This is a genomic window from Flavobacterium gelidicaeli (assembly GCF_013294005.1).
Lineage (GTDB): Bacteria > Bacteroidota > Bacteroidia > Flavobacteriales > Flavobacteriaceae > Flavobacterium.
Genome location: NZ_JABSNK010000001.1, coordinates 173,015 through 288,357 on the forward strand (window position 1 = coordinate 173,015; position 115,343 = coordinate 288,357).

Here is a 115,343-nt window from a genome sequence, read left to right on the forward strand (position 1 = left end):
GAAGAGAAGTTTCAAATTCGTTCTACTCTTATCGAATGACTGCAGGAAAAAGACTCTAGAAAACAGCAAATCGAAGCACTCGAAAAAGTGGTTGACTATACCCAACAACTGTTGCAATACAGTTCATAAACTAATTATACCAATGTTTGGGTCTTGTAACAAAAACCTATTTGCAACGCAATTTAGTGGCGTGAACGATATTTTTACAAAAAAAACAAATAGTAGTTGAATCGTACAGAGCTTTGGTAGTAAATTGGAAATAATTTTTTACTTTATAAAATTAAAATAGCCATAAAATAATTAAGCCTGCTTAATTATTTTATGGCTATTTTAGTGGCCGAGACAGGGTTCGAACCTGCAACCCTCAGAGTCGAAATCTGATATTCTATCCAGTTGAACTACTCAGCCTTTGGATTTAAGATTGATAATTAACGATTTTAGATTTATCATTTAAAATCGTTAATCAACAACTCTATTTTTAAACTAAAAGTTTCTTTACAATTGCAGAGATTGTTTTTCCTTCTGCAGTTCCTCCTAGTTGTGCTGAGGCTAATCCCATTACTTTACCCATTGATGCAATTCCTGATGCTCCAGTTTCGGCAATGATTTTTGCAATTACAGCTTCTATTTCTGCTTCGCTTAATTGAGCTGGTAAAAACTTCTCGATTACTGCAACTTGAGCTAATTCTGGCTCTGCTAAATCTAAACGATTTTGCTCTGTAAAAATCCTAGCGCTTTCTTTACGAGTTTTAACTAATCTTTGAAGTAATTTAACTTCATCGTCTTCTGTAATTTCTTCTTTAGAACCTGATGCAGTTTGCGCTAATAAAATCTCTGATTTAATTGCTCTTAATGCTTCTAATGCTACAGTATCTTTAGCTCTCATGGCGGTTTTAATTTCGTCCATGATGTTTGTTGATAAACTCATATATGTGTGTTTTTTAATTTTATTAATACTATCTAATTATTGCAGAATACGGCTGTTTAGAATGACTTTTGCCCCAGATGGAAATGGAAAGCCTTTTTTAATCAAAAATGTGTGTTTTTCTTGTTCTTAAAAAGCGACCAAAGGAAGCTCTTTTAAGAATCTAGAAAAATCATTTTTTATAAAAAAGCTTGAAAAGACAGCTGGAATAAGGCCCAAAAACGTTTCTGTATTATTGTGCGAAGATAAAAAAAATAACCCGAAAATTATATTCAATTTTCGGGCTAATTTAAATTTTATAAATACAAAGTATTAATCTACGTTGTCATGCAAATAAGAATTGTTTGAACGCAACTGCAAATCATTATTACTGTCGGTTCCTACTGATATTCTTGAGTTTGTATTATTAGGTTGATTGTTTGAAATATCTATTCCTAATCTTTTGTAAGCAGGTTCCTTTTCGTATTCATCAATTTTAGAAACATTGTTATGAAACTTATAATTGAATTCTTTTAATTTTTTTCTTCTTTCTTCAGCTCTTAAACGCAACGTTTCTTCGATAGTCATCTCCATTGGAGAGATTTCTTCAAATTTAGTAGCTTCTTCAGACTCTCTTTCAACTTGCTTCATTGTGATATTCATTTCAGCAGGCACTACTTCTTCAACTACTTTTGCAGTTGGTTTAGATGAAATAAAATCATTTTCAACCTCCATGTATTCTTCAAGAGAATATTTAATAATTCCCTTATCAGATAATTCAGTTACTGGTACAAACTGCACCGGCTGATTTACTTTAATATCACGTATTTCATTAGACAATTCAAATACTTCAGTTTCTTCAATTTTAGCAACTGGCTCTGGTTTAGCTAGTGGTAAATCGAATGAAAAAGTAGTTTGTTCTTGTTGTCTCTCAACTGCTTTAGCTTGTGGCACAGCTGCTTGAGTTTGCTGTGGCGATGTGATTGTAAAATCAAAGTTATCACTTGGAGAAACGATTTCGAAAGTAACATCTAAATTCTTGATAAATTCAGACATTGCCATTAGTCCTTCATTACCAGCAACAGGAACAACAGGTTCTGGAGCGGCAACGGGAGCAACTGGCTCTGGCGTTATATCATCTTCAATAAGGTCAAAAACAATTCTTTGATCCGTATTTGTTTTTGGAGATTCAACATTTAAATCAAATGCTGGAATTTCGTTTTTTGTTAAATTATAAACACTTCTTTGTTCTTCTTCAAGAGTGTGAATTATTTTTTTTGGCTCCGTATTTACGATTCCGTTTTGTTGTTCAATATCAAACCCTGTTGCAATGATAGTTACTGCAATTGCATCACCAAGGGTTTCGTCTTCACCAACTCCCATAATGATATTGGCATTATGACCCGCTTCATTTTGAATGTGGTCATTTATTTCTCCAATTTCATCTAAAGTAATCTCATTTGAACCTGAAACGATGAGCAACAATACGTTTTTGGCACCTGTGATTTTGTTATCATTTAGTAAAGGAGAATCTAATGCTGAAATAATTGCTTCTTTGGCTCTGTTTTCTCCTTCAGAAGTTGCAGATCCCATGATTGCTGTTCCGCTGTTAGACAATACTGTCTTAGCATCACGTAAATCGATATTTTGAGTATAGTGATGAGTAATTACTTCGGCAATACCTCTTGAGGCTGTAGCCAAAACTTCATCAGCTTTAGAAAAACCAGCTTTAAAACCTAGATTACCATATACTTCTCTTAATTTATTGTTGTTAATTACAATAAGGGAATCTACTTGCTTGCGCAACTTTTCGATTCCAATTTTAGCTTGTTCTTGACGCACTTTTCCCTCAAATAAAAACGGAAGTGTTACAATACCTACAGTAAGAATTTCTCTTTCTTTAGCTAATTGCGCAATAACAGGAGCTGCACCTGTACCGGTACCTCCACCCATTCCTGCAGTTATAAAAACCATTTTAGTATTGCGATCTAATAATTTTTCGATCTCAGCAATACTTTCAATAGCTGACTGCTGTCCTACGTCTGGGTTTGCACCAGCCCCAAGTCCCTCAGTTAAACCTACCCCTAACTGTATTTTATTAGGAACTGAACTATTTTGCAGTGCCTGAGAATCAGTATTACATACAATAAAGTCCACCCCTTTAATCCCTTGTTTAAACATGTGGTTTACAGCATTGCTTCCGCCTCCACCTACACCAATTACTTTTATGACATTTGATTGGTTTTTTGGTAAATCAAATGAAATGCTTCCAAATTCTGAGTTGCTCATCTTTTATTTGGTTTTTGATATTAATTATTAATTGTTGTTTTATTTCTTTGGGTCACCCCTTTATTCTGCGTTGTCTAAAAAATCTTTAATTTTATCTACATAACGATCAAAAAATGATCTTTTTATTTTATCTCCTGTAGATTCATCTTTCTTCGCGTAACTTTTATCTTCTTCCTCTTCTTCAACTTCTTCTTCATAGCGCACTTCCTCCCTTTTAACAACTGGGGCTCTGTAAACCGGTTTTGGTGGCGCAACTTCGTCCATCCTGATTGCACTTTGCGTTTTATTCTCGATGCTATTCATAACTAATCCTACTGCTGTTGCGTATAAAGGACTAGAAAATTCTTCATCAGAGTCACCTGCTAAATGCTCATTAGGATATCCTATTCTGGTATCCATTCCAGTAATGTATTCTACTAATTGCTTAATATGTTTTAATTGTGCTCCTCCACCAGTAAGTACAATTCCGGCAATTAGTTTTTTACGAGGATCTTCATGTCCATAAGCTTTGATTTCTGTAAAAACTTGCTCTACTATCTCTACCACTCTGGCATGAATAATTTTAGATAAATTTTTTAACGAAATCTCTTTTGGCTCTCTACCTCTTAATCCAGGAATAGAAACAATTTCGTTATCTCTATTTTCACCAGGCCAAGCTGATCCAAATTTTACCTTTAGTAATTCAGCTTGCTTTTCAATAATTGAACACCCTTCTTTAATATCATCCGAAATCACATTTCCTCCAAAAGGGATTACTGCAGTATGACGAATAATACCATCTTTAAAAATAGCTAAATCAGTTGTTCCTCCACCGATATCAATAAGCGCTACTCCAGCTTCTTTTTCCTCTTGACTTAAAACTGCATCTGATGACGCTAATGGTTCTAATGTTAATCCTGATAACTCGATACCTGAACTTTGAATACATCTTCCTACATTACGAATAGAAGATGCTTGCCCTACTACAACATGAAAACTAGACTCTAATCTTCCGCCATACATTCCTATAGGTTCTTTTATCTCTGATTGTCCATCAATTTTAAATTCTTGAGGCAATACGTGAATAATTTCTTCTCCTGGCAACATGGCCAATTTATTCACTTGATCAATCAATAATTGTATATCAGCACCACCAATAACCTCTTCTGGGTTGCTTCTACTTATGTAATCAGTATGTTGAATACTACGAATATGCTGACCTGCAATTCCTACTACTACATCTTTTATTTTATATCCTGAATTATTTTCAGCTTCATGTATTGCTTGTTGGATAGATTGTATTGTTTGGGTAATATTATTTACCACACCTCTAGCTACACCTAAACTTTTAGATTTACCTACACCTAAAATCTCGAGTTTTCCGTACTCGTTCTTTTTACCTATCATGGCAACAATTTTTGTTGTCCCAATATCTAGACCCACTGCAATATTCTCTTTTTCCATTATCTATTTATTTAGTGCAAACTACTTGTTTTGTAAATCTGAGGTCAATTTTTTTGTATTTATATAACGAACTATCTAAAACAGCTTTCTGAAAAAAAGCTTTATAATCCTGGAATTTACGCTCAACATTTATTAAAGAACCAAAATCAATTTGATAATCGAAGTTCCTGTTGAACATTTTTAAGCTCCCGTTGGGCATAATTTGGATAGCAATGATGTTTTTTTTCAAAAAATCATCGTCATAAATCATCCGAAATAATCGGATTAATTTTTCGTTATTTTTCTTATTAATTACTCCTGAAACAAGCGGAACTCTAGCAGTAAAATTACTAGACAATGGCATCGTACCTCCTTTATAATCAATATAAAAAGAGTCATGACCATCAAAAACCCTAACTATAGGAGTCTTTTGTTTCACTACCGCTTTGAGAACACCATCAATACTCACAAACACATCCGAATGTTCGATCATATCGTTTGAATTTAACTCTTTCTCAAGCTTGTTCAAATTTAGATCAACTTTTTGGATGCTTGAAGCATTATCTTTACTTTCTATCAACAATTTATTAACTGTTTCTTTTTTCAAAAAAAGCGCATTATCTCCATCAAAAACCACCACAGATTTAGTTAATTTTCTATCTTCATTTCGCTTTGATGTGAAAGAAAATAAAAAAATAACCAAAACGAACATTAGTAATAATCTAATATTTGTCCAGTTAATTAATTTCATTTAATGCTTGTTTTATTGTTCCCACCATTTCACCTATGTCTCCTGCTCCAATTGTTACAATTACAGCAGCATCACTGGCTAAAATAGTAGTAATTAAATCTTGTTTTAAAACCAATTCCTTGTTTTTATTTGTCATTTTTTCAAGCAACCATTGAGAAGTAACCCCTTCCATTGGTAACTCACGAGCAGGATAAATATCAAGCAAAATTACTTCGTCAAAATTAGACAAACTTCTAGCAAAATCATCCGCAAAATCTTTAGTTCTACTAAATAAATGAGGCTGAAAAACCGCTAAAACTTTTTTGTCAGGATACAACTCTCTAACTGCCTGATGCACTGCATCGATTTCTGTAGGGTGATGCGCATAGTCATCAATATAAACAAGATTTTCAGACTTAAACTGATATGAAAACCTTCTTTTTATACCCTTAAATGAGGCCAACGCTCTTGCAATAGCTTCGGTTGGGGTGCCGAATATCTTTGCCATAGCGATTGCCATCATTGCATTCATTAAATTATGCTTACCTGGGAGTCCAAATCGAAAATCTTTTAAGATCTCGGTAGGTGTTTGAACATCAAATAAGTAACTTCCTTCTATTATCCTTACATTAAACGCCTTATAATCTGCGTCTTCATTTACAGCAACTGTCAACCCTTTTAAAGGCAATTCCTTTGTTATAAATAATTTACTTTTATCGGTTATTTTGTCAGCAAATTCAACAAATGATTCTTGAATTGCATCGCTCGTACCATAAATATCCAAGTGATCTGCATCCATGGAAGTTATGCAAGCAATATCCGGATGCAAATGTAAGAAAGAACGATCGAATTCGTCTGCTTCGACAACAGTAATTTTCTTACCATTACCAATTAAATTAGAATTATAGTTTTCGACTATACCCCCAATGAACGCAGTAACCTCTTCTCCAAACTCATACAGTATATGACCAAGGATTCCAGATGTAGTTGTTTTTCCATGCGTACCTGCTACAGCAAAACAAAATGTATCTTTGGTTATCAAACCTAAAACCTCTGCTCTTTTCTTTACAACGTATTGTTTTTCTAAGAAATAATTCCACTCTGCATGCATTTTTGGTACTGCAGGAGTAATAATCACTAAAGTGTTCTCTACTTTAAAAGTATCTGGAATTAAAGCAACATTATCTTCAAAATGAATGGAAATACCGCTTTTTACCAACTCACTGGTTAGCATAGTAGCTGTTTTATCATAACCAGCAACTTGCTTCCCGATATTTTTAAAATAGCGTGCTAAATTACTCATCCCAATACCACCGATACCTATGAAATAAACGTTATGTATTTGATCTAAATTCATTATTTTGATTTTATAGTTAAAGCGTACTTTACTACTTTCTTATTAATTTTACTATCTCATCTGCAATTTCATGAGTTGCGTTTGGCATAGCTAATGCTTTACAATTTTCGCACAACTGCTTTTGTTTGGATACATCCAATAACAATTCTTTAAACACTAGAGCAAATAAGGTATCTAGTTCATTTTCTTTCAATAAAATAGCACCTTGTTTATCAACTATAGCTTTCGCATTTTTAGTTTGATGATCTTCGGCTACATTTGGTGACGGAATAAATACCACTGGTTTTCCTACAATACATAATTCTGATACTGATGAAGCACCTGCTCGAGAAATAATAACATCAGCTGCTGCATATACGTAATCCATTTTTTCGATAAAAGAAACTACTTGCACATGCGTACTGTTGTATTGCTTATACTCCTCAAAATATAATTTACCACACTGCCATATTACTTGTACATTTTGAGATAAAATGCTTTCTAATTCACTTTCTATTAATTGATTTATCCTTCTTGATCCTAAACTACCTCCAAGAACCAACAACGTCTTCTTAGTAGCATCAAGTTTAAAATAAGTAATTGCTTCAGCTCTCTTACTCGATATATCAATTAAGTCTTGACGAACTGGATTACCAGTTAATCGCAGTTTTTCTTTTGCAAAAAAGCGTTCTAAATTTTCGTAGGCAACACATATGGTATGTGCTTTCTTGCCTAATAATTTATTAGTAATCCCTGGAAAAGAATTCTGCTCTTGAATAACCGTGGGGATATTCATGATATTTGCCATTTGCAATAACGGTCCACTAGCAAAACCACCAGTTCCAATTACTACATCAGGTTTAAAATCTTTTATAATCTTTCTTGATTTCCATAAACTATCGATAAGTTTAAAAGGAAACATAGCATTCTTAAAATTAATTTGGCGTTGCAAACCAGAAATCCACAATCCTTTTATAGCATACCCCGCTTGAGGTACTTTTTGCATTTCCATTTTATCTTGCGCTCCTACAAATAGGAATTCGGCATCTGGAAAACGCTTTTTTAATTCATTGGCAATAGCAATTGCAGGATAGATATGTCCACCTGTACCACCACCGCTTAATATGAATTTGTGTTTTGCCATTCTTGTTTAAATTATGCTTTTTATTTATTATTTTCCAAAGACAGCTGCCATCGGATTTCCTGCTTTGTCTTCAATTGAGTAATCTTCCTCTTTGATTTCTTTATCAACTTCAGAAGCTAATTCAGCATCAATTATTTTTTTAAGCGCTTCCTCTCTTTTCGCGGCGTCTTTTTGTTCTTCAACAATTTCTTCGTCTTTTTTAGTTACACTAATTATTATTCCCAGTGCAAAACAAGTCATCCAGATAGAGCTACCTCCACTACTAATTAATGGTAATGTTTGTCCTGTTACCGGTAATAACTCCACGGCAACAGCCATATTAATCATTGCCTGAAATATCATGGGAAAACCTAACCCAATGACGACGAGTTTTCCAAATAACGTACTCGCTTTATGAGATGCAATTACAAAACGGAATAATAACAATAAATACAACGTCAAAACTCCAAAACCTCCTATTAAACCATATTCTTCAACAATTATTGCATAGATAAAATCAGAAGATGATTGTGGTAAAAAATTCTTTTGAACACTTTTACCAGGTCCTAAACCATATATCTTTCCTGATGCTATAGCAATTTTGGCTTTCTCAATTTGATAATCATCTTCGTCAGGCTTATCCGTTGTAAAATTTTCAATCCTACTAGACCACGTACTCACCCTGCTAAAAAATCTTGAATCAGGAAAGGCTTTACCGATAAGTACAAAAAAAGCTAACGCAACTATGCCAGAACCAATAATAAAACTGATATATTTAATGGGATATTTACCAATAAAAACCAACATGATTACCATTGAAAATATCAAGGCTGTTGTAGAGAAGTTAGCTGGTAAAATCATTACTAAAGTGACTGCTACAGGAAACCATAACTCTTTTAAAGACTCTTTGAAATCAATAGGCTCATCTCTTTTTTTAGACAAATATCTTGCTACAAATATAAACAACACTAATGATGCCAAGGTTGACGTTTGAAACGTAATACCCACAAACGGAATTTGGATCCATCTACTTGCATTTGCTCCAGCAATCACCGTTCCTTTTATTAATGTATAGGCCAACAAAATCCAAACCACCGGTAATCCTATTTTAGAAATTGCTCTAAAATAATGATAAGGCACTTTATGAACCCAAAAAATAATTCCAAAACCAATACAAATATGCGCTAGGTGTTTTACTAAATATCCTAACGTATTTCCTGTTCCGTGTCCTAAATAAGCTAAATTACTACTGGCACTAAAAACTGGCATAAAAGAAAACAGCGCTAATAAGGCCACAAATGACCAAATTACTTTATCTCCTTTTAAATTTTTTATTAGTTGTTTCATTTTTTGTTTTCAAAATTTAGAACTGCAGTCTAAAATTATAGATTTTGTACTGCAAGCTTAAACTGATTCCCTCTGTCTTCGTAATTTTCGAATAAATCAAAACTTGCACATGCTGGTGATAACAATACTGCATCTCCTTTTTCGGTTAAGCGTTGTGCCATTTTTACAGCATCACTCATATTAGTTACTTCAATCATAATGTCTACTACATTACCAAAAGCATCAATTATTTTCTTGTTATCAACACCAAGACAAACAATTGCCTTGACTTTTTCGCGCACTAATGACATTAATTCATTATAATCGTTTCCTTTATCAACACCACCTACAATCCATACTGTGGGTGCATTCATACTATCTAAAGCAAAAAAAGTAGCGTTTACATTTGTAGCTTTTGAATCATTGATATATTGTACATTTTGAATTTTCAACACATTCTCAAGACGGTGTTCAACACCTTGAAAATTAGATAAGCTTTCGCGAATTGTTGCTTTTCTAATTTGCATTAATTTTGCTACAGATGTTGCTGCCATTGCGTTTTTCATGTTATGTTTTCCTTCTAAGGCAATCGTCTCTGTTTCCATTGTAAAATCTTCTTGATTTATTGATACTTTCATTATGTTGTCTTTTATAAATGCTCCTTCTTCAAACGTTTTTGTTAATGAAAAAGGAATTAATTTCGCTTTTGTCGTATTGTTTTTTAACCATTCGGTAATGGCCTCATCATCTGCATCGTAAATAAGATAATCGTCTTCGGTTTGGTTCATAGTGATCCTGAACTTAGAGGCAATATAATTCTCATATTTATAATCGTAACGATCTAAATGATCTGGACTTATATTTGTAATTATCGCTATATGTGGCCTATAATTCACAATTCCATCCAGCTGAAAACTACTCAATTCTAATACATAAGAATCATAACTATCGTCAGCAACTTGCCAAGCAAAGCTCTTCCCTATATTCCCTCCTAATCCTACATTCAAACCTGCTGATTTTAGCAAGTGATAGGTAAGCATCGTAGTCGTTGTTTTTCCATTACTACCAGTAATTCCTATAGTGATTGCTTTTGTAAAAGGTGCCGCGAATTCAATTTCTGAAATCACCGGAATTCCTTTGGCGATAAGCTTTTTAACAATAGCAACTTTTTCAGGAATACCTGGGCTTTTCATAACCACAGTTGCATTTAGAATTTTATCTTCGGTATGCTGTTCTTCCTCCCACTCTATATCATTATCGGTAAGAACTTGTTTGTATTTGTCTTTTATTTTTCCAAAATCAGACACAAAAACCTCGTATCCTTTTTCTTTACCTAAAATTGCGGTTCCTACACCACTTTCTCCTCCTCCTAATATTACTAGTCTCATATTATCTTAGTTTTAAAGTAATAATTGACAGTATGGCTAACATGATGGCAACAATCCAGAAACGGGTTACAATCTTACTTTCATGATACCCTTTCTTTTGATAATGATGATGCAAAGGCGACATTAAAAATATTCTTCGGCCTTCGCCAAAGCGTTTCTTGGTGTATTTAAAATAACTGACTTGCAAGACAACTGATAAATTTTCGACTAAAAAGACACCGCACAATAACGGAATCAACATTTCTTTACGAACAGCAATTGCTAAAACTGCAATAATCCCTCCGATGGTTAAACTTCCTGTATCTCCCATAAAAACCGAGGCAGGATAGGAATTGTACCATAAAAACCCAATTAATGCCCCTACAAAAGAGGCTATAAATACGGTCATCTCTCCCGAATTAGGGATGTACATTATATTCAAGTAATTCGAGAAAATTATATTTCCCGAAAGAAAAGTAAAAATACCCAGCGCGAGCACTGATATAGCGGATGTTCCTGCTGCTAGCCCGTCTATTCCATCTGTTAAATTAGCTCCATTAGAAACCGCTGTGATTATAAAAATAACTACGGGTATAAAAACCAACCAAGCCCATTTTTCATATCCCTCACCTGTCCAAGCTAATAACTCAGCGTAATCAAATTCGTTGTTTTTAAAAAACGGAATCGTAGTTGCTGTAGACTTTTCTTCTACTGGTGGCGGTGTAACCACATAGCCTGTAGTTTCTTTAAAAACATCGGTTTTTCCAGTATCTGTTCTAACAGTAACCCCTTGATGAAAATACAAAACGGTACCCACGATTAATCCTAAACCAACTTGACCAAAAACTTTAAAAATCCCTTTAAGCCCTTGTTTGTCTTTCTTAAAAATCTTTATATAATCATCTATAAAACCAATAGTCCCCATCCAAAGCGTGGTTACAATCAATAATACAATGTAGATGTTTTGCAATTTTGCGAATAATAAAACAGGAACTAACGTTGCAAAAATGATAATCAAACCACCCATTGTAGGCGTACCTGCTTTTTCATTTTGTCCCGCCAATCCTAGCTCTCTAACCGTTTCTCCTACTTGTTGATTTTGTAAAAAACGAATAATTCTTTTTCCGTAAATTGTAGAAAGTAACAACGAAAGCATGAATGCCATCGCTGATCTAAAAGTGATGTACTGAAACACTCCTGTTCCAGATATGTTTAATATTTTGTTTAAATATTCAAATAAATAATACAGCATATTTTACTATTTATGTAATTGTTCTAAGATTTTTTTTACTATTTTCATATCATCAAAATCATGACGTACGCCATTAACTTCTTGATAGGTTTCGTGTCCTTTTCCAGCAATTAAAATGATATCATTAGGCTGTGCTAATTGACAAGCTGTTTTAATGGCTTGCTTCCTATCTGTAATTGCTAAGACTTTTTTATAATTTTGTGCAGCAACACCCTTTTCCATTTCGTTGATAATCGTATCAGGGTCCTCATTTCTAGGATTGTCAGACGTTAGTACCGCTTTATCACTAAGTGCTGATGCAATATCAGCCATTATAGGACGCTTAGTTTTATCTCTATTTCCACCACAACCCACTACCGTGATTAATTGCTCATTTTTAGTACGAATGTCGTTGATCGTTTTCAAAACGTTCTCTAACGCATCAGGCGTATGTGCATAATCAATAATTGCCGTCACATTAGTTTCTGAAACGATATATTGAAACCTTCCTGAAACACTTTCTAAATCAGATAATAAACGCAACGTTTCTAAACTATCCATTCCCAACTCAATCGCAGCACCATAAATAGCCAAAACATTGTAAGCATTGAAAGTACCTATTAGCTTTACCCAAACTTCACTACCATTAACTTTTAACAACAAACCTGATAATTGGTTTTCAAGAATTTGAGCTTTATAATCAGCGTATGATTTTAAAGCATAAGTGCATTTTTTTGCTACAGAATTCTGCAACATAACAGCACCATTTTTATCATCAATATTTGACAATGCAAAAGCCGTCTTGGGTAAATTATCAAAAAATGATTTTTTCACATCCCTATATTCTGCAAATGTAGGATGGTAATCTAAGTGATCATGAGATAGATTAGTAAAAATCCCTCCTATAAAATGAAGTGCTTCTGTTCTTTTTTGATGAATTCCATGAGAACTCACTTCCATAAAACAGTACTCCACTTTGTTTTCAATCATTTCGTTTAAGTAGTGATTGATTGTTATAGAATCTGGAGTAGTGTGAGTTGCCTTATACTCTTTGGTGTCAACCATAATTTTAACAGTAGACAACAAACCTACTTTAAAACCCGCTTTTTGAAACAACTGGTACAATAACGATGCAATTGTAGTCTTCCCATTTGTTCCCGTAATTCCAACTAGTTTCAGTTTTTCTGATGGATTACCAAAATAATTAGCCGCCATAAAAGCCAACGCTTTATTAGTATCCTCTACTTTTACGTAAGTAACATCACTTTGTAAATCATCAGGCAAAGTATCACAAACAATTGCTTTAGCACCTAATGCTATTGCTTTTTGAATAAAATCATGCCCGTTAGAAACTGTTCCTCTTATAGCTACAAAAACATCATTTAATTCTATTTTTCGAGAATCAAAATCCATTTTATTAATTGCAATATCCGTTGAACCGTTTACTGCATCAATTACTACTTTATATAATATATCTTTTAGTATAATCACAATAATTCCAGTGTTATAGTTGCTTTATTCATTCTCTCTTGATCAGCCACAAGTGCTTGCGACTTTACTCTCCCCATTCCTTTTGTTCTAACTGCAAAACCTAAGTTTTCTAGTAAAGCAATAGCATCCATTCCTGGCATCCCTTTTACATTAGGAATTCCGCTTTTCTTTTTTTGCAGATTAGCGTAGTAAGCATTATAGTTATTTTCTTGTTTCGGGATTTTATTGTTCAAATTTTTTATTTCGTTAGTCGATGGAACATCTGTAAAAATCTTTTGAGCAATTCTCTTGAAAACTGGTCCCGCAACACCTGCTCCATAAAAATCTCCTTTAGCAGTACTTGGTTTATGAACCACTACAATACAAGAATATTTAGGATGATCTGCAGGAAAATAACCCACAAACGAAGAAGCGTAGTACATTTTAGTACCATCTCTTTTTCCGTAATTTACTTGAGCTGTACCCGTTTTACCAGCCATAGAAAAATCTTTGGAATACAACTTAGACGCTGTCCCCTTTTTAACTACGTTAGCCAGCACTGCTTTTATTTTTTTTATTGTTTCAGGCGAACAAACTCGCGGATTAATAACTTCTTTATCGATTTTTACAATAGTATTATTCCATTCTTTAATTTCTGAAATAAATTGAGGCTTTACCATCACACCGTTATTAGCAACTGCATTATAAAATGTTAAGGTTTGCATTGGCGTAACAGATACTCCATAACCAAAAGCCATCCATGGCAGCGAGATATTACTCCAGCTTTTATCGGTAGGTTGCGGAATATGAGGTCTTCCTTCTCCTTCAAAATCCATATGTAATTTCTTGTTTAGCCCCCAATCATTAACATGATCAACAAAACGAGATGGATTGTCTTTGTAATTATTATAAACCGCTTGAACCATAACCGTATTTGACGATAACTCAAAACCTCTTGCTAAAGAAATTTTTCCATATCCTCCTTTATGTGAATCACGCACTACTTTTCCTGAATAGCGAATCTCCCCTCCAAAGGTGTTATAAACCGTACTTGTATCTGCTACTTTGTCTTCAAGAATCGCCATTAAATCTACAAGTTTAAAAGTAGATCCTGGTTCATGAGATTCGGCTACAGCATAATTTGTGGTTTCATAATAAGACCCATCATTTGCCCTTCCTAGATTTGCTATAGCTTTTACTTGACCCGTTTCGGTTTCCATAACAACTACGCAACCATGATCAGCTTCATATTCTTCTAATTGTTTCAATAACGCATGATGCGCAATATCCTGAATATAAACATCGATTGTAGAAATTACATCATAACCGTCCTGAGGATCCACTTCGTTCACATCACGAATAGGTTTCCATTGTCCTTTTGCAATTTTTTGTTTTAAAATCTTACCGTCTTTTCCATTCAAGTATTTTCTATAAGCCCATTCGATTCCTTTACCGTCAGAAGTACCATTTGAAAATTTTCTTTCGTAACCAATAGTACGCTCCGCAATTTTCCCGATTGGATGTTCCCTAACCGTTTTTTGTTCCACTATAATCCCACCTTTATAAGCACCTAGTTTAAATAAAGGAAAGTTTTTAATTTTAATATAATCCGTATAACTCAAATTACGAGAAATCAAATAATACCTATTATTATTAGCACGTGCTTTACGCAGTTCGTTTTGATAATAACTACTTGGTTTCGTTAAAACAGTTGCTAATGAATCGGCCAACGCACCTACATTTTTTTCAAATGTCTCTGCTTTTGGCGCTAGAGCATCAAAACGAATTTCATAATTAGGTATTGATGTAGCCAATAAACTCCCATCAGCCGAATAAATATTTCCTTTATTAGCTGGAATAACAAAATTCCTAACCGTTCTTTCCTTTGCTAATTTTCGATAATAATCACCATCAACCCATTGAATATTGGTCAACTTAACAGCAATACCAATTGCCATCAAAAAGATAGCAAAAGCAACAAGGTAGATTCGGTATGATATGTATTTATCTTCTACTGCCATATTTTTTTAAGAAAAGTCTTTTCTTCTTCTTTTTTTACTTTAATTTTTACTGGAGGAACTGATGATGGAAAAATATTTTTTTCTACCATTTTCTCTGACACTGTTGATTCTAACCTTAACTTCATTAGCTGAGAACGCCTATCAACAAACTCTGATCGCAACTCTTTTACTTCACTTGTCAACGCAGCAATTTTAAACACTTTTTGCTCATAGCGTTGTGTATTAGCAATCATAACAATAGCCAGAAGAATAATAAAAACAATAAAACGCCAGTTCTTGATCGCGTCATCATCGATAAGAAACTTTGCTTTTAATATGCCATATATTCCCGTTTTCATAACTACTAATTATTTTTTTTGGGCTATTCTTAGTTTTGCGCTACGTGCTCTATTATTTAATTTTATCTCGGCTGCATTAGGTATAATTAATTTACCAACCGTTTTAAAAGGAACAGAAAAATTACCAAAGAAATCTTTTTCTGGCTCTCCTTCAAACATTCCATTTTTCATGAATCTTTTTACCAATCTATCTTCTAATGAATGGTAAGAGATTACGCTTAATCTTCCTTCTGGTTTCAAAATCTCTAATGATTGCTCTAAAAATTCTTTTAACACATCCATCTCTTGATTCACTTCAATACGGATTGCCTGATATATTTGAGCTAATATTTTATTCCTTACCTTCTCAGGTAAAAATTTAGCTAAAATATCCTTAAGCGCATCAGTAGTTTTAATAGGATGCACTTCTCTCGCTTCTACAATTGTTCTTGCTAAAGCAGGAGCGCTTTTTAACTCTCCGTAATCAAGAAACACCCTTTTAAGATTAACATCATCATATTCATTAACCACTTTATAAGCGTTTAAATCATTTTTTTGACTCATTCTCATGTCTAACTCAGCGTCAAAACGAGTAGAAAAACCTCTTTCAGGAACATCAAATTGATGTGATGAAACACCTAAATCACCTAATATTCCATCAACACTCTTTACACCGTTAAAGCGTAAAAAACGTTTTAAATGTCTAAAATTCTCATTTATTAATACAAAACGCTCGTCTTGTAAAGCATTTGCTAAAGCATCTTCATCTTGATCAAATGCAAACAATTTTCCGTCAGGACCTAACCTTTTTAAAATTTCTTTTGAGTGCCCACCTCCACCAAAGGTTACATCTACATATATCCCATTAGGCTTAATTGCTAAGCCGTCAACTGATTCTTGAAGTAAAACTGGATTATGATATTCCATTGTCATCGTCATTTAAATTTCCCATTACATCTTCTGCTAAATCGGCAAAATCTACATCTTCACCGCTTATTGATTTCTCGTATAAATCTTTATCCCAGATTTCAACAATATTTACCGCCGATGAAAAAACAACATCCTTAGCAATACTTGCAAAAACCACTAAATCTTTAGGAACTAGCAACCTACCTAAAGAATCAATCTCAACCATTTTTACTCCAGCAGTAAAGCGACGAATAAAGTCATTGTTTTTCTTAACAAAGCGATTAAGTTTGTTGATTTTTTGCATCATTATATTCCATTCTTCCATAGGATACAACTCCAAACAAGGTTGAAATACCGAACGCTTCAAGACAAATCCGTCTTGAAGTGAAAGCGCCAATTGCTTTTTAAGGGGTGCAGGTAGTAAAACCCTCCCTTTAGCATCGACTTTACATTCGTATGTTCCAACTATTGAATTCAAATGAATAATTTATAAAATGATTTAAGCAAAAATATAAAAAATATTACCACTATTTACCACTATATCCCACTTTGTTGATAAGTTTACCCACTTTAAGCCCGAACCCCTTAATTTTTAGACAATCAGACTGTTAACTACTCTTGTAAATAGCTGTAAGAATATTCACAGCGTCGAAAAAGCGACTAAATTATCTGCAAGAATTTAACGCCAAAGTCTCATTATTTATAATCTACTGCTTCCAAAAATCATTCGAAAATTCAAAAACCAACACCCATTAAAATAAAAATTGACATTAAGTAAAATTATCTTCTTAAAAAGAGTTAGCAAAAATTCATTTTAAGCTATTAAATCCTATATTTGTCAAAATTGAAAATTCGCATTTAATAACATGGAAAAGAACTATAAAAAAGAAGGTAAATACAGCTATTATGAAGCTGGAGAAGGAACGCCTATTGTAATTTTACACGGTCTGATGGGAGGACTTAGTAATTTTGACGCTGTTGCTAGTTACTTTTCTGAAAAAGGGTATAAAATAGTTATTCCAGACTTACCAATTTACACCCAGAATATCTTAAAAACCAATGTTAAAAGTTTCGCTAAATACGTAAAAGACTTCATTACTTTTAAAGGATTTGATCGTGTAATACTTTTAGGAAATTCATTGGGAGGACACATTGCTTTATACCATACAAAAATGTACCCTGAAAAGGTTGCAGGACTAGTAATTACTGGTAGTTCAGGACTATACGAAAGCGCAATGGGAGATAGTTATCCTAAAAGAGGAGATTACGAATATATTAAGAAAAAAGCTGAAGATGTTTTTTATGATCCAAAAATTGCCACGCCTGAACTTATTGATGAAGTTTATGCTACAGTAAATGATCGTATAAAATTAATCAAGACACTTACAATCGCCAAAAGTGCTATTCGCCATAATATGGCAAAGGACCTTCCTAATATGAATGTAGAAACTTGCATCATCTGGGGGAAAAACGATAAAGTAACACCACCTGACGTAGCCGAAGAATTCAATAAATTATTACCGCATTCTACTTTATATTGGATAGATAAATGTGGTCATGCTGCAATGATGGAACAACCTGAGGAATTTAATCGCGCTCTTGAAGAATGGTTAATCAAATCAAAGCTATAAGCACTTTCTATAAAAAAGAAAGCCCTTAAAAAATAAAATTATGAAAATTAATACTGCCGAATTTATAATAAGCAATTCCGATGTTTCAAAATGCCCTAAGGATTTTTTGCCAGAATATGCATTTATAGGTAGATCAAACGTTGGGAAGTCATCATTAATAAATATGATAACCAACCAAAAGAAACTAGCTAAAACATCTGGTAGACCTGGGAAAACCCAATTAATCAATCACTTTTTAATCAACAACAATTGGTTTTTAGTAGATTTACCTGGTTATGGTTACGCAAAAGTTTCTAAAAAAACTAAATCCGTTTTCCAACAGTTTATCACTGATTATTTTGAGACTAGAGAACAGCTTGTTTGCGCATTTGTTTTAATTGATATTCGCCATGAAGCCCAAGCAATAGACATTGAATTCATGTCCTATATGGGAGAAAGCGAAATTCCGTTTTGTATCATATTTACAAAAGCTGATAAGATTAGTAAAGTAAAAATTGACTCGCACATTGCTTCATACAAAAAGAATATGTTTGCTAATAACTGGGCTGAGATGCCGCATTATTTTGTGACTTCAGCAACTGAATCTCTTGGTAAAGAAGAATTACTTGGTTATATTGATGAAGTAAACCAAGAAGTTTTTAAGAACAACAATCAATTCTAGCAAACTTACCATACCATATATGAAGAAAACTATTATCACTATTATTAAACTATTAGTTATAATAGTTTTTTTTGCTTCATGCAAAAGTAAAACCTACTTATTGACCAATAACGATTACACAACAGGTGTAGATTTTACTAAAGGCAAATGGCTTTTAAACTATTTAGACTACCCAGCATACAAGAACAACAAACTCAAAACTACTACTACCTCATTTTTTAACGAACAATTAAACGATCGTTACTTTTACAGAGAAACCAGTAGCGAATTATTAATTCCGCAACAGATACCTCTAAACCCCAGCAAACAAAAGCTGAGAGAGTTAAAAACAGGAACTGGATTTGATTATTTCATAAACATTAATTCCAAAAAAAATAAAGATGAATTAAACGGTCTAGCATTGTATGAGGACGAAAATTCAGAGGGGAAAAATCAAAGCGAAGTAACAATAGAAATCTACGATTTAAACTTACAAGAAATCATATACAAACAAAAAGCAATAGGCACCGATCATGCAAAACAAGAAAAATTGCCATGGGATCAAAAATCTAGAAAACTCATTGACAACATCAATTTTCATAGTAGCACCAATAAATTAATGCTTGGTTCATTAAAAAAAGTACTTAAGGATTTAAAAAATAAATCTATTAAAAACTAAAAGAGATTGCCTCTTCAGACAATCTCTTTTTATTTATTACTTAGAAGTTAATTCTAGCTTTTCAGCAAAATACTCACAAAAATCTTTCATGGTATCTGCCATTTTCTCATCACCAGTTGCTCTATGAAATGTATCTGCCATTGCCACTAATGTTTGATGAAAGAAAATCTTCATCTCATCAACCGGCATTTCTTTTGTCCACAAATCAATACGCATACTCTCTTTAGCTTTGCTATCCCAAACAGACAGCATAATCGCCTTTGCTTCTTCCAGCGCTACACCACCATCTTTAGCGGACCATAATAATTTTTCTGGCACACGGTTTTCATCTAATTCTACTAGAAATTTAATTTCTGATCTATTTTTATCCGACATTACTTTTTAGGTTTATATTTTGATTTTTCAAATATTTCTTTTGCATTTAACTCTAACAATTGCTGCAAAGATACTTCATTGTTTTCCATATACGAGCGCACAATTTGCCAACCGATCCAGGCACCTACCTGTCCTGGTGATTCATTATCTATTTCCAAATAAAATTTAGAAAAAGGAGCTGGACCAACAAATCTGGAAGTTAGCTTTTGGTCATCGCTATATAGCATTTGTTTTTCAATAAAATAACGCCACATATAATTCTCATTTTCCTCACACCATTTAATTTGTTCTGGAGTATAGCCTATTTTATCGGCATCACTATATTCAGGAAGCAATAAATCTTTTAAGTACAGTTCCTTTCCAGCAGTAACCATTCTTGATAAAAAGTTCTTACTAACATCAGGAGTAATTTTTCTTTTAGAAAAACTAGACACCACATCTGCCATGATTTGCTTTTCCTCAAAGTTTTGCTTAATGTAATTAGGGAACTCATAAAAACGATGCTCTTTACCTAAATACATTTCGAGAGAAACGATTACTAAACTATCTGCATAGATTGCTTTGTTAGTATAATCCATTTCCGAAATGATTGTGATTAGCTTAGGCGTCTTCGTTTTTGGAAAATAATACTTAAGATGTTGTACAAGTGCTGTTAAATCAGTTTTGACTGGATCAATAACACTATACTTCTTTTGAACCTCACCATATAATTCTCTCCACTGAGAATTACTCATTTTTTCTAACCAAATTTGGTCGTCATTTCCAGCTGGAAAGAAATAAGGAAACTCTTTTTTTATTTTTCCAAGATCTTCTGGTGCTGTTTCAAAAAATATTTTATCAAAACGGGTTACCTTAATATCAACTGGAATTTCCCTAATTTCTCTTTCAATCCTATCTTTTTTACCGCAACTCACAAAAAACCAGCATAGAAGTATGCTATAAACGTATATTTTCATTTTTTTTTAATTAAATTTGCACCTGAAATACCACTCAAAAACAAAATCCTACTATTATCACCGTGCAAATATACATTGCTCGTTTTTAAAAGTTAAACTATTATGATTAAAAAAAATACTATTCAAATTGAAAGAGTAAATACTCATATTGTAAACTGGCTGAAAGATTATGCCAAAAACGCGAATGTAAATGGATTTGTTGTAGGCATCTCTGGCGGAATTGATTCTGCCGTTACCTCAACACTTTGCGCACAAACAGGTTTAAAAGTTTTATGTGTAGAAATGCCCATACACCAACATGCCAGTCATGTTAGTAGAGGAAAAGAACACATTGAACAATTAAAAAACAGATTTCCTAATGTTTCTAACACCATAGCAGACTTAACTGCTAGTTTTGAAACATTTAAAAAAGAGGTTCCCACAGAAGGTATAGACGAACACAAACTCAATCTAACTCTTGCTAACACTAGAGCTCGATTGCGTATGACTACTTTATATTATTTTGCAGGAATACACGGTCTACTGGTTGCTGGTACTGGAAACAAAGTTGAAGACTTCGGTGTAGGTTTCTACACTAAATACGGTGATGGAGGCGTTGATTTAAGCCCTATTGCCGATTTAATGAAGTCGGAAGTATTTGCTTTAGGTGCGTACCTAGAAGTTCCTGAATCAGTATTGAATGCAACTCCTTCAGATGGCTTGTTTGGAGATGAGAAATCTGATGAAGAGCAATTAGGTGCTAGTTATGATGAGTTAGAGTGGGCAATGTTACAAGATGAAAAAGGAGGATCAAATGAAGGTTTTACAGCGCGCGAGCAAGTTGTTTATTCTATCTACAAGAGATTAAACAAAGTAAACCAACATAAGATGAACCCGATACCAGTTTGCTTAATTAACATAAGTTAACAGTATTTTTACCTTGGAATATTGTATTTCACACTTTTTTTAACTAAATTTAATCAATTATTACACAGACAACTCTTAAAAAAATGAAATTATGATAAAAGTTTGTTTAGCAGATAACTTCCCTGTAGTCCATTACGGAGTAAAATCTTACTTTAAAGACAATTCAGAAATCTCCATCACTGCCAATGTAGGTAGCTTTTTAATGATCAGAGACATCCTACTTACCAAAGAAATAGACGTTTTACTTTTAGATTTAGAACTAGAAGGATTAGCAAGTATCTTTGAGGTTAAGTCTATCTTGAAAAATTTCCCCAAAACTAAAGTTATCATTTACAGTAGCCTTTCTGAACAAATTTATGCTCCTAACGCTATTAAAGCGGGTGCATCTGGATATGTTCATAAAAAGGAAAAACTAGAAACCTTAGGTCAATCAATCATCAAAGTACACCAAGGGAAGATAATCATGAACGAAACCGTTAAGAAAAATTTAGCTTTAATTGCTAAACAAAGTAAAAGCGAACGTTTGTACCGTAAACTTTCTAACCGTGAGGTTGAAGTACTACGTTATTTAAGTGGAGGTAAAAAAAATCACGAAATTGCTGAAATTTTAGGTCTTAACGAAAAAACGATTAGTACTTATAAATTACGTTTACTAACAAAACTAAATGTTACAAATTTAGTAGATCTTGTTAATAAAGCAAAAACGTTAGAAATCGTTTAAATTAAAATCGAGACATTACTCTACCGAGTTTTTTAGAAAAAGCTAGGGTCAAACCATTATAGTCTTGAATCATAGTCATGGGCTCAGTATTATCTGCGCCTGGTGCTATTGAGTTTTTCAATTCTTCTATAATTCTCCCTACAAGATACCATCGCATGGTTAAAATGGTTTCCGCAACGTTTTGTGCTATGGTATCGTTTTTTGATTTCGGAAAAATATTTTGACCTTCCCAGTTGTGCATAACAAGTCGCTCATCTTCCATAAGGATATCAGTGACTTCTTGTGCAAATTCGGGTTGTAAATGCATCAAATATTGTTCTAAACTAAAGGATTCATTTTGAAGGTAATAGTTTATCAAATCATTAAAAATATCCTTAAATAAAGGATTTGCTAATTCTACCTCATCTTCTTGTAGGCTTAGGTAAATGCGCTGAAAAACTTTAAAATCTTTATTCTCAGTAACCATCACAATTTCTCCGTCTTCATTAGTTTTCATGAAGGTATCCTCAAATTCTTCTGTTTTATTACCGTAAAGCAATAAAATTTCAATAATTTTTCGCTCCAAGCGATAAAGTATATCTACTTTTTCAACATCGGCTGGATTTTCATTTTTTACAACTTGAAAAGCTTTTTGATCCTTTTGATGTTTCTTAGTCTCTTCTACTTCGCCTTTTTGTGTTAATTGTGCCAACGTACTCACTAAAACTTGCTCAGAAATATCCATTATACGAGAACACTCCTGAACATAAATCTCACGCTGAATACGGTCTGGTATTTTAGAAATACTCACTACCATATCTCTAATAAGATCTGCTTTTTTAATAGGATCGTTCTTAGCCTCATTCATCAACATCGACGCTTTGAACTGTATAAAATCCTTAGCGTTGTTTTCTAAATAAGCAACTAAATCATCATAAGATGTTTTTTTGGCAAAACTATCGGGGTCTTCTCCATCAGGAAATGTACATACTTTGACATTCATACCTTCTTCAAGAATCAAATCAATTCCACGAATTGCGGCACGTAAACCTGCAGCATCACCGTCAAATAGCACCGTAATATTCTTCGTCAATCTGTTTACCAAACGAATTTGATCCGGAGTTAAAGCAGTTCCAGAAGACGAAACGACATTCTCAATACCCGCTTGATTAAACTGAATCACATCAGTATATCCTTCAACTAAATAACAATTATTCAATTTTGCAATGGATTGTTTCGCTTGAAAAATACCGTACAGTACTTTACTCTTATGATAAATATCACTTTCGGGTGAATTGAGGTATTTTGCGGCTTTCTTGTCATTAGTTAAAATTCGACCACCAAAACCAAGCACCCTACCTGACATACTTTGGATAGGAAACATTACCCTACTTTTAAATCGGTCAAAAGGACGGTCTTCACGAGCAATAGTTAATCCCGTACTTTCAAGGAATTCTAATTTATATCCTTTTCCAAGGGCTTCTTTAGTTAAAGCATCCCATGATTCTGGTGAATATCCTAAGCTAAATTTTTCGATTGTTTCAGCCGTAAAACCCCTTTCTTTAAAATAAGAAAGTCCAATTGCTTTACCTTCTTCTGACTTTAAAAGCGTTTTATGAAAATATTCTTTTGCAAACTCTGATACAAGATACATACTTTCACGAACATCAGTAATAGCTTTTTCGGCATCTGTTTGCTCAGTTTCTTCTATTTCGATATTGTACTTGTTAGCCAAATATCGAATAGCTTCTGGATAGGTGAAATGAGAATGCTCCATTAAAAATGCAACAGAATTTCCTCCTTTTCCAGAACTAAAATCTTTCCAAATTCCCTTAGCTGGCGAAACCATAAAGGATGGTGAACGCTCATCAGAAAACGGACTCAAACCTTTGAAATTACTACCGGCGCGTTTTAAATTAACAAAATCACCAATAACTTCCTCTACTCGAGCAGTTTCGAAAACAGTATCTATAGTCGCTTTTGAAATCAATTTATTTTGGGTAAAAGTTATAAAAAGTCAAAGTTACAAAGTTTTTAAATAGCAAAACCCTTTCGAGATTTATTATCTGAAAGGGTTTGCCAACTAACTCAAAAACGTTCTAATTAAAATCAAAACGAACGCCTAGGGAAACATTGTTTTGTTTCACCACATTGTCTTTGAATAAAGGATTTAGATCATATTTTAAATACAAACTTGTCTCTTTGTAACCTATATAAGTACTTAACCCATAAACGAATTTGTTTACATTAAAATCCCCTTTCACTTTTTGGCGACTTTTATAATTATCATCATCGTACGTAGTAATTTGTTTGGATTTAATGTTCGTTCCAAAATAACCTCCTATACCTAAACGAAAACTATCATGTGTTTTAAAATACTGTTTACCATCTATTTCTTTAGATTTTGAAAAATCAAACTCCAAATGCAATGGTACAACTAGAGAAACAGTTCTAAATCTAGAATCTTCATAACTCACTGGATTAACGTCTAGTTTAGTTTGATTTCCATCAACGACAAAACTTCTATTATCTGTGGCTCTCAAATTGTTGTACATTAACGACAAACCATATTTTGCATGTAAAAAATTAGCCTCTTTAAAAATTCTTGAATTCAAGGTCAGTCCCCATTCATAAAAATGAGATCCCAAATATCTAAAGTCAGAGTTTTGAACGCGTTGATCTGTAATTAAATTATTTAATCCCGTTGCAAAAACTACTTGCGAAGTTGTTCTTTTATAATGTCGTTTGATTTTATCTTCTTGACCATTGTACACTTTGAAGGACGTTAAATTAATTTCAGTTTTGTTTTCACCAATAGCCTCGTTACTACCTCCAATAATCAACATTGTTCCTCTTTTTTTATTTTCTACCTCATCTTCATACTTACCTTCTACCTGATCTTTGACTAATTGATTTAATTTCACTTCTTCAATAGCTACCTTTTTATCGATATTTCCAGCATGTTCAGTTGCTTTTTTAAGCTTTAATTCTTTAGCTATTGCATTAGTTAAAGTTCCGTTGTCGACTTGCTGATCTATAGAATCTACAGCTTTTTTTAGGTCGGCTTTTTCTTTATCTGTAATATTATTTATCTCATCTCCAATTGCCTTTGCTCTTTTTTCAAAAGAAATTATCTTGTAATCTCTCCCTTTATTTGAACCCGTCTCTGCTATAGTATCTGCAACAACTTGCAGCACTACATCTTTAAACCATACCTGACCTGTTCCATCTAACAAAGCACCGTAGGAAATTGAAGTTGCTTCATCAGGAACAAATAAAACTATTTCATATTTCGTCCAATCTGTGGTTTTTTTCACCCCTCTATTTTGCATATTGTCAAATGCAAGAACTGCTACATCATAGTAATCAACACGCATCCAAAGCCCAGCCCATGACTTTACGTCATCAGTCTTCAAATACCCAGTCATTTTTACTGTTTTTCCTAAATATCCATCTGATTTTATCGTTTTCATAAGTGTGCCAAACCCATAAAACTTACTTTTGATTGATTTAATTTTAAATGTATTTTGATTATCAGACGCTGCATTTTTTTCAAGGCTCATTTCATAATTTGGTGATTCTGCTTGCCAATAGCTCCAGTCTTGAATATATTTATAACTGCCTTTATCCTGGGCATGTATTTTTACAGCAAAAGCCGACAAAAATAGGATGCTAAATAAAATAATTTTTTTCATGATTTTCGTTTTTTGATTGATGATTGATTAATTTACTACTTATTCTTGATAATTTCTATTTACTAAAGCTGTTTTGACAGCATTAAACTTTTTATTAAATTTTTCTAAAGCCGATTCTTTATAAGATTGATTCAATTCTTTTTCAACACTTGATAACAAATTATTTGGGTCTACAGAAGTTCCAACGCTAGCTTTCTTAAAAGACTTATCAGCTTTTATCTCCTCCACTTTAGTATCACTAACCGCTGCCAAAAGATTTTCTGCGCTCGTATATTTGTTAGTACTAATTGCTTCAATTACTTTTACTGTAGGAGAAACTACTCTCAGTACTTTTTCATTATTAGCGACAACAGCATTGTCTTTGTCCTTTATTTGGTTGGGTGATTTTTTTCTCATCTCCTTTTTACGAATAGCCCCATTAACTGCAATACTACTAATTCCCTTTCGCAGAAGCATATCCTCTTCATTATTTACAACACTTTCGACTACGTTAGGGTTTGTTTGCTCTTGCTCTAAAACTACTGGATTGCTTGTGTTAATTTTGTTTGAAATAGACTGATTAAAAAATATAGAACTCACTAATAGCAAACCCACAAAACTAGCAGCTATGTACCACCAAACATATCTACGTTTTGGTTTATCAGCCACTGACATCATTGCTTCTAATTTATGCCAAGCATCAGCCGAAGGCGCAATCGTTCTTGCCTCTATTTTTACTTTGATATTCTTATCGAATTTATTTGGCTCCATAATCATATTTTTTTGTTGCATTAATTTGCTGTTGCAAAATCTTTCTTGCATGTGACAATTGCGATTTTGACGTCCCCTCATTTATCCCCAGCATCACCGCTATTTCTTTGTGTTTGAATCCCTCAATCGCATAGAGATTGAAAACCATCTTATACCCTTCAGGTAAATTATCAATCAATAATTGAATGGCATCCACTTCTAAATCGCACTCATTATCAACTGTGCTTTCTTCTATAAAAAAACTATCTTCTATGAAATTTACTTTTTTATGCACACGCAAAAAAGAAATGCATTCGTTTACCATAATTCGCCTAATCCAACCTTCGAAGCTTCCATTGTGTTCAAAATTTTTCAAACTGCTGAAGGCTTTCATAAAAGCCGTAATCATAACATCCTCAGCTTGCTGCACATCTTTAACATACAAACGACAGATGCTTAACATTTTTGGAGAAAACCTAGAATAGATTTGTTGCTGCGCTTGACGATTGTTATCGACAGCTAGCTGAATCATTTTTCTTTCCTCTTGATGTAAGTTGATTACTTTCAAAGTTGTTGTAAAGGGTTTCTATAACTATAGACGAATGTCGATGCAAAAAGGTTGCATGAAGGTAAAAATAAATATAAAAAATTATCCTTAGTCAGGATTCTTGTTTCGTCAGAAAGATAAAACGAAACTATTTCTTTCTCTCAATAACGTAATTCACCATTAAGATTAAAGCGTCTTTAAAATCAGAAGCAGGATAGTTGTCCAATAGCATTAGTGCTTCTTGCTGAAATTCAGTCATTTTGTCTTCGGCGTAAGCCAAACCATTGTGATCCTTTACAAAAGCAATTACTTCTTTGACTCTTTTTTTGTCTTTATTGTGGTTTTTTATTGAGTTGATTAACCACGACTTTTCTTTAGCAGTGCAGGTATTTAAAACATGAATTAAAGGAAGCGTCATTTTTTGTTCCTTGATATCAATTCCGGTTGGTTTCCCAATAGCTTCATCTGTGTAATCAAACAAGTCGTCTTTGATTTGGAAAGCCATCCCGATCAGTTCGCCAAATTTTCGCATATTTTCCACTTGCACGGCATCTTCAATTACAGATTTTGCACCAAGAGCACAGCAAGCCGCAATAAGGGTAGCGGTTTTTTTTCGAATAATTTCGTAATAAATATCTTCTGTAATATCAAGTCGTCGCGCTTTTTCGATTTGGAGTAACTCGCCTTCACTCATTTCGCGTACAGCGACAGAAATAATTTTTAGTAAATCAAAATCGTCATTATCTATTGACAGCAACAACCCTTTTGACAACAAATAATCTCCAACTAGTACCGCAATTTTATTTTTCCAAAGTGCATTGATCGAGAAAAAACCGCGACGGCGATTACTATCATCTACTACGTCATCATGCACTAAAGTGGCTGTATGAATAAGCTCAATAACACAAGCTCCACGATAAGTTCGTTCATTTATTGCACCACCAGAAACCATCTTAGCAGTAAGAAAAACAAACATAGGACGCATTTGCTTCCCTTTGCGGTTTACGATGTAATAGGTAATTCTATTAAGTAAAGCCACTTGTGAAGTCATCGATTCATAGAACTTTTTTTCAAAAAGTTCCATTTCGTTAAAGATGGGTTGTTTTATTTGTGAGGTAACATTCATTTAGACATCAAAGTTACAGCTTTTAAGAAAAAAGAAAGCCATTTTAGACAAATTTAAACATTGAATTCACAAAAACATCTAGTTAACATTGCTAACCTATTCTTAATTGCAACTATTGTTTTGTTAAAGTTTTCTTAATCATATCCCGTGAGTAGACCGATAGTTTTGCACAACAAACATAACTACTAAAAAATGAAAACTTTAAAACAAAATCTACTCTTATTCTTAATTGTACTTTGTGGGCAATTGCTGCATTCCCAATCTATTATAATTCAAGGAAAAGTAACAGATTCAGCTGGCTTCCCGCTAACAGGCGCAACCATTCTCGTAAAAGGGACTCAAAACAGCACAATCGCTGATGCAAATGGAAGCTACTCCATTGCAACTGAAAAAGGAAAAACCCTAGTTTTTAGCTACATGGGTTTTACAACTAAAGAAGCTATAGCAACCAATCAAGAAAAATTAAATGTTAATCTTCAAGACGATTCAGTAGCACTAGGTGAAGTAGTCGTTACAGCTTTGGGTATTAAAAGAGACAAACGCGCTCTAGGATATGCATCCCAAGAATTAAAATCAGACGATATCAATAAGGTGAACTCGACCAATTTTGTTTCTAATCTTTCTGGAAAAATATCGGGAGTTCAAATTTCTGGCTCAGGAAACGGAATCACAAGTTCTTCTAGAATTACTATTAGAGGCGACAAGTCATTGAACATTAACAACAACGGGCCATTATTTATTGTTGATGGTATTCCTATTAATAACAATGTATACGGTGTTGGGAGTTCGGCAACAACTCAAACCGATTTGCCTACTGATTATGGTAATGGTGCCGCCGAAATCAATCAAGAAAATATAGAAAGCGTCAATGTATTGAAAGGTGCTGCAGCATCTGCACTTTATGGATCTAGAGCAGCAAATGGTGTAATTGTCATCACCACAAAATCTGGTCGCAAAGGTAAAGGCTTGGGTGTTTCTATCTCTTCTTCTTTTATGACTAGCGAGGCTTTGCGTTTGCCAGAGATTCAGGGTGTTTATGGTGCAGGCTCTAAACAAGTTTACGATCCGGGTGCTGATACCAACTTAGGGCCTCGTTTTGATTCAGGGCTTTCGATCCTTCAAAATGGTAGCCCAGGCTATTCTGTAGGTGAAGGTCAAGTGTTACCCTTCGAATTTAGATATAACTTAAAAGACTTTTTCAGGAAGGGAAATTCGATTTCGAATACCGTTTCGATTTCTGGATCAGATGAAAAAACAAATTTCAGACTAAGCTACGGCAAAACAACTAGCGAAGATATTGTACCTAATTCTAATTTAAAAAGAGACAATATAAGTCTAAACCTTAATTACAATATCTCAGACAAATGGAAATTTGCCACGGTAGCAACCTATACAAAAAGCGCTAGTGACAACACGCCAGTTTCAGGTTACGGAAGTCAAGGAATCATGTACAATTTATTATGGAATCATACTAATGTTGACCTTGATTGGTTAAAGGATTATTGGACCGTGAAAGATGTGAGACAAAACAGCATGTTTGGATGGGGTGATAATCCTTTTAAAATTGCCTACGAAAACATCAACGCCTTTAAGAAAGCAAGAATTTTTGGAAACATGTCTTCGACTTACCAAATTAGTGATGATTTCTCATTTATGGCTAGAATAGGAATGGATAATTCAAATGATTTTAGATGGTCACGCAGACCTATAGGTTCGTCTCGCTACACCAACGGAATGTACCGCGAACAAACGATAGGTTTTACAGAGTACAATGCTGATATGTTACTATCTTATGATCACACTTTTGGCGATTTTACTGTGAAAATATCATATGGTGCTAACAGTATGAATCAATATACTAGTGAAAGTAAAATTGAAGGTCAAGGAATTAGTATTCCTGGAATTTACAATTTGCAAAACATCAATGTAATGCCAATTCAATCTAGAAATATTTATAAAAAACGGATTAATAGTATGTATAGTCTAGCTAACATAGGGTACAAAGATTATTTGTATTTAGATGTTACCGCTAGAAACGATTGGTCATCTACCCTACCAGCAAACAACAATTCGTATTTCTATCCTTCGGCTTCTTTGAGTTTCATCCCTACTTCTTTTTTCGAAATGAATAAGAACATAGATTTCTTGAAAGTAAGAGTCAACGCCGCTTCTGTAGGAAATGATACTGATCCTTACCGATTAGTAAAAACCTACGACAATGGTTCATTAGCTGGAACATTGACCAATCCCTCTTCAATTTTAAATAGTAATTTAAAACCTGAAATTGCAACATCATACGAAGCCGGAATTGAAGCGCAGTTTTTCAAAAAGAGAATCACACTAGATATGAGTTATTATGTAACTAACTCTAAAAACCAAATTGTAGGTCTTGATATTTCGCAAGCAGCTGGATTTAATTCGAATGTAATCAATGCAGGTAAAATTCAAAACAAAGGAATCGAAATAGGATTAGGATTAACCCCTGTTCGCACTACTGATTTTGAATGGACGCTTAACGCAAATTTTACTCGTAACCGCGGAACTGTAAAAGAGTTAACTCCAGGAATTGACAATTACATCATTGCTCAAGGCCCAAACGGAGGTACTATTGAAGCTCGTGTAGGAGAGCGAATGGGTGACATGTATGGACGCGGATACCTAAGAAGCCCAGATAACCAAATCGTTTATGACAATGCTGGTTCGCCAATATTAGATACAAAAATCAAGAAAATAGGAAACTACAATCCAGATTGGATGCTGGGTCTTGCAACAAACATTAGATACAAAAACCTGAGTTTAAATGCGCTTGTTGACGTGCGTCATGGTGGTAAAATTTATTCGATGACCAATGCAATTGGAATGGAAAGCGGTATCCTAGCCGTTTCCCTACCAGGTAGAGAGACAGGAATTGTAGGTCAAGGAGTAGTTCAAAACACCGATGGTTCTTACAGCCCAAACACAACTTCGGTGACTGCCGAAAACTGGTATTATTCAAACGCTTTTAGAAGAGACAATATTGAAGCCAACTCCTTTGATGCTTCTTATGTAAAATTAAGAGAAGTGAGTTTGAATTATAGCTTATCTTCAAAATTCACTAAGGCTGTGCACATGCAAAACTTAAGCATAGGATTAGTAGGGAACAACTTGGCGCTTTGGACGAAAGTTCCAAACATTGATCCCGAAACTCAAGCAATTAGCGGCGGTACTCTTTTACCTGGTTTTGAGGTGTTGCAATTACCCTCTTCAAGAAACTACGGAATAAAATTAAATGCTTCATTCTAAAAAAAACATCATGAAAAAATTCATAACCTTATTATTCTTCTGCGGTCTAGGCATCTCTTGCACCGATGGATTTGAAGAAATCAACACCAATAAAAACCAACCTACGGTTTCGCAACCAAAACAGTTATTACCTAATGTGATTTTCAACCTAGCCAATACCAATGTAAATAATTCATTCAATTTTGGGGATATTGTGGCTCAATACGGTGGCAATTACGAGTACAATGAACTAGATGTTTACAATTGGGGTGCTGATGCTCGTTTTTGGGGCATGTACAAATGGCTCAATGATATTTATGACATTAAAAAACAAGCCTTATTGCTACAAGATAAGAATTACGAAGCTATCAGTTTGATTCTAGAGACGTATACCATGCAAGTTATTACAGATGCTTATGGAGACGCACCTTACTTAGAAGCGTCAAAAGGTGAAGAAGGTATTTTAAAACCAAAATACGACACACAAGAAGAGATATACACCCAATTGCTTTTAAATCTTGATAATGCGAACGCCATCATCGATACCAAGCTAAAAGTAGAAGGTGATAATTTGTTCAACGGTGACATGTTGAAATGGAAAAAATTTGCCAATTCGTTGCACCTAAGGTTATTGATGCGTATTTCGAATAAAATAAATGTGAGTGCCAAATTGAACGAAATTGTCTCTAAGCCTGCACAATATCCTTTATTTGCATCGAATGCTGATAATGCTACTTATTTTTATTCGGGAAGTTTCCCTAATATTTCGCCTATGAGTGATGGAATCAACAGATTATATGGTTATAATATTGTTATCCCAACAACAAATTTGGTAAACACTTTGATCGCTAACAATGACCCAAGACTTGCCGAATGGATTGATCCTATTGCGGGATCTACCAACCAATTAGGATTGCAGCCAGGATTGACTTTAGACCAAATTGGAGAGCCAACAAATTATTCAAGAAGAGCGGAAGATTATTTTTATACCAAAACAAAAATCGCAGCACTTTTTATGACTTATAGTGAGCTAAACTTTTTACTAGCCGAAGCAAGTCAGCGTAATTTGATCACTATAGGATCAGCGCAAACCTATTATAATACAGCCGTTGAAGCATCATTCAAACAGTGGAATGTGGTTATGCCAGCTGATTATTTGACAACAACCGCGCCATATAGCGCGACAACTGAAGTTTTGTACACTCAAAAATGGCTTGCATTGTATCATACTGGAACCGAATCGTGGTTTGATTGGAAAAGAACAGGGAAACCTAGTTTTATTCAAGCTGGTCCAGGATCAAAAAATGGCAATAAAGTTCCAAGACGTATCATGTACCCTAGTTTAGAGCAATCTGTAAATGCACAAAATAACAGTGCTGCTTTGCAAAAATTAGGAGGGACAGATGATATTAATGCTAAAGTATGGTGGGATAAATTTTAAATATAACAAGAAAATGAAAAGAATAATTATAATACTATTACTTGCTTGCGGTACAATAGCTCAAGCTCAAAAAGCCGAAAACATCATTATAATTACCACTGACGGTTTTAGATGGCAAGAAGCTTTTAAAGGGATGGATGAAACGCTCGCCAGAGACAAAAAGTTCAATCAAAACGACAGTAGCTATATTTATAAAAAATATTGGGCCGAAACCCCAAAGGAACGTAGAGAAAAACTAATGCCTTTTATGTGGTCAGTTTTGGCAAAAAAAGGGCAAATTTATGGCAATAGAACAGTAGGTAACAAAGTGAATAATGCCAATCCGTATTGGTTTAGTTATCCTGGTTATAACGAAATCATGACAGGTTATGCAGATACTTTAATCAATTCTAACCACTATCCTGCAAATCCCAATATTACGATTTTAGAATTCTTGAATAAACAACCAAAGATAAAAGGTAAAGTAGCTGCTTTTGGTGCTTGGGATGCTTTTGACAACATTTTAAATGAAAAAAGAGCAGGTTTCCCAGTGGTATCTGCCTTCGATAACGTGGGAGGTAAAACGCCAAATGAAAAACAGAAACTAATCAATGCCATGCGCACCGATTCTTTCAAACCTTTTCATGAAGAAGAATGTTTGGATGTATTTACGCATTATGGTGCATTAGAAGAATTGAAAACCAACAAACCTCGCGTGCTTTACATATCGTATGGTGAAACCGATGAATGGGCACATTATGGCTTTTACCGTTCCTACCTTGATGCCGCACATCAAGTAGATACTTGGATTAAGGAAATTTGGGACTTTGTAGAAACTGACCCACAATACAAAGGAAAAACGGCATTAGTATTCACCACAGATCACGGACGTGGGGATATCATAAAAGCAGAATGGACAAGTCATGGTCCTCATATAAATGATGCTAGCGAAATTTGGTTTGCTACTATGGGACCACAAATTGAACCGAAGGGCGAAATGAAAAACGAAAATCAATTGTACCAAAATCAATTTGCGCAAACTATGGCAAAAATAATGGGATACACTTTTGAAGCCAATCATCCTATTGCTAATGAAATACCAGGGTTGGTAAAATAGAATCATAGTATACCAAAATAAAAGGGTTTGACATTAATGTCAAACCCTTTTATACAAAAAACAAAACCATAATTATTCTAAGCTAAACGTCCTACTGTAATAAGAAGTCCGCTTTTTGATCTCCTATTTGGATGGTAAACGTTCCTTTTTCTGAAATCCATTTTAATTCGTTGTTTACAAATTTTAAATCTTGTGGATTTAAAGTAAATGAAACTTTTTTAGTTTCTCCTGGCGCCAATTCAATTTTTTCAAAACGTTTTAGCGATTTAAATTCAGGCGTAATTGACGCTACATTATCTGATAAATACAACAAAACTGCTTCTTTACCCTGTGAAGACCCTGAATTAGTCACCTCAACAGAAACTGTAATATCATCTGAACTGCTTATCTCTTTTTTATCAATTTTTATATTGCTGTATTTAAAAGTCGTGTAGGATAAACCGGTACCAAATTCATATTGTGGCAAGTAACTTTTTTCATATTTAGCATCGTCATTTTGCTCCCCTTCTGAAATACTTTCGGTATATTTTCTATTGTATTTTTCTAATGAATTTGGATATCTTGGGTAATTATAAGGCAATCTTCCGCTTGGATTCACCTCTCCATACACTATATCTACTAAAGCTCTTGCTCCTTCGTTTCCGGGAAGGTAACATTGAATGACCGCATTCATTTTTGATTCAAAATCACTAATCAACCTTGGACGGCCTTCATTCAAAATTAAGATAATTGGCTTGTCTAATTTGGCTAAAGCCAAAGCTAATTTTATTTGCGAATCACTCATGTATATATTACTAATATCCCCCGGTGTTTCGGTATAATTTTTTTCCCCTAAACACAAAACAATTTTAGAGGCTTGTTTTGCAAGAGCAACTGCTTTTTCTATTTCAGCATCATTTTCAATTTCTAAATCTGCGCCTGGTGTATACAATACATTTTCTTTCCCAATTTTGTTTTGAAAAGCCTCCAGAATTGTGAATTTATCCGCAGCATAAGTATCTGAATTTTCTCCTTGCCAAGTATAAGACCAACCTCCGTTAAGGTACTTCATACTGTTTGCCGTAGCTCCTGTAACTAATATTTTTTCGTTTTTATTTAATGGTAGAATAGCTTCTTTATTTTTTAATAAAGTAATTGATTCTGCTACCGTTTGATACGCTTTTTCAATGTGTTCCTTACTACCAAAAGCAGGGTAATCTTTGAGATCAGCTACCGTATTTTCGAATAAATTAAGTTCAAATTTCATTTTTAAAATTCGAGAAACAGCATCATCAATACGAGAAATAGGTACTTCCCCTTTATTAACAAGGTCTACTAAATCAGTATAGAAAGTAAAGTCTTCAGGAACCATACTCATATCAATACCTGCCATAACAGCGATTTTAACAGCATCTCTATTTGATTCAGCCACTTTATGACGGGTATATAAATAAATTATATCCTTCCAGTCCGTTACTACAACGCCTGAAAAACCCAACTCGTTTTTTAAAATATCGGTAATTAAATGCTTGCTTGCATGCACTGGAGTTCCATTGATCTCTCCTGAACTTACCATCACACTTTTGGCACCCGCTTTGATTGCAGCTTGATAAATGGTCAAGTCATACTGACGTAAAATACGTTCAGGAATAATACTTGGCGTACGGTCTTTTCCACTAGTGGTGCTTCCGTAACCTATGTAATGTTTCATACACGATGCTACTTGATATTTAGATCCCACTCCGTCTCCTTCATAACCTTCAACTAAAGCCACAGCCATTTTTGATGATAGATAAGCATCTTCACCAAAAGTTTCCCACATTCTTGACCAAGCTGGATTTCTAGGGAAATCTAAATCAGGTGAAAAAACCCAAGGTATAGAAGAAGCACGTGTTTCATAAGCTGAAATTTGCGCTCCTTTTTTAACCAATTCGGTATTAAAGGTTGCTGCCAAACCTATTTGCTGCGGGAATAAAGTCGCTCCTTGTGTATAACTTGCACCGTGAATGGCGTCAATACCATATAAAACAGGGATTTTCAATCTCGTCTTATTAGCTTCAGTGCTAATGGTTGAGATCACTCCTTTCCATTGTTCAATAGTTTGAGCTCCTGGATTAGGAACGTTTAAAATGGATCCTATATGGTATTTTTGAATTCCTTCTTTTAGTTTTGCAGCATCAAGAATTCCTTTTTTTCCAGTTACTTCAAAATTAGTAACGGTTATTTGAGTCATTTGACCTACTTTTTCTTCTATACTCATTTTAGACAATAAAGCAGCTACTTTATTATCTATTGCTGATTTATTGTTTTTTACTTCTTGGCTCCAAACGGTTCCTGCAAACAAAAAGACAACTAATAACACTACTGTATTTTTCATATTTAATTTTAAATTTTATACACTTTTAAAAGCAATTTTTGCTTTCGCGAAAGCGATCTTACACTAATAAACTAGGGTTTGCATGGCATGAGGAGGTATTACAACCTCGGCTTGATTAGCCGATACCATTAAACTATACGTGATACTTTTATCAGAATCATTCATAACCACAGTCACCACAGTTCCGTCTAAATTAAGAAAAGAAGTACTTATTAAAACACTTCTGCTTACTGCTGAACTGATTCTTTTTGCACCAACTCGAATAAATTTAGAAAAATGTCCAATATAATAATAGGAAGGCGTATAGATTAGTTCTCCCGTATTGGTATTTGCATGAACAGGTGCAAAACAGAAATTCCCCACATGATTTGGTCCTCCATTTTGATCTAGTAGAATATTCCAGTCTGTCCAGCCCACGGTTCCATTATTAAAATCATTAATCATTGCTTTACCATATCTTTCGGCATTAGGCCAAAACTGGTATTTATTTGCATCAAAACGTTCTACACAGCCTTCAGTAAACAATAGCTTTTTATCGGGATAGGCTTCGTAAACTTTTCGAACATTATCAAACATTTGTTCTCCTCCAGACCAGTTTTCGTACCAATGAAAACCAGTTCCCCAAACATATTTTGCTGCTTCAGGGTCAGAAAGAATTGTATTTGCTCTTTCATACATTAAATCTCTGTTGTGGTCCCAGATAACAATATTTTTATTTCCTAAACCTTCTTTTTTAAGTGTTGGTCCTAAATAATTTTTTATAAAATCTCGCTCCTCATCGGCAGTATACAAACACGATTCCCATGTTTGTTTAGCCATAGGTTCATTTTGAATTGTTAAACCCCAGATAGGAATACCTTCTTTTTCATAAGCGTTAATAAATTTCACATAATAATTAGCCCAAGCTTGGTCATATTCTGGTAAAAGAACACCTCCTTGCAGCATATTATTTGTGCTTTTCATAAAAGCGGGAGGACTCCATGGAGACGCGTAAGTTGTTAACTTACCACCAGCTGTTTTTATTGCTTGCTTAATTAAAGGGATTTTATATTGCTGATCGTGAGCAATAGAAAAACTTTTTAAATCCTTATCTCCTTCTTTAATATAAGTGTAGCTTTCGCTGCTAAAATCAGAACTATGTATCGTTGTCCTTAGCAGAGAATAGCCAATACCTTTTTCTTTATCGTAGTAGGATGTCAAAAATTCTTGCTGTTTGTCCTTTGGTAATTTTGCAAAAACTTCGGCACTTGCATCAGTAATTGCACCTCCAATACCTAAAAAATTTTGAAACGTTTTTCTAGGCTCCACCACGATTGCTAATTGTGTTTCTAAAGGCTGCGTTGCTTTCGAAAAAAACAACTTAGCTGTAGGACTCAACCTGAGTCTTGTATTTTCGGCAGTAGTATATACTGTAATTTTTTTAGCTGCTGTAGCAATATCTTGTTTACTTTGCTTTTGCGAAAATGCTACAAACGAAAACAGCAAACATAGTAATGTGTACTTTGGAATTTTCATTATTGTATTTTTAAATTCTTGTAATACTACTTTAAAAGACATTATTTAAAAATAGCCCATAAACAAAATGAATATGGGCTATTTAAACCTAACTCAATTAAACTAACTCAACATGTATTAATAACCTGTATTTTGAACCATCTTAGTGTTATTAAACTCACTGTATGGTATTGGCATTGACTCGTTTTTATTAGCAGTAAAACCTTTAAAAGCTAATTTTGCAGCTGCTTCACCCGTACGTACTAAATCATACCAACGGTGTCCTTCACCGGCAAGTTCTAATCTTCTTTCATTCATAATTGCAGCCATAGAAACAGGAACTGATGGTAAACCAACTCTAGCTCTAACCGCATCAAGAAGCGCTTGAGCTCTTGCTCCACTTCCGTTTAAAGCTTCTGCTTCCATTAAATAAGTATCGGCCAAACGAATAATATAGGTATTAATAGAAAAATTCAAGAAAGGATTAGCCGCAGTAATATCACTGTTAACCGCTGCATATTTTATAAAATGATACCCTTTTTCGTTATAGCTATCTGTGTAAGTGATACGTCCAGCAGTTCTTTCGGCTGCTGCATCAAAAAGCGTCGATGCAAAACGAGGATCTGTTTTTAAAGCAGTTGCTAAGTCAGTCGTTGCAGTCATAAAACCCCAACCATTAATATAATCAGGTAATCCAGCGGCTTTTCCTGTTGCAGTTCTAGAGTAATCTCTCATTCCCATTAATTGAGAAGCCACATTTCCTTCGTCATTTCCTAACTCAAAATTCCCCCAATCAGCATTGGATTTATCCGAATAAGCAATTTCGAAAATAGACTCTGTATTAAATTTATTGATGTGATTCCATAAATCAGCAAAAGCAGGCATTAATTTATAACCATAACTACTTGTTGCTCCTGGAGTTCCATTTACTTTAGCAAATTCAACCGCAGCCTCTGTTTTTTTATTGTCATACAAATATATTTTTCCTAACAGTGCCGTTGCAGCTCCTCTTGAAAAACGTCCTGATTCCCCTTCGATAATAGTAATAGGTAAATCACCAATGGCTTCATTTAAGTCTTTTTCCATTTGGATGTAAACATCTTCCGGTTTTGCTTGCATTACATCTGGAACCTCATCTTTAGAGAGTGGCGCTAGAATTAAAGGAACATTTTTAAACATTCTAACAAGGTCAAAATAATAATAAGCACGTAAGGTTTTTACTTCGGCCATGAACCTTGCTTTCTTGGTTGCATCCATAGGGACATCAGGAAGTTTTTGGATCATGACATTACATCTAAAAACACCTTGATAATAATTTGACCAAATAGCTGGCGGAATATTAAACGGACTCACCGTATAGTTTGATGCTACCTGAAGACCGGGTTGATCTCCTGAATTACCTCCTCCCGCGTAAAAGTCATCTGAAGCAGAATTTAAGAATAACAACGGAGCAGTTTCCATTGAACCAGCAAACTTCCCTACTTTATCATAGGCTGCTACTAAACCAGAATAAGCTTCGGTCTCATTTCTATAAAAATTACTTTCTAATACTACTCCATCCCCTTTTACCTCTAATTTTTCGTCAGTATCACACGATCCAAGTGCTAATAACACTCCAACAGCGACGATTGATTGTTTAAAACTTATAAGTTTCATAATATCTTATTTTTAATTAAAATTGCAAATTAACTCCTAGCATGTACGATTTTGCTTGAGGATAATACCCTCTATCAACACCTTGTACATTGTCCATTCCAGCCGTGGTTGGCCCTCCAACTTCAGGATCAAAACCAGTATACTTAGTAATTGTGAAAAGATTTTCACCTGTGATGTAAAACCTCACTTTTTGTAAAGAAGCTTTGTTAACTAAATCTGAAGGAAGAGAATACCCTAGTTGGATTGTTTTGAATCTAAAGAAATCACCTTTCTGTAAATTAAAATCAGATGGATTACTAAAGTTTCTATTGGTATCATCAGTAGTCACTCTAGGGTAACTATTTGTAGATCCTTCACCAGTCCAGCGGCCTAAAACCTCTGTTTGGTAATTTGCATTTATGATATCTAGTCTTCTTAACCCTTGGTAAATTTTATTCCCTCCTGCTCCTTGACCAAAAACTAATAAATCAATTCCTTTGTAATCTAAATTTAGTGTAAGTCCGTATGTATATTTAGGCAACGATGTCCCTAGGAACGTTCTATCCTCACCACCGATCACACCATCTCCGTTTAAATCTTGCCAACGGAAATCCCCTGGCTTAGCATTTGGTTGAATTACAACTCCTGCGTCATTTTTATAAGAATCAATTTCAGCTTGATTTTGAAAAACACCATTGGTTTTAAAGCCGTAGAATGAATTGTAAGCTTGACCAACCTGTGTTCTATTAATTTCATAAGAACTAGATTGTACTGTTTCATCCCCTGCAATAAAATTAACCCCTTTGTCAAGATAGGTAATTTCATTTTTGATATAAGAGAAGTTACCATTAACAGCAAGGTTTAAAGCTCCTATTTTTTTACGGTATCCTAGCTCGACATCTATACCTTTATTTTCCATACTCGCAAGGTTTGCGTAAGAATCTCCTGTCGCACCCACATATCCAGGATTAGGTACTGGCATGATGATACCCTCTGTTTTTTTATTAAATAAATCAACAGTTAAATTGAAGTCGCGAAGAAAATTCATCTCAAATCCAATATTTGCTTGTTTGGTTTCTTCCCATTTTAAATCAGGATTAGGTAATGCGTTTGGACTTTGTCCTGGAATAGGAATTCCTCCAATGGTATAATTTCTCTTAATACCAACAGTTGAAATGTATAAGAAGTCAGGTGAAGAGTCATTTCCTGTAACTCCGTAACCACCTCTAATTTTTAAAGTGCTAACGGCACCATCAGTATTCCAAAATCCTTCTTTTGAAGGCACCCATCCTAATGAAACTGATGGAAACGTTCCGTACTTATTGTTTGGTCCAAAGCGAGTAGAACCATCACGACGAATAATTCCCGTGAAAATATATTTCTCCTTGAAATCATAATTTAATCTAGCAAAAATAGATTCAACTCTGTGTTCATAAGCTTGAGAGCTATATGCATTTGCAATTTTATCAGTAATAGGGATTTCAACATTAAAGGAAGCTTCACTATGAGTTGTTGCAGGTACACCTTGATACGTCACATCATTTCCTGAAGAAATATTATCTACGTAAGTACCTTTACCAAGTAAAACACTAAAGTTATGATCACCAAGTTTTTTAGTATAATTTAAAGTATTTTCCCAGTTCCAACTAAATGATTTTTGATACGATCTAAATAGTTCGTTCTTGTCTCTTTTTGTCGCACCATTTAAGAAAAATACTGGTGTGAAATTATCTGAACCGTAAAAAGCTAATTTTCCCCCTGCTGTAGATCTAAATTTCAAACCCGGTAAAACTTCTGCTTCAATAAAAATATTCCCCACAAAATTATCAGAGAAACTGTTATTACCCAATCTCGTTTTAGTATACGCTAATGGATTCGTGTTTTCCTGAGTTACAATTGTAGAAATTCCATAATAGTTTCCGTTCGCATCTCTAATCGCGTTTGGATTATTCTGATAAATTGCTTGGTTAGGGTTGGTTTCAATTATAGGTGTCAATGGATCCAAATTGATTGCCGAAGATAATGGTCCTCCAAACTCGTCATTTGTATTACCAATACCAATCGTTTTTTCATTAGAGTATCCTAATGTTTGTCCAATTTTAATATACTTTCCTAGTTTGTGATTGGAGTTTAAACGAATATTTTTTCTAGTATAGTTCGAAATTTCAGAAGTAACAATCCCTTCTTGATCTAATAATCCAAAAGACATATAAAATGTTGAAGCTTCGTTACCTCCACTGAAACTTAATTCATGAGAAGTACGTTGTGCACTATCATTAAATATAGCATCCTGCCAGTTCGTTCCTTTACCGTAGTTAGTGGTAGTAGAATAAGGTGCTGGTTTTCCTCCATTAGTATAAGCCTCATTCATGATTGTTGTGTACTGTGTTGCATCTAACAAATCAATTTTTTTAGCTGCTTGTGATACTCCAGTAAAACCAGTATAGTTAACACTTATTTTTCCTGATTTTCCTTTTTTAGTAGTTACTAGGATTACCCCTGCAGCTGCTCGAGATCCATAAATCGCTCCTGAGGCACCATCTTTTAAAACTTCAATAGATTCAATATCAGACTGATTTAAATATCCTATACCTCCATTATCTATGATAACACCATCAACAACCCATAAAGGATCATTATTATTTAACGTTGTAAATCCACGAATACGAATAGTAGACGCTGATCCTGGTTGCCCAGCATTTGCAGCTATCGAAACTCCTGAAACTCTACCTTGTAATGCCTGTTCTACTCTAGTGATAGGCAAACTCTCTAAATCTTTAGCTTTAACACTAGATATCGATCCTGTTACCACACTTTTCTTTTGAGTACCATAACCTACAACCACTACCTCATTTAGATTTTGAGATTCTGATGTTAATTGTACTTTAACTGATGTACGCTTATTAATAGGTTCTTGAACGGTACCGTATCCAATAAAGCTAATTAGAAGCACGCCGTTTGAAGGAGCAAGAATCTGAAACTTTCCGTCAAAATCAGAAGTTGTAGACTTATTTGTTCCTTTCAATAATACAGATGCCCCTGGTATTGGCATCCCACTTTCATCATTTACTATACCACTAACAGATACATCTTGCGCTTGCGCTATAACTGAGAATAGTAACGATGAAAAACAAAAAATAAGTGATTTTATTAATTTCATTTTTCTAAAAATTTTGGTTAATTAATTAGTAATTTAATGCTAAAGTATCTATATTATTTTGATATTGGTATTTTAAATTACTTACAAAAACACATCATTTTGATTTTTAACACCTTACAAAAACACATCAAAAAAATTATAAACACCTTAAAGTCAATATTATATAATCAAAAAAACACTGTTACAAAAATGTTAATAAATAAAAATAAACACTACATTTATATTTTATTAACTATTTAACTTATAAATGCAACAAATGTTGCATTTAGTTCGTGTTTCATAATTTTAAAAACATCATTTCACTTATATAAATATGAAATTAATTATTAAAAAATTCTTACTATTATTAAGTGTATTTAGCCTTTTATCTGCAAAAAGTCAAGTAAAAAACATTGGTCTACCTGATATTAAAAACTATAAACGTACAGTATACAACGCCGGAACTCAAAACTGGAATATTGATCAAGATAAAAATGGTATTATTTACTTTGCGAATAATGAAGGCTTAGTTCAATTTAATGGAACTAGCTGGAAAAATTATCAACTTCCAAATAAATCTGTTATTAGAAGTTTAAAAGTGGACAAGCTGGGTGTGATCTATGTGGGAGGCAACAATGAATTTGGCTATTTTAAACCCAACAGTAAAGGAAAATTAGTATATCAATCATTATCCAGTAAACTTAATACTGAGGATAAGAAAGATATCAACTTGATATGGCGTGTTCACCTTTACAATGAAACAATCATTTTTCAGTCATTTACCAAAATTTTTATTTTCGAAAATAATAAATGTACTACTATAAATGCGCTCACAAAATTCCAGTTTTCATTTGTACTTAACAACAAACTTTACGTTCAAGACAAAACAGAAGGTGTTTTAGAATTACGTGCTGGAAAATTATATCCTATAGCTGGAACTAAATATTTTAACGGAACCGAAATTTGGTCTATGCTCCAACTAAGTCAAGAACGCTTTCTAATTATGACTCTTGAAAAAGGCCTTTTTATATATGAAGACGGAAAAGTAACTCCTTGGAATACCGAAGCAAATAATTTCGTCTTAAAAAACACCTCTTTGGGAGGGATAATTATCGATAAAAAATTCATAGTACTAAATACTGTTTTAAACGGAATCGCTATTTGTGATTTAAACGGCAAAATAACACAACATCTTAACCACAATAAAGGAATCCAGAACAACACTATATTAACCTCCTTTATTGATGACCAAAAAAACCTATGGCTAGGTCTCGACAATGGTATTAGTTTTATCAACATTAATTCGCCTTTTACCTTTTTTGATTATAGCTATAACCTCAGCACTGTTTACTCATCTGTAGTATTTGAGAATAACTTATACATTGCCACAAATCAAGGCTTGTTTTATCATCCTTGGGATAAAGACTTCAAAGACGAACCGTTTAAACTCGTCCCAGGAACAAACGCACAAGCTTGGAATATACAAGTATTTGACACTATTTTATTGTGTGCCAGTAATAGAGGCGCACTAGTTATCAATAATAAAACGGCAACTAAACTAGATCCTAATGGGTATTTTGGCTTTAGAGCAATCCCCAATAAGCCCAGTTACATCCTAGGCCTCAGTTATACTGGTTTTAGCATTTTCAAAAAAGAAAACGGAAAACTCATTTTAGTAAACCATGTAAAAGGATTTAATGAAATCATAAATAGTTTTGAAATAGAACTCGATAATGATTTTATATGGCTTCATATGGAACAGTATATTTATCAAATAAAACTAACCGCTGATTTATCCGAAATTGAGACCATAACAAAACACCATAAAATTAGCAATGCTATTCCTGGCATAAAAAGTCTCCAAAAAATTAATAACAAAGTTTACTTTCAATCACAAAATCAATTTTACAGATACTCAAAGGAGCAGGAAATATTTTTTAAAGACAAACAAATGACGGCGCTTTTTAAAAAGGTACCACTAATTAGTTCCATTAAAGAAGATTCTCATGGCAATTTATGGTACACTTATAATGAGTCATTAGGCGTTTTGAAGAAAAATTACGCAAAAAAATATACTAATAGCGTTGCTCCTTTTGCCAATCTAAAAGGAAGTTTGGTTAAAAACTTTGTTTCGATTAATACTGTTGATTCTAAAAATATCTTTATAGGACTCATAGACGGATTAGCACATTATGACTCTGAAATATCCAGTAAGTATATTTCGAAACCACGGGTATTTATTACTAACTTTTCATACCCTGGAGAAAGTATCAATACCAACTATACTAACAACCAAACAACCGAATATACGATTCCCTATCGCTCTAATCATGTAAAATTTTCTTTCTCCTCACCCACTTATGAAAACCAAGAAAACGTTAAGTACAGTTACAAACTGGTTCCTTTTGAAACTGAATGGCATCCATGGACAACGTTATCTATAAAAGAATATACAAATTTGAAAGAAGGGGCTTATACGATGGAAATTAAAGCCAAAAATGGCTACGGAATAGCATCAAACGTAGCTTCATTAGAATTTGAAATTGCACCACCATGGTATCGCCATTATTTCGCTTACATTTTTTACGTAGTATTACTGATTAGTTTATTTATAATTACATCTAACCAGATAAAGCTAAAAATAAGAAAGAACAAATATTACGAAACTATTGAACAACGCCGTTTATATCTTGAAAAAGAGGCCAAAATTAGGCATGAGCAACATGAATTAGAAAAAGAAATTGAAAAACTCAAAAATGACAAGTTACAAATTCAGATTTTATCTAAAGACAAAGAACTAGTAAACAACTCACTACAAGTCGCTAAGAAAAACAAAGTCCTTAACGGTATCATTCATAAACTGAAAGAAATTGATAACAACCAATTAGACGAAGCAACTAAATTTCAAGTTACAAAGCTTAACAAAAGTATTGTCAAAGAGGTAAACAATGACAAAAGCTGGAAAGATTTAGAAAAACACATTAAAAACGTGCACTTTGAATTCTTAAAACGCCTTAAAGAAAAGCATCCTACAATTTCACCTAGAGAATTAGATTTATCTACCTACCTACTAATGAATATGTCTACCAAAGAAATTGTTGAGATTATGAACATTTCTTCTGGTGGCGTAGAATTAGCCCGTTACAGACTACGTAAAAAATTAGAACTTAATAAAAAAGAAAATCTTACGGGCTATTTAATGAGTATTTAATAATGCTGAATATCTTATTTTTAATCCAAAAAAAAGGGTTTGACATTATTGTCAAACCCTTTTTTACATATTTTAAATAAAACTAAATTAAGCTTCTTTATTAGCCAATTGTCCACAAGCGGCATCAATATCTTTCCCTCTACTCCTTCTTACTTTGACTACAATTCCGCTAGCTTCCAGAGCCTTTATGTAAGCGTTTGTAGCTTCTTCAGAGGCTTGTTGAAACTCACCATCATCAATTGGATTGTATTCGATTAAGTTTACCTTACATGGGACGTATTTACAAAACTTTACTAAGGCATCAACTGATTCTTTATTGTCATTGATTCCTTTCCAAACTACGTACTCATAAGAAATTTTTGATTTGGTTTTTCTATACCAATATTCTAATGACTCTCTTAAATCGGCCAAAGGAAAATTAGCACTAAAAGGCATGATTCGAGCACGTATTTCATCTATAGCCGAATGCAATGATACCGCTAGTTTGAATTTTACATCATCATCAGCAAGCTTCTTAATCATTTTAGGTACTCCTGATGTGGAAACCATAATACGTTTAGGCGACATTCCTAATCCTTCTTCAGAAGTAATCATTTCAATCGCTTTTAATACATTATTGTAATTCATCAATGGTTCACCCATTCCCATGAAAACAATATTAGAAAGCGGATGATTGTGATACAAACGACTTTCCTTATCTATAGCTATCACCTGATCATAAATTTCGGCAGGTTCTAAGTTTCGCATTCTTTTTAATCGTGCTGTAGCGCAAAAGTTGCAATCTAAACTACAACCTACTTGACTAGAAACACAAGCTGTTGTTCTTGTATTAGTAGGAATCAATACTGACTCAACCACTAAACCATCATGTAAGCGAACGGCGTTTTTTACTGTACCGTCTTCAGATCTTTGCATGGTATCTACTTTAATGTGATTGATCACAAAATTTTGTTCCAGCATGGCACGCGTTTCTTTAGAAATATTTGTCATATCCTCAAAACTGTGCGCTCCTTTACTCCACAACCACTCATATACTTGATTTCCACGAAAGGCTTTGTCTCCACTGGTTACAAAAAATTCGCGTAAATCTTCTTTTGATACTGCTCGTATGTCTTTTTTCTCCATTTGCATGGTACAAATTTAATGACTATTTCTTGATTTGTTGTTTTGATATTTTAATAACTTTGACAAAAATTAAAAAAATGCATTTCATTTCAACCGAATTAGAAGATTATATCGAGCAACACTCCGAAAAGGAACCCGAATTACTAGCTGCACTTAATAAAGAAACCTACCAGAAAATTTTATTACCCCGAATGTTAAGTGGCCATTTTCAAGGTCGGGTTTTAAGTATGTTGGCAAAATTGATTCGCCCAATGAATATTCTTGAGATTGGTACTTACACAGGATACTCTGCTTTGTGTTTGTGTGAAGGAATGCAAGATGGTGGGCAGTTACATACAATTGACATCAAAGAAGAACTAATCGATTTTCAGCGCAAGCATTTTGATAAATCGTCTTGGGGCAAACAAATTACGCAGCACCTAGGAGAAGCAACTGCTATTATCCCCACACTTGATGTGAAATTTGACTTGGTTTTTATTGATGCTGATAAAGAGAATTACATCAATTATTTTGAAATGATTGTTCCAAAAATGAATAAAGGTGGAATTATCCTCTCTGATAACGTTTTATGGAGCGGAAAAGTGCTAGAACCTTTAAACCCGAAAGACATTAGTACTAAAATATTATTAGAATACAATGCATTACTAAAAAACGACCCTCGAGTTGAAACGGTATTATTACCTATTCGTGACGGATTGACCGTTAGTAGGGTATTGTAGTGTTTGAAAGCACTTTATAAATTACTTGTAAAAGTAGCACCCTACGTAATTAGCCCTGATAGTAGTAAAAATCCTTGTGCTTGAAAATGGATTTTTTTCTAAACAAAAAAGAGCGACTGAAAGAAGCTCCTTTATTGTTATTGAAAAAACCTTTTTCAAGTATAAGATTGTAACGTATAGCAGGAATAGCTTTTAAATAGTTGTATTTATAGAAGCAAGTGGAAAGTATTTTTGTTGTAATTTTCTATATATTTTATAAGCTAAATATCCTGAAATAGCGCCAAAAGTGTAGCCCGTAACAATATCTATTGGGTAATGCAATCCTAAATAAATGCGGCTGTAAGCAAAGATTAACGGCCATAGAAATAACAAATAAGCATGTTTATAGTACTGCTTTATAGTATTAAAAATAAGTACAGTCACAGCCATACTTGTTGTAGCGTGACCAGAGAAAAAACTAAAAGAGCCTCTAGACTGAACTATACGCATCACATCCTTTATGTCAGGATTATTACAAGGTCTTAATCGCTGAAAACCATTTTTAAACAGGTTAGTTACTTGATCTGTAAAAGTGATTAATATAGCTATCGAAAGTAGTAAATACAGTGTTTGTTTTGTTCCTAATTTTTTATAAATTAAGTATAATAAAACAAGAAATAATGGTGTCCAGTTAGCTTGACTAGTAATCAATAACCATATACCGTCATAGGTTTTTGAGCCTAAACCATTAAGAAAAAGAAACAATTCTGTATCTAATGATAATAATTTATCAATCATTACATGCTGCGTTTTATAGGTCCTGTAGCTTCTTCAATATCTTCTTTGACTTTATTAGCCTGAACAATTGAATCTCCTATAAGGTCTTGTTTTACTTTGGTGATTTCGTTATTGATATTTCCAGTCATATCAGAAAGCGATTTAGCATCTAAACCGTTTGCCTCTACTCCTTTTTGGATCTCGCTCTTAATATCATTTGTTGCATTCTTTAATTGCGCCATAGCTTTCCCCATAGTACGCGCCATTTCTGGAACTTTATCCGCTCCAAAAAGCATAAGTACAATAAACATGATAAAAACTAACTCTCCTCCTCCTATGCCAAACATATTTTTACTTTTTTATTGTTGCAAAGATATTAAATTTAGATTCCTTGTGATTTAAATTAATCATAAAAAAAAGACTCTGTTACGAGTCTTTTTTTTATAGCAAATTGTTTTAATCAAACTTAGATTTCACAGCCTCTTTTGGCCAAGTGTTATTAGTCACATCAATATCTGCAGTTTCTAATTTAGGATCTATTTGAATTTTCTTAATTGCTTTTTCTGTAGCGTAAACTTTCTTAGCTGTTTCATTGCTTTTTCTCCAGATTTGTGCAGGATATTTAAAGTTCTCAACAGTACCATCTTCATAAGTAAGCTCAACAAGGATAGGCATAATCATACCACCTGGCTTATTGAACTCTACTTCGTAGAAATATTTAGGTGATTTCAAACTTCCTTTTTCTTCTTTAGAAAGCGTGCTTACATAATCAGAAAGTAGTTTAACTTCTTCAATTTTTAATGCTTTTTTGTCTTTTGAACTCAATTCAGCATTATCTCCTTCTACTAAATAAACAAACGGTCCCGTTTCTACACCAAAACGACCTCTTCTTACTTTAGCATTTTTCAATGCCGCAGTAGGCGTTTCAGTCACATAGTATTGTTTTACATTACTAATTCCGATATCTACAAAATCAGTTGAGTAAAACCAACCTCTAAAAAACCAATCTAAATCAACCCCAGATGCATCTTCCATTGTTCTAAAGAAATCTTCTGGCGTAGGATGTTTGAATTTCCAACGGTTTGCATATACTTTAAAAGCATGGTCAAACAATTCTCTACCCATAATAGTCTCTCTTAAAATATTAAGACCTGTTGCCGGTTTTCCATAAGCATTATTTCCAAATTGGATAATCCCTTCAGAATTAGACATGATAGGCTCTAAATATTTTTGATCACCACTCATATAAGGTACAATGTTTTTAGCCGGCCCTCTACGAGAAGGAAAATTTGTTCCCAATTCGTCTTCAGCCATAAATTCCATGAACGAATTCAAACCTTCATCCATCCAAGTCCATTGACGTTCATCAGAGTTTACAATCATAGGGAAAAAGTTGTGCCCTACCTCATGAATTACTACGCCAATCATTCCGTTTTTAATTTGTTCGCTAGTCACTCCGTTTTCGTCAGGACGACCAAAGTTCCAACAAATCATTGGATACTCCATTCCTTGATCAGCTGCTGATACAGAAACTGCTTTTGGATAAGGATAATCAAATGTGTGTGATGAATAACTTTTTAATGTATGTGCCACCATCATAGTAGATGTTTCTCCCCATAATGGATTTGCTTCTTTAGGATATACAGAAGCTGCCATTACTACTTTATCATTTAATTTAACTGCCATAGCATCATAAATAAACTTTCTAGAAGTAGCAATACCAAAATCTCTAACATTTTTAGCACTAAATTTCCAAGTTTTCTTTTTAGTAGAGAACCCTTTTTCAGCTGCTTCAGCTTCTTCTTGTGTTACGATTACTACTGGTTTATCAAAAGACTTTTGAGCCAACTCATATCTTTTAACCTGTGCTGGAGTAAATACTTCGCTTCTGTTTGTTAACTCTCCTGTTGCTTCCATAACGTGGTCAGCAGGAACAGTAATATTTACATCAAAGTTTCCAAAAGGTAAAGCAAATTCTCCACCACCCCAAAACTGCATATTCTGCCATCCTTCAACGTCATTGTACACTGCCATTCTTGGGTAGAATTGTGCAATTACATACAATCTATTGTTCTCTTTTTCAAATAATTCATAACCTGAACGACCACCTTCTAACTGGTAGTTATTAATATTATACCACCATTTAATAGAGAAAGAGATTGTTGCTCCAGGTTTCATTGGCGTAGCTAAATTGATACGCATCATGGTATGATTAATAGTATAAGACAAAGGAGCACCTTTTACATCTTTTACATACTCGATATTAAAACCACGTTCAAGATCTTGTTTTAAAAACTTATTAGTAAAGTTGCTTGCAGGAAAAGTTTGTTCCATTCGATCACTATCAGCTAATGGAGACTCAGAATCCTTTGCAGCTTGATTTTGATCTAACTGCACCCATAAATATTCAAGAGAATCTGGTGAATTATTATAATAAGTAATGGTTTCAGAACCACTTAGTTTTGCGTTTTTATCGTCTAACTCTACATCAATCTTATAATCTGCTTGTTGTTGATAATAAGCTGGACCTGGCGCTCCAGAGGCTGTACGAAACATATTAGGCGTTGCTAATAAATCGTACATTTGACTAAACTTATTAGTGTCGTACTTCCCTGATTGTTTTGGAGCAACTGTTGTTGCCTTTTCTTGCGCTAACATTAGCACAGGAAAAAGAAATAAGAGTGTAATTTTCTTCATGGTTAGGTTTCAAGTTATTTAAGTGTGTGAAAATAACTTATTTCAGCAAAACACCAATAACCAATTAGAACTTTAACACATAATTTGTTGCAGATTCTGTAAAAAGATAGCTTTGTTTGTCTCCTAAACCCGTAAAATGTGTAATGTTTTGCTGTTCTACGTCTAAATCTATTAAAACAGCATTGTAGGTTTCTAAACTTTTTACCTTCTTAATATCCCTAATATTCAAGTAACATATAATTACATCGCTTTCTATTTCTTTACTTAAATAGTTCATAGGCTCAAACTCCCCATTAACTTTAAGTCGGAATTTTTCTGATAAATATTTTTGCATTAAAACAATATCTTCAGGAGTTTCTTTTGCTGTTCCTAAGTGTGTTATTTTCTTATATTTTTTCTCTAACACTTTATTCAAATCATCTACAAAAATCCTCGTAGTGATCTCTAACATTTTTTTCTCTGGAGCATAGTTTATTTGGTAAATTCCCATGTAGAATTTATGCGCACTAAAGGCTGTTAATGTCAATAAAAAAAAAGTTGTTAAAACGTAAATAGTTATTTTTTTCATTTTTCAAAAGTACTAATTCTTTTAAATTCTTTGTTTTTTGAAATTAAAAAATCCAATAATAAAAAACGATCTTCTGGTTTTAGATAGTTTCTAGAGTCGGTATCATTTGACGTGTATAATAAAAACAAATCGATTTCGTCTTTATTTAATTTTAAGTCTCTTTCAAAAAATATTGGATCAAAATTGATTTTTACATATTGAGAAAATGCAATATCGCTAAGCACTTCGTCTTTATCCTCAGGTTTCTTTTTTAATATTTTTTTAATTTCTTTAAATATTCTTACAAAATCTGTACCATCTGTTATGGTACCATCTGAAGGCATTACTTGATTTTTAGGAGATGATTTTGCATCGTCAAAATATTTAGTATCCACAAAACGTTGCGAGTTACCACTTAATCCATTTACTTTTAATCGATTTGAAATAACTACTTCTTGTAACTCATTATTAGCCACATTAAGCTTAACTATAAAAAGTGATGCTTGGCAATTGCCCACAGTCAACACTAGTTTTTTAGGCTCGAAAGTTAAACTAGAAAATATTAAGACATCCTTTGGCTTAGCCAAAATATCAAAAAAACCATTTGCTTTTATAAATGTTCTTTTTTCAGAGGTAACATTAATTACGTAACCGCTTTCTAATTGTATTGAATCATTAACAACCTGACCATGTAGTAGCTTTCGATCATCTGTTTGACTAAAACTAAACTGAAAACACAGCAACACAACAAGAACCTTAACTACCTTTTTCATCTTTATTTATTTTTTTATATTTCTCAGCCAAAATACCTATTAGGAATTTAGCCAATGTTTTATTTTTAGACTCTATCGCCGATACAAATGTAGTATCCTCAACACAGTAATACTGAAAACCACTAATGTAATCTGCAGGAATTTTTAATTGATCTATATAAAATTCATCCTCAAAAAGATATACTAGTCGGTTTAAAGCTGTTTGCTTTGCCTCCACCACAATTACCTTTTTTAGCATGGCTTTCCTACCAGAAATAGTATTTAACAGTCCGTCAATTCCATTACCTGATGTTGCCGTGTATAATTTTCGTTCTGCTTGCGTATATTTCTTTTGTCCATACGGAATAATCCCAAGGCTTTCAGCAGTAATACTAGAGGGCTCTGCAATAATAACTTCATCTAGCGGAATACTCTTATAATTCATTTGGATTTTTAACTCTCCTAAAACGATATCATTTGCGGCAATAGTTTTACGTAAAGTTACGAGATTTACCGCAGTAAACACTAGTAAATCGCCTTCTTTTACCATAATATTAAATTGCCCCACTTCATTTGAAGTCGTACTTAAATTCAATGTTTGATTAACCACATTGACCTGCCCCATATAATCACTATTAACCATGATACTCCCTCTCAACGTTTTAGAAATATCTATTTGACTATACATCGATTGACATACTAGCAATAAAAAAAGCAGTACCGTATTATTTATCCTCACAAGAAATGTTTTGTTTGTATTTATTTGCCAAGTCTATGATCATGAATCGCAGCATTGCCGTTTCTCCTTTTTCTAATTCTTTAGCAAATGTATTGTTTTCAATAACATAAACCTTAAATCCCGAAACATACTGTGTACAAATCCCTAATTCATTAACATAGAAGCTTTCACTGTAATAACCACTTAACTTCTCGATATTACTACCTTTTTTCTCAGCTACTATTTGCTTTTTCACTCGCTTTGTACGACCGTTTATTTTATTTATCAAAGGATCTAAAGGCATTGATCCAGCTAGTAAACCAAGTAACATAATGGGCTTGAAATCACCTGTCGTTTGCAGCCGTCTTTCTGCTTGGGTATATTTTTTTTGATCTTTTGAAACAATTCCTAGTGACACCTCATTTATTACATTATCATTTGTAACCACAACCTCATTTAACACAGTAGCTTTTGAAGTCATTTTTATCGAAATAAAATCAGAAGCATCAAATTTATCTAGCACTTTATAATCATAATCGTGAATATTAACACCACTAAAAACAATCAAATCTCCTGATTGAGCTGCTATAGCAAAGACTCCTTGATCATCACAATACGTATTTTGTCTCTGTGTGACATTAACGATTCTAATTGCTTGTTTATAGCCATTATCTACCTTAACTACACCTTTAAGCATCGTTATTTGCTTTACTTGACTCACAGTGATATGCGAAATAAGCAAAACTAGAAGATAGATATTACTTCTCTTGATTGGCAATAATAACTTTATATTTAGTTGCTAATTCGCTCAATAAAAATTCAATCGTGGTTATATTTTTTGTTTTTAAAACCTTAGTAAACTTATCATTTTCTACTGCATAATAAAGAAATCCTTTTACGTAAGCTGTTGGAATATGTAATTTATTAGTATAATGATTTTGATCAAACATTCGATCTAGCATTGCCATAAAGATTTCTTTCTTCTCATTTGCCAGTTCTTTTTTCAACATTGCTGATCTTCCAGAAATTAAATTAAAAATAGGATCTGCAGATATTGAACCACCAGCCATTAAACTAGGACTTGCACTTGCAGTAGGATCTAATGACGTTGCTCCTTTTAACCTACGTTCAGCTGGAGTATACGTTCTTTGACCTGCAGGGACAATCCCTAAAGCCACTGCATTAATATTATTGTAAGTTCTAATTATCACCTCATTCAACTGATTCATAATAGGATTCATTTTTACATAAAGCAAACCGTTACTAAAAGCCTCATCTGTCAAAACTATACGAACACTTTTATATTGCATTGCCGAAAACAATAGCGTTTCACCCAGAGCAGCTTTAATAGTAAAATCGCCATCTTCATTAGTAATGGTCGCTTCCTCCGTATTCGTATTAATTACATAAACTCCACCAACATTTATATTTACATCACTAACATTTCCTTTCACTACTCCATATCCCACTTCTTGCGAAAAAGCATTAGCCGTAAGCAACATAAAAAAAACAAACCCTAACTTAACCATACTATATTGTGAAATTAATTACTGATAATTCGTAAAAGTATCCTAATGTGTTCCAAATTAATTACTAATAAGGTGGTAAATTAATGTTAATAAAAAAATTCAAGACGGTGATAATGTGCTGTGATTTTATACCTTTAACCGAAAAAATTTCTACAAAAATGAAAAATATAATTATTGCAAGTACTTCCACAATACATGGCGGAGCGTATTTAGAATACATCTTACCTGAATTAAGCAGCCACTTTAAAGACTGCAAAACTGTACTTTTCATACCCTATGCAAGACCTAGCGGCATTAGTCACGATGAGTACACTGCTAAGGCAGCTGCGGCTTTCGCCAAAATTAATATTGCCATCAAAGGCATTCACGAATTTGAAGATACCGCTGAAGCTATAAAAAATGCCGAAGGGATATTTACCGGTGGCGGCAATACTTTTTTACTCGTAACACAATTGTATCAAAACAAGATCATGTCTGCATTATCTGAAACGATAAAAAACGGCACTCCATATTTAGGAACAAGCGCAGGAAGCGTAATTTGCGGTTTAAGCATGCAAAATACAAATGACATGCCTATTATCTATCCGCCCAGTTTTCAAACACTAGCAGTGATTCCGTTCAACATCAACGCACACTACCTTGATCCAGACACACAGTCAAAACACATGGGTGAAACCCGCGAGACAAGATTAAAAGAATTCCACGTTTTTAATTCAATACCAGTACTAGGATTGCGCGAAGGAAGTTGGCTGGAAGTAAGAAACAACAAAATAATTATAAAAGGAGGATTACAAGCGCGACTTTTTATGCCAAACGAAGCCCCATTAGAAATAGATAATAATAGTGACATAACAGACCTAAAATAAAAAAAGCCGAAACAAATAAATGTTTCGGCTTTTTTTTAAGAGCGAAAGACGAGGCTCGAACTCGCGACAACCAGCTTGGAAGGCTGGAGCTCTACCAACTGAGCTACTTTCGCATTAACAGGGTGCAAATATAAAGAATAATTTTATTTTAAACCAAATATTTTTGAATAAAAAATAAAAAAAATTACACAACACCTTCTATAAATAACAAAACCGAAACATTGCTGTTTCGGCTTCTCTAAGAGCGAAAGACGAGGCTCGAACTCGCGACAACCAGCTTGGAAGGCTGGAGCTCTACCAACTGAGCTACTTTCGCATTACTGTGGTGCAAATATAGAGAATAAAAACAGTTTGAAACAAGTTTTTTTTGAAAAAAATTTACATTAAAATCACTTTAATTTCTAATCATTTTAAAATTAAAAGATTACACCAAAACTTTTTTTAATTATTTCATAAAAACATCTTACAAAAGTCCTTTTTTTGGCCTGATTGCACAATGAAAAGTCACTTTCTAACAATATAAAAATAGTTTAAAAGCAATAATTATTAATGCTTATTATAGAAACCAGTAAATAACCACCTTCTAAAAACCAAAAAAGCCAGTCATAATTAATTATGATTGGCTTTTTTGACTTAATACAATAAGAAAATCTGTTTACGAAACTAATCTCGATGTTACTTTATACCCGTTAGAAGGATAGTAAATAAATAAACATGACTTATCTTTTATTGTTCTTATAATTTCATTTGTCAATGCTAAAGGAATGGCTGGACAACCTAAGCTTCTTCCTAAGCGCTTATTGTTTCTAATAAAACTTTGAGAAACATAATCAGCACCATGAATAACAACTGCTCTGTCTCTTGCATTACTATTGATTCCTTTTTCTAAACCATCAAGTCGCAATGACTTTCCATGCTTACCTATATATATTTCTCCTGTAGCATAAAAACCTAAACTACTTTTAAAAGAAGAGGAGATGTTAGAAAAGCTTGTAGCAAACTCATCACCAGTATTTTTACCGTGAGCAACTAATGTGTTAAATAAAATGGTATTTGATGAAAGATCAATCACCCAAAGTCTGTTAGTGTTTGACGACATACTAAAATCAATCACCGTCAAGATGTCTTTACTTATAAGACCTTTTTCTTTTAATTGATTAAAACCCTTTAAGGCTTCAGTAAAAACAGTCAATTTAGGCAATGAAAACTCATTTGGATTTAATTTTTCGTAAACTAACTCTTCACGCGTTTCTTTTACATCTTTAGTAGCTAATGCATATTCTCTTACTTTCGGCTTTGAACTCTTTGCTTCAACGGTTAGCAAATTAGAAATGAACACTAAAACAAGCATCACAACTATTGCAGGAATAAATTTGTACTTCATTGATTATAATTAGGTTAAATAAAAGATTGGGGTTGCAAAACTATAAAATTTATTCATAATACTGTAACATAAATAGTTAAAATTAAACAATCGGCGTATTTGTAAGTAAATAAACACACCAAAAACACTTATTGCTTGCAGGTTTTATTTATTATGTTATTTTTGTCTACCCAAGTCCTTAAAATTTATGTCAAAATCCTACTATTACGCCACAATCATTGTTTATTTCTTTGTATTAAACGCTTTTTCACAAAAAAAAGTATTAACAGCAAATCCTACAGCTGACGGAATTGCTGTAGATGCAAAGTTCAACGATAAAACTTGGGCAAATAATAATGATATCGCTACAGACTTTATCATGTTTGAACCTGATAACGGAAAACCTATTAGCACAAATAAAAGAACCGAAGTCAAAGTTTCTTATGACAATGATGCCATTTATATCTTGGCATTACTTTATGATGACGAACCCAACAAAATTCAGCGAGAAATTACAAAAAGAGATGTTTTTGGTGTCTCTGATCATTTTTCAGTGGCTATTAATGGTTTTAATGATGGCCAACAAGACTTTCGCTTTTATGTGAGCGCCGCTGGTGTACAAATGGATTGCATTGCTACCGAAGCCGCAGAAGATTATACCTGGGACGCAATCTGGGATAGCGAAGTTGCCATAACCAATTTTGGGTGGGTTGTAGAAATGAAAATCCCCTATGCTGCTTTGCGTTTCTCTAATGCTCAAAAACAAACCTGGGGAATCAATTTTAAAAGAGAGATAAAAAGAGACGTTCAAACCTATACCTGGAACCACGTTGATACAAAAATTGGCGCGGTAATCACCCAAGCTGGAATACTTGAAGGCATTGAAAATATAAAAACCCCTACCCGATTATTCTTTATTCCATATACCTCAGCGTATTATCAAGAAGATGATTTGGCTTCGGATAGAACATTTAAAGCTGGTCTCGACATTAAATACGGAATCAATGATTCTTTTACCCTTGATGCTATTTTAGTGCCAGATTTTGGTCAAACAAAATTTGATAACGCCATTTTATACTTGGATCCTTTTGAACAAAAATTAGAAGAAAATCGTCCTTTTTTTACTGAAGGAACGAACTTATTCAACATAGGAAACTTATTTTACTCTAGAAGAATAGGCGGATTCCCAACTAGAGAACCAGTACCCGAAGCAAACGAAGAAATAACTAAATATCCTAGTACTGTAAATTTATTAAATGCTGTAAAAGTATCTGGAAGAACAGAGAATGGACTAGGAATTGGTTTTTTGAATGCCATTACTGAAAAAACGTATGCTACACTTGAAAGCAGCACGATTAACGGCGAAAATGAAGTCATCAAGAAAACACGAAAAGAAGCCATTGAACCTTTGACAAATTACAATGTACTCGTGCTCGACCAGCGTTTCAATGGAAATTCTTCGGTTTCATTTGTAAATACAAACACCACACGTAATGGAGATTTTAGAGACGCTAATGCTACTGCACTTGTTTTTGATTTAAGTACAAAAGCAAATACGTATAATCTTTATGGTGATTTTAAATACAGTACAGTAAATGACATTCAAAGTTATAATGGTTTTAAAACAGCTTTAAATTTTGCTAAAACTAGTGGACAATACCGCTACACCGTTTCTGGAAAATACATTTCAAGTGACTATGACATCAATGATCTTGGTTTGGTTTTCTACACTAATTATCATAATGCTTTCGCCAATGGTAGCTACAGAATCTTAAATCCAACTAAATATTTCAACACCTTTAAAGTAGAACAAGAGTTCAATTTAGAATTGCAAAACACTACAGGAAAAATGCAAGAAGTTTGGTATAAAACACTTATCAAAGCACGCTCTAAGAAAAACCACTACATGGAATTTTCGCTTGTCATCAATCCATTTGAAACGTATGACTTTTACGAACCTCGCGTTGCTGGAAGGTATTTACAAATTCCAAAACGCTTTTCATCTTACTTTGGTGTAGAGTTCAACCGCAATAATGCTTTTACTTTTGATTTCACACCAAGTATTGCTGTCTTTGATCAAGACAACAGAATAACTTACGGAATCGCAGTAGGGCCTAAATACCGTTTCAACGACAAATTCTCGCTTTATTTAGTTATGGATTACTCGAAGAAAAAAAATGATCGCGGATGGGTAGGTTTTGATGATACCGGAATCGTTATTGGACAAAGAGATCGAGAAATTCTTCAAAATGACCTAACAGGTAAATACGCCTTGAATAATAAAATGACCATCAATTTAACCGCTCGTTATTATTGGTCGTATTCTGATAATAAAAACTTTTTTAGTTTACAAGATGACGGTACCGTAATTGACAATCCCACCTTTGATTTAAACAAGAATAGAAATTTTAATTCTTGGAACCTCGATCTTTCTTACTCATGGTGGTTTGCTCCAGGAAGTGAGCTGTCATTATTGTATAGAAATTATTCTCAAGAAAGTAAAAGCATTGTGGAACGCAACTTAGGTGCTAACCTTAAAAATGTATTCAATAGCAATCAAACGAATATCCTATCCATTAGTGTGCGCTACTTTATTGATTACAACCGAATCAAAAATAAATTTTAATTAATTTAAGAAAACTGTAACAGAACAGCCATAAATGAGTCTATTGATGTAAACATAACAGCTAAATTACCAATAATGGTTTTTAAATGTTTTTTTTTTACAAATTATTATAAAATCAATCGGGTTTATGAAGCAGTTTTTTTCCATTCTATTTTTATTTATTTTTTGCTTTGGCTACAGCCAAAAGAAAACATTACAAACTAAAAAATTAACTAGTGAGAACATCACTATTGATGGAAAGTTTGACGAAGAAATATGGAAAACTACTCCAGAAGCTACCGACTTTATTATGTTTCAGCCCGACAACGGAAAAGTCATTCCTGAGAACAAAAAAACTATAATTAAAGTACTATACGACAACGATGCAATCTACATCGCTGCAAAAATGTTTGATAACGAACCGGATAAAATTCTTAGAGAAATATCTCAAAGAGATGATTTTGGGACTTCAGATTTATTTGGTGCTTTTATAAATGGTTTTAATGACGGCCAGCAAGACTTTCAATTTTATGTAAATGCTGCTGATGGTCAAGCCGATTGTATCACCACAGATGCTAATGGCGAGGATTATTCATGGGATGCTGTCTGGAAAAGTAAAGCTTTAATAACTGATTTTGGGTGGACAGTTGAAATGCGAATTCCCTATGCTGCAATACGTTTCTCAGGTGAAAACAAACAAACTTGGGGACTTAATTTTTTTAGAGAAATACGACGTGACCGTCAAAAATTTACTTGGAATTTTATAGATTCTAAAATAGGAACTTTTACACAACAAGCCGGAATTCTAGAAGGAATTGAAAACATAAAACCCCCTACTCGGTTGTTCTTAATGCCTTATTCCTCTTTTTACATCAATGCAAATTCACAACAAAAAACAATAGGTACATTAAAAGGCGGACTCGATATAAAGTACGGTATTAATGATGCTTTTACACTTGATGCGATCTTAATTCCTGATTTTGGACAAACAAAATACGACGACCAAATCTTAAATCTAGGACCGTTTGAACAGCAGTTTAACGAGAACCGATCCTTCTTTACTGAAGGAACCGATCTTTTTAGCAAAGGGAACCTTTTATATTCAAGAAGAATTGGCGGCAAGCCCATCAATAGACCTCAAATTACTAACGACGAAACAATTACTGACAACCCCGCAAACGTTAACCTTATCAATGCGTTAAAAATTTCAGGAAGAACAAAAGGTGGATTGGGTATTGGAATTTTAAATGCCGTTACCGAGAAAACCTATGCAACAATAGAAAACAAAATAACTAACGAAACTAGAAAGCAAGAACTACAACCACTATCTAACTACAATGTTTTAGTATTAGACCAGCGCTTTCGCAAAAACTCTTCCGTATCATTCATCAATACTAATGTAAGTAGAAACGGTAGTTTTCGCGATGCAAACGTTTCGGCTTTAGCATGGGATTTAAACACCAAAAAGAACACTTACAACCTTTCAGGAGATTTTAAATATAGTTACATTAACTATCTAGAAGACAAACACGGTATAGCCACTACATTTAATTTTGCTGAAACTAGTGGAAATTACAGGTACAGTTTTGGAGGCGATTTAGTAACTAAAGAATATGATAATAATGACCTAGGTATTAATTTTGAAACGAATTATTATAGCATTTATGGAAATGCAAATTACCGTATTTTAAACCCAACAAAATATTTTAACTCTTTTAAACTTTCTACTAATTTATACACCCAGTTCCATAAAGAAACAGGCAAATTACAATCAAATAGCATTAATATAAATGTAAACTTAGACACTAAAAAAAATCATTACGTAGGCTTTGGCGTAAACTTGAACCCACAAGAAACTTATGATTTTTATGAGGCTAGAACAGCTGAAGATTATCTTATTTTTCCAAAAAACTACAACGCTTGGGTTTACATATCCACGAATTACAACTATAGATTTGCACTTGATTTTAATCCATCATACGCTATTTTTAATGAGACAAAAAGACGCACTTATGAGTTTTCATTAGGTCCTAGATACCGTTTTAATGATAAGTTCTCTATGAACTACAACTTTGAATTTCAACGTCGTAACAACAATAAAGGATATATTGATAGTATTGACGATGATTTGAACAGCGCAACTCCTGATGCTATTATTTTTGCTAATAGAAACGTGGTTACTTATGGAAATACGCTTTCGGGCAAATACTCCATCAGTAGTAAAATGAACTTTAATTTAGCCGTACGCCAATACTGGTCCTTTGCTGAGAATAAAAACTACCTTTCACTACAGAAAAATGGCCGTCTAACTGATTATATAAATTACACAGACAATAAAGATTCTAGTTTCTACTCTTGGAACTTTGATTTATCCTATTCATGGTGGTTTGCTCCTGGCAGTCAAGTTTCTGTGTTATATAGAAATAATGCGGCTAATTTTGAAAGAAATATCAATAAAGACTTTGACAAAAATGTTACTTCATTATTAAATAATGATGCCCTTAGTCATGCCTTTTCTATAAGTGTAAAATACTTTATTGACTATAATAGCTTGAAAAGTAAATCGTAACCTGCATTAATTTTAAAAAAAGGACGCTTCTGTAAATAAATCGTTAGAATTTTAAACGGTTCACTTCTTAATACGTAATTGTCATTTTGAAGCTTACATAAGATTTTGAAAACCGTTATCTTTGTTTAAAACAATATCGATATGAACAAGAAAGTGATACTAATGATCTTGGACGGTTGGGGGAAATCTCCTGACCCAAAAGTTTCTGCTATAGACAATGCCTCCATACCTTTTATAAATAGCTTATATAAAAATTATCCCAGCGCTCAACTTAGAACGGACGGTTTACACGTAGGACTTCCTGAAGGACAAATGGGAAACAGCGAAGTAGGACACATGAACCTAGGTGCTGGAAGAATTGTTTATCAGGATTTAGCTAAAATTAATTTGGCTGTAGCCAATAATACATTAGCAAAAGAGCAAGTTCTTAAAGACGCTTTCCAATTTGCTAAAGACAATAATAAAAAAGTACATTTTTTAGGATTAGTTTCTGACGGCGGAGTACATTCACACACTTCTCATTTACGAGGGTTGATTGATGCTACACAAGATTACGGATTAGAAAAAGTTTTCATACACGCATTCACTGATGGTCGTGATGTAGATCCTAAGTCAGGTAAAAAATACATTTTAGATTTAGAAAACTATATTGCAGGTACTTCAGTAAAACTAGCCACTGTTATAGGTCGTTACTATGCAATGGATAGAGACAAACGCTGGGAAAGAGTAAAACTAGCTTATGATTTAATGGTAAACGGCCAAGGAACTCACTCAAAAAATGCCATTGTAAGCATTGAGCAAAATTACCAAAACGAAGTCACTGATGAGTTTATTCATCCTATCGTAATGGTTGATGATGAAGACAAGCCAGTAGCTACAATTGAAGATGGCGATGTAGTTATTTTCTTCAATTTTAGAACTGACCGCGGTAGAGAACTTACTGAAGCCTTATCACAAACAGACTTTCATGAGCAAAACATGCACAAACTGAACTTGTATTATGTGACGTTGACTAACTATGACGAAACCTACAAGAATGTAAAAGTGGTATATAACAAAGATAATATTACTGAAACGCTAGGTGAAGTTTTAGAGAAAAACAATAAAACGCAAATCAGAATTGCTGAAACAGAGAAATACCCTCACGTTACTTTCTTCTTTTCTGGAGGAAGAGAAATTCCGTTTAGAGGAGAGCACAGAATTTTAAGAAACTCACCCAAAGTGGCCACTTATGATTTGCAGCCCGAAATGAGCGCCTTTGAACTTACAGATGCCCTAATCCCCGAATTAGAAAAAGAAAACGTGGACTTTGTATGCCTGAACTTTGCTAATGGAGATATGGTAGGCCATACCGGAATGATGGATGCCGCTATAAAAGCTTGCGAAGCAGTAGACAAATGTGTAGAAAGAGTAATTACCACTGCACTAGCACATAATTATACTACAATTGTTATTGCCGATCATGGTAATTGCGAAACAATGATTAATCCTGATGGTAGTCCTAATACGGCACACACGACTAATCCAGTTCCGTTTATATTAATAGACAAGGACATTAAAGAAATTCACGATGGAGTACTTGGAGACATTGCACCTACAATTCTAGAATTAATGGGTGTCGAAAAACCAGCCGTTATGACACAGCATTCATTGTTATAATCCGTTTAAACAATACATTTTTAAAAGGCTATTCTACTCGAATAGCCTTTTTTTTTGAATAAAAACAATAATAATTTCGTTTTTGATAGTATTACTATTATATTTGCATTAAATAATATTAATTATGAAAGATTTAATTGCAAATATTAAAATTCAAGTCAACGAAAAAATTTACGTTAAAGATCCTGAAACCTCAGCACTTGGAAAGAAAATTATCCAAGAGAGTATTCTTTTAATTGATGCAATAGGATTTGATCACTTTACTTTTAAAAAATTAGGTGAAAAAATCGGATCAAATGAGAGTTCAATTTATCGCTATTTTGAAAACAAACATAAGCTAATGTTGTATCTTTCCTCTTGGTATTGGAGCTGGATGGAATACAAACTTTTCTTCGCTACCAATAATATTGAGAACACTTTTGAAAAATTAAAAAAAGCAATTACAATTGTTACTGAAAAGATAGAAGATGATGCCGCTACAGAACACATTAATCAATCCATTTTAAATAAAATAATCATTACAGAGTTTACTAAAACATTGCAAACAAAAGAAGTAGACGAAGAAAATAAACAAGGTTATTTCTTAATTTACAAAAGAGTAATTAATCGAATCGTAACCTTAATCAATGAAGTAAATCCTGACTATCCTTTTGCTAAAAGCATGGCCTCAAACATAATAGAAGGAGCGCTTCATCAACATTTTCTAAAAGACCATTTAAAAACCATTACTAATTGTAACGAGGAAACAAGCCCTACAGATTTTTACATCAATCTTATTACTATAGTTCTAAAAAATAAATAAGCATGACTCCATTAAAAAGATTTTACAATTTATTAGCACTAGACAAAAAAGACATTTACCAACTGTTTTTTTACGCCATATTTGCAGGTTTAGTAAGTTTATCATTGCCCCTAGGTATTCAAGCCATTATTAATTTCATACAATCAGGACGTGTAAGTGTTTCTTGGATTGTTTTGATATTCTTAGTAGTTGTTGGTGTGGGATTAGTGGGGATTTTATCATTAATGCAACTTCGAATTACAGAGAATTTACAGCAAAAAATATTTGTACGTTCTTCATTTGAATTTGCTGTGCGACTTCCAAAAATTAAATTCGAAGAACTATACAATACTTATCCTCCAGAATTAGCCAATCGCTTTTTTGATACGATGACCATTCAAAAAGGAACCTCAAAATTATTAATTGATTTTTCTGCGGCCTTACTACAAATAATTTTTGGAGTCATACTATTATCGTTGTACCATCCCTATTTTATTTTATTTGGAATCATGTTGATTATTTTACTGTATTTCATCTTTAAACTATCCTATATTCCCGGTTTAGAAACGAGTTTAAAAGAATCGAAAAATAAATATAAAGTTGCACAATGGTTGCAAGAAATGGCTCGTAATAATTATAGCTTTAGAAACCAACTCAACTTTGACTACGGACTGCAAAAAAACGACAAGTTAGTAAGCGAATACCTTAACTATAGAGAAAAACATTTCAATATCATTAGAAGACAATTCTCTCAGTTAATCATTTTTAAAATAATTATTACCGCAAGCTTACTTTCAATTGGAGGGTTCTTAGTGGTTTCTCAACAAATGAATATTGGACAGTTTGTTGCTGCCGAAATCATCATTTTATTAGTGATTAATTCAGTTGAAAAAATTATCCTTGGACTAGAAACTTTTTATGATGTATTGACCTCTGTAGAAAAAATTGGCCAAGTAACCGATTTGTATTTAGAAGAAGAGTATGATAATGAAAGTATGAATTATTGCTATGCCGACATCTCTTTAGAAACAGAAAATTTGCAATTTAAATTCCCTGATTCTAAAAACGCTTCTCTAAAAGCAATCTCATTAAAGGTAGAACAAGGAGAACGCATAATTATTGATGGCGAAAATGGTTCCGGAAAGACAACTTTAATCCGTGTGTTATCTGGCTTACTAAAACCTACAGCAGGAAGTTTTTATATTAATGATGACACTTTTAAAAAAATTGACTTAAAACAGTACCGCTCGCAAATAGGAAGCGTTATTTATGGCGAATCTCCTTTTGAAGGAACTTATCTTGAAAACATTACTTTCAACGACCCTAATATTAGTCAAGAAGATTTAAAATGGGCAATTGAAGGCGTACAATTAAGCAGCTTTATTAAGTCGCTACCTAATAGTTTAGACACCGCAATTTACCCTGAAGGAAGGCAACTATCTTCATCAAATGCACAAAAAATATTATTAGCACGAAGTATCATACACAAACCTAAAATCCTTTTCTATGAAGATCCTACTGACAAAATGGACGATCAAATAGCCAATTCAATTATTGATTTTATTACCGCCAAAGAGCACAAATGGACCATTATCGTTTCGTCTAAGAATCCGTATTGGAAAACCAAATGCAACAGAGTAATTATCATGGAAAAAGGACGTATTCAACAAGACACAAAAAAGCTATAGATCATGCTAAATATATCTGACAATAACAAAACAAAGCTTCCTAGTTTAGGAAAATTTGAAACGATTAGAAACCTAAATATAAAATCAAATTCGAAAACGCTCAATAAAATCATTGTTTCGGTTTGTATTTTTGGAGTACTCATCTTATTTCTTCCTTGGACACAAAACATCTCGGGTTCAGGATCTGTGACTACTTTAAAACCCAATCAAAGACCACAGTCAATACAAAGTGTTATATCTGGTCGAATAGAAAACTGGTATGTACAAGAAGGTGATTTTGTAAATAAAGGCGATACCATCCTTTTTATATCCGAAATAAAGGAGGATTACATGGACCCAAATTTGGTTGCCAACACTAAGAAACAAGTTAATGCTAAAAAAATGTCCTTAGAATCTTATGGTTCGAAAGTGACTACTTTATCCAGCCAAATTCAATCCATACAAGCCGAAAAAGGGTTGAAATTTGAGCAAGCACAAAATAAAATCAAGCAATCACTTTTAAAAATAAAAAGTGACAGTATGGATCTAGTTGCTGTAAAAACCCAACTTAAAATTGCCAATACCCAGTTTGATCGTGCGGTACAATTAAATAGTGAAGGTTTAAAACCATTGACTGACGTAGAGGAAAAAAGACTAAAACTACAAGAAGTAGAAGCCAAAATAATTACTCAAGAAAATAAATTTCTAACAAGTAAAAACGAATACATCAATGCAAAAGTAGAGGCTAATCGAATTAATGCCGAATATGCCGAGAAAACCTCCAAAGCACAAAGCGACCAATACACCGCATTAAGTAATCAATTTGATACCGAAGCACAAGTAAACAAATTAGAGAATCAATATGCAAATTATAGCATACGCAACGGAATGTACTACATCAAAGCTCCTCAAAGTGGTTATGTTAACCGAGTGCTACAAGCTGGAATAGGACAAACTGTAAAAGAAGGAACACCTATTGTGAGTATTATGCCAGCGCAATATGACGTTGCTGTGGAGACTTATGTCGATCCAATTGATTTGCCATTAATTAATAAAGGAGAAAAAGTGCGCGTTTGGTTTGATGGATGGCCTACAATTGTTTTCTCAGGATGGCCTGATGTTTCTTATGGAACTTTTGGAGGTAAGGTGGTTGCTATCGAAAATTTCATCAGTGATAACGGAAAATACCGAATCCTAATTGCGCCAGACAAAGACGAAGCTGCTTGGCCTAAAAAAATAAGCATTGGCTCTGGTGCCGAAACTATTGCTCTACTAGACACCGTTCCTATTTGGTTTGAAGTTTGGCGAATTTTAAACGGGTTTCCACCAAATTATTATAAAACAGACGTAAAACCAGCTAAAGAGAAAAAATAATGAAACAAATTCTTATCCTTTTTCTATTCTTAGGAGCTGTTGCTTTTGGACAAGTTTCAAATACGAACAATTCCAAGGAATTCACTTATAACGAATTTTTAGGATACGTCAAGAAATACCATCCGTTAGTAAAAACTGCCAACTTGGAAATCAATAGAGCGCAAGCAAATTTGATGATGGCGCGCGGTGGCTTTGACCCAAAGATTGAAGTAGACTTTAAAGAAAAACAATTCAAAGACAAAGAGTATTATTCGATACTAAACAGCAGTTTCAAGATCCCTACTTGGTACGGAATCGAAATTAAAGCAGGCTTTGATAATAACGATGGTATTTATCTAAATCCAGAAAATACGGTTCCTAATAAAGGCTTAACTTCTTTGGGGATAACGGTTCCCTTAGGACAAGGATTATTCATTAATCAGAGAATGGCAGATGTGCGCAAAGCAAAAATTCAGATGCAGTTGAGTCTTGCAGAAAGAAAACTACAAGCTATCTCCGTATTGTATGATGCTTCTATTGCTTATTTTAATTGGAGAAAAACCTTCAACGAAGTAAAACTTTATGAGACGTACAATGCCAATGCACAAATACGTTTCAACGGAATTAAATCATTGATAAAAGCAGGTGATAAAAGGGCTATTGATAGTATTGAAGCGGGAATTAGCGTAAAAAACCGAATATTAAGTCTCGAGAATTCAAAACTAAAACTTACTAAAGCCAAACTTGAACTAGCTAATTTTCTTTGGTTGGACAATGCGATTCCGTTTGAACTTTCTGAATTATTGTTACCTGAGAAAGATTTGGACTTCACTATTCAAGAAACATTAAAAACGAATGACTTAATTCAAAACGAATTCACTTTAGAAAACCACCCAAAGATCAATGCGCTGGAGAACAAAATTGAAATTCTGACGGTGGAGAAAAAGCTAAAAGCGAATATGCTATTACCCAAAATTGATGTTGGTTATTCTTATATAGCAGAGCCAAGTTATATTGATGATTATCAATTTGAGAATTATAAAATAGGATTAAACTTTTATTTCCCGTTGTTTCTTCGAAAAGAGCGCGGAAGTTTAAAACTAGCACAATACAAAATTCAAGAAAGTGAGTTTGCTTTAAATTTAGAGCGATTCCAACTTTCGAATAAAATTAGTGCTCAAAAAACTGAAATTCAGTCGCTAGCAAAGCAAAACGCCATTGTAAAAACATTAGCATCAGACTATAGCCTCATGTTAAAATCTGAGGAACGTTTATTTTCCTTTGGCGAAAGCTCCCTATTTTTAATTAACAGCAGAGAGAATAGTTTGATTAGCGCACAATTAGCTTCAATTGATTTAGAAAACAACTATTTCGTTTCTAATGCAGCTCTTTTTAAAATCATGGCCAACCCCGATTAAATAATTTTAAAATCGTACTTTTGCGATCTGAAAATTAGAAAATATGATTATAGTAAAATCCCGTGAAGAAATAGAATTAATGCGTGAAAGTGCCTTAATTGTATCCAAAACATTAGGAATGATTGCTTCTGAAATTAAAGAAGGAGTAACTACATTACATTTAGATAAATTAGCAGAGGAATTCATTCGTGACCATGGTGCTGTACCGAGTTTCCTAGGTTTATATGGTTTCCCAAACTCATTATGCATGAGTCCAAATGCGCAAGTAGTACATGGAATCCCAAACAATACGCCGCTTCAAAGTGGTGATGTAATCTCTGTTGATTGTGGTGCTTATAAAAATGGCTACCATGGTGATCACGCTTACTCCTTTGAAATAGGAGAAGTAGCACCAGAAACTAAAAAATTATTACAAATTACCAAAGAATCATTATACGTAGGAATCCGCGAATTTAAAGCTGGAAACCGCGTGGAAGATGTAGGTAACGCTATTCAAAAATATACTGAAGCACAAGGTTACGGTGTGGTTCGTGAACTAGTAGGGCACGGTCTAGGGCAAAAAATGCACGAAGACCCTGAGATGCCTAACTACGGAAAGCGCGGTCGCGGAAAACTTTTTGTAGAAGGAATGGTTGTTGCTATTGAGCCGATGATCAATCAAGGCACACGCAACATCAAACAACACAAAGACGGCTGGACAATCACCACTGCCGATAATAAACCAAGTGCGCACTTTGAACACGATGTTGCCTTAATCGATGGTAAACCAGAGTTACTTTCTACTTTTGCGTACGTGTATCAAGCTTTGGGTATCGTAAGTAACGAGGAAGATGAGTTTAGAAAAGTGCCATTGGTTCTTTAGGGATTCGAAAAGATTCGCAAATTATTTCAACACAGATTCCACAGATTTTCACAGATTTATTTTTATGGAAACATTTAATTTAAAAGAAGAAACTTACCAGATTATTGGACTTTGCATGGAAGTACATAAAATTCTTGGTAAAGGTCATAGTGAAAAAGTTTATGGGGATGCTTTGGAATATGAATTTATAAAAAATAACATTCCGTACAAACGGGAAGAGAAGTTCACAATTAATTACAAAGAAATAACGCTACCTAGCTTTTATTACGCCGATTTTGTAGTTTTCGAAGAAATCATCGTCGAGCTAAAAGCAATACAGATGCTAAGTAGTAGTGAAATAAAACAAACACTTAATTATCTTGCTGCTTCTAAAAACGAAATTGGACTATTAATAAATTTCGGAGAGGACAGTTTGAAATACAAGAGAGTTATTTTGTAAAAAATCTTAATATAATAATCTAACACAAAAAACATATTCCATTTAATCTGTGAAAATCTGTGAAATCTGTGTTTAAATTTTCATCCAATGAAATCCGTGTTTAAACTTATACTTAATACCATCCCACGCCCCCTACTTATTCGTTTGAGTTATGTGGCGCGTCCTATAATTGCTTTTACTTTAAAGGGAGATAAATTTACTGATCCTATTGATGGAAAAAGCTTCAAATCGATGTTGCCTTATGGGTACGAGACGCAGCGCAATAATGTGCTTTCACCGAGTACTTTGTCACTGGAGAGACATCGCTTGTTATGGTTGTACTTAAATGATCAGACCGATTTTTTTACAGCACCACACAAAGTATTGCACTTTGCTCCGGAGCAAGCTTTTTATAAGATGTTTCGAAATCAAAAGAATCTAGATTATACTACAACCGATTTATTTTCGCCATTGGCAGATGTCAAAGCAGATATCTGTGATTTACCTTTTGAGGACAATCAGTATGATGTTATTTTGTGTAATCACGTTTTGGAACACATTCCAGACGATACCAAAGCCATGCAGGAACTGTACCGTGTTTTGAAACCGGGCGGAATGGCAATTTTACAAATTCCGCAAGATTTGAAACGTGCCGTAACTTTTGCAGACGATACCATTACCAATCAAAAAGAACGTGCTAAAATATTTGGTCAATACGATCACGTGCGCATTTATGGCCGTGACTATTTTGACAAATTGCGTTCGATTGGCTTTACAGTTATCGAAGAAGATTATACCAACAAAATAGCACCCGAATTGGTTGAGAAATATTGTTTAGCCAAAGGCGAAATTATTCCTGTTTGCTTTAAATAAGTAAAACAAAATTATAAACTTTCCATTTAAGGGATTAAGATAATTAAGTCGCATGCTTAATTTCCTTAATCCCTTATTAGTGCAAAATGGTTACCTCTAATCGTTAAAAACCAAACTATAATTGTGACAACAGTAGCAAAACACCCTTTTTGTTTTGATTTGAGTTGGGATGTAAAAAGTAATTTTTACGTTCCAACAGCTTATGTCGTTTCTGAAGGTTTACCGATTGGCTATTTGGACAAAAAAGCCAGTCCTGAAGTTTTAAAAAGTTATGGCATCGAAATAAATGCTTTATCGAAAGAGGCTCAGAGAGCACTTTCTATTTGTGAAAAATTAACTAGTGAAGCAGTCGCTAAAAAATTCAATACCGGAAAAACCAAAAAAAGCATTGAAGACCTTCGAAAGGATACAAAACTTGAAACGGGAATTCAGTTGTATCAAGAAATACAATTAGCCGAATTTTTAAAACTGGTCAACACTCACTCTTTTCCAATCTGTTTTTCATTAAACAAGGACAAAGATTTTCAGAAAAGTGCTATTTCGACCCAAAATAAAGCATTAGAAGCTAAAATTCATTTTCTAAAAACAGAAGAAGGCATTACCTATACCCTTCAATTGGTAGAAGAAGAACAGGTTTTTTATCCTTCTGAAAAGAAAATAGAAATTATTCTGAATGAGCCAGCTTGGTTGGTGGTTGACGATAAATTGGTAACGCTAACTGCCATTGACGCTAAAAAGATAAAGCCGTTTTTGGGTAAGAAAACAATCGATATTCCCGCTCGAACGGTAACCGAATATTTTCAAAAATTCATCAAAGATATTGTCAAAAAAGTAGATGTTACTGCTGATGGTTTTGAAATCATTCAACGCAATGCTATACACAGCTGTCAACTAGAAACAGTACACGATTTCTTTAAAAAATGCTATTATTTGAATTTAAAATTCGACTACAATGGCTATTTATTTGATGGCTCGAAAACCAAACATAGCCATTCTGAAATTGATTTGGACGATCCAGAACAAATCAAAGTGATTCAATACAAACGTAATTCGGAAAGCGAAGGCGCTTTCGAACAAAAACTACTCCATTTAGGTTTTAATAAAACAGATAATGGCTTTTTTACTCTTTCGCTACAAACAGAAAATAACACACCACACGACGTAATACAGTGGGTTATAGAAAACAAAGAACAATTGCAATCTTTGGGCTTTGCGTTGGACACTTTTTCATTGGACGGAAAAAAAATTCAACCTAACAAGCCTGAGATATCTTTTTCGAATGCGATTCAGAACGATTGGTTTGATATTAAAATCACGATTCATTGCGGAGCATTTAGTTTTAATTTTAGCGAAATCATTCCGAATTTAAAACAGCAAAACCAAGTATACATTTTACCCGACGGCAGTTGTTTTTTGATTCCGAAAGAATGGATGGTACAATACGCACCTTTGGCCAAACTTGCCAAGGTAATTGACAACACATTACAATTACCCAAAAGTAATTTTGCGATTTTGAATACCATTCCCGAATTGCAGTTGGACACAAAACCAGTACCAACAGCGGAATTCGTTATTTCGCCATTGGTAAAAGCAACTTTGAGACCCTACCAAACGGAAGGCGTAAAATGGTTGTTGGAACATTATCAAAACGGCATGGGCGCCTGTTTGGCCGACGACATGGGATTAGGAAAAACACTCCAAACCTTGACTACATTGGTATCGGTACAAGAGCAACTCGAAAACCAACAAAGGGAAGCCGAGCAACTAGATTTGTTTGGTAATGTGATTCCGCAAGCCAAAGAATATCTGAAGGTTTTGGTCGTACTCCCCTCTTCTTTAGTGTTCAATTGGTATAACGAGGCACGAAAATTCACCCCGCACTTGCGTCGCATACAATATGTAGGTAATGATCGAAAGTTGATTGCCAAGAAACTAGCGCGATACGATTTAGTTTTTACTAGTTACGCAATTGCCTCTCGAGATGTTGCTATTTTAGAAAAGTATCAATTTCGTTTTTTAATTTTAGACGAAAGTCAATACATTAAAAACAAAAATTCTAAAATTTTTAAGGCGATTAACCAAATCAAAGCTGATAATAGAATCTCACTAAGCGGTACTCCTATCGAAAATTCGTTGGATGATTTATGGTCGCAAATGGAGTTTATCAACCCTGATATTTTGGGCAGTCATGCTTTTTTTGTTCAGAACTATAAAATTCCGATTGAGAAGAATCAAGACGAAAAAGTTCTAGCAGAACTCAAAACACTCATTAGTCCGTTTATCTTAAGGCGCACCAAAGAACAAGTTTTGGATGACCTACCCGAATTGACTGAGCAGATTTATTACTGCGACATGGAAAAAGAGCAGGAGAAATTATACGAAGAAGAAAAATCTAAGGCACGTAACGCACTCCTACGCACAGACGGGACTAAGGCTGACAAAATTAATATTATCAACACCTTGATGCGATTGCGACAGTTGAGTAACCATCCTAAAATGATTGATGCCAAATCAGATTTAGACTCTGGTAAATTTAATGCAGTAACCGATTATTTGACGACTTTAATTCAGTCCAAACAGAAGACGATTGTCTTTAGCTCGTTTGTATCGAATTTAGGATTTTATAAAGAGTGGTGCATTGAAAACAAAATTAAATTTTGTGAACTTACGGGTGCTACCGATCAAAAAGATCGTGAAATTGCCGTAAACCGTTTTCAGGAACAAGAGGATATTTTGGTCTTTTTCATTTCGCTAAAAGCAGGTGGCGTTGGCTTAAATATCACCAAAGCATCGTATGTTTTATTCCTAGACCCTTGGTGGAATCCTTTTGCTGAAAAGCAAGGAATTGGGCGTGCGCACCGCATTGGTCAATTGAATAAAGTGAACGTTATTCGATTCATATCCAAAAATACAGTAGAGGAAAAAATCATTCGATTACAAGAAACCAAAAAACTACTTTCTGATTCGTTATTGGATGACAATAGTATGAGTCCGGATATTGAGGCGAATTTGAGTTATATTTTAGAATAAAAAATGCCCGCTAAAATTAATTTTAGTGGGCATTGACAATTAAACAACTAAACTATTATTTTTGAGTTTCTGGCATTAACACCGCAACTATTTTATCTTTTGTTAAGTATTTTTTAGCAACATCTTGGATATCTTTAGGAGTAATCTTATTGATTGCTTCTTCAACATCTAGAATTCTATTAGGACTTTTTCCGTCAATATAAGACTGCGTAAAATTACTCAACCAATATTTATTTTCCTTAATATCCTTTTTATAGTCTAACAACTCTGCTTGCTTGAACTTTGCAACATCTTTTTCATCAGGACCCTTGTCGATCATTTTTTGCAATTCTCTCAAAGCAGAAGCGGTTAATTTCTCTGCATTTTCAGGTCCGCAAGGAAAACCAATTCTAAAATTAAATGAACCGTTTGGCACTTTAGTCATACTTCCACGAGCACTTACTCCATAAACACCACTTTCATTTTCTCTTAATTCTTCGATCAATTTAATGGTCAAAACCTCCCCTAAAGCTTGCATAGCCAAGGCCTCTTTTTCAGAGTAAACAGCATCTCCATAAAACATAATCGAAACCGTACTTTTAGGATCTGTTCCTTTATTGATTACTTTTTTCAAATCACCTTTAATCATTCTATACCCAAGATCTTTGGCTACATCTTTTTTATCAGTTGATGGTAATGAAGCAATGTATTTAGCAGCAAATTCTTCCATTACTTTATCATCTACATTTCCAACGAAAAAGAATTCAAAATCACCTGCATTAGCAAAACGCTCTTTGTACTTTTTGTAGGCTAAAGCATAATCCGTTTGTGCCCATGATTTTTCTGTTGGAATAATTCCGTTGAATCTAGGGTCCTCTTTGTATAAATAGGCGTACAATTCTTGTTGAAAGAAAAACGACGGTTGCGAAGCCATATTGTTATAAAAAGCAGCCTGTTTTTGCTTAAAGCTATCAAAAGCTTCTTGATCAAAGTTTAAATCCGTAAAATATGCGTACACATTTTGGAATAAATATTCTAAATCTTTTGGTGTAGCACTACCGTTTAATCCTTCCGTAATTGTACCAATGTAAGGACTAACCGAAGCAATTTTACCCGACATAAATTTATTTATATCGTTTAATTTTAAACCTGAAAAACCTGCTTCACTCAATGCACCGTTAGCAAAGTTCGTTTTTATTACTTCCTCATTAGAATACATATTGCTACCACCAAAACTCACTGCTTGCATTAAGATTTCGTCATTCTTGAAGTCGGTTTTCTTGTATTTCACTTTAGCACCATTAGATAGAAACAAAGTTGTAGTACCTATTTTAGCATCAAATTCTTTTTTTAGAATAGTTCCTGGTTTCACTTCATTTCTTAACAAGCTAGTCACTTGTTTGGAGTCTTGGTACGGAGTAATATCAGCAACATTAATTTTTAATGCATCTAGAACTTGTTGTTCTGTCACTTTTACCAAACCTTCTTTTTCAGGCCCTGTAATAATTACCACTCTATTGTCTTCTTTCACCAAGTCTTTCATGTATTTGCTTACCTCTGCTAATGTGATAGAAGGCAACAATTCTTTGGTAGTTTTGTACTCCCACTCAATCCCAGGAGCTGGAACTTGCTCTAGAAATTGAGATTGATACTGCGAAACATAATTATCTGATTCCGTTTTATCGCGATCATTATATTGTTTTTCATATTGTGCAAATACTTCTGCTTTCGCTCTTTCAAGTTCTCCTTCGGTAAATCCGTACTTCTTAGCACGTTCATTTTCGATCGCTAAAACTTTTAATGCCTCTAGTTGAGAACCTTCTTGAGGTACCGCAACAGATTGATAAGCTTCCTTAGTTCTAGCATAAGTTCCGCCATGATAAGAATACCCATATGTAAAAGGCGGTTTAGAAGAGTTAATTAATTCTTGTAACCTGTTGTTGATCATTGTAGCAAACAAACCTTCGGTCATGTTATCTTTATAATCGCCAATTGTTTTCATTTTTTTTGGCGTTCCATAATCTTTATACATTAATTGAACTAAAGTATAGGGTGCTTCCTTGTCACTTTCAACGGCAACAAAGGTTTCTTTGTGATTAGGAACTTCAAATATTTTACGTTCCTTTTCGTTTGCAGGATTCTTATATTTAGAGAAATGTTCTTTAATTTTTTTCTCCATTGCCGCAACATCAATATCACCAACTACGATAACACTTATCAAATCCGGACGGTACCAATCTTTATAGAAACTTACAATTTTATCATATTTGAATTTTTCTAAAATTTCTTTTTCACCAATTGGCAAACGATCAGCATAATGTGAATTATACATCATTTTAGGCAGGTAACGCCCCAGCATTCTTTTATCAGCACCAAGTCCTAAACGATATTCCTCAAGTACAACTCCTCTTTCTTTTTCAATTTCTTCAGGAGTTAAATCAGCATTGAAAGCCCAATCTTCAATAATATTAAATCCATTTTCTAGTTTTTCTGGACTATCAGATGGAATAGGTAAAAAATATACCGTTTCGTCAAAACTCGTGTAAGCATTTAAATGCTGACCAAATTTCACTCCAATACTTTGAAGGTAATCTACTAGTTTATTTTTAGGAAAGCGTTTGGTACCATTAAAATTCATGTGCTCCATAAAATGTGCTAATCCTCTTTGATCATCATTTTCTAGTATAGAACCTGCATTAATGACTAATCTTAAATCAACTTTATTCTCTGGTTTGGCATTTTTCTTGATATAATAAGTAAGTCCGTTTTCAAGAACACCTGTTTTTACTGAAGGATCAGCAGGTATTTTTTTAGATAGATCAATATTTTGTGCAAACATTGCAGAAGAACAAAGTATTAACCCAAGGGTAACTTTAGAAAATTGTTTCATATGGTTTTGTTTATTTTAGATAAACTTAATCATAAAAAATTAAAAACAAGAGGATTAATAAGTATATTTTAACATTTTTCTTACATTAAATAATAACTTTCCTAAAACCAGTTAATCTAATTTATAGTTATTTAATTAGTACATTTAGCCCATCAATCACTTTATTTACAATGAGAAAAATAGTCACATTAGCATTTTTAGCAACAATACAGCTCTTATTTTCACAAGTACAAAATGAGGTTGCTCCACCTTTTAACATCAAGACAGTTTCGTTTGTACAAAACAATCAAAATGTGGTTCCAATATTTCCATTGGGCACTGGATTTCAAATACAATTTGATGATTTATATGGAAATGAAGCCGATTATTATTATGAAATCGTGCACTGTGACTATAACTGGATCCCTACTGCGATTCCAAAAAACGAATACCTAGAAGGATTTGATAACCAAAGAATTCAAAATTATAGCAATTCCTTTAATACGTTACAAATTTACTCCCATTACACATTAGCAATACCCAATCAATATACTTTACAACTTAAATTAAGTGGCAATTACATAATTACGGTTTTAAATGATGCTAAAGAAGTTGTTTTTACTCGAAAATTCATTCTTTACGAAGAATCAGTTAAAGTGCCTATGCAAATAAAAAGAGCACGAACAATTGATAATTTAAGTTACAAACAAAACATTGAGTTCTCTATTAATTCAACAACGCTAAATTTCCAGAACCCGTTAAAGAATGTGAAAGTTGCCATTTTGCAAAATGGAAAATTTAATACTGCCATTAAAAATATCGTTCCGCAATATACTATTGGAAATGAATTAATCTACAAATACGATAAAGAAACACAGTTCTGGGCTGGAAATGAATTTTTATATTTCGAAAATAAAGACATTCGTACTTCTGGAAACAATGTCGCTCATGTAGATGCAAATACTGCTATATACGGAAGCCATTTATTCACTAATAACGCCAGAGCAACTTTCCCTTATTCATTTTCACAAGATGTTAACGGAAACTTTTTAGTCAAAAATACTAATGCTAGTGACAACGAGATTGAGGCCGACTATGCATGGGTTTATTTTAGCTTATCGGCACCTTCATTTAGATTGGACAAGGATATTTACATTACCGGAATGTTCAGCAATTACAGCATGTCTGACGAGAACAAAATGGACTACAATGAAAAAAAAGGAATCTACGAGAAAGCGCTTTTGATAAAACAAGGCTTTACCAATTTTGAATATACCATTGCCGACAAAAAAGGTACAATCGACTTAGAACATGCCATTGACGGAAATTTTTATCAAACAGAAAACAATTACACTATATTAGTGTATTACAAAGAAAGTAGCGGTCGTTATGATCAAGTAATAGGAAAAGCTGAGTTAAGTTCCTTAAACATAGTTAATTAAAATATTAACTCAAAAAGAGTAAAACAAAATCAATTTTTTGTACTTTTGTTGTTATAACATACTCTCATACCCTAATTTATATGGTTTCTCAAATTACAAGAGGCATAAAAATATCCGTTTTAACTAGTTTTGAAGGCACTTACTTTAAGAACTACAAGATTCATTTTGCCTTTAGTTACGAGATTACAATTGAAAATCATAGTAAGGATTCGGTACAGCTTACTTCGCGTCATTGGGAAATTCATGATTCTCTTAATGATATTGAGACTGTTGATGGTGAAGGAATCATTGGAAAAAAACCTGTTTTAAAACCAGGAGAATTACATACTTACAGTTCTGGTTGTTTACTATCATCTCCTTATGGAGCAATGAAAGGGTACTTCAACATGATTAACTTTACAACTACGAAAACTTTTAAAGTTTTAATCCCAACATTTAGACTTTGTGCTCCTTTTGCTTTAAATTAAGTCAATTAACCTAAATAACTTCATATTCTTCGGGTATATTTATCTTATTTTTAAATTATCCTTTGTACTTTTGTTACACAATAAATTTTTCGCAATATTTTGCTGAATTTATGTCTAATCACAATGTCTAATCTCGTCTGTTATTTTTTTGCAGATGAACAAATCAAAATATCATGCTAAAAGGATTTTTTAACGTACCAAAAGCGGTAAATGAACCAGTAAAAGGGTACGCGCCAAATTCACCTGAAAGAGCAGCTGTACAAGCAGCTTACACTAAGATGTGGAATTCTACAATTGACGTTCCGTTATACATCGGAAGTGAAGAAATTAGAACTGGAAACACTAAAAATATGACGGCTCCTCACGACCACAAGCATATTGTAGGAACGTACCACCTTGCTGAGAAATCGCATGTTGAAAAAGCTATTGCAAACGCATTAGAATCTAGAACAGCATGGGCAAACATGGCTTGGGAACAAAGAGCAGCTATCTTTTTAAAAGCAGCAGAATTGATCGCAGGACCATATAGAGCTAGAATCAATGCTGCAACAATGATCGCACAATCTAAAAATATTCACCAAGCAGAAATTGATGCTTCCTGTGAGTTAATTGACTTTTTACGTTTTAACGTAGAGTTCATGACGCAAATATATGGAGACCAACCTTCTTCTACATCAGATATGTGGAACCGTCTAGAATACCGTCCTCTTGAAGGATTTGTATATGCGATTACACCTTTTAACTTTACAGCAATTGCTGCTAATCTTCCAGCGAGTGCTGCAATGATGGGTAACGTTGTGGTATGGAAACCAAGTGATAGCCAAGTATTCTCGGCTCAAATTATTATTGAAGTTTTCAAAGAAGCGGGAGTTCCTGATGGCGTTATCAACGTAGTTTTTGGAGACGCTTTAATGGTGACTGACACCGTTCTTGCAAGCCGTGACTTCGCAGGACTACACTTTACAGGTTCGACTCATGTATTTAAAGATATCTGGGCAAAAATAGGAACAAACATTCACCATTATAAAACATACCCAAGAATTGTAGGAGAAACTGGAGGAAAAGATTTTATCATCGCTCACTCTAGCGCTAACCCTAAACAAGTTTCTACAGGAATTGTACGTGGTGCATTTGAATTTCAAGGTCAAAAATGTTCAGCAGCTTCAAGAGCTTACGTACCACAAAGTATGTGGCCAGCTGTAAAAGAGCAAATCATCACTGATGTAAAATCAATGAAAATGGGTTCTCCAGAAGACTTTAGTAATTTTGTTACTGCAGTTATTCATGAAGGTTCATTTGACAAACTAGCTAGTTTTATTGACCAAGCTAAAAAAGATACTGACGCTGAAATCATCGTTGGAGGAAACTACGACAAATCAGTTGGGTATTTTATTGAGCCTACAGTTATCGTAACTACAAATCCTCACTATTCAACAATGGAAACGGAATTATTCGGACCTGTGATGACTATTTTCGTTTACGAAGATGCAAAATGGGAAGAAACTTTAGAATTAGTTGATTCAACTTCTGAATATGCATTAACAGGAGCCGTTTTTAGTACCGATCGTTACGCAATTGAAGTAGCAACTGTAAAATTACAAAATGCTGCAGGTAACTTCTATATCAACGATAAACCAACAGGTGCCGTTGTAGGACAACAACCATTTGGTGGAGCAAGAGCTTCAGGAACAAACGACAAAGCAGGTTCTCCATTGAACTTATTGCGTTGGGCTTCTCCTAGAACTATAAAAGAAACATTTGTAACTCCAGTAGATTACAGATACCCATTCTTGGGAGAATAATATTCTAAGTTGCAAAGTCTCTGAGTGACAAAGCTACTAAGCTTTACTACTTATGAAAACATAAAAAAGCCGAATCTATAATTTTAGATTCGGCTTTTTGCTTTATATCATTACGTAACATCAGTCTTACGACTGTACGAACATTATACCACAAACTTCAGTGGTAAATGCACTACTTTTTTAGTTTCAAAGAATTCATCTTCAAAAAAGTCGGCTAGATTGTATTCTGTTGCTTTAGGGAATGCGGCTAACTCTTCGGTTAGATCTCCACCTTTAAGGTATAAAATTCCGTTTTTTAACGCATGTTTTTGCTGCTTTTTTATTTTGGTTTTAACCCAAGAAACAAAATCCGGCATGTTTGTAACGGCACGACTTACAATAAAGTCAAAATCACCTTTTACATTTTCGGCACGCATTTGCTCAGCTTTTACATTTTTTAATTCTAAAGCATCAACAACACCTTGTACCACTTTAATTTTTTTGGCAATAACATCAATCAAGTAAAAGCGAGTCTCAGGAAAAAGGATTGCTAAAGGCACTCCTGGAAACCCACCACCTGTACCTACGTCAAGGACATAAGTCCCAGGTTCAAATTTCATGATTTTAGCAATTCCTAATGAATGCAAAATATGTTTTGTGTATAAAGCGTCAATATCTTTTCTAGAAATGACATTTATTTTTTCGTTCCAATCGTGGTATAAAAAGTCCAATTTTGCGAATTGCTCTTTTTGAATATCAGTCAAATTAGGAAAATACTTCAAAATCTCGTCCATCGTTCTATTTTTTTAACAAAAGTACTCTTTTTAAGCCTTAAATATTTAACTCAATTTTGCAGAGTTGAAAATTTTAATAATTATCTTTGGAACTTATTACAATTACATATGATTAATACTGCACCTACATTTGCTAAGCAAGACAAACTGAAGTTTTTCAGAACACTTAACTCACGGGTTAACAACTACTTCAAAGAAAATAATATAAAAAAGACAGGAAACTGGAGATTATACTTAAAAACCATAATCTTATTTGCTGTTTTTCTAGCGCCTTATTTTTTAATCCTTACACTTGATATGCCTTTTTGGGCGCATCTTTTACTAACCATTGTTATGGGAATAGGAATGGCTGGCGTAGGAATGAATGTAATGCATGACGGAAACCACGGTTCTTATTCTAATAAAAGCTGGGTCAACAAATTCATGGGAGGAACCATTTATGTTCTTGCTGGAAACGTTTATAACTGGCAAGTACAACATAATGTATTGCACCACACCTATACCAATATCCCTGGACATGATGAGGATCTTGATGCTGGTAGAATTATCCGTTTTACAAAGGACGCAAAATGGCATAGTTTTCACCGTTTCCAACAATATTATTCGGTTTTCTTATACGGTTTGTTAACATTCAACTGGGCTATTACCACTGATTTTAAGCAAATGAAAAGTTACCTAAAAAGAAAACTATCCTATGGTGAAGCTAAAAGCCCAAAAATTCTTTGGACAACTTTAATTATTACAAAACTAATTTACGTTTCGATCTGGATTGTATTGCCTATAGTTATTGGAATTACATGGTGGAAAGTACTTATTGGTTTTTTCATTATGCATTATACAGCTGGATTAATTTTGAGTGTAGTTTTCCAATTAGCGCATGTCGTTGAAGAAACTACAAATCCTTCACCAAATGAATTAGGAGAAATGGACAATACTTGGGCAATTCACCAATTGTTCACAACAACTAATTTCGCTCCAAAAAATGCTATTATAAACTGGTATACCGGAGGATTAAATCACCAAATAGAACACCATATTTTCCCGAACATTAGTCATGTTCATTATGGTAAAATTGCAAGAATCGTTAAGGAAACAGCGCAAGAGTGCAACCTTCCTTATTACGAATATAAAACAATGCGTAGTGCCGTAATTGCTCACTTTAAGCATTTAAAAGATTTAGGAATGAAACCAGAGTTAATATAACTTAAGGGCTTCTTGAAATTTTAAATTATATCTATAAAACTAAGAACTAATCAATAACTACCCCTTAAAAACTATTATTTAGGGAAACAATTCAACTAATAATGAACCCACTTTCAGACAGAATTAACAATTTAGCGACTTCACAAACATTAGCGATGGCTGCTTTAGCTAGAGAATTAAAAGCACAAGGAAAAGACATCATCAGTTTAAGTTTAGGAGAACCTGACTTTAATACACCTGACTTCATCAAAGAAGCAGCAAAACAAGCAATTGACGACAATTACAGTACTTATTCACCAGTAGAAGGATACGGAGACTTGAAAGAAGCAATTTGCCGAAAATTTAAAAGAGACAATAACCTAGATTACAAACCATCACAAATTGTAGTTTCAACAGGAGCAAAACAATCCTTATACAACATTGCGCAAGTAATGCTAAACGATGGTGACGAGGTTATTTTGCCAGCACCTTACTGGGTTTCTTATTTTGAAATTGTAAAACTTTCTGGAGGTGTTCCTGTAGAAGTTCCTACATCAATAGACACTGATTTTAAAATCACACCTGCACAGTTAGAAGCTGCAATCACACCAAAAACTAAAATGATGTGGTTCTCTTCCCCTTGTAACCCATCAGGATCAGTTTACAATAGAGAAGAATTAACTGCTCTAGCGGCAGTATTAGAAAAGCACCCACATGTTTACGTTGTTGCTGATGAAATCTATGAACATATCAACTTTTCGGGAACTTTTTGCAGTATTGCATCAATCCCAGGAATGTTTGATAAAACCATAACTGTAAACGGAGTTGCAAAAGCATTTGCAATGACAGGGTACCGAATTGGTTATATTGGAGGACCTGAATTCATTGCAAAAGCGTGTACTAAAATTCAAGGTCAAGTAACTTCAGGAGCTAATTCTATCGCACAACGCGCTACAATTACTGCTGTAGACGCAGATCCATCTGTATTGAAACACATGGTTGACGCCTTCCATTCTCGTAGAGATTTAGTAGTAGGTTTATTAAAAGAAATTCCAGGAGTAAAAATAAACGTTCCAGAAGGAGCTTTTTACGTTTTTCCAGACGTATCTTCTTTCTTCGGAAAAACATTAAGAGGAACTGAAATCAAAAACGCAATGGATTTGTCTATGTACCTTTTGGCAGAAGCTAACGTAGCTACAGTTACAGGTGACGCTTTTGGAAACCCTGATTGTATTCGTTTTTCATATGCGACAAGTGATGACATATTAAAAGAAGCTTTAAAAAGAATTAAAGCTGCTTTGGCTCAATAATTATAATCTGAAAAGTTTACAAACCAACTTTTACATATACTAAATACCTCAGGAATTTTACTTGAGGTATTTTTTTTGGATTGACCCGCTTTACAATCTTTTTTTATTCGACTATCACTCCTAATAAAAAGGATTTTCACTGTTATCCCTCACGCAAAACACACTTAATTAATAGCATAAATATAGTAATGCCTTTTACTACAAACTAAAAGAAACACCTATATTAACACTAGGTTTTAAATAGAAATCATAATATACTTTTGTCACTGATTTATCAATAAATAACTTATCAGCTACAATTGGATAATACCACTTAAAGTAAACACCTAAATTATCTGTAAAAAAATATTAAAATCCAGCTTCCCCACCTACACCATTACTACCACCTAAAACACCAACATACATATCAATTGACTCCCCATCCATTTTAAACAAAGGCGTTAAATGTAGATCTACAGAAACTGTCATATTAATTTTTTCAAAACTACCAGCATTATTACCATCAATACTATTTTGCCCCCAATAGTCATAAATAGCAGGCAATTCTTCTGTTTGAAAAACATATCCAAAAGCAGCTCCACTGATAAATAGTCTAAAACTCCAACATCATACCCAAATTCAACTCCTTTACCTTTATTTTGAAACGATATACCAACTGAATATTTAGAGTCAAAAACATCATCCCAAGCCTGAGAAGACATACTTCCTGTAATCAACAAAAAACTAAATAATATATATTTTTTCATTATTCAAAAATTACAAACGCCTTATTCTTTTTTTCTAATACTGTTGATAATCTTAGTATTTAAATTAATTAACTTTAATTAACCCAAACTATAGCTTTTTTTTATTTATGCTTTTGATGTCTTTTTTTACTGCAATTACTTTACTTTTAAATTATAATAATCAACTACTTCTTCAATATCTTTAGATTTGTATTCTTTATTTTTAATTTTTTTCACAATTTCTGGATTATCTTTAAAATAGTACGGCCCGTACATCTTAAAAATTGAATTTACTCCTCCATAACTTGAATAATCTGGTATAGCCATTGATACCCATATAGGATAATCCTCTTCTTTCTTTTTTAAATAAATTTTTATTGCACTAAAAACTCTCATTGAATCTTTTTTTACTCCATATTCATCTCCTCCAATATAAAGTGAAAGCTTCCCTTTTTTCATTAATAATATCCATCCTTCCTCTTTAATTTTAAAATCCGTTCCCTTTGATTTAAATTCTTTAGTTTTTACCCAAACAAAAGTATAAGCCAATTTTTTTTTCGCATCAAGAATTTGTATTGAATCAATATCAGCACTCATTATTTTTTCATTCTGATTACCAACTTTAATTTTAACTTTATTATCTGAAAGTTTCGGAAAATGTACCTCACCCTCTATTTGTTCCTTGTTCTTTTTAAAAATAATTCCATTACCATCTTGTTCCCCTAAACCAAACCTAATTATTATTTGAGAATATGCTAATGAAGTACTAAGCATAATTAAAAGTGCTACAATTTTTTTCATTTTTATTTTTTTTATTATTACAAACGTAATTAAAAATAAAAAATTATTAAGAAAAATCGATAACTAAAATTATAATACCTATTTATTTAAAAAACAAGCATTGAACTGATCATCCATTTTAAATAATTCACATAATAATTTTTTATGAAAACAAATACTTATCAACTGTTAATTTAAAAAACATCTTAAACACCATTTCGTAAAATTTTATAAAAACCAATGAAAATATTGTAAGACAAACGCAGCATTCTCTTCCCATCTTTGTATTATAATATTAACTAAAAAACAAACATCATGATAAATACAGATGAAAAAAGAGAAGAGATTGTAAATACGTTAGACGGATTAATTGCAATTCTTGAAGATGGAAAATTAGGGTACACTAATGCTGCGGAGCATGTAGAAAATACAGCTATGAAAACCGACTTTACACAATATGCTCGTGAACGCGCTTTATTTATCGTAGAATTACAAGACGAAATTAACAAATTAGGAAAATCTACTGATACTTCTGGTGGTGGAGCATTAGGAGCAATTCACCGCGCTTGGATCGATATCAAATCTTCATTCACAAGTGGCGATACTGAAGCTATTGTAAACGCCTGTATCACTGGTGAAGAAGCAGCGATTGAAAAATACGAAATGGCATTGAAAAAAGAAGAATTAGAACAAAGCCAAATTGCCGTTATTTCAAAACAGTTAAATAGTATCAAAGCTATTTTGATGAAATTAAACTTAAATAGTTAAGCCATTGCTTAACCATTTTGCACAAAAAAACACCTCAGGAAATGTTCTTGAGGTGTTTTTTTTGTTTATATCATTTGGTGTTATTTTTTGTTTTAAAATTTTTAAAAAAGCAATAACTGTTACCAGCCACCGCCACCACCGCCGCCACCGCCGCCGCCAGAGCTTCCACCACCTGAACTTCCACTACTCCAGCTACCGCTGCTTCCACTGCTACTACTTCTACTACTAGAACTACTTGGTGGTGAAGGATCTACTTTAGACGCGCTTACTGATTTTCCAAAACTAGATACAAAACCACTAGATGCGATATAAAAACCTTCATTGCCTGAATACCACGCTGGATCATATTTCGCCAACTCAAGTACGGTTTCAAATTGTTTGCCCCAAGCCACATCTACATCTAGTGCAATAGCATAAGGTAATAACTCTTCAAATAATTCGGGAGTTTGCTCTGGTGGGTTAAGCATATTCATGCGGTCTTTTTCAGCAGTTTCAAGATACATTTTAAAACCTTCTATCCTTTCCATTGCCTCTAAACCTATTTGAGTGTGTTTTTCGATACTAAAAACATAAACAACATAAGCCAATATAATAACTGCCTGAACTCCTAATTGCATCCAAGTAGCCGAAAACAAAGAGAAAATATAAATAAATACAGTAGGTATTACCCAGAAAAAGCACAACAGCCCCCTAAGGATAATTAATCCTAAATGCTCTATTTTCTTTCTAAGCCATAATACTATTGCTATTGATCCTGCTATTGAAGGTATTAAAAAACCATAATTAACATAGCCTTTTGTTCTACTCAGTAGTAAAAAAATCAAACCTATATTTACAAGTAATAAAAAACCCAGCCACTTTTTCCGAGACGTGCTTACGTGATAAGATTCAATTTTAATTTGTTTAGTAACCCTATTTTGCCATCCATTATAAGCCTTTTCAAATATTTTGTACGAGGTCATACTCACTAAAATACGCACTCGATCAGCAAGAGGTTTAAAAAAAGCTTGCTCCTCGTCACTTAAATTACTAGGCGTTTTGTTTAAAACTTCAATCTCATATATTTTACTGTTTGTAAAAACACCTTCATCAATAGTTTCATTAATTTTAATTACACCTTTGACAGCTGTATTTATGACTGATGCCATATACACTTCATCATTAAGTCCATTATTATACACATAGCCTACAATAGCCGGAGACCAGGCAAACGGAGGTCTGAACTCAGGAATAATAGCGCTTGAACGATTGCGTTTTTTTCCAAATCTTTGGTAAAAACAAAAAAACAATGCCGCTATTCCAAAAACTACAGACCACAACATTTCCTTTATTTGTTTATAAAATGAAGCTGATTTCTCAAGCGTACTAGGAGGCAAAACCAACTCTTTATCAAAGGAAGCTGCAACAGTCAACCCTTCATAAGGGCGCAAACCGTCAATTGAAAAACTGGCTACAGTCTTATTATTAATTAAACGATTAGTTGCATTTGAACCTTTAGCACCATCTGAACCACTGTAACTATACAAACTTTTGAATTCGGCATTTTCTTTAGGTAAATAAATCTCGCATGCAGCATGATCAATTGAAAACTGCCAGTCGTTTCCTGTCACGTTCCAATACAATTCATCATAATCATCAAAATACCCTATTTGATAGGGCAAACTATAAGTGATTTGATACGTATAGGTACCTACATCTAGATCCCTATCTTTACTACCTATGTAAATTTTATAAAAATCATCTTCCTCTTTTGTGAAATACGGCTCTTTGATTCCGTCCTTTTTAATGGAATTAATCTCATATCCTAAATCAATTTCATTACCATCTTTATCTTTCCTATTTAATGGCAAAACCCTCAGCAACCCATGCTTAAATTGATTTCCTTCTGCTTTAATTTGGATACTTTCAGTTACCTGAATAATTCCAGAATGTTGGATTTGAATTTTTGCATCAAAACGAATGATCTTTTCTTGGGCATTCCCATAAAAAAAGAACAACAAACTTATAAAAGCTACTATTTTCTTTACTTGCATCATTCCCATAATTAAAACTGAACTTTAGATGTTTCCCTTTGTGTAGCATCTGCTAAGACTAAAAACTCTTTTTTAGCAAAACCAAAAGCATTTGCAATTACTACTCCCGGAAAACTTTGCACTGCAATATTGTAATCTCTCACCGTACCGTTATAGTATCTTTTAGAGCGCTCAATATCGGTCTCTAAACTCAATAAATCAGTTTGTAAACTCTGGAAATTGGTATTCGCTTTCAAATCAGGATAATTTTCTGCCAATGCAAAAATCTTAGTAACTGCTTGAGTTAAGTTAGCGTCCAATTGCATTTTTTGATCTCCATTACCTGCTGCAACAGCTTGATTGCGTAAAGCCACAATTTCAGTCAAAGTTTCCTTTTCGTGTGTCGCATATCCTTTGATTGTTTCAATTAAATTCGGAATCAAATCAAACCGTTTTTTCAATATCACATCAATTCCACTCAACGCTTCCTCAACCATATTCCTTTTGGCTACAAAACCATTATAGAGCATAATTAAAAACCCTATCAACACAATAAAAAGCACTAAAATAGCTACCAAAATTAAAACCATTTTTATTAAAATTTAATTTATTTATATTTTTTTGAAAACTATACAGCAGCTTTAAATTCCTAATCAGGAATACCAATTGACAATATAGTATTCAAATTTTTACCGAAAATACACAATTATCACTTATTACTTTATTTTTATTTCTAAAAAATTAATACGTAATTACTTAAAGAGTATTGTTTTTTCATGACTAATTAATGTAAAAAGGTCATTTATATTTAATTTGAAACCTTTTTTATACATGAAAATAACTTGGGCGTAACCATGCTTCCACTAGCGTTTCAGCATTGGTCGGGCTTTCGGCTATATCTCTTCGTTGCACTACGAGGATGCCGCCTCTATCCCTTACGCAAAACCTATACTGCAAATAACTTTTATGGAATAGTAGTAAAATAATCAACATAAAAGCAAGAATTTCTATTCAAAATAATTAATAAATTTGCGGTCACAAAAATTCAAATCAGTATTTTTACAATCCAATAAAGACAACAAAAAAATGAAAATACTATTGCTAGGTTCAGGTGAATTAGGAAAAGAATTTGTAATTGCTGCGCAACGCATCGGGCAAACCGTAATTGCTGTTGACAGCTATAAAAACGCACCTGCCATGCAAGTAGCTCATGGATTTGAAGTTATCAATATGCTCGATGGAACAGAACTTGACCGCATCGTAGCAAAACACAAACCTGATTTTATCGTTCCTGAAATAGAAGCCATTCGCACGGAACGTTTCTATGATTACGAAAAACAAGGGATTATCGTAGTCCCATCTGCGAAAGCGGCCAACTTTACCATGAATAGAAAAGCAATCCGGGATTTAGCCTCCAAAGAACTGGGGTTAAAAACGGCAGCTTATCGCTACGCCACCACTGCCTTGGAATTACAAAAAGGAGTAGAAGCCGTAGGAATGCCTTGCGTGGTAAAACCCTTAATGTCGTCATCTGGAAAAGGGCAATCAACTATAAAAACAACTGACGATATCGAGAAAGCGTGGCAATACGCCGTGGAAGGTTCGCGGGGTGATGTGGTAGAAGTCATTGTAGAAGCTTTCGTCAAATTCAATTCGGAGATTACTTTGCTAACTGTTTCTCAAAATAACAACCCAACTTTGTTTTGTGCACCCATAGGTCATCGTCAAGAACGCGGAGATTATCAAGAAAGTTGGCAACCCGCCAGAATATCCGACCAGGATTTATACGAAGCACAAGACATGGCCGAAAAAGTAACTGAAGCCTTAGGTGGCGCAGGACTCTTTGGAGTCGAATTTTTCTTGGCTAATGATGGTGTTTATTTCTCGGAGCTTTCACCTCGACCGCACGATACTGGAATGGTAACGCTAGCCGGAACACAAAACTTCAACGAATTCGAATTGCACCTAAGAGCGATATTGAGTTTACCTATTTGTAGCATAACTCTAGAAAAAGCGGGAGCGAGTGCAGTTGTATTAGCTTCCCAAAATAGTATCAACCCAACATTCACTGGACTAGAAAAAATAGCTGCTTTACCCAAAACCGACTTTAGAATATTTGGAAAACCAAGCTCACGTCCCTACCGCCGCATGGCAGTTGCCTTAACAAACGACACCTTAGAAACTCCTATTGAAGAAATTACTGAAAGAGCAATACAAGCTGCAGCTTTACTTAAAGTTCACTCGTAAATCACTGTTTTGACAATCTAAACATCTTTGGTGTCATTCCTGTATTTTTTTTAAACAACCGCATAAAATAAGAGTAATCATCATAGCCCAATTTGGTTGCTATTTCGTTTACCGTTAAATTCTTATCCATCAACATTCGTTTTGATTCTAGAATAATGCGTTCTGTAATAACCTGAGTAGTGGTCTTTTGTAACATCTCATTACAAATTCTGTTCAAGTGTTTTAAAGTAATACTAAGCGCGTCAGCATAAAATGAAGCTGCTTTCTCCGTAATAAATTTAGCTTCTAGCAATTGCGCAAAATGCTTAATTTTACTATTATAGGAATGAATTTCAGGCACTGCCGTTTCATTGTATTTCCTTGCAAGTTCAATATGAATAATATCCAGTAAGTTAAGAATTTTATCCTGCTTAAAAATCTTGTTATCACCCGCTTCATCAAGCATCATTTGAAACAACGGTTGTAAAACAGCCGACTCCTCCTTGCTTAAAATAATCTCTGATTTTGCATTCACCGAAAAGTAAAATGGAAAACTATCAATGTCTTTTTGTCCAAAATACAAATTATACATTTCCTGAGAATAAAACACCACATATCCATCAACATCCTCTGACAAATCCCAATGGTGCATTTGTCCGGGCTGCAAGACAAAAACGCTTGCTGGATGCACATTAAACTTATCAAAATCCACCTCATGAGTCCCAGAACCAACAGTAAAGAAAGCCAAAACATAAAAATCATGACGGTGTGGCTTTTCTACAAAACTATGAGTAACCAAATGATTTTGGAATGTATTAATGTAAAAATCACTATTAATCAAGTTACAGTTAAAATGCTGAATATTGTAAACAGGATACTTTTTCATAATGTAAAAATGTCTTTATTATGCTATAATTAGCGAAGATATAAAATACCTAGAAGAGAATGATAGAATACCTTTGAAAAAAAAATTAAAATGGCAAATACACTTGTTCACATCCTAAATAATGAATGCCCCCAATGTCATGAAGGAAAAGTTTTTAATGAAAAAAGTATTTTCTTTAATATTGGATTTCCTAAAATGAATGCAAGCTGCTCTCATTGCAACTACAAATTCGAGAAAGAACCTGGTTACTTCTTTGGCGCAATGTATGTAAACTATGGACTAACCGTAGCTCAAGCCATCGCAACTTATGTAATCGCTCAGTTTTTCTTTCCCGTAGCATTCGACTTAAGAATTATTCCTATAATTGCTTTTGTAATAATTGCAATGGCTTCTTTTAACATTCGGTTTTCACGATTGCTGTGGATATATATGTTTAAAAATTACGCTATGTAATTCACTATTAATCTTTTTATTAGCCTAATTTCACAAATAAAACCACAAGTTTTTATCTTGCTTTCCTGAATTCGAAATAAAATACTTATTTTCGTATTTATAAAATAAAAAGATGAAAAACTTATTTTTAAGTGGTTTACTATTTGCTGCATTATCATTATCAGCACAAGAAAAAAAAGCAGCTCAAAAAACACAAATCGTAGAAGCCTCATGTGGTGAATGTCAATTTGGGTTAAAAGGAAAAAGCTGTGATCTTGCAGTAAGAATTGATGGAAAAGCCTACTTTGTTGACGGAACTTCTATTGACGAGCACGGTGATGCGCATGGAGCCGATGGTTTTTGTGAAGCAGTTCGAAAAGCTGAAGTAACGGGGGAAATAGTTAATAATCGTTATAAGGTTTCGTATTTTAAATTACTTCCTGAAGAGCAAAAGTAATGCAGTTAATACTTCAAAATATTGCAAAACACATCATGCTTTCACCTGAGGAACAATTGCTGTTTTTATCAAAAGTAAGTACACAACAGTACAAAGCCAAAAGTATTTTGCTAAACTCTGGCAATATTTGCAAATACTCTTATTTTGTGAATTCGGGGATTTTAAGAAGTTTCAATATTAATGACCATATCGTCGAACACGTCCTGAACTTTGCCACTAAGGGATATTGGATTGGTGACATGTATAGTTTGCTTTCACAAAAACCGGGAAATCTTTTTATAGAAGTTCTCGAAGATGCCGAAGTTGTTTTTTTATCAAAAGAAAACCAAGAACTTTTATATAGTGAAATACCCAAACTAGAACGCTTTTTCAGAATCCTAATTGAGAATTCATTAGTAGCCAACCAAGAGCGCCTTATGGATAACCTTAGCTTATCCGCTGAAGAACGTTTTGAGAAATTTTGCGGCAAATACCCAACACTAATTCAAAAAGTGCCTCAAAAACAAATCGCCTCCTATATAGGGGGTAACTCCAGAGTTTTTTAGCAAAATGAAAGCGCGATTATTGCGGAAGTAGTTACACATAGTGATCCGTATTGTACTAAAAATAAACCCAATACAACCTGATTTATAAAACCAAGCGCAGTCTAGATACAATTGATAAATGTAATAATTGTAAGTTACGATAAGTGCAATAAAAAATACAGAGCGTTTTAAATCACCTGAAAATGTCAAGAAAGACATTTTTATAAAAAATAACAGTATACAATTCACCTCTATAATAAAGGTTATTATCGATCAATAGATACAACAAGAATATAATCTCATGTAAATAGCAAGAAAATAAGCTTTGTAGATGAGAAGTAATTTCACACAATCACACACAAAACGTTAATCATACCTAGCCAAATATGTAATTAAAAAAAACTATATCAAATATAGCATTGGTGTTGTGTTCAAACTACTCTCTACCAATTCGCAAATGAAACTCCAATCCCAAGAGTAGTTTGTTGTATGTTATAATCGATTAAAGTTTCGCCATAACCTTGAAAAAATTGCGCATGCCCTCTTAAGTGACCGTGAATTGGAAAAACGTAATTAAGTTGAATATTTCCTTTTTCGAAAGTGCTAAAGGAGTGATTTATGAGTGTATAAAACTCATGTCGACCAAAATGGGTTCCTATTTCTAATTCAGCATCACCAACATATTTGGTGATATTTGGGTTTTCGTCTTCAGTGTCAGGTAAACGATACCAAGGTCTGAAATTTATATTCCAATTATTATATTCGTAGCCTATATTAAATACAATTCTGTTCCAACTTCTTGATGTAGGAATGTCTTTTCCATTAGATTGATGGTTTAGTATAACTCCAAAAGTCCTGATTTTTCCTTTAAAGACATTAATATCCATTGGAAAATTCAAGATAATTTCAGGTTCGTAATTAAGCTCTCTAAAAGCTCTTGATAGTTTTTTATTGTAGATCTGCCAGTGTGCTTTTTGAGTATATCCCACCCACAAATCACCAGTTCCAAAGAAAACACCTTGCATCACTTTAGTCTTAAAACTGATTTGAAATTTGGCTTCAATATTATTAAAAATATTTTTGTCTTTAGTAGCAAATTCACCGCTTTCGTCAAATGGCGCTTCATTTTTCTTGCTCGACCAGCGCGCAGCAGCAAAATATATAGGACGGTAGGAAACTAGCCTAAAAGTTCCTTGCTTATCAATACTGTCTAATTCCCATTGTTGCGATATGTTTTTTCTAATAATCACATTATCAAAATCGATTTGTGAGAAAGCAGTTGAAGAAACCATAAACATAAATAGAATGACTTTGTATAATTGCGGCATGCTAGCTATTTTAAATTATTATAATCAACAAAAGTAGTTGATAACAGTCATAAATCAGTTGTGTAAATTCAATTTAAGTTTACACAATTACCATGTTTCTAGAATCATTAGATTTTAGACATTTGGAAAACTTTTAGATAAAATAGCTGCATTTTTTTATATTACACTACTTAATTTAAAAAAAGAATTTAATTATACTTAAACAATTTATAAAACGATCCAATTCCTAGATGCATAAATCATAAGAATACTCTTTTAACTTATAAAAACAGTTCTCTTTTATAACTACAAATTTTTCAGTCACTTGAATTATTTGTGGTTTATTTTTTGTTAATTTGATACTAAATCGTTCAATAAACGAACCTAGTGCAACTATTCAAAAAATACATAAAAATTTTAATTTAAAAAAACCTTTAAACAAAAACAATTTTGAATTTTATTTCAAATTAATAGTCCGAACAAACAAAAGAAAAGGTTAAGAAAGCTATAACCCAATAAAAAAAGAAGGGATAATTTTATCATTTAAAACCCCTTGAATACATAAATACTATACAAAAAAAAAACATTCTTTTTAATTTTTAAAACATTTATAATGACACAAAAACATTTTATTATTATATCCTTTTCATTACTCCTTTTAACTAATTGTAAACAAAAGAATGACATTCAAGAAATGGATTCAATTACAATATCAGCACCCGCAGAATATGACGAGATAGCTATTGATGAACCTAACAGTGAAAGTTACGCAGAGACTGAAGAAAGTTCCTTTGAGTCTCCTAAAACGGCCCCACTTTCTACTTTTTCTATTGATGTAGACAATGCTTCTTATACAAACATTCGTCGTTTTATAAATAATGGACAAAAAGTCCCTACTGATGCTGTTCGAGTAGAAGAGATGATAAACTTTTTTAAATATGACTACCCGCAACCTAACGAAAAAAACCCTTTCTCAATCAATACAGAATACAGTGACTGTCCTTGGAATGAAAACCATAAATTATTAAAAATTGGCTTACAAGGAAAAAACATCCCTATGACTAATTTGCCTGCATCCAACTTAGTGTTTCTAATTGATGTTTCGGGATCTATGAGTGAGGATAATAAACTGCCTTTATTGAAAGAATCAATGCGAATTTTGGTCCAAGAACTGAGACCTAAAGATAAGGTAGCTATTGTGGTCTACGCTGGATCAGCTGGTGTTGTCTTACCTCCAACATCTGGGGATAAAAAAGAAACCATTATGGATGCCTTTGATAACTTGGATGCAGGCGGAAGCACTGCAGGAGGTGAGGGAATTGAACTAGCTTATAAATTAGCTGCAGAGAACTTTATCAAAGAAGGAAACAATAGAATTGTAATGGCAACCGATGGTGATTTTAATGTAGGTAGTTCTTCTGATAGCGACATGGAAGATTTAATTGAAGAAAAAAGAAAATCAGGAGTGTTCTTAACCGTTTTAGGCTACGGAATGGGTAACTATAAAGACAGTAAAATGGAAATTTTGGCTGATAAAGGAAATGGTAATTACGCATATATTGACAACATACAGGAAGCCAATCGTTTTTTAGGAAAAGAGTTTAAAGGTTCTATGTTTGCTATTGCAAAAGATGTAAAAATTCAAATAGAATTTAACCCTAAACATGTACAAGCTTATCGATTGATAGGATATGAAAATCGAAGATTGAAAGCCGAAGATTTTAAGAATGATGCTGTAGATGCTGGTGAATTAGGTAGTGGTCATACCGTAACCGCACTGTACGAGATCATACCAACAGGAGTTAAAAGTAGTTTTATCCCTGATGTTTTAAAATATTCAAAAACAAAAACAGAAACTATCAATTATAATGATGAACTAGCGACCGTAAAATTTAGATATAAAAAACCCGATGGAGAAAAAAGTATCGAAATGATTCAAACTATCAACAGTAAATTAGTAGGATTACAAAGCAGCTCAGCTGATTTTAAATTCAGTGTTGCAGTTGCTTGGTTTGGTTTAAAATTAAAAGAGTCCAAATTAATTACAAATACCTCCGTTGAATCCATCAAGAAATTAGCGAAGTCAGGTTCTTCAAATGATGATGAAGGATATAAATCTGAATTCATAAGATTAGTTGATAATGCTAAATAATGCAATAATAAACGAAAACGGAATCTAAATCAATACCTACATTAGATAAGACAATGACAACATACATAGATATAGGAATTAATTTAACTAATAAACAATTCTACAACGACATTGATAACATCATACAAGACGCAGTTAAAGCTAATGTATCTAAAATGATAATCACTGGTACAAGTATAAAAAACAGCGAGCAATCAGCATTAATTGCTACAAAACATCCAGATACTTTATACACCACGGCAGGAATCCATCCGCATGAAGCGAAAAATTTTGATAATCAAAGTATTTCGAAGCTAAAGGAATTATTATTACAACCCCAAGTAGTTGCTGTAGGGGAATGTGGACTCGATTTTGATCGGGATTTTTCGCCCAGAAACATACAAGAAAGCTGTTATGAAGCGCAGTTAGCATTAGCAATTGAAACTCAGAAACCATTATTCCTACATGAAAGAGCCGCTTTTTCACGATTTATAAGTATTACTAACCAGTATTTACCCGAATTGCCCAAAGCAGTCGTACACTGTTTTACAGGAACTTTGCAGGAAGCAAAAATTTATCTCGATAACGGATTCTATCTTGGTTTTACCGGAGCAATATCAGACACTTGGCGTTTTCAACATTTAAAAGAAGTGCTGCAATACATCCCGCTAAACAAAATAATGATTGAAACCGATGCACCCTTTATGTTACCCAAGAATGTTACTAAAAACCTCTTAAAAAAACAGCACGAACGCCGTTGTGAACCTGCTTTTCTACCTTTTATTGCCGAAACAATTGCACACTTTAAAGGAATCACAATAGATAAAGTAGCTGAACATACCACATTAAATTCTAAAACTTTTTTCGGAATTTAAAATATGAAGTCACTTATTACTAACCACAAACACCTCAGTTTACTGAGGTGTTTGTGGTTATTTTTTTATTAATTTTAGAAATCATAAACCCACAAACTATGAAAATTTTAAGTGAATCACAAATAAAAGAAATAGCCGAGCAAATGGATTGTGGTATGCGCTGTTACCACAATACGAAAACAAACAAACTACTCTTTTTTCCAGTTGAATTAGACTTTGAAGATGAAGTCAACGCCGAGTTCTGGCAAGAGGATATTGAAGAATTAGAAAATGAAGCTACTAATTACCTAGAAGTTGAAAAGCCAGAAAGTCATGATTCCTTCAGCATGATGCAAGAATTTGCAAACAGTACTTCGCTAGATACTAAGTTTCAAGACAAATTGATTACCGTTCTAGAGATGAGAAAACCTTTTGCCAATTTTAAAACTTGTATTGATAATTCAGACTATAGAGAAGATTGGTTTCGTTTTAAAAGTAATTGGATGCAAAAATGGGTAAAAGATCAATTAAAAATGGATTTAGAAGAATAGTTCACTCTAAACCCCATCAGCCCATTTCTTAATCTAGGTTAAGTGTCTATTGATTGCTTAGTGCGTAAATTTGTAGAACATAAATCACTAAATTTATAAACATGGAAAATACTGTATTACACAAAGCAACTACTAGAGGACACGCAGATCATGGATGGTTAAATGCTTACCACAGCTTTAGTTTTGGTAGTTGGTACAATCCAGAAAGAGTACAATTTGGTGCACTTCGTGTTTTGAATGACGATACTATTGCGGCGGGAATGGGTTTTGGTACACATCCGCACGATAATATGGAGATCCTAACGATTCCGCTTGAAGGCGATCTAGCACACAAGGATAGTATGGGGAATACGGAGACTATTAAAAATGGCGATATACAGGTGATGAGCGCGGGAACTGGAGTCAAACACAGTGAGTTTAACCCTAACGATGATCAAAGAACAAAATTATTGCAGATTTGGGTTTTCCCCAACAAGAAAAATGTAACGCCTCGCTACCAACAAATAACGTTGAATAAGGCGGATCGACACAATAAATTACAACAAATTCTATCTCCTAATCCAGAGGACGAAGGCGTATGGATTCATCAAGATGCTTGGTTTCATTTGGGAAAATTAGAGAAAGACACTAGTATTGACTACCACATTAAGAAAGAAGGTAACGGCGTTTATGCTTTTGTCCTTTCGGGACAATTAACCATTAACGGTCAAGAATTAGATACTCGAGATGGTTTTGGAATTTGGAACACGACAACATTAGAATTAAAAATGAATTCAGATGTTGAACTATTGCTAATGGAAGTTCCCATGCAATACTAACTAAAAACAAAAAGACGATGAGTAAAAAAGTGCAATTAGAAAATAACGAAAAAGAAGGTGTTTTTTACATCGAAAACAATGGTGAACTAGTAGGCAAAATGATCTTTAGACATACTGGCTCTAAGCAAATAACCATTGACCATACAGAGTTTACAGATGATGAAACAGGAAAAGGATTAGGAAAAGAAATGGTTATAGAAGCTGTTTCTTATGCCCGAAAAGAAGGCATCACTATTGTTCCATCTTGTCCTTTTGTAGCACATGTTTTTGATAAAAATGCTAATTTTAAGGATGTATTGTAACAACTACTTTACTATTAAAATAATTACCCATTAACGTAAAAGCGCTGTAGAAGCAAACGCTATACTGCTAAAATTAATAAAAAAGGCTGACTCCTAATATATATTAGTGTCAGCCTTTTTATTGTTAAGCAAATTCTATTTTTATTTATCTTTTAAGTCTAAATTTTGAAACGATGAAACATCAATAACGGCTTCCATATCTACATCAAAAGATAGTGTTACATGATCTCCTATCATTGTAACTGGTAACTGACTCGATATTTGAGAAGATCCCACAAAGATGTTAGGGTAGTCTTTTACTTTAAAGTAATAAAAACTATTGCCATTTTTAACGTCATTTTGGATTCTAGTAATCACTGTTGTTAGCACTTTTCTATTAGAAACACTATTTGGATTTACCTTATTATCTGACATATTGTAGACATTTTTATACGATGTTAATGCCTCACGCATGGTATTCCCTACTCCCACAATAGTATAATCAGATATGGCAACCATAGCAAACATCTTTACTAGTCCCCCTTTATCTTTTAAGGTCATCACATACGTTGGAATATTATTGATATTGTACGGAATAGGCAACGAAGCTTGATATCCTTTCTCTTGTACTTTACCCTGTGCTGAACTTTGAGCAGCATATTCTGTAGCGCCACCTTGTTTGTAAAAAGTAGCTTCTTTTGTTCGCGTATCTACTAACACAAATCCTACCGCAGATTCATCTTTTCCTACAGAGGTTAATCCTGTGTACCAATATGATCTGTTGTCGTTGCCATATACTAAAGTCAATCCTTCGGTAATTTGAAGTTTATTTTCATTAGAAAAATTCCAATATCCCTGCACGTATTCTCCCCAATCGTTTAACTGTTCTTCTATAAATTTAATCGGTTGAATGCGGTCTACCCATTTAGGTGTGTTTGCAATCGAATATTCTTTCATTTGGCCTGTTTGTGCATTGATTAGAACAATTCCTGTTGCTTCGTCTCCGCTGAAACCAATTTCTTTTTTGAATGTAGTCACTACCCAAAAAGGCAATCCTTTATCGTCAATCTCAAAACTAAAATCTTCTAAACCTACCGTAGCGTAGCCACTTAAATACAATAGCCGTTTAATATTTGATTGAAAATACGCCTTAGGTTGGTACTTAATTTTTACTGGGCTTCCGCCAATATTTTGCACCAACTTCACATCTCTTTCATTTGTAGCCGAAACCATTACATATCCAGCTGATCCAGATCTATTGTTCATCCATTTAAAAAAACCAGAGTGCAACAACGGAGCTACCCAATACAAGTCATTGTTCACCTTTTGAATACAAAATTCTCCTAATTCTACCTGGCTACCTAATGCAGGTTGTGACCCCAATACTTTCTCTCCCAATAAGTGTGCTAAATCCTCATCTACCACTCTAATTTCATCGATAGAAATAGGAGCAATATGATTAGAAATTTTATTGCCATCAGCTACCTTACCTAGAAGTGTTTGATAAGCTGCCGTTCTAAAAATAGGCAAACTAGTCAATAGCGGTGTAATTACAAGATAAGCTAGCACCACGAGCATGAAGTACAAAACAAATTTATTGGGTCTCTTAGCAATTTTCACTTGCTTTTTGTCTGGCGAAATATGCAGACCCGTTGATATGAAAATCCATAGCACACTTAACAATAGTAGCGCAATAGGAAATCCCACAAAACCGTAATTAATTGTAGGCATCCCTACATAAAAAAGTAAAATCGCAACTATAATAAAAAGCGAACCCGAAACTATATTTTTCATAATAAAAGAGCATTTAATAATTAGTAGATAAATCCTTATTTTGTTACATCAAACCCAAAGTTAATTTTAGGGAAACTTAGATAAGTTGAGCTCCAAATAATTATTTAAAAAACAGTAAATTAGCACTAGCTCAAACCAATTGTGGCAGCCACTTTATCCTAACTTTCAAATACACATTTTAAAACACTACCAAATGGAAAATGCACTCGAAAATGATATTACAGGACATATAGGAATGCAGAAATATTTGTGCACTATTACATGGCGCAACGGCCAATTTATAATGGACGAACCTGAAAAAATTGAAGGCCAAGATTTAGGACCTGATCCCTATACCACGCTGCTTGCCTCGTTAGCAGCTTGTACGCTCTCTACTTTAAGAATGTACATTGATCGAAAAGGATGGGACATACCCGAAATCAATATTGCCTTAAATTTTCATCAGGAAAGCAATCCTGAACTCACTACAACAATTACTAGAAAAATCACTTTTCCTGTTGCTGTTGAAGCTGATATAAAGAAACGACTATTGATCATTGCCGAGAAATGTCCAGTCTCTAAATTATTGAAGAGTACTATTATAATTGATACACTGTTGTAGTACTTCCTTATATAAACTAAACGAAATATCTAGGTACTATCTTTAAAACCTAATTTGTTTTAATTTATTTTCAATATATTTGGATTAGCAGAGAGGAAACGTACTGCGATTTTTCGTTGAATGTTTACCTTGTTTAGCCTCAACTTGTTTGGGGCTAATTTTTTTATCCGTTTTTGCGTTTGTGCCTTTTTCAAAGGCAAGCAGAGAAGAAAGCTCCTGCTCCTTTTCTTGAATATTTATTTGATAATCAGAATCGTATCGCTCATTTTTCTTCCACAAATGATAGACCATCACTAATATTTTTTTTTTGTACCGCTACATAACTTTTCATTTTTATAGCATGTTTTTCAAATGTCCTATTATATAAATCTAAAAACGGTTTTTCTTTACACGTTATAACCACTAAAGACGGCATATGAAGTGCTCTTCTTATTCTTGAATTACCTTTTTTTGATATTTTAGTCTTTCCTACTCTTGTTCCAGATTGGGCTTCTACAACATCATAACCAGCATAAGATACCAATTGCTTATAATTTTCGAATAGTTCAAAACCATTAGTTTCTGCTATTAAAGTTGCAATTGTTAAATAACCTAAGCCTTTCATTGCTAGAATATTTAAGCATTTTCTATAAACCACATCATCTGATTTTAAATGTAATTTCATCTTTTTACTTAACTCTTTCAACTGAGAATCAAAAAGGGCTAAAGTGGTTTTAAGTTGTTCAATTGTCATTTCACAAGGATACATACCGTGCTTTAATGCATGAATTTGGTTACTTATAACTGTTTTTAACTCTTGTATATTTTGATGTTGCCTAGTGTAATTGCGTAATTCATAATAATACCGACCTAGCGGTTGCCAAAGTCCTAAGCATTGTTCAGCTCCCATTTGTGCTAACCCTCTAGCGTCAATACTATCATTTTTTGATTTTAAACCTAAGCATTCTAAATATTTCTTTGCCTTATTGGGTAAAACAATAGATAGTTGGTATCCTTTTTCAAATAAATATAAGGCACAATTTTCATGATAGACACCTGTGGCTTCCATGCAAACAACCAAAGGTAACTCCGTAGCTTTATGCCATTTTGTTATCCAAGAGTCTAAATTTTTAAAACCACAGACAGTGTTGTTAAATGTAATTTTAGACATAAACTGAACTTGCTGATTTTGGTCGATCACACAAATAGATCCGTCTATTTTTTTACTAGAAACATCTAATCCTACAGAATACTTTAAAGTCATAACATTGGCTGTTTAAGACAAACAAAAAACTACATGGGTCTTGGCTCATTAGTTATACTGCATCTAAATTAAAAACCTAGTGCTTAAGTACTATTGCGACTTGAAATGTAATTAAAATGAAGTTGATTAACCTAACTTACAATATCGTACTAAACGTATCTGGCCCCGATAGAATTTTGCAACTTCATTTTGTTTATCAATTATTACTATTTTAAAGATAAGTATTTTATCATTTTGTAACTATAACAAAGATATGAGCCCCGATTGCACCGGCATCCTCCTAGTCCTGATCTTTAAGGACTAGGAGATAGAGGTAAAAGCGGGAGAATGGCTTGTTGCTCAACGGGAGTTGCTGCTTCTAAGTAGAAAAATGTTGTTTGTAAAAAAAAATACTATTTTTGCAGCTGGTTTAATTTCGAAAATAGTAAACCATTCAATCTTTAAATTTAAAATATGAAAGCATACGTATTTCCAGGACAAGGCGCACAATTTACAGGAATGGGAAAAGATTTATATGAAAATTCTCCTCTAGCAAAAGAATTATTTGAGCAAGCAAACGAAATTTTAGGCTTTAGAATCACAGACATCATGTTTGAAGGAACGGCTGAAGAATTGAAAGAAACAAAGGTAACACAGCCTGCGGTTTTTTTACATTCGGTTATATTAGCTAAAACTTTGGGTGCTGATTTCAAGCCAGAAATGGTTGCGGGACACTCCCTTGGAGAATTCTCAGCTTTAGTAGCTAATGGTGCTTTGTCATTTGAAGACGGATTGAAATTAGTTTCACAAAGAGCACTAGCGATGCAAAAAGCATGCGAAATCAAACCATCAACTATGGCGGCAGTTTTAGGACTTGCTGATAATGTAGTAGAAGAGGTTTGCGCAAGTATTGATGGAGTTGTAGTTGCAGCAAATTATAACTGCCCAGGACAATTAGTTATTTCAGGAGAAACAACTGCTGTTGAAGCGGCTTGTGTAGCTATGAAAGAAGCGGGAGCAAAACGCGCCTTATTATTGCCTGTAGGTGGTGCTTTTCACTCGCCTATGATGGAACCAGCAAGAGAGGAACTAGCAGCAGCTATTGAAGCAACTACCTTCTCTACTCCTATTTGCCCAGTGTATCAAAATGTAACGGCAAGCGCAGTTTCGGACGCAAGCGAAATCAAGAAAAACTTAATCATACAATTGACAGCTCCAGTAAAATGGACACAATCAGTACAACAAATGATCGCTGATGGCGCTACTTTATTCACGGAAGTAGGTCCAGGAAAAGTCTTGGCTGGATTGATTGGAAAAATCGATAAAGAAGCTGCTACTGCAAATGCATAGGTAAATTGTATAGCATTCTTTTTAAAAACAAAAAACCAGAATTATCAAGAAGATAATTCTGGTTTTTTTATGCTTTATTTTTTTTGGAGCATAGCTGCCTCCATACAATGACTATTTATTATTCCTGTAATTATATAGGCATTCTTTTTATTTTCAAAAAAAACATACCAAGTTGTGCGCTTATTAGATTTATAGAAAATATAGTTTGAACCTAGGTGTTTTAAATTTTGTGGAGTAACCTTAGATGGAAACGTCGTAATAGCATCATTTATAAAATCCACTATTGTATCGACGTAAATTTGTGCATTTTCAGGATAACTAAAGTAAGCTTCTTTAAAAAGTATGTGCACTAACTCATCAAGATAATCCACAAGCTCTTTCTTGAATACTACTTCTACCACGAATATGTTTTTATTCTCTTTAGCATTTCGTCTTTAAACTCTGTAGGCGTTAATCCTTTTTTAAGTTCTTCATCAAAATTAAATGTATCTTGATTATTACTTTCTTGCTTTAAAACTTCTTTCTGGTATGAAACTACAGGCTCTCCAACTACATTTTTCCTTACCGTTTCTTTCTTCTTACTCATAGCATGTATTTTATGTAACGAATTTACAATTAATTCTTTAAACTAGAAAATCCCAAAATATCTTGTTGATAGTTTTGGATTTTTTGATAAATACAATTTAATGTAAAAACAATTAGCTACGTACTTTTTGTTCCCATTTCCAAGCACTTGCCATCGCTTCGTCTAATGTAGATGCTGCTTTCCAACCTAAAACCGTATTGGCTTTATCAGTATTAGCGTAAGCTTCTGTAATATCACCTTCTCGGCGACCTACAATTTTATACGGCAGTTTTGTTCCACTTACTTTTTCGAATGCTTGAATTACTTCTAACACTGAACTTCCTGTTCCCGTTCCTAAATTAAAAGTTTCTACTTTATTAAGATTTTTTTTATCTAATAATCGTTTTAAAGCAATCACATGGGCTTTAGCCAAATCGACTACGTGAATATAATCACGTACCGCGGTTCCATCAGTTGTAGGATAATCATCTCCATAAACAGAGAGTTCTTTTCTTAATCCCATTCCTGTTTGTGTAATAAAAGGAACTAAATTTTGAGGCACTCCTAGCGGTAATTCTCCTATCTCTGCTGAAGGGTGCGAACCAATAGGATTAAAATAACGCAATAAAATAGCATTAATATTAGTCACCTTAGCTGTATCTGTAATGATCTCCTCTCCTATTTGTTTGGTGTTTCCATAAGGTGACATCGCTGTTTGTATAGGAGCATTTTCGGTTATTGGCATTTTTTCAGCTTGACCATATACTGTACATGACGAACTAAAGATGAAATTAGCTGCGTCTTTTTTCTGTAATTCTTGCAAAAGATATACCAGCGCATTGATATTATTTTCATAATACAACAAAGGATTCTCCACACTTTCACCTACTGCTTTTGAAGCAGCAAAATGTATCACCCCTGCAATGTCTTGATTTTTACTAAAAAAATCCTGCACACTAGTTTTTACTCTTAGATCTAATTTCTCAAATGCTGGAATCTTACCCGTAATGTTTTTTATACCCTCTAAAACGCTTAGTGACGTATTAGATAAATCATCGATAATTACCACCTCAAAACCTTGATTTTGGAGCTCTACAACGGTATGCGAACCTAAAAATCCCAATCCTCCTGTAACCAGTATTTTCATCTTTTATGTTTAAATATTAATGGTTATGCTATTTTTTTGTTTCATAAAAAAGACGCGATTAATCGCGTCTTTTATTTCTTATTCTAAAAATTCTAAAACACTATCGGTAATGAATTTTATTTGTTCGTCATCAAGTTCAGTATGCATTGGTAATGACAACACCTCTTGAACCAATTGATTTGTAACTGGAAAATCTTCTTCCTTATATCTTTCGTCTACATACGCCTTTTGCGAGTGTAACGGAATTGGGTAATAAATAGCACAAGGAATTCCTTTGTCTAATAAATGTTGCATTAAGCCATTTCTATCAGCATCAAGAATACGTAATGTATATTGATGAAATACATGACAGTCACAGATATCACAAATTTGCGGCGCAATAATATTTTTATGCCCTTCAAAAGCTGCAGAGTATTTTCTCGCTGCATCTTGTCTCGCTGCATTATATTGATCCAGTAAAGGTAACTTTGTGTTTAAAACTGCTGCTTGAATACTATCTAAACGAGAATTTACACCCACAACATCGTGGTGGTAACGTTCGTACATTCCGTGATTTACAATTCCGCGTAACGTATGTGCCAGTGCATCATCATTTGTAAAAATTGCACCACCATCACCATAACACCCTAAATTTTTAGAAGGAAAAAACGAAGTCGCTCCTACATGTCCTATAGTACCCGCTTTTTTCTTAGCACCGTCAGACGATTTACAGTTGGCTCCTATAGCTTGCGCATTATCTTCTATCACATATAAGTTATGTTCTTTGGCAATAGCCATAATCGCTTCCATATTAGCAGCACGCCCAAATAAATGAACAGGAACAATTGCCTTTGTTTTAGGAGTAATCGCTTTTTTGATTGCATCAATAGAAATATTCATATTGTACATATCAACATCTACTAATACTGGTGTTAATTGCAACAATGCAATAACTTCAACAGTAGCAGCAAAAGTAAAATCGGCAGTGATTACCTCGTCACCTGGTTGCAAACCTAATCCCATCATGGCTATTTGCAAGGCATCAGTACCGTTTGCACAAGGAATTACGTGCTTAACACCTAAATAATCCTCTAAATTCTTTTGAAATTTATGAACTTCGGGTCCGTTGATGTACGTATTTGTATCTAAAACTTCTTGGATAGAAACGTTAACGGTCTCTTTTATTTTTTCGTATTGACTTTTTAGGTCAACCATTTGTATTTTTTTCATTCGATAAAAATTATAAATACAAAATTAAGAATTTATAATCACACTAAATTCAGAATAGCTTTTTATTTGATTCTGATTTCCGAACAATTTCATAAAAAATGTTTTGCCTTAAAAATATTCCCTACTCACTTCTCTTGAAAAAATAACTTGCAATTAAGATTCTGAATATAACTTTGTATCACTGTAGCTAAATTAATTTTTAAAATTGATCTAGAAAATCCCTAAAATAAAATATGTATTTTAGCCTTCAAAAAAATAAACCCATGTTTTTCCTATACAATAGCCTCGTTTATATGGCTTCAAAAATATTAGCTGTAGTCGCTCTTTTTAGTCCAAAAATAAAACTTTTTGTTGACGGCAGAATAAGTGTTTTCCAAATATTGAAAGAAAAAATCCAACCTACTGATAAAACGATCTGGTTTCACGCCGCATCTCTAGGAGAATACGAACAAGGCTTACCCGTAATTGAAAAAATCAAAGAAAATTTCCCAACACATAAAATTGTGGTGACCTTTTTTTCTCCTTCTGGCTATGAAGTGCGTAAAAATAACACCGTTGCTCACGCAACTGTATACCTGCCATTAGACACGCAAAAAAATGCGAAGAAATTTATTGATCTTGTACATCCTGATCTCGTTTTCTTTATTAAGTACGAATATTGGCCTAATTATCTAAATGAATTAAAAAATCGCTCTATTAAAACGTACTTAATCTCTGGGATTCTTCGCAAAAATCAAGCGTTCTTTAAGTGGTATGGTGGTTTTTATCGAAAAGCACTAGACGCATTTGAATACTTTTTTGTTCAGAATGAAAGTTCAAAGAAACTATTATTGCAATTAGGAAAAACAAATGTAGCTGTTTCAGGCGATACTCGTTTTGATCGCGTTGCCGCTATATTAGAGAAAGACAACCGCTTAGATTTTATTTCGGAATTTAAAAACAACCAAATAACAATCGTTGCAGGGAGCTCATGGCCAAAAGACGAAACCTTATTAGTAGCGTATATAAACTCAACAAAACACGCTGCAAAGTTCATCATAGCGCCTCACAACATTAAAGAGGAACAAATTACTCTATTAAAAAATAGCTTACACCGTAAAACAGTACTGTATTCAGAAATGCAAGGCAAGAATCTCGCTGATTATGATGTATTTATTATTGACACTATTGGTATCCTGACAAAAATATACAGTTATGCGGATATTGCCTACGTAGGCGGCGGATTTGGAAATCCAGGTGTTCATAATTTATTAGAACCTGCCACTTTTAGTGTTCCTATAGTTATTGGTCCCAATTACTCTCATTTTCCTGAAGCCATAGCATTAGTAAATATTGGTGGTTGCATGAGCATAAATAACCAGAACGAACTCAATAATGAATTGAACGATCTTATTATAAACGATGCTTTCCGAAGCGAGAAAGGACATATTTGTAGCACATTTGTCTCGATGAATAAAGGCGCAACGACGATTATTATGAAAAACATTCATCAAAAGACACTTTAATTGGTTCGAAATGGCCAATTTTACAACATAATTTACTACCCAGAAAACGATAAAATACCGTCAAAAAATAAGCTTAAAAATCGCTTAAAAATAAAGCCGGAATCGTGCATTTAAAAATGGTGGGATTTTAAAGCACAAAAAAACTTAATTACAAAGAGGATTTTTAAAAACAGTACCGACTAAAAAACCAGCCAATTATTTAATAATCAAAAAATTAAAAAATAAACTCTTATTTTCAACGCTACTTTAAACACAAGCAATACCGCAAAAAACCAACTGAAATTATACTTAAAAATTAAGCATTAATTACACTTAAAAAGTGTGGCATAAAACTTGTAATAATAACCTCAGACGAAAAAGAATAATTATTTTTAAAAAAAAATTCAAAAAATAATTTACATATCAAAAATTTTATATCTTTGCGTCGAATTAATAATTAACCTTTATATTAAATTAAGATGAAAAAAGTATTTTTAAGTTTAGCTGCTGTTGCTGTATTAACTGTTGTATCATGTAAAAAAGCTGACGCTGCTGCTGACGAAACTGCTGTAGATTCTACTGCTGTTGTTGTTGATTCTGCTGCTCAAGTAGTTGATTCTGCTGCACAAGTAATGGATTCTGCTGCTACTGTAGCTACTGATGCTGCTGAAACTGCAACTGAAGCTGCTGCACCTGCTGCACACTAATTAGAATTAAATTCTAAAATTAAAGCCATCCGCGCAAGCGAGATGGCTTTTTTATTTTAAATACATTACTAAGAAAGCTATGAACTTAAAAAAGGAGCTCTTTATTAAACAATAAAGAGCTCCTTTTTTTTTAAAATTATAATTCTTCTATTCAGGAAAAACAAAATCATTATTAGAAAAATCTAATATCTCAGCCTTAGCTCCGTACTTCACGATTTCAGTAATTCCCTTCTGCACCATTAACTCTGTACTATATTTTCTACTGGTTGCCATAACAGCACCTTCAACAACCACCCTAAAGAAAAACTTACCCTTACTCGTTTTAAACTTCACAAAAGAACAAGTTTCAAAAACAGACCTCAAATGTTCTGCATCAGCTTCGCAGTCCATTCGTAATTCATAAGCATTACTCGTAAAAATCGTTTTCCCTTTTCTTGAAGTTAATTCAAACTTATAATCGCCGCTAAATCGTTTTGTAATCACTAAAGAAGCCATAAATAGAGAAGTTTTTTTTTCACCAAAGAAACAATGTTTTGGTCGTTTTTTAAAATAAAGTTCAAATTAAAACAAAAAAAAAGCCTCTTCAAAAGAAGAGGCTTTAGTACTCAGAGCGGGACTTGAACCCGCACGAACATTGCTGTTCACTGGATTTTAAGTCCAGCGTGTCTACCAATTTCACCATCCGAGCATTATTGCTTTTGGATTTTTATATCTAATTTTTATAAAAAATCAAACACAATCACCAAGAAAACATTTTGTGACTTGGAGCGAAAAACGGGGCTCGAACCCGCGACCTCGACCTTGGCAAGGTCGCGCTCTACCAACTGAGCTATTTTCGCATTTTCAATTCTTAAAAAGAACAACAATACTTGGTTTGTATTGCGGTGGCAAATTTAAGACATTTATCCAATTAAACAAGAACTTTATACATAATATTTTTAATTATTTCGTAAACTTCTGATAACCTAAAGTTTAAAAATAAATTATTTTCTAGTAATCATTCTTTTTATTTCATTCAGCTTCATCAATGCTTCAACAGGGGTTATTGTATTGACATCTATATTTAAAATTTCTTCTTTTATCTCTTCTAAAAGAGGGTCATCAAGATTAAAAAAGCTCATTTGCATTTCGTCTTGCTCTGCTTTTATGCCGTTCAAAACTTCCCCTGAATGATTCTTTTCTAATTTTTTCAGAATCTTTTGCGCTTTTAGCAAAACAATTTGAGGCATACCAGCCATTTTAGCCACATGAATTCCGAAACTATGCGCACTACCACCCTTAACTAACTTTCGAATAAAAAGCACATTGTCTTTTAATTCTTTTACCGATACATTATAATTTTGAATACGCGATAACGACTCGGTCATTTCATTTAATTCATGATAATGTGTTGCAAAAAGCGTTTTAGGTCTTGACGGATGTTCGTGCAAAAACTCGGCAATAGCCCAAGCAATTGAAATTCCGTCATAGGTACTCGTTCCACGACCTATTTCATCCAGAAGTACTAAACTTCGATCAGAAATATTATTCAAGATAGAAGCCGTCTCATTCATTTCGACCATAAAAGTAGACTCACCCATCGAAATATTATCAGACGCCCCTACTCTAGTGAAAATTTTATCCACAACTCCCATCCTCAAGCTCTCTGCAGGAACAAAACTTCCCATTTGAGCCAAAAGTACAATCAAAGCCGTTTGACGTAAAATAGCCGATTTTCCAGACATATTAGGCCCTGTAATCATAATTAACTGTTGCGTTTCACGATCTAAGAAAACGTCATTAGCAATGTAAGGCGTCCCTACAGGCAATTGTTTCTCAATAACTGGATGCCTACCATTTTTAATTTCAAGTTCAAATGTTTCATCTAACTCGGGGCAGCTGTATTTATTTTCAATAGCCAACTGCGTAAACGAACACAAACAATCTAATTGTGCAACCAAATTTGCGTTTAACTGTACTGGTTTTATATAAGTAGCAATCCAAGCAACTAATTGTTCAAAAAGCTCAGCTTCTATCTTATGTATTTTTTCTTCGGCACCTAGAATTTTAGATTCATATTCTTTTAATTCTTCTGTGATGTAGCGTTCCGCATTTACTAATGTTTGCTTTCTAATCCATTCTGTAGGCACTTTATCCTTATGCGTATTTCTTACTTCAATATAATACCCAAAGACATTATTAAAAGAAATCTTCAAAGAGGTAATTCCGGTGCGTTGTGATTCACGGGCTTCAATTCCTTCTAGAAATTCTTTTCCAGATGTAGATATTGCACGCAACTCATCTAGCTCAGCACTTATTCCTGTAGCAATAGCATTTCCTTTGGCAACAGCCACAGGAGCATCTTGGTTTAATGTAGTTTTTATTTTTTCACGCAACAAATCACAGCTATGCAAACTGTCTCCAATTATTTTTACTGCTTCTTGTGTACTGGCTAATGCCAAAGTTTTCATTGGAATAATAGCATCTAGCGACTCTTTTAAATAAACCACTTCTCGAGGAGATACTTTTCCTGCTGCAATTTTAGAAATCAAACGCTCTAAGTCCGAAATTTGCTTGATTTGCGACTGCATTTGTTGTAAAACTTCTTGATTTTCTTTGAGATAAGTCACCACCTCATGACGGCTTTTTATTTTAGCTGCCTCTTTTAAAGGTAAGGCCAACCACCTTTTTAATAAGCGACCACCCATTGGCGAAAGCGTTTTATCAATCACATCCAGTAAAGTAACTGCATTGGGGTTATAACTATGGTACAATTCTAAATTGCGAATCGTAAAACGATCCATCCATACATAAGCATCTTCAGCAATACGTTGAATTGCCGTGATGTGTTGCACTCGATTGTGTTGTGTTTCGCCTAGGTAATATAAAATAGCACCCGAAGCGATAATTCCTTCTTTCAAATCTTCAATTCCAAACCCTTTTAAAGAAACAGTTTGAAAATGTTTTGTCAAGGTCTCAAATGCGTAATCTTCTTTATATATCCAATCTTCTAGATAAAAACTGTGGTAGTCTTCACCAAAAGCTTGTTTGAAATCATTTTTATTATTTTTCGGAATCAAAACCTCCGAAGGATTAAAGTTTTGTAGTAACTTATCGATGTATTCCGCATTTCCTTGCGCTGTTAAAAATTCCCCAGTAGAAACATCAAGAAACGAAATCCCGATTGACTTATTTGCAAAATATACCGAAGCTAAGAAGTTATTGGTTTTTGACTGCAAAACCTCATCATTCATAGAAACTCCAGGAGTCACCAACTCAGTAACACCACGTTTTACAATGGTTTTTGTCATTTTTGGGTCTTCGAGTTGATCACAAATAGCCACACGAAGCCCTGCTTTTACTAATTTAGGCAAGTAAGTATTGATAGAATGGTGCGGAAAACCAGCCAACGCTGTTTCGGTAGCAGAACCTGCGCCACGTTTTGTCAATGTAATCCCTAATATTTTAGAAGCCCTAACAGCATCCTCTCCAAAAGTTTCATAAAAATCACCCACACGAAATAACAAGCAAGCATCAGGATACTTTCTTTTAATATCGTTATACTGCTTCATCAATGGTGTTTCCTTAACTACTTTATCTTTAGCTGCCAAATTATATAATTTTAAATAGGTGATTGTAACGGCAGCGAATTTAATTATTAAAAAACGAATTACGGAATACTTGAAAAAAAAATCACATTTTTAGGGAAATTTTAAGTCATTGGCATGATATTTTCTTTAGATTTGTTGAAATAATTTTTAAATTTAAAAAAATGAAAAAAATACTTACAATTGCAATGTTAGTAGTTTTAGGAGTTACAACTTCTCAAGCTCAAGAAACTACAAAAAAAGCTAAAGCAACAACTGCTAAAGTTAACGGTGCTGGAATGGCGTTTGTTAACGAAACTATAGATTACGGTACTATTGCGCATAACGCTGATGGAAAACGTGAATTTGTTTTCACAAATAACGGTAACAAACCATTAATCATTACTAACACACAAGGTTCTTGTGGTTGTACTGTACCTACATCTCCAAAAGAGCCAATTGCTCCAGGAGCAAAAGGAATTATTGGAGTAAAATACGCTACTGATAGAGTTGGAGCTTTTACTAAAACTGTAACGGTTACTTCTAACGCTGAAGGGCAACCTACAAAAATCCTTACTATAAAAGGAGTTGTACTTGCTGACGGTGCTGCAAAAAGCTAATATTTTAAAATATACTTTAAAAAGCTTCCTTTAATTGGAAGCTTTTTTTTTACACAATTATTAAAGGCATGAGAAAACTAGAAAACAGCGAACTAGAACGCAAAAGTGTTGAAGCGTTTAAAGAATCAGATAAAACACCCATTATAATAGTGCTAGACGATGTTCGAAGTTTACACAACATAGGCTCGGTATTTAGAACATCGGATGCTTTTTTAATCGAAAAAATTTACTTGTGCGGAATCACTGCTACACCTCCAAACAAGGAAATTCATAAAACTGCGCTTGGCGCAACTGACACAGTAACCTGGGAACACAACAGCAATGTGCTAGAAGTAATCCAGTCGTTAAAAGATGATAACGTAATCACACTAGCTATTGAGCAAGTAGAAAGCGCTACTTTTTTACAAAATTTTAAAGTAGACAAACAGCAAAAATACGCTGTCGTTTTTGGAAATGAAGTACACGGTGTAACACAAGAGGCAGTTGCTTTATGCGATGGTTGTATTGAGATTCCGCAATTAGGAACCAAGCATTCTTTAAACATTTCTGTGAGTGCTGGGATTGTAATTTGGGATTTATTCAAACAATTTAAGGAGTAGTTATTTTTTTTCTTATTTCTTCTAAAATAAAAAGGTAGTCTTCTTGATTTTTTACAAAATCCCTATCAGAGACATCCACAATCAACACATTCAAACCTGTTTGTGATTTTATATAATCGAGGTAGCCACTATTGATTTTATCAAGGTACTCAGCAGCAATATTTTGCTCATAGTCCCTGCCTCGCTTTTTTATATTTTGTAAAAGTCGCTCTGAATTTTGATATAAATAAACATACAAATCTGGTTTTGGCATTTCTTTATAGATGATATCAAATAAATTCCTATACAAACGGTACTCATCATCAGCCAATGTTATTTTTGCAAATATCAAAGATTTAAAAATATGATAATCAGCTACTAGGAAATCTTTAAACAAGTCAAATTGTGCCAGATCGTCAGAAAGCTGTTGGTATCTATCTGCCAAAAAAGACATTTCAAGCGGAAAAGCATACCTGTTTTGATCTTTATAAAACTTAGGTAAAAATGGATTATCAGCAAAACGCTCTAAAACTGTTTTTGCATTAAAGTCGGCTGCAATTTTATTTGTCAACGTAGTTTTTCCAGCACCTATATTTCCTTCAAAAGCAATATAATTAAACTGTTCTAACGGAATCTTATCTAACGGATTTTCTAAAGCCTGAATAGCAATACATGCACTTTTATCAGGAGAAACCGCAATTAACTCTTTAATCGATTTCTTTAAAACAGGATGTTCAATATCTAATTGCAAATCAGCTATTGGTAACAACACAAAATTACGCTCTTGCAATAAAGGATGCGGAATAATTAATTTTTCGGTATTAATAATTTCATCGTCAAAAAAAATCAAATCAATATCAATCAATCGAGACTCATATCCTTGTCCACCATTACGAACGCGTCCTAGTTTTTTTTCTACTTTTAACACCTGGCTCAACACATTTTGCGCGGAGTTAAAGGTATGAATTATAACAGCACAATTGTAGAAGGCATCACTGCTAAAACCCCATGAAGGCGATTTATAAAGTTGGGATACTTTAATCACTGTTCCTATTTCTTGATGAATTAATTTCAAACAGTTTTCAATATTTTCAAGGCGGTTACCTTGATTACTCCCTATAGATAAAATGACCTGATGCTGTGCTTTCATATTAAGTACAAATTAACTAAAAGAATTTTAGAATAGCCCTATCTTTGCTCAAAGTGTTGCGGTTATTTCCCTAAAAAAAATAAATAAAACTGTAACAAAGCAACTCTTTTTGCTACTTATTAAAAAAATACAATTATGAAGTTTTTAGGAAATGTACTAGCCACTATTATAGGTTTATTTGTCTTCTGTATGCTCTTTTTCTTTGGTATTCTATTTATAGGAGCCATTTTTGGAGGCGACTCTGAAGGCGTTACTGTAAAAGAGAATTCGGTTATAGAACTGGATTTAAAAAATGTTACTTATGATTACGCCGGAAAATACGAAGATCCCTGGGTTAATATTTTTTCTGAAAAAGAAAAAGTAGGACTAACCGATATTATTGCAGCCATTGCAACTGCAAAATCA

General features: G+C 33.7%; 97 protein-coding genes and 5 tRNA genes (1 of these 102 cut by a window edge). 44 read left to right on the forward strand and 58 right to left on the reverse strand.

The genetic code is table 11. From position 1 onward, the window contains the following. Window positions 1–334: 334 nt before the first annotated feature. The 15 genes from HNP99_RS00770 to mraZ form a co-directional block, all read right to left on the reverse strand. A tRNA-Arg gene (locus HNP99_RS00770) sits at window positions 335–408 on the reverse strand. A 70-nt stretch (window positions 409–478) separates the two neighbouring features. After that, entirely contained in the window at window positions 479–928 is a 450-nt protein-coding gene (locus tag HNP99_RS00775; RefSeq protein WP_173850281.1) for a GatB/YqeY domain-containing protein, read from the reverse strand. 309 nt (window positions 929–1,237) lie between these two features. Beyond that, entirely contained in the window at window positions 1,238–3,193 is a 1,956-nt protein-coding gene (gene ftsZ, locus HNP99_RS00780; protein WP_173850283.1) for a cell division protein FtsZ, read from the reverse strand. A gap of 60 nt (window positions 3,194–3,253) precedes the next feature. Further along, a complete protein-coding gene (gene ftsA / locus HNP99_RS00785; RefSeq protein ID WP_173850285.1) occupies window positions 3,254–4,636 on the reverse strand; it encodes a cell division protein FtsA in 1,383 nt (460 codons plus the stop codon). A gap of 7 nt (window positions 4,637–4,643) precedes the next feature. Beyond that, window positions 4,644–5,366 (reverse strand): cell division protein FtsQ/DivIB, encoded by a 723-nt coding sequence (locus HNP99_RS00790; RefSeq protein ID WP_173850287.1) that lies wholly within the window; start codon window positions 5,364–5,366, stop codon window positions 4,644–4,646. Then, window positions 5,353–6,702 (reverse strand): UDP-N-acetylmuramate--L-alanine ligase, encoded by a 1,350-nt coding sequence (gene murC / locus HNP99_RS00795; protein ID WP_173850289.1) that lies wholly within the window; start codon window positions 6,700–6,702, stop codon window positions 5,353–5,355. Before murC ends, HNP99_RS00790 begins: the two co-directional genes overlap by 14 nt. Before the next feature lie 31 nt (window positions 6,703–6,733). Then, window positions 6,734–7,825 (reverse strand): undecaprenyldiphospho-muramoylpentapeptide beta-N-acetylglucosaminyltransferase, encoded by a 1,092-nt coding sequence (murG, locus tag HNP99_RS00800; RefSeq protein ID WP_173850291.1) that lies wholly within the window; start codon window positions 7,823–7,825, stop codon window positions 6,734–6,736. A gap of 27 nt (window positions 7,826–7,852) precedes the next feature. Continuing rightward, window positions 7,853–9,151 carry an FtsW/RodA/SpoVE family cell cycle protein gene (locus HNP99_RS00805; RefSeq protein ID WP_173850293.1) on the reverse strand — a complete coding sequence of 433 codons (1,299 nt, stop codon included), beginning with the start codon at window positions 9,149–9,151 and terminating at the stop codon, window positions 7,853–7,855. 35 nt (window positions 9,152–9,186) lie between these two features. Continuing rightward, complete coding sequence (gene murD, locus HNP99_RS00810; RefSeq protein WP_173850295.1) at window positions 9,187–10,518, reverse strand: UDP-N-acetylmuramoyl-L-alanine--D-glutamate ligase; 1,332 nt, start codon at window positions 10,516–10,518, stop codon at window positions 9,187–9,189. A 1-nt stretch (window position 10,519) separates the two neighbouring features. Then, window positions 10,520–11,749: a phospho-N-acetylmuramoyl-pentapeptide-transferase gene (gene mraY, locus HNP99_RS00815; protein ID WP_173850298.1), complete on the reverse strand. Its 1,230-nt coding sequence runs from the start codon at window positions 11,747–11,749 to the stop codon at window positions 10,520–10,522. A gap of 6 nt (window positions 11,750–11,755) precedes the next feature. Next, window positions 11,756–13,219 carry a UDP-N-acetylmuramoyl-L-alanyl-D-glutamate--2,6-diaminopimelate ligase gene (locus tag HNP99_RS00820; RefSeq protein ID WP_173850300.1) on the reverse strand — a complete coding sequence of 488 codons (1,464 nt, stop codon included), beginning with the start codon at window positions 13,217–13,219 and terminating at the stop codon, window positions 11,756–11,758. Then, the gene (locus HNP99_RS00825; protein ID WP_173850302.1) at window positions 13,216–15,219 is read right to left on the reverse strand and encodes a penicillin-binding transpeptidase domain-containing protein; all 2,004 of its coding nucleotides are present in this window, start codon (window positions 15,217–15,219) and stop codon (window positions 13,216–13,218) included. The genes HNP99_RS00820 and HNP99_RS00825 overlap by 4 nt, the downstream gene beginning before the upstream one ends. After that, on the reverse strand, window positions 15,210–15,557 hold the full coding sequence (locus HNP99_RS00830; protein WP_173850304.1) for an FtsL-like putative cell division protein: 348 nt from the start codon (window positions 15,555–15,557) through the stop codon (window positions 15,210–15,212). The genes HNP99_RS00825 and HNP99_RS00830 overlap by 10 nt, the downstream gene beginning before the upstream one ends. A 9-nt stretch (window positions 15,558–15,566) precedes the next feature. Next, window positions 15,567–16,475 (reverse strand): 16S rRNA (cytosine(1402)-N(4))-methyltransferase RsmH, encoded by a 909-nt coding sequence (gene rsmH / locus HNP99_RS00835; RefSeq protein WP_173850306.1) that lies wholly within the window; start codon window positions 16,473–16,475, stop codon window positions 15,567–15,569. Continuing rightward, on the reverse strand, window positions 16,450–16,923 hold the full coding sequence (mraZ, locus tag HNP99_RS00840) for a division/cell wall cluster transcriptional repressor MraZ (RefSeq protein WP_173850308.1): 474 nt from the start codon (window positions 16,921–16,923) through the stop codon (window positions 16,450–16,452). Before mraZ ends, rsmH begins: the two co-directional genes overlap by 26 nt. Window positions 16,924–17,311: 388 nt before the next feature. On the opposite strand from mraZ, the gene HNP99_RS00845 reads away from it, so the two are divergent. Genes HNP99_RS00845 through HNP99_RS00855 form a run of 3 tightly spaced genes read left to right on the forward strand, consistent with a single transcriptional unit; the run spans window position 17,312 to window position 19,395 of the window. Further along, window positions 17,312–18,076, forward strand: coding sequence for an alpha/beta fold hydrolase (locus HNP99_RS00845; RefSeq protein WP_173850310.1), 765 nt, complete (start codon window positions 17,312–17,314; stop codon window positions 18,074–18,076). Window positions 18,077–18,116: 40 nt separating this feature from the next. Beyond that, entirely contained in the window at window positions 18,117–18,737 is a 621-nt protein-coding gene (gene yihA, locus HNP99_RS00850; RefSeq protein ID WP_173850312.1) for a ribosome biogenesis GTP-binding protein YihA/YsxC, read from the forward strand. Between the two features lie 19 nt (window positions 18,738–18,756). Beyond that, window positions 18,757–19,395: a hypothetical protein gene (locus HNP99_RS00855; protein WP_173850314.1), complete on the forward strand. Its 639-nt coding sequence runs from the start codon at window positions 18,757–18,759 to the stop codon at window positions 19,393–19,395. A 36-nt stretch (window positions 19,396–19,431) separates the two neighbouring features. Here the strand turns inward: HNP99_RS00855 and gldC are convergent, their stop codons facing one another. Next, window positions 19,432–19,770 (reverse strand): gliding motility protein GldC, encoded by a 339-nt coding sequence (gene gldC, locus HNP99_RS00860; RefSeq protein WP_173850316.1) that lies wholly within the window; start codon window positions 19,768–19,770, stop codon window positions 19,432–19,434. Beyond that, window positions 19,770–20,726, reverse strand: coding sequence for a gliding motility lipoprotein GldB (gene gldB / locus HNP99_RS00865; RefSeq protein ID WP_173850318.1), 957 nt, complete (start codon window positions 20,724–20,726; stop codon window positions 19,770–19,772). Before gldB ends, gldC begins: the two co-directional genes overlap by 1 nt. Window positions 20,727–20,828: 102 nt before the next feature. On the opposite strand from gldB, the gene nadE reads away from it, so the two are divergent. Together nadE and HNP99_RS00875 are read left to right on the forward strand one after the other, a co-directional pair. Beyond that, window positions 20,829–21,632, forward strand: a complete 804-nt coding sequence (gene nadE / locus HNP99_RS00870; protein WP_173850321.1) for an NAD(+) synthase — start codon at window positions 20,829–20,831, stop codon at window positions 21,630–21,632. Window positions 21,633–21,723: 91 nt separating this feature from the next. Further along, the gene (locus HNP99_RS00875; protein ID WP_173850322.1) at window positions 21,724–22,353 is read left to right on the forward strand and encodes a response regulator transcription factor; all 630 of its coding nucleotides are present in this window, start codon (window positions 21,724–21,726) and stop codon (window positions 22,351–22,353) included. Window position 22,354: 1 nt separating this feature from the next. Here HNP99_RS00875 and dnaG read toward each other — a convergent pair whose 3' ends face one another. The 5 genes from dnaG to HNP99_RS00900 form a co-directional block, all read right to left on the reverse strand. Beyond that, entirely contained in the window at window positions 22,355–24,322 is a 1,968-nt protein-coding gene (gene dnaG, locus HNP99_RS00880; RefSeq protein ID WP_173850324.1) for a DNA primase, read from the reverse strand. 109 nt (window positions 24,323–24,431) lie between these two features. Next, complete coding sequence (locus HNP99_RS00885) at window positions 24,432–26,027, reverse strand: porin family protein (RefSeq protein WP_173850326.1); 1,596 nt, start codon at window positions 26,025–26,027, stop codon at window positions 24,432–24,434. A gap of 39 nt (window positions 26,028–26,066) precedes the next feature. Continuing rightward, on the reverse strand, window positions 26,067–26,777 hold the full coding sequence (locus tag HNP99_RS00890; protein WP_173850328.1) for a hypothetical protein: 711 nt from the start codon (window positions 26,775–26,777) through the stop codon (window positions 26,067–26,069). After that, a complete protein-coding gene (locus HNP99_RS00895; RefSeq protein ID WP_173850330.1) occupies window positions 26,764–27,324 on the reverse strand; it encodes an RNA polymerase sigma factor in 561 nt (186 codons plus the stop codon). The genes HNP99_RS00890 and HNP99_RS00895 overlap by 14 nt, the downstream gene beginning before the upstream one ends. Before the next feature lie 127 nt (window positions 27,325–27,451). Continuing rightward, window positions 27,452–28,429 (reverse strand): polyprenyl synthetase family protein, encoded by a 978-nt coding sequence (locus tag HNP99_RS00900; protein WP_173850332.1) that lies wholly within the window; start codon window positions 28,427–28,429, stop codon window positions 27,452–27,454. Window positions 28,430–28,621: 192 nt separating this feature from the next. Here HNP99_RS00900 and HNP99_RS00905 point away from each other — a divergent pair, with 192 nt between their 5' ends. Genes HNP99_RS00905 through HNP99_RS00915 form a run of 3 tightly spaced genes read left to right on the forward strand, consistent with a single transcriptional unit; the run spans window position 28,622 to window position 34,227 of the window. After that, window positions 28,622–31,711: a SusC/RagA family TonB-linked outer membrane protein gene (locus HNP99_RS00905; protein ID WP_173850334.1), complete on the forward strand. Its 3,090-nt coding sequence runs from the start codon at window positions 28,622–28,624 to the stop codon at window positions 31,709–31,711. Window positions 31,712–31,721: 10 nt separating this feature from the next. After that, window positions 31,722–33,131, forward strand: a complete 1,410-nt coding sequence (locus tag HNP99_RS00910) for a SusD/RagB family nutrient-binding outer membrane lipoprotein (protein WP_173850336.1) — start codon at window positions 31,722–31,724, stop codon at window positions 33,129–33,131. Window positions 33,132–33,144: 13 nt separating this feature from the next. Next, complete coding sequence (locus tag HNP99_RS00915) at window positions 33,145–34,227, forward strand: alkaline phosphatase family protein (protein ID WP_173850338.1); 1,083 nt, start codon at window positions 33,145–33,147, stop codon at window positions 34,225–34,227. Between the two features lie 91 nt (window positions 34,228–34,318). Here HNP99_RS00915 and HNP99_RS00920 read toward each other — a convergent pair whose 3' ends face one another. The 4 genes from HNP99_RS00920 to HNP99_RS00935 all read right to left on the reverse strand — a co-directional run bounded on the left by HNP99_RS00920 (window position 34,319) and on the right by HNP99_RS00935 (window position 42,872). Then, the gene (locus HNP99_RS00920; protein WP_173850340.1) at window positions 34,319–36,583 is read right to left on the reverse strand and encodes a glycoside hydrolase family 3 N-terminal domain-containing protein; all 2,265 of its coding nucleotides are present in this window, start codon (window positions 36,581–36,583) and stop codon (window positions 34,319–34,321) included. A 63-nt stretch (window positions 36,584–36,646) separates the two neighbouring features. Beyond that, a complete protein-coding gene (locus HNP99_RS00925; protein ID WP_173850342.1) occupies window positions 36,647–38,098 on the reverse strand; it encodes a glycoside hydrolase family 30 protein in 1,452 nt (483 codons plus the stop codon). A 117-nt stretch (window positions 38,099–38,215) separates the two neighbouring features. Then, window positions 38,216–39,733 (reverse strand): RagB/SusD family nutrient uptake outer membrane protein, encoded by a 1,518-nt coding sequence (locus HNP99_RS00930; protein WP_173850344.1) that lies wholly within the window; start codon window positions 39,731–39,733, stop codon window positions 38,216–38,218. 16 nt (window positions 39,734–39,749) lie between these two features. Then, on the reverse strand, window positions 39,750–42,872 hold the full coding sequence (locus HNP99_RS00935) for a SusC/RagA family TonB-linked outer membrane protein (protein ID WP_173850346.1): 3,123 nt from the start codon (window positions 42,870–42,872) through the stop codon (window positions 39,750–39,752). 313 nt (window positions 42,873–43,185) lie between these two features. Between HNP99_RS00935 and HNP99_RS00940 the strand changes: the two genes are divergently transcribed. Next, complete coding sequence (locus HNP99_RS00940) at window positions 43,186–46,062, forward strand: triple tyrosine motif-containing protein (RefSeq protein ID WP_173850349.1); 2,877 nt, start codon at window positions 43,186–43,188, stop codon at window positions 46,060–46,062. Window positions 46,063–46,149: 87 nt separating this feature from the next. On the opposite strand, the gene rlmN is transcribed toward HNP99_RS00940, so the two are convergent. Next, complete coding sequence (rlmN, locus tag HNP99_RS00945; protein WP_173850351.1) at window positions 46,150–47,193, reverse strand: dual-specificity RNA methyltransferase RlmN; 1,044 nt, start codon at window positions 47,191–47,193, stop codon at window positions 46,150–46,152. Between the two features lie 71 nt (window positions 47,194–47,264). Here rlmN and HNP99_RS00950 point away from each other — a divergent pair, with 71 nt between their 5' ends. After that, window positions 47,265–47,906 carry an O-methyltransferase gene (locus tag HNP99_RS00950; protein ID WP_173850353.1) on the forward strand — a complete coding sequence of 214 codons (642 nt, stop codon included), beginning with the start codon at window positions 47,265–47,267 and terminating at the stop codon, window positions 47,904–47,906. A gap of 192 nt (window positions 47,907–48,098) precedes the next feature. On the opposite strand, the gene HNP99_RS00955 is transcribed toward HNP99_RS00950, so the two are convergent. The 8 genes from HNP99_RS00955 to HNP99_RS00990 all read right to left on the reverse strand — a co-directional run bounded on the left by HNP99_RS00955 (window position 48,099) and on the right by HNP99_RS00990 (window position 54,905). Next, a complete protein-coding gene (locus HNP99_RS00955) occupies window positions 48,099–48,683 on the reverse strand; it encodes a phosphatase PAP2 family protein (protein WP_173850356.1) in 585 nt (194 codons plus the stop codon). Next, entirely contained in the window at window positions 48,683–49,009 is a 327-nt protein-coding gene (locus HNP99_RS00960; protein WP_173850358.1) for a Sec-independent protein translocase subunit TatA/TatB, read from the reverse strand. The genes HNP99_RS00955 and HNP99_RS00960 overlap by 1 nt, the downstream gene beginning before the upstream one ends. A 109-nt stretch (window positions 49,010–49,118) precedes the next feature. Then, on the reverse strand, window positions 49,119–51,359 hold the full coding sequence (locus HNP99_RS00965) for a M1 family metallopeptidase (protein ID WP_173850360.1): 2,241 nt from the start codon (window positions 51,357–51,359) through the stop codon (window positions 49,119–49,121). Between the two features lie 64 nt (window positions 51,360–51,423). After that, window positions 51,424–51,927 (reverse strand): DUF6702 family protein, encoded by a 504-nt coding sequence (locus tag HNP99_RS00970; protein WP_173850362.1) that lies wholly within the window; start codon window positions 51,925–51,927, stop codon window positions 51,424–51,426. Then, a complete protein-coding gene (locus tag HNP99_RS00975) occupies window positions 51,924–52,679 on the reverse strand; it encodes a hypothetical protein (protein ID WP_173850363.1) in 756 nt (251 codons plus the stop codon). The genes HNP99_RS00970 and HNP99_RS00975 overlap by 4 nt, the downstream gene beginning before the upstream one ends. Then, window positions 52,663–53,346 carry a hypothetical protein gene (locus HNP99_RS00980; RefSeq protein WP_217424374.1) on the reverse strand — a complete coding sequence of 228 codons (684 nt, stop codon included), beginning with the start codon at window positions 53,344–53,346 and terminating at the stop codon, window positions 52,663–52,665. Before HNP99_RS00980 ends, HNP99_RS00975 begins: the two co-directional genes overlap by 17 nt. 37 nt (window positions 53,347–53,383) lie before the next feature. Further along, the gene (locus HNP99_RS00985) at window positions 53,384–54,073 is read right to left on the reverse strand and encodes a hypothetical protein (protein ID WP_173850365.1); all 690 of its coding nucleotides are present in this window, start codon (window positions 54,071–54,073) and stop codon (window positions 53,384–53,386) included. 61 nt (window positions 54,074–54,134) lie between these two features. Beyond that, window positions 54,135–54,905 carry a carboxypeptidase-like regulatory domain-containing protein gene (locus tag HNP99_RS00990; protein WP_173850366.1) on the reverse strand — a complete coding sequence of 257 codons (771 nt, stop codon included), beginning with the start codon at window positions 54,903–54,905 and terminating at the stop codon, window positions 54,135–54,137. Between the two features lie 158 nt (window positions 54,906–55,063). On the opposite strand from HNP99_RS00990, the gene pepE reads away from it, so the two are divergent. Continuing rightward, the gene (gene pepE, locus HNP99_RS00995; protein ID WP_173850367.1) at window positions 55,064–55,771 is read left to right on the forward strand and encodes a dipeptidase PepE; all 708 of its coding nucleotides are present in this window, start codon (window positions 55,064–55,066) and stop codon (window positions 55,769–55,771) included. A gap of 40 nt (window positions 55,772–55,811) precedes the next feature. Here the strand turns inward: pepE and HNP99_RS01000 are convergent. The 3 genes from HNP99_RS01000 to HNP99_RS01010 all read right to left on the reverse strand — a co-directional run bounded on the left by HNP99_RS01000 (window position 55,812) and on the right by HNP99_RS01010 (window position 57,155). Next, window positions 55,812–55,884 (reverse strand) — tRNA-Gly (locus HNP99_RS01000). A 130-nt stretch (window positions 55,885–56,014) separates the two neighbouring features. Continuing rightward, window positions 56,015–56,087: transfer RNA gene (locus HNP99_RS01005), tRNA-Gly, on the reverse strand. A 339-nt stretch (window positions 56,088–56,426) separates the two neighbouring features. After that, a complete protein-coding gene (locus HNP99_RS01010) occupies window positions 56,427–57,155 on the reverse strand; it encodes a murein L,D-transpeptidase catalytic domain family protein (protein ID WP_173850368.1) in 729 nt (242 codons plus the stop codon). Window positions 57,156–57,342: 187 nt separating this feature from the next. Here HNP99_RS01010 and HNP99_RS01015 point away from each other — a divergent pair, with 187 nt between their 5' ends. From HNP99_RS01015 to HNP99_RS01065, 11 genes are all read left to right on the forward strand, one after another. Continuing rightward, a complete protein-coding gene (locus tag HNP99_RS01015; protein ID WP_173850369.1) occupies window positions 57,343–59,760 on the forward strand; it encodes a DUF5916 domain-containing protein in 2,418 nt (805 codons plus the stop codon). 127 nt (window positions 59,761–59,887) lie between these two features. Beyond that, complete coding sequence (locus tag HNP99_RS01020; protein ID WP_173850370.1) at window positions 59,888–62,308, forward strand: DUF5916 domain-containing protein; 2,421 nt, start codon at window positions 59,888–59,890, stop codon at window positions 62,306–62,308. Between the two features lie 141 nt (window positions 62,309–62,449). Next, complete coding sequence (gene gpmI, locus HNP99_RS01025) at window positions 62,450–63,967, forward strand: 2,3-bisphosphoglycerate-independent phosphoglycerate mutase (protein ID WP_173850371.1); 1,518 nt, start codon at window positions 62,450–62,452, stop codon at window positions 63,965–63,967. Window positions 63,968–64,091: 124 nt separating this feature from the next. Continuing rightward, window positions 64,092–64,769, forward strand: a complete 678-nt coding sequence (locus HNP99_RS01030; RefSeq protein ID WP_173850372.1) for a TetR/AcrR family transcriptional regulator — start codon at window positions 64,092–64,094, stop codon at window positions 64,767–64,769. A 2-nt stretch (window positions 64,770–64,771) separates the two neighbouring features. Continuing rightward, window positions 64,772–66,436 carry a peptidase domain-containing ABC transporter gene (locus HNP99_RS01035; RefSeq protein WP_173850383.1) on the forward strand — a complete coding sequence of 555 codons (1,665 nt, stop codon included), beginning with the start codon at window positions 64,772–64,774 and terminating at the stop codon, window positions 66,434–66,436. A gap of 3 nt (window positions 66,437–66,439) precedes the next feature. After that, on the forward strand, window positions 66,440–67,789 hold the full coding sequence (locus tag HNP99_RS01040) for an HlyD family secretion protein (protein WP_173850385.1): 1,350 nt from the start codon (window positions 66,440–66,442) through the stop codon (window positions 67,787–67,789). Further along, window positions 67,789–69,186, forward strand: a complete 1,398-nt coding sequence (locus tag HNP99_RS01045; RefSeq protein WP_173850387.1) for a TolC family protein — start codon at window positions 67,789–67,791, stop codon at window positions 69,184–69,186. The genes HNP99_RS01040 and HNP99_RS01045 overlap by 1 nt, the downstream gene beginning before the upstream one ends. Before the next feature lie 43 nt (window positions 69,187–69,229). Beyond that, a complete protein-coding gene (gene map / locus HNP99_RS01050) occupies window positions 69,230–70,048 on the forward strand; it encodes a type I methionyl aminopeptidase (RefSeq protein ID WP_173850389.1) in 819 nt (272 codons plus the stop codon). Window positions 70,049–70,112: 64 nt separating this feature from the next. Beyond that, window positions 70,113–70,487: a GxxExxY protein gene (locus tag HNP99_RS01055; RefSeq protein WP_173850391.1), complete on the forward strand. Its 375-nt coding sequence runs from the start codon at window positions 70,113–70,115 to the stop codon at window positions 70,485–70,487. Between the two features lie 87 nt (window positions 70,488–70,574). Continuing rightward, window positions 70,575–71,339 (forward strand): class I SAM-dependent methyltransferase, encoded by a 765-nt coding sequence (locus HNP99_RS01060; protein WP_173850393.1) that lies wholly within the window; start codon window positions 70,575–70,577, stop codon window positions 71,337–71,339. A gap of 123 nt (window positions 71,340–71,462) precedes the next feature. Beyond that, on the forward strand, window positions 71,463–74,369 hold the full coding sequence (locus HNP99_RS01065) for a DEAD/DEAH box helicase (protein ID WP_173850395.1): 2,907 nt from the start codon (window positions 71,463–71,465) through the stop codon (window positions 74,367–74,369). A 55-nt stretch (window positions 74,370–74,424) separates the two neighbouring features. On the opposite strand, the gene HNP99_RS01070 is transcribed toward HNP99_RS01065, so the two are convergent. Further along, window positions 74,425–77,238 (reverse strand): M16 family metallopeptidase, encoded by a 2,814-nt coding sequence (locus tag HNP99_RS01070; protein ID WP_173850397.1) that lies wholly within the window; start codon window positions 77,236–77,238, stop codon window positions 74,425–74,427. 170 nt (window positions 77,239–77,408) lie between these two features. Between HNP99_RS01070 and HNP99_RS01075 the strand changes: the two genes are divergently transcribed. From HNP99_RS01075 to pruA, 3 genes are all read left to right on the forward strand, one after another. Continuing rightward, a complete protein-coding gene (locus tag HNP99_RS01075) occupies window positions 77,409–78,659 on the forward strand; it encodes a type IX secretion system plug protein (RefSeq protein WP_173850399.1) in 1,251 nt (416 codons plus the stop codon). Window positions 78,660–78,739: 80 nt separating this feature from the next. After that, the gene (apaG, locus tag HNP99_RS01080; RefSeq protein ID WP_173850401.1) at window positions 78,740–79,126 is read left to right on the forward strand and encodes a Co2+/Mg2+ efflux protein ApaG; all 387 of its coding nucleotides are present in this window, start codon (window positions 78,740–78,742) and stop codon (window positions 79,124–79,126) included. 173 nt (window positions 79,127–79,299) lie between these two features. Further along, entirely contained in the window at window positions 79,300–80,928 is a 1,629-nt protein-coding gene (gene pruA, locus HNP99_RS01085; protein WP_173850403.1) for an L-glutamate gamma-semialdehyde dehydrogenase, read from the forward strand. 143 nt (window positions 80,929–81,071) lie between these two features. Here the strand turns inward: pruA and rsmG are convergent, their stop codons facing one another. Continuing rightward, window positions 81,072–81,701, reverse strand: a complete 630-nt coding sequence (rsmG, locus tag HNP99_RS01090) for a 16S rRNA (guanine(527)-N(7))-methyltransferase RsmG (protein WP_173850405.1) — start codon at window positions 81,699–81,701, stop codon at window positions 81,072–81,074. Between the two features lie 108 nt (window positions 81,702–81,809). On the opposite strand from rsmG, the gene HNP99_RS01095 reads away from it, so the two are divergent. Both HNP99_RS01095 and HNP99_RS01100 read left to right on the forward strand, forming a co-directional pair. Next, entirely contained in the window at window positions 81,810–82,904 is a 1,095-nt protein-coding gene (locus HNP99_RS01095) for a fatty acid desaturase family protein (RefSeq protein ID WP_173850407.1), read from the forward strand. A 101-nt stretch (window positions 82,905–83,005) separates the two neighbouring features. Next, complete coding sequence (locus HNP99_RS01100) at window positions 83,006–84,193, forward strand: pyridoxal phosphate-dependent aminotransferase (protein ID WP_173850409.1); 1,188 nt, start codon at window positions 83,006–83,008, stop codon at window positions 84,191–84,193. Window positions 84,194–84,657: 464 nt separating this feature from the next. Here HNP99_RS01100 and HNP99_RS01105 read toward each other — a convergent pair whose 3' ends face one another. Next, on the reverse strand, window positions 84,658–84,939 hold the full coding sequence (locus HNP99_RS01105; RefSeq protein ID WP_173850411.1) for a hypothetical protein: 282 nt from the start codon (window positions 84,937–84,939) through the stop codon (window positions 84,658–84,660). A gap of 135 nt (window positions 84,940–85,074) precedes the next feature. After that, window positions 85,075–85,719 carry a hypothetical protein gene (locus HNP99_RS01110; RefSeq protein ID WP_173850413.1) on the reverse strand — a complete coding sequence of 215 codons (645 nt, stop codon included), beginning with the start codon at window positions 85,717–85,719 and terminating at the stop codon, window positions 85,075–85,077. A 294-nt stretch (window positions 85,720–86,013) separates the two neighbouring features. On the opposite strand from HNP99_RS01110, the gene HNP99_RS01115 reads away from it, so the two are divergent. After that, window positions 86,014–86,466: a ferritin-like domain-containing protein gene (locus tag HNP99_RS01115; RefSeq protein ID WP_173850415.1), complete on the forward strand. Its 453-nt coding sequence runs from the start codon at window positions 86,014–86,016 to the stop codon at window positions 86,464–86,466. Window positions 86,467–86,585: 119 nt separating this feature from the next. Here HNP99_RS01115 and HNP99_RS01120 read toward each other — a convergent pair whose 3' ends face one another. Both HNP99_RS01120 and HNP99_RS01125 read right to left on the reverse strand, forming a co-directional pair. Continuing rightward, entirely contained in the window at window positions 86,586–88,502 is a 1,917-nt protein-coding gene (locus HNP99_RS01120) for a DUF2207 domain-containing protein (protein ID WP_173850417.1), read from the reverse strand. 8 nt (window positions 88,503–88,510) lie between these two features. Beyond that, a complete protein-coding gene (locus HNP99_RS01125) occupies window positions 88,511–89,068 on the reverse strand; it encodes a LemA family protein (protein ID WP_173850419.1) in 558 nt (185 codons plus the stop codon). A gap of 439 nt (window positions 89,069–89,507) precedes the next feature. Between HNP99_RS01125 and purT the strand changes: the two genes are divergently transcribed. Further along, a complete protein-coding gene (gene purT, locus HNP99_RS01130) occupies window positions 89,508–90,725 on the forward strand; it encodes a formate-dependent phosphoribosylglycinamide formyltransferase (RefSeq protein WP_256434487.1) in 1,218 nt (405 codons plus the stop codon). A gap of 1 nt (window position 90,726) precedes the next feature. Here purT and HNP99_RS01135 read toward each other — a convergent pair whose 3' ends face one another. Next, window positions 90,727–91,590, reverse strand: coding sequence for a helix-turn-helix domain-containing protein (locus HNP99_RS01135; protein WP_173850423.1), 864 nt, complete (start codon window positions 91,588–91,590; stop codon window positions 90,727–90,729). A 90-nt stretch (window positions 91,591–91,680) separates the two neighbouring features. On the opposite strand from HNP99_RS01135, the gene HNP99_RS01140 reads away from it, so the two are divergent. From HNP99_RS01140 to HNP99_RS01150, 3 genes are all read left to right on the forward strand, one after another. Then, complete coding sequence (locus HNP99_RS01140; RefSeq protein WP_173850425.1) at window positions 91,681–92,043, forward strand: DUF983 domain-containing protein; 363 nt, start codon at window positions 91,681–91,683, stop codon at window positions 92,041–92,043. Window positions 92,044–92,155: 112 nt separating this feature from the next. Continuing rightward, window positions 92,156–92,479 (forward strand): DUF6370 family protein, encoded by a 324-nt coding sequence (locus HNP99_RS01145; protein ID WP_173850427.1) that lies wholly within the window; start codon window positions 92,156–92,158, stop codon window positions 92,477–92,479. Then, window positions 92,479–93,024, forward strand: coding sequence for a Crp/Fnr family transcriptional regulator (locus HNP99_RS01150; protein ID WP_254596799.1), 546 nt, complete (start codon window positions 92,479–92,481; stop codon window positions 93,022–93,024). Before HNP99_RS01145 ends, HNP99_RS01150 begins: the two co-directional genes overlap by 1 nt. Before the next feature lie 422 nt (window positions 93,025–93,446). On the opposite strand, the gene HNP99_RS01155 is transcribed toward HNP99_RS01150, so the two are convergent. After that, window positions 93,447–94,331, reverse strand: a complete 885-nt coding sequence (locus HNP99_RS01155) for a phospholipase A (protein WP_173850429.1) — start codon at window positions 94,329–94,331, stop codon at window positions 93,447–93,449. A 592-nt stretch (window positions 94,332–94,923) separates the two neighbouring features. Here HNP99_RS01155 and HNP99_RS01160 point away from each other — a divergent pair. The 5 genes from HNP99_RS01160 to HNP99_RS01180 all read left to right on the forward strand — a co-directional run bounded on the left by HNP99_RS01160 (window position 94,924) and on the right by HNP99_RS01180 (window position 98,966). Next, the gene (locus HNP99_RS01160) at window positions 94,924–96,462 is read left to right on the forward strand and encodes a vWA domain-containing protein (protein WP_173850431.1); all 1,539 of its coding nucleotides are present in this window, start codon (window positions 94,924–94,926) and stop codon (window positions 96,460–96,462) included. Window positions 96,463–96,515: 53 nt separating this feature from the next. Then, window positions 96,516–97,316, forward strand: coding sequence for a TatD family hydrolase (locus tag HNP99_RS01165; protein ID WP_173850433.1), 801 nt, complete (start codon window positions 96,516–96,518; stop codon window positions 97,314–97,316). A gap of 98 nt (window positions 97,317–97,414) precedes the next feature. After that, window positions 97,415–97,846 (forward strand): UPF0158 family protein, encoded by a 432-nt coding sequence (locus tag HNP99_RS01170; protein WP_173850435.1) that lies wholly within the window; start codon window positions 97,415–97,417, stop codon window positions 97,844–97,846. Window positions 97,847–97,947: 101 nt separating this feature from the next. Next, entirely contained in the window at window positions 97,948–98,664 is a 717-nt protein-coding gene (locus HNP99_RS01175; RefSeq protein ID WP_173850437.1) for a pirin family protein, read from the forward strand. 17 nt (window positions 98,665–98,681) lie between these two features. Beyond that, window positions 98,682–98,966 carry a GNAT family N-acetyltransferase gene (locus HNP99_RS01180; protein ID WP_173850439.1) on the forward strand — a complete coding sequence of 95 codons (285 nt, stop codon included), beginning with the start codon at window positions 98,682–98,684 and terminating at the stop codon, window positions 98,964–98,966. A gap of 141 nt (window positions 98,967–99,107) precedes the next feature. Here HNP99_RS01180 and HNP99_RS01185 read toward each other — a convergent pair whose 3' ends face one another. Beyond that, window positions 99,108–100,739, reverse strand: coding sequence for a hypothetical protein (locus HNP99_RS01185; RefSeq protein ID WP_173850441.1), 1,632 nt, complete (start codon window positions 100,737–100,739; stop codon window positions 99,108–99,110). Window positions 100,740–100,932: 193 nt separating this feature from the next. On the opposite strand from HNP99_RS01185, the gene HNP99_RS01190 reads away from it, so the two are divergent. Further along, window positions 100,933–101,340: an OsmC family protein gene (locus tag HNP99_RS01190; RefSeq protein ID WP_173850443.1), complete on the forward strand. Its 408-nt coding sequence runs from the start codon at window positions 100,933–100,935 to the stop codon at window positions 101,338–101,340. Between the two features lie 84 nt (window positions 101,341–101,424). Here HNP99_RS01190 and HNP99_RS01195 read toward each other — a convergent pair whose 3' ends face one another. Next, a complete protein-coding gene (locus tag HNP99_RS01195; RefSeq protein ID WP_173850445.1) occupies window positions 101,425–101,631 on the reverse strand; it encodes a hypothetical protein in 207 nt (68 codons plus the stop codon). Beyond that, a complete protein-coding gene (locus tag HNP99_RS01200; RefSeq protein WP_173850446.1) occupies window positions 101,603–102,583 on the reverse strand; it encodes an IS110 family RNA-guided transposase in 981 nt (326 codons plus the stop codon). The genes HNP99_RS01195 and HNP99_RS01200 overlap by 29 nt, the downstream gene beginning before the upstream one ends. A gap of 453 nt (window positions 102,584–103,036) precedes the next feature. Here HNP99_RS01200 and fabD point away from each other — a divergent pair, with 453 nt between their 5' ends. Beyond that, window positions 103,037–103,912, forward strand: coding sequence for an ACP S-malonyltransferase (gene fabD / locus HNP99_RS01205; RefSeq protein ID WP_173850448.1), 876 nt, complete (start codon window positions 103,037–103,039; stop codon window positions 103,910–103,912). 74 nt (window positions 103,913–103,986) lie between these two features. Here fabD and HNP99_RS01210 read toward each other — a convergent pair whose 3' ends face one another. The 4 genes from HNP99_RS01210 to HNP99_RS01225 form a co-directional block, all read right to left on the reverse strand. Beyond that, the gene (locus HNP99_RS01210; RefSeq protein ID WP_173850450.1) at window positions 103,987–104,313 is read right to left on the reverse strand and encodes a hypothetical protein; all 327 of its coding nucleotides are present in this window, start codon (window positions 104,311–104,313) and stop codon (window positions 103,987–103,989) included. Beyond that, window positions 104,307–104,498: a hypothetical protein gene (locus tag HNP99_RS01215; RefSeq protein ID WP_173850452.1), complete on the reverse strand. Its 192-nt coding sequence runs from the start codon at window positions 104,496–104,498 to the stop codon at window positions 104,307–104,309. Before HNP99_RS01215 ends, HNP99_RS01210 begins: the two co-directional genes overlap by 7 nt. A gap of 112 nt (window positions 104,499–104,610) precedes the next feature. Then, entirely contained in the window at window positions 104,611–105,624 is a 1,014-nt protein-coding gene (galE, locus tag HNP99_RS01220; protein ID WP_173850454.1) for a UDP-glucose 4-epimerase GalE, read from the reverse strand. Window positions 105,625–105,702: 78 nt separating this feature from the next. Continuing rightward, entirely contained in the window at window positions 105,703–106,833 is a 1,131-nt protein-coding gene (locus HNP99_RS01225; RefSeq protein ID WP_173850456.1) for a DegT/DnrJ/EryC1/StrS family aminotransferase, read from the reverse strand. Between the two features lie 263 nt (window positions 106,834–107,096). Here HNP99_RS01225 and HNP99_RS01230 point away from each other — a divergent pair, with 263 nt between their 5' ends. Both HNP99_RS01230 and HNP99_RS01235 read left to right on the forward strand, forming a co-directional pair. Beyond that, entirely contained in the window at window positions 107,097–108,338 is a 1,242-nt protein-coding gene (locus HNP99_RS01230; RefSeq protein ID WP_173850459.1) for a 3-deoxy-D-manno-octulosonic acid transferase, read from the forward strand. A 458-nt stretch (window positions 108,339–108,796) separates the two neighbouring features. Next, window positions 108,797–109,024: a PG1828 family lipoprotein gene (locus tag HNP99_RS01235; protein WP_173850461.1), complete on the forward strand. Its 228-nt coding sequence runs from the start codon at window positions 108,797–108,799 to the stop codon at window positions 109,022–109,024. A gap of 147 nt (window positions 109,025–109,171) precedes the next feature. Here the strand turns inward: HNP99_RS01235 and HNP99_RS01240 are convergent, their stop codons facing one another. From HNP99_RS01240 to mutS, 4 genes are all read right to left on the reverse strand, one after another. Next, window positions 109,172–109,519: a DUF1508 domain-containing protein gene (locus HNP99_RS01240; RefSeq protein WP_173850463.1), complete on the reverse strand. Its 348-nt coding sequence runs from the start codon at window positions 109,517–109,519 to the stop codon at window positions 109,172–109,174. 107 nt (window positions 109,520–109,626) lie between these two features. Then, window positions 109,627–109,712 (reverse strand) — tRNA-Leu (locus HNP99_RS01245). Between the two features lie 75 nt (window positions 109,713–109,787). Beyond that, window positions 109,788–109,863: transfer RNA gene (locus HNP99_RS01250), tRNA-Gly, on the reverse strand. A gap of 144 nt (window positions 109,864–110,007) precedes the next feature. Next, on the reverse strand, window positions 110,008–112,614 hold the full coding sequence (mutS, locus tag HNP99_RS01255; RefSeq protein ID WP_173850465.1) for a DNA mismatch repair protein MutS: 2,607 nt from the start codon (window positions 112,612–112,614) through the stop codon (window positions 110,008–110,010). Window positions 112,615–112,775: 161 nt separating this feature from the next. On the opposite strand from mutS, the gene HNP99_RS01260 reads away from it, so the two are divergent. Both HNP99_RS01260 and HNP99_RS01265 read left to right on the forward strand, forming a co-directional pair. Next, window positions 112,776–113,210, forward strand: coding sequence for a DUF1573 domain-containing protein (locus tag HNP99_RS01260; protein ID WP_173850467.1), 435 nt, complete (start codon window positions 112,776–112,778; stop codon window positions 113,208–113,210). Window positions 113,211–113,278: 68 nt separating this feature from the next. After that, window positions 113,279–113,809 carry an RNA methyltransferase gene (locus HNP99_RS01265; protein WP_173850469.1) on the forward strand — a complete coding sequence of 177 codons (531 nt, stop codon included), beginning with the start codon at window positions 113,279–113,281 and terminating at the stop codon, window positions 113,807–113,809. Here the strand turns inward: HNP99_RS01265 and folK are convergent. After that, window positions 113,799–114,938 (reverse strand): 2-amino-4-hydroxy-6-hydroxymethyldihydropteridine diphosphokinase, encoded by a 1,140-nt coding sequence (folK, locus tag HNP99_RS01270; protein ID WP_173850471.1) that lies wholly within the window; start codon window positions 114,936–114,938, stop codon window positions 113,799–113,801. The genes HNP99_RS01265 and folK overlap by 11 nt on opposite strands. Before the next feature lie 135 nt (window positions 114,939–115,073). On the opposite strand from folK, the gene sppA reads away from it, so the two are divergent. Continuing rightward, on the forward strand, window positions 115,074–115,343 hold the 5' end (the start) of the coding sequence (gene sppA, locus HNP99_RS01275; protein WP_173850473.1) for a signal peptide peptidase SppA. Its footprint extends 1,491 nt past the window's final position; only the first 270 of its 1,761 coding nucleotides appear in the window; it begins with the start codon at window positions 115,074–115,076; its stop codon lies off the right edge, out of view.

Bases quoted from the DNA above. Each gene is read 5' to 3' on its own strand.
- HNP99_RS01020 (WP_173850370.1), top strand. From the start codon at position 59,888: ATGAAGCAGTTTTTTTCCATTCTATTTTTATTTATTTTTTGCTTTGGC.
- HNP99_RS01230 (WP_173850459.1), top strand. From the start codon at position 107,097: ATGTTTTTCCTATACAATAGCCTCGTTTATATGGCTTCAAAAATATTA.
- murC (WP_173850289.1), bottom strand. From the start codon at position 6,702: ATGAATTTAGATCAAATACATAACGTTTATTTCATAGGTATCGGTGGT.
- mraY (WP_173850298.1), bottom strand. From the start codon at position 11,749: ATGCTGTATTATTTATTTGAATATTTAAACAAAATATTAAACATATCT.
- HNP99_RS01040 (WP_173850385.1), top strand. From the start codon at position 66,440: ATGCTAAATATATCTGACAATAACAAAACAAAGCTTCCTAGTTTAGGA.
- nadE (WP_173850321.1), top strand. From the start codon at position 20,829: ATGATTAAAAAAAATACTATTCAAATTGAAAGAGTAAATACTCATATT.
- HNP99_RS01240 (WP_173850463.1), bottom strand. From the start codon at position 109,519: ATGGCTTCTTTAGTGATTACAAAACGATTTAGCGGCGATTATAAGTTT.
- HNP99_RS01215 (WP_173850452.1), bottom strand. From the start codon at position 104,498: ATGAGTAAGAAGAAAGAAACGGTAAGGAAAAATGTAGTTGGAGAGCCT.
- HNP99_RS01160 (WP_173850431.1), top strand. From the start codon at position 94,924: ATGACACAAAAACATTTTATTATTATATCCTTTTCATTACTCCTTTTA.
- HNP99_RS00970 (WP_173850362.1), bottom strand. From the start codon at position 51,927: ATGAAAAAAATAACTATTTACGTTTTAACAACTTTTTTTTTATTGACA.
- HNP99_RS00935 (WP_173850346.1), bottom strand. From the start codon at position 42,872: ATGAAATTAATAAAATCACTTATTTTTTGTTTTTCATCGTTACTATTC.
- fabD (WP_173850448.1), top strand. From the start codon at position 103,037: ATGAAAGCATACGTATTTCCAGGACAAGGCGCACAATTTACAGGAATG.
- HNP99_RS01195 (WP_173850445.1), bottom strand. From the start codon at position 101,631: ATGGTCTATCATTTGTGGAAGAAAAATGAGCGATACGATTCTGATTAT.
- HNP99_RS01010 (WP_173850368.1), bottom strand. From the start codon at position 57,155: ATGAAGTACAAATTTATTCCTGCAATAGTTGTGATGCTTGTTTTAGTG.
- HNP99_RS01155 (WP_173850429.1), bottom strand. From the start codon at position 94,331: ATGCCGCAATTATACAAAGTCATTCTATTTATGTTTATGGTTTCTTCA.
- HNP99_RS01015 (WP_173850369.1), top strand. From the start codon at position 57,343: ATGTCAAAATCCTACTATTACGCCACAATCATTGTTTATTTCTTTGTA.
- HNP99_RS01115 (WP_173850415.1), top strand. From the start codon at position 86,014: ATGATAAATACAGATGAAAAAAGAGAAGAGATTGTAAATACGTTAGAC.
- HNP99_RS00855 (WP_173850314.1), top strand. From the start codon at position 18,757: ATGAAGAAAACTATTATCACTATTATTAAACTATTAGTTATAATAGTT.
- HNP99_RS00830 (WP_173850304.1), bottom strand. From the start codon at position 15,557: ATGAAAACGGGAATATATGGCATATTAAAAGCAAAGTTTCTTATCGAT.
- HNP99_RS01140 (WP_173850425.1), top strand. From the start codon at position 91,681: ATGGCAAATACACTTGTTCACATCCTAAATAATGAATGCCCCCAATGT.
- HNP99_RS01030 (WP_173850372.1), top strand. From the start codon at position 64,092: ATGAAAGATTTAATTGCAAATATTAAAATTCAAGTCAACGAAAAAATT.
- HNP99_RS01055 (WP_173850391.1), top strand. From the start codon at position 70,113: ATGGAAACATTTAATTTAAAAGAAGAAACTTACCAGATTATTGGACTT.
- HNP99_RS00825 (WP_173850302.1), bottom strand. From the start codon at position 15,219: ATGGCAGTAGAAGATAAATACATATCATACCGAATCTACCTTGTTGCT.
- HNP99_RS01120 (WP_173850417.1), bottom strand. From the start codon at position 88,502: ATGATGCAAGTAAAGAAAATAGTAGCTTTTATAAGTTTGTTGTTCTTT.
- pepE (WP_173850367.1), top strand. From the start codon at position 55,064: ATGAAAAATATAATTATTGCAAGTACTTCCACAATACATGGCGGAGCG.
- HNP99_RS01110 (WP_173850413.1), bottom strand. From the start codon at position 85,719: ATGAAAAAAATTGTAGCACTTTTAATTATGCTTAGTACTTCATTAGCA.
- HNP99_RS00790 (WP_173850287.1), bottom strand. From the start codon at position 5,366: ATGAAATTAATTAACTGGACAAATATTAGATTATTACTAATGTTCGTT.
- HNP99_RS00910 (WP_173850336.1), top strand. From the start codon at position 31,722: ATGAAAAAATTCATAACCTTATTATTCTTCTGCGGTCTAGGCATCTCT.
- HNP99_RS01185 (WP_173850441.1), bottom strand. From the start codon at position 100,739: ATGAAAAATATAGTTTCGGGTTCGCTTTTTATTATAGTTGCGATTTTA.
- gldC (WP_173850316.1), bottom strand. From the start codon at position 19,770: ATGTCGGATAAAAATAGATCAGAAATTAAATTTCTAGTAGAATTAGAT.
- ftsA (WP_173850285.1), bottom strand. From the start codon at position 4,636: ATGGAAAAAGAGAATATTGCAGTGGGTCTAGATATTGGGACAACAAAA.
- apaG (WP_173850401.1), top strand. From the start codon at position 78,740: ATGGTTTCTCAAATTACAAGAGGCATAAAAATATCCGTTTTAACTAGT.
- galE (WP_173850454.1), bottom strand. From the start codon at position 105,624: ATGAAAATACTGGTTACAGGAGGATTGGGATTTTTAGGTTCGCATACC.
- gpmI (WP_173850371.1), top strand. From the start codon at position 62,450: ATGAACAAGAAAGTGATACTAATGATCTTGGACGGTTGGGGGAAATCT.
- HNP99_RS00975 (WP_173850363.1), bottom strand. From the start codon at position 52,679: ATGAAAAAGGTAGTTAAGGTTCTTGTTGTGTTGCTGTGTTTTCAGTTT.
- gldB (WP_173850318.1), bottom strand. From the start codon at position 20,726: ATGAAAATATACGTTTATAGCATACTTCTATGCTGGTTTTTTGTGAGT.
- HNP99_RS01150 (WP_254596799.1), top strand. From the start codon at position 92,479: ATGCAGTTAATACTTCAAAATATTGCAAAACACATCATGCTTTCACCT.
- HNP99_RS01170 (WP_173850435.1), top strand. From the start codon at position 97,415: ATGAAAATTTTAAGTGAATCACAAATAAAAGAAATAGCCGAGCAAATG.
- folK (WP_173850471.1), bottom strand. From the start codon at position 114,938: ATGAAAGCACAGCATCAGGTCATTTTATCTATAGGGAGTAATCAAGGT.
- pruA (WP_173850403.1), top strand. From the start codon at position 79,300: ATGCTAAAAGGATTTTTTAACGTACCAAAAGCGGTAAATGAACCAGTA.
- HNP99_RS01145 (WP_173850427.1), top strand. From the start codon at position 92,156: ATGAAAAACTTATTTTTAAGTGGTTTACTATTTGCTGCATTATCATTA.
- HNP99_RS00940 (WP_173850349.1), top strand. From the start codon at position 43,186: ATGAAATTAATTATTAAAAAATTCTTACTATTATTAAGTGTATTTAGC.
- rsmH (WP_173850306.1), bottom strand. From the start codon at position 16,475: ATGACGATGACAATGGAATATCATAATCCAGTTTTACTTCAAGAATCA.
- HNP99_RS01035 (WP_173850383.1), top strand. From the start codon at position 64,772: ATGACTCCATTAAAAAGATTTTACAATTTATTAGCACTAGACAAAAAA.
- HNP99_RS01060 (WP_173850393.1), top strand. From the start codon at position 70,575: ATGAAATCCGTGTTTAAACTTATACTTAATACCATCCCACGCCCCCTA.
- HNP99_RS01180 (WP_173850439.1), top strand. From the start codon at position 98,682: ATGAGTAAAAAAGTGCAATTAGAAAATAACGAAAAAGAAGGTGTTTTT.
- HNP99_RS01045 (WP_173850387.1), top strand. From the start codon at position 67,789: ATGAAACAAATTCTTATCCTTTTTCTATTCTTAGGAGCTGTTGCTTTT.
- HNP99_RS00985 (WP_173850365.1), bottom strand. From the start codon at position 54,073: ATGCTTAAAGGTGTAGTTAAGGTAGATAATGGCTATAAACAAGCAATT.
- HNP99_RS00920 (WP_173850340.1), bottom strand. From the start codon at position 36,583: ATGAAAAATACAGTAGTGTTATTAGTTGTCTTTTTGTTTGCAGGAACC.
- HNP99_RS00990 (WP_173850366.1), bottom strand. From the start codon at position 54,905: ATGGTTAAGTTAGGGTTTGTTTTTTTTATGTTGCTTACGGCTAATGCT.
- HNP99_RS00965 (WP_173850360.1), bottom strand. From the start codon at position 51,359: ATGAAGAAAATTACACTCTTATTTCTTTTTCCTGTGCTAATGTTAGCG.
- HNP99_RS01070 (WP_173850397.1), bottom strand. From the start codon at position 77,238: ATGAAACAATTTTCTAAAGTTACCCTTGGGTTAATACTTTGTTCTTCT.
- HNP99_RS01165 (WP_173850433.1), top strand. From the start codon at position 96,516: ATGACAACATACATAGATATAGGAATTAATTTAACTAATAAACAATTC.
- HNP99_RS00915 (WP_173850338.1), top strand. From the start codon at position 33,145: ATGAAAAGAATAATTATAATACTATTACTTGCTTGCGGTACAATAGCT.
- murD (WP_173850295.1), bottom strand. From the start codon at position 10,518: ATGAGACTAGTAATATTAGGAGGAGGAGAAAGTGGTGTAGGAACCGCA.
- HNP99_RS00775 (WP_173850281.1), bottom strand. From the start codon at position 928: ATGAGTTTATCAACAAACATCATGGACGAAATTAAAACCGCCATGAGA.
- HNP99_RS01100 (WP_173850409.1), top strand. From the start codon at position 83,006: ATGAACCCACTTTCAGACAGAATTAACAATTTAGCGACTTCACAAACA.
- HNP99_RS00845 (WP_173850310.1), top strand. From the start codon at position 17,312: ATGGAAAAGAACTATAAAAAAGAAGGTAAATACAGCTATTATGAAGCT.
- HNP99_RS00805 (WP_173850293.1), bottom strand. From the start codon at position 9,151: ATGAAACAACTAATAAAAAATTTAAAAGGAGATAAAGTAATTTGGTCA.
- HNP99_RS00885 (WP_173850326.1), bottom strand. From the start codon at position 26,027: ATGAAAAAAATTATTTTATTTAGCATCCTATTTTTGTCGGCTTTTGCT.
- HNP99_RS00925 (WP_173850342.1), bottom strand. From the start codon at position 38,098: ATGAAAATTCCAAAGTACACATTACTATGTTTGCTGTTTTCGTTTGTA.
- HNP99_RS01125 (WP_173850419.1), bottom strand. From the start codon at position 89,068: ATGGTTTTAATTTTGGTAGCTATTTTAGTGCTTTTTATTGTGTTGATA.
- HNP99_RS01235 (WP_173850461.1), top strand. From the start codon at position 108,797: ATGAAAAAAGTATTTTTAAGTTTAGCTGCTGTTGCTGTATTAACTGTT.
- yihA (WP_173850312.1), top strand. From the start codon at position 18,117: ATGAAAATTAATACTGCCGAATTTATAATAAGCAATTCCGATGTTTCA.
- ftsZ (WP_173850283.1), bottom strand. From the start codon at position 3,193: ATGAGCAACTCAGAATTTGGAAGCATTTCATTTGATTTACCAAAAAAC.
- HNP99_RS00930 (WP_173850344.1), bottom strand. From the start codon at position 39,733: ATGAAACTTATAAGTTTTAAACAATCAATCGTCGCTGTTGGAGTGTTA.
- HNP99_RS00890 (WP_173850328.1), bottom strand. From the start codon at position 26,777: ATGGAGCCAAATAAATTCGATAAGAATATCAAAGTAAAAATAGAGGCA.
- HNP99_RS01105 (WP_173850411.1), bottom strand. From the start codon at position 84,939: ATGAAAAAATATATATTATTTAGTTTTTTGTTGATTACAGGAAGTATG.
- HNP99_RS01190 (WP_173850443.1), top strand. From the start codon at position 100,933: ATGGAAAATGCACTCGAAAATGATATTACAGGACATATAGGAATGCAG.
- HNP99_RS00950 (WP_173850353.1), top strand. From the start codon at position 47,265: ATGCATTTCATTTCAACCGAATTAGAAGATTATATCGAGCAACACTCC.
- HNP99_RS00960 (WP_173850358.1), bottom strand. From the start codon at position 49,009: ATGTTTGGCATAGGAGGAGGAGAGTTAGTTTTTATCATGTTTATTGTA.
- HNP99_RS01260 (WP_173850467.1), top strand. From the start codon at position 112,776: ATGAAAAAAATACTTACAATTGCAATGTTAGTAGTTTTAGGAGTTACA.
- HNP99_RS00900 (WP_173850332.1), bottom strand. From the start codon at position 28,429: ATGAATGTTACCTCACAAATAAAACAACCCATCTTTAACGAAATGGAA.
- HNP99_RS01200 (WP_173850446.1), bottom strand. From the start codon at position 102,583: ATGACTTTAAAGTATTCTGTAGGATTAGATGTTTCTAGTAAAAAAATA.
- HNP99_RS01175 (WP_173850437.1), top strand. From the start codon at position 97,948: ATGGAAAATACTGTATTACACAAAGCAACTACTAGAGGACACGCAGAT.
- HNP99_RS00875 (WP_173850322.1), top strand. From the start codon at position 21,724: ATGATAAAAGTTTGTTTAGCAGATAACTTCCCTGTAGTCCATTACGGA.
- HNP99_RS00980 (WP_217424374.1), bottom strand. From the start codon at position 53,346: ATGTATAGTCAAATAGATATTTCTAAAACGTTGAGAGGGAGTATCATG.
- HNP99_RS00905 (WP_173850334.1), top strand. From the start codon at position 28,622: ATGAAAACTTTAAAACAAAATCTACTCTTATTCTTAATTGTACTTTGT.
- rsmG (WP_173850405.1), bottom strand. From the start codon at position 81,701: ATGGACGAGATTTTGAAGTATTTTCCTAATTTGACTGATATTCAAAAA.
- HNP99_RS01075 (WP_173850399.1), top strand. From the start codon at position 77,409: ATGAGAAAAATAGTCACATTAGCATTTTTAGCAACAATACAGCTCTTA.
- HNP99_RS01135 (WP_173850423.1), bottom strand. From the start codon at position 91,590: ATGAAAAAGTATCCTGTTTACAATATTCAGCATTTTAACTGTAACTTG.
- murG (WP_173850291.1), bottom strand. From the start codon at position 7,825: ATGGCAAAACACAAATTCATATTAAGCGGTGGTGGTACAGGTGGACAT.
- HNP99_RS01265 (WP_173850469.1), top strand. From the start codon at position 113,279: ATGAGAAAACTAGAAAACAGCGAACTAGAACGCAAAAGTGTTGAAGCG.
- rlmN (WP_173850351.1), bottom strand. From the start codon at position 47,193: ATGCAAATGGAGAAAAAAGACATACGAGCAGTATCAAAAGAAGATTTA.
- HNP99_RS00955 (WP_173850356.1), bottom strand. From the start codon at position 48,683: ATGATTGATAAATTATTATCATTAGATACAGAATTGTTTCTTTTTCTT.
- HNP99_RS01095 (WP_173850407.1), top strand. From the start codon at position 81,810: ATGATTAATACTGCACCTACATTTGCTAAGCAAGACAAACTGAAGTTT.
- HNP99_RS01225 (WP_173850456.1), bottom strand. From the start codon at position 106,833: ATGAAAAAAATACAAATGGTTGACCTAAAAAGTCAATACGAAAAAATA.
- map (WP_173850389.1), top strand. From the start codon at position 69,230: ATGATTATAGTAAAATCCCGTGAAGAAATAGAATTAATGCGTGAAAGT.